The 115,343-nt window shown below is 65.6% G+C and carries 97 protein-coding genes and 1 pseudogene; 43 read left to right on the top strand and 55 right to left on the bottom strand.

Going from position 1 to position 115,343, the window contains the following annotated elements:
* The first annotated feature begins 639 nt into the window (after positions 1–639).
* A complete protein-coding gene (locus tag U5A52_RS00005) occupies positions 640–1,854 on the top strand; it encodes a mechanosensitive ion channel family protein (RefSeq protein WP_321916453.1) in 1,215 nt (404 codons plus the stop codon).
* Between the two features lie 105 nt (positions 1,855–1,959).
* Here U5A52_RS00005 and U5A52_RS00010 read toward each other — a convergent pair whose 3' ends face one another.
* On the bottom strand, positions 1,960–2,811 hold the full coding sequence (locus U5A52_RS00010; RefSeq protein WP_321916451.1) for a 3-hydroxybutyryl-CoA dehydrogenase: 852 nt from the start codon (positions 2,809–2,811) through the stop codon (positions 1,960–1,962).
* Between the two features lie 37 nt (positions 2,812–2,848).
* A complete protein-coding gene (gene bktB, locus U5A52_RS00015) occupies positions 2,849–4,036 on the bottom strand; it encodes a beta-ketothiolase BktB (RefSeq protein WP_321933248.1) in 1,188 nt (395 codons plus the stop codon).
* Positions 4,037–4,406: 370 nt separating this feature from the next.
* Between bktB and U5A52_RS00020 the strand changes: the two genes are divergently transcribed.
* On the top strand, positions 4,407–5,009 hold the full coding sequence (locus U5A52_RS00020) for a phosphatase PAP2 family protein (RefSeq protein ID WP_321916448.1): 603 nt from the start codon (positions 4,407–4,409) through the stop codon (positions 5,007–5,009).
* Between the two features lie 49 nt (positions 5,010–5,058).
* Here U5A52_RS00020 and U5A52_RS00025 read toward each other — a convergent pair whose 3' ends face one another.
* Positions 5,059–5,805 (bottom strand): carbonic anhydrase family protein, encoded by a 747-nt coding sequence (locus U5A52_RS00025; RefSeq protein WP_321916446.1) that lies wholly within the window; start codon positions 5,803–5,805, stop codon positions 5,059–5,061.
* Between the two features lie 331 nt (positions 5,806–6,136).
* On the opposite strand from U5A52_RS00025, the gene U5A52_RS00030 reads away from it, so the two are divergent.
* The gene (locus U5A52_RS00030) at positions 6,137–7,843 is read left to right on the top strand and encodes a site-specific integrase (RefSeq protein ID WP_321933250.1); all 1,707 of its coding nucleotides are present in this window, start codon (positions 6,137–6,139) and stop codon (positions 7,841–7,843) included.
* 24 nt (positions 7,844–7,867) lie between these two features.
* On the opposite strand, the gene bfr is transcribed toward U5A52_RS00030, so the two are convergent.
* On the bottom strand, positions 7,868–8,344 hold the full coding sequence (bfr, locus tag U5A52_RS00035) for a bacterioferritin (protein WP_254336224.1): 477 nt from the start codon (positions 8,342–8,344) through the stop codon (positions 7,868–7,870).
* Positions 8,345–8,626: 282 nt separating this feature from the next.
* On the opposite strand from bfr, the gene chrA reads away from it, so the two are divergent.
* Entirely contained in the window at positions 8,627–9,862 is a 1,236-nt protein-coding gene (gene chrA, locus U5A52_RS00040; protein ID WP_321933251.1) for a chromate efflux transporter, read from the top strand.
* Between the two features lie 10 nt (positions 9,863–9,872).
* Here chrA and U5A52_RS00045 read toward each other — a convergent pair whose 3' ends face one another.
* The 10 genes from U5A52_RS00045 to U5A52_RS00090 all read right to left on the bottom strand — a co-directional run bounded on the left by U5A52_RS00045 (position 9,873) and on the right by U5A52_RS00090 (position 20,124).
* Entirely contained in the window at positions 9,873–10,496 is a 624-nt protein-coding gene (locus U5A52_RS00045) for a DAK2 domain-containing protein (RefSeq protein ID WP_321933252.1), read from the bottom strand.
* Positions 10,493–11,521: a dihydroxyacetone kinase subunit DhaK gene (locus tag U5A52_RS00050; protein ID WP_321916436.1), complete on the bottom strand. Its 1,029-nt coding sequence runs from the start codon at positions 11,519–11,521 to the stop codon at positions 10,493–10,495. Before U5A52_RS00050 ends, U5A52_RS00045 begins: the two co-directional genes overlap by 4 nt.
* A 57-nt stretch (positions 11,522–11,578) precedes the next feature.
* The gene (locus U5A52_RS00055) at positions 11,579–12,583 is read right to left on the bottom strand and encodes an ABC transporter permease (RefSeq protein ID WP_233271699.1); all 1,005 of its coding nucleotides are present in this window, start codon (positions 12,581–12,583) and stop codon (positions 11,579–11,581) included.
* Positions 12,580–14,118 (bottom strand): sugar ABC transporter ATP-binding protein, encoded by a 1,539-nt coding sequence (locus U5A52_RS00060; RefSeq protein ID WP_321934139.1) that lies wholly within the window; start codon positions 14,116–14,118, stop codon positions 12,580–12,582. Before U5A52_RS00060 ends, U5A52_RS00055 begins: the two co-directional genes overlap by 4 nt.
* Positions 14,119–14,209: 91 nt before the next feature.
* Positions 14,210–15,319: a sugar ABC transporter substrate-binding protein gene (locus U5A52_RS00065; protein WP_321933253.1), complete on the bottom strand. Its 1,110-nt coding sequence runs from the start codon at positions 15,317–15,319 to the stop codon at positions 14,210–14,212.
* Positions 15,320–15,454: 135 nt separating this feature from the next.
* Positions 15,455–16,090 carry a class II aldolase/adducin family protein gene (locus U5A52_RS00070; RefSeq protein WP_321934140.1) on the bottom strand — a complete coding sequence of 212 codons (636 nt, stop codon included), beginning with the start codon at positions 16,088–16,090 and terminating at the stop codon, positions 15,455–15,457.
* 71 nt (positions 16,091–16,161) lie between these two features.
* Entirely contained in the window at positions 16,162–17,238 is a 1,077-nt protein-coding gene (gene mtnA, locus U5A52_RS00075; RefSeq protein ID WP_321933255.1) for an S-methyl-5-thioribose-1-phosphate isomerase, read from the bottom strand.
* Between the two features lie 70 nt (positions 17,239–17,308).
* On the bottom strand, positions 17,309–18,568 hold the full coding sequence (gene mtnK, locus U5A52_RS00080) for an S-methyl-5-thioribose kinase (protein WP_321933257.1): 1,260 nt from the start codon (positions 18,566–18,568) through the stop codon (positions 17,309–17,311).
* Between the two features lie 35 nt (positions 18,569–18,603).
* Positions 18,604–19,317 carry a GntR family transcriptional regulator gene (locus U5A52_RS00085; protein ID WP_321916428.1) on the bottom strand — a complete coding sequence of 238 codons (714 nt, stop codon included), beginning with the start codon at positions 19,315–19,317 and terminating at the stop codon, positions 18,604–18,606.
* 126 nt (positions 19,318–19,443) lie between these two features.
* A complete protein-coding gene (locus U5A52_RS00090) occupies positions 19,444–20,124 on the bottom strand; it encodes a MarC family protein (RefSeq protein ID WP_321916427.1) in 681 nt (226 codons plus the stop codon).
* A 372-nt stretch (positions 20,125–20,496) separates the two neighbouring features.
* On the opposite strand from U5A52_RS00090, the gene U5A52_RS00095 reads away from it, so the two are divergent.
* Positions 20,497–21,411: a serine hydrolase gene (locus U5A52_RS00095; RefSeq protein WP_321933259.1), complete on the top strand. Its 915-nt coding sequence runs from the start codon at positions 20,497–20,499 to the stop codon at positions 21,409–21,411.
* A 20-nt stretch (positions 21,412–21,431) separates the two neighbouring features.
* Here U5A52_RS00095 and U5A52_RS00100 read toward each other — a convergent pair whose 3' ends face one another.
* The 6 genes from U5A52_RS00100 to cyoA all read right to left on the bottom strand — a co-directional run bounded on the left by U5A52_RS00100 (position 21,432) and on the right by cyoA (position 26,511).
* The gene (locus U5A52_RS00100) at positions 21,432–22,049 is read right to left on the bottom strand and encodes a histidine phosphatase family protein (protein ID WP_321916425.1); all 618 of its coding nucleotides are present in this window, start codon (positions 22,047–22,049) and stop codon (positions 21,432–21,434) included.
* Positions 22,050–22,304: 255 nt separating this feature from the next.
* Positions 22,305–22,502, bottom strand: coding sequence for a CsbD family protein (locus tag U5A52_RS00105; protein WP_321916424.1), 198 nt, complete (start codon positions 22,500–22,502; stop codon positions 22,305–22,307).
* A 136-nt stretch (positions 22,503–22,638) separates the two neighbouring features.
* Positions 22,639–23,013 carry a cytochrome o ubiquinol oxidase subunit IV gene (cyoD, locus tag U5A52_RS00110; RefSeq protein WP_321916422.1) on the bottom strand — a complete coding sequence of 125 codons (375 nt, stop codon included), beginning with the start codon at positions 23,011–23,013 and terminating at the stop codon, positions 22,639–22,641.
* Positions 23,010–23,609 (bottom strand): cytochrome o ubiquinol oxidase subunit III, encoded by a 600-nt coding sequence (cyoC, locus tag U5A52_RS00115; protein WP_321916420.1) that lies wholly within the window; start codon positions 23,607–23,609, stop codon positions 23,010–23,012. Before cyoC ends, cyoD begins: the two co-directional genes overlap by 4 nt.
* A 3-nt stretch (positions 23,610–23,612) precedes the next feature.
* Positions 23,613–25,622 carry a cytochrome o ubiquinol oxidase subunit I gene (cyoB, locus tag U5A52_RS00120; RefSeq protein WP_321916419.1) on the bottom strand — a complete coding sequence of 670 codons (2,010 nt, stop codon included), beginning with the start codon at positions 25,620–25,622 and terminating at the stop codon, positions 23,613–23,615.
* Positions 25,623–25,629: 7 nt separating this feature from the next.
* The gene (gene cyoA / locus U5A52_RS00125; protein ID WP_415773514.1) at positions 25,630–26,511 is read right to left on the bottom strand and encodes a ubiquinol oxidase subunit II; all 882 of its coding nucleotides are present in this window, start codon (positions 26,509–26,511) and stop codon (positions 25,630–25,632) included.
* A 316-nt stretch (positions 26,512–26,827) separates the two neighbouring features.
* Between cyoA and U5A52_RS00130 the strand changes: the two genes are divergently transcribed.
* The 4 genes from U5A52_RS00130 (at position 26,828) to U5A52_RS00145 (ending at position 31,512) form a co-directional block, all read left to right on the top strand.
* Entirely contained in the window at positions 26,828–28,222 is a 1,395-nt protein-coding gene (locus U5A52_RS00130) for a PLP-dependent aminotransferase family protein (protein WP_321933263.1), read from the top strand.
* A 133-nt stretch (positions 28,223–28,355) separates the two neighbouring features.
* On the top strand, positions 28,356–29,474 hold the full coding sequence (locus U5A52_RS00135) for a porin (RefSeq protein ID WP_321933265.1): 1,119 nt from the start codon (positions 28,356–28,358) through the stop codon (positions 29,472–29,474).
* Positions 29,475–29,760: 286 nt separating this feature from the next.
* Positions 29,761–30,657: a fructose bisphosphate aldolase gene (locus tag U5A52_RS00140; protein ID WP_321933267.1), complete on the top strand. Its 897-nt coding sequence runs from the start codon at positions 29,761–29,763 to the stop codon at positions 30,655–30,657.
* A gap of 150 nt (positions 30,658–30,807) precedes the next feature.
* Complete coding sequence (locus U5A52_RS00145; protein WP_321933268.1) at positions 30,808–31,512, top strand: transglycosylase SLT domain-containing protein; 705 nt, start codon at positions 30,808–30,810, stop codon at positions 31,510–31,512.
* Between the two features lie 23 nt (positions 31,513–31,535).
* Here the strand turns inward: U5A52_RS00145 and U5A52_RS00150 are convergent, their stop codons facing one another.
* From U5A52_RS00150 to U5A52_RS00175, 6 genes are all read right to left on the bottom strand, one after another.
* Entirely contained in the window at positions 31,536–32,897 is a 1,362-nt protein-coding gene (locus tag U5A52_RS00150; protein ID WP_321933270.1) for a DUF1254 domain-containing protein, read from the bottom strand.
* 56 nt (positions 32,898–32,953) lie between these two features.
* Positions 32,954–34,273, bottom strand: a complete 1,320-nt coding sequence (locus U5A52_RS00155) for a DUF1254 domain-containing protein (protein WP_321933271.1) — start codon at positions 34,271–34,273, stop codon at positions 32,954–32,956.
* Positions 34,274–34,324: 51 nt separating this feature from the next.
* Positions 34,325–36,439, bottom strand: coding sequence for an acetate--CoA ligase family protein (locus U5A52_RS00160; protein WP_321933273.1), 2,115 nt, complete (start codon positions 36,437–36,439; stop codon positions 34,325–34,327).
* Between the two features lie 32 nt (positions 36,440–36,471).
* On the bottom strand, positions 36,472–37,812 hold the full coding sequence (locus U5A52_RS00165) for an MFS transporter (RefSeq protein WP_321933274.1): 1,341 nt from the start codon (positions 37,810–37,812) through the stop codon (positions 36,472–36,474).
* Between the two features lie 136 nt (positions 37,813–37,948).
* Positions 37,949–38,866, bottom strand: a complete 918-nt coding sequence (locus U5A52_RS00170; RefSeq protein ID WP_321933275.1) for a LysR family transcriptional regulator — start codon at positions 38,864–38,866, stop codon at positions 37,949–37,951.
* Between the two features lie 232 nt (positions 38,867–39,098).
* Entirely contained in the window at positions 39,099–40,046 is a 948-nt protein-coding gene (locus U5A52_RS00175; RefSeq protein ID WP_321933276.1) for a ProQ/FINO family protein, read from the bottom strand.
* A 211-nt stretch (positions 40,047–40,257) separates the two neighbouring features.
* On the opposite strand from U5A52_RS00175, the gene U5A52_RS00180 reads away from it, so the two are divergent.
* Complete coding sequence (locus tag U5A52_RS00180) at positions 40,258–41,034, top strand: SDR family oxidoreductase (protein WP_321916401.1); 777 nt, start codon at positions 40,258–40,260, stop codon at positions 41,032–41,034.
* Positions 41,035–41,104: 70 nt separating this feature from the next.
* On the opposite strand, the gene U5A52_RS00185 is transcribed toward U5A52_RS00180, so the two are convergent.
* On the bottom strand, positions 41,105–42,193 hold the full coding sequence (locus U5A52_RS00185) for an OpgC domain-containing protein (protein ID WP_321916400.1): 1,089 nt from the start codon (positions 42,191–42,193) through the stop codon (positions 41,105–41,107).
* 539 nt (positions 42,194–42,732) lie between these two features.
* Here U5A52_RS00185 and U5A52_RS00190 point away from each other — a divergent pair.
* The 9 genes from U5A52_RS00190 (at position 42,733) to U5A52_RS00230 (ending at position 52,382) form a co-directional block, all read left to right on the top strand.
* Positions 42,733–45,093, top strand: coding sequence for a bifunctional salicylyl-CoA 5-hydroxylase/oxidoreductase (locus tag U5A52_RS00190; RefSeq protein ID WP_321933278.1), 2,361 nt, complete (start codon positions 42,733–42,735; stop codon positions 45,091–45,093).
* Positions 45,094–45,095: 2 nt separating this feature from the next.
* On the top strand, positions 45,096–45,875 hold the full coding sequence (locus U5A52_RS00195) for an SDR family NAD(P)-dependent oxidoreductase (protein ID WP_321933280.1): 780 nt from the start codon (positions 45,096–45,098) through the stop codon (positions 45,873–45,875).
* Entirely contained in the window at positions 45,872–46,435 is a 564-nt protein-coding gene (locus U5A52_RS00200; protein ID WP_321916394.1) for a MarR family transcriptional regulator, read from the top strand. The genes U5A52_RS00195 and U5A52_RS00200 overlap by 4 nt, the downstream gene beginning before the upstream one ends.
* A gap of 35 nt (positions 46,436–46,470) precedes the next feature.
* Entirely contained in the window at positions 46,471–47,325 is an 855-nt protein-coding gene (locus U5A52_RS00205) for an enoyl-CoA hydratase family protein (RefSeq protein WP_321916392.1), read from the top strand.
* Between the two features lies 1 nt (position 47,326).
* Positions 47,327–48,514, top strand: coding sequence for an acyl-CoA dehydrogenase family protein (locus tag U5A52_RS00210; protein ID WP_321933282.1), 1,188 nt, complete (start codon positions 47,327–47,329; stop codon positions 48,512–48,514).
* 40 nt (positions 48,515–48,554) lie between these two features.
* On the top strand, positions 48,555–48,971 hold the full coding sequence (locus U5A52_RS00215) for a RidA family protein (protein ID WP_321933284.1): 417 nt from the start codon (positions 48,555–48,557) through the stop codon (positions 48,969–48,971).
* A 49-nt stretch (positions 48,972–49,020) separates the two neighbouring features.
* Positions 49,021–50,658, top strand: coding sequence for an AMP-binding protein (locus U5A52_RS00220; RefSeq protein ID WP_321933286.1), 1,638 nt, complete (start codon positions 49,021–49,023; stop codon positions 50,656–50,658).
* 204 nt (positions 50,659–50,862) lie between these two features.
* Positions 50,863–51,150 (top strand): helix-turn-helix domain-containing protein, encoded by a 288-nt coding sequence (locus U5A52_RS00225; RefSeq protein ID WP_321933287.1) that lies wholly within the window; start codon positions 50,863–50,865, stop codon positions 51,148–51,150.
* Positions 51,147–52,382: a type II toxin-antitoxin system HipA family toxin gene (locus U5A52_RS00230; RefSeq protein WP_321933289.1), complete on the top strand. Its 1,236-nt coding sequence runs from the start codon at positions 51,147–51,149 to the stop codon at positions 52,380–52,382. Before U5A52_RS00225 ends, U5A52_RS00230 begins: the two co-directional genes overlap by 4 nt.
* 38 nt (positions 52,383–52,420) lie before the next feature.
* On the opposite strand, the gene U5A52_RS00235 is transcribed toward U5A52_RS00230, so the two are convergent.
* The gene (locus U5A52_RS00235) at positions 52,421–55,111 is read right to left on the bottom strand and encodes an ATP-dependent Clp protease ATP-binding subunit (RefSeq protein WP_321916383.1); all 2,691 of its coding nucleotides are present in this window, start codon (positions 55,109–55,111) and stop codon (positions 52,421–52,423) included.
* A 198-nt stretch (positions 55,112–55,309) separates the two neighbouring features.
* Positions 55,310–56,392, bottom strand: coding sequence for an AI-2E family transporter YdiK (ydiK, locus tag U5A52_RS00240; RefSeq protein WP_321916458.1), 1,083 nt, complete (start codon positions 56,390–56,392; stop codon positions 55,310–55,312).
* Positions 56,393–56,566: 174 nt separating this feature from the next.
* Between ydiK and surE the strand changes: the two genes are divergently transcribed.
* Positions 56,567–57,355: a 5'/3'-nucleotidase SurE gene (gene surE, locus U5A52_RS00245; protein WP_321916381.1), complete on the top strand. Its 789-nt coding sequence runs from the start codon at positions 56,567–56,569 to the stop codon at positions 57,353–57,355.
* Positions 57,356–57,378: 23 nt separating this feature from the next.
* Here the strand turns inward: surE and U5A52_RS00250 are convergent, their stop codons facing one another.
* Together U5A52_RS00250 and U5A52_RS00255 are read right to left on the bottom strand one after the other, a co-directional pair.
* Entirely contained in the window at positions 57,379–57,816 is a 438-nt protein-coding gene (locus U5A52_RS00250) for a thioesterase family protein (protein ID WP_321916379.1), read from the bottom strand.
* A gap of 35 nt (positions 57,817–57,851) precedes the next feature.
* Positions 57,852–58,442 carry a YSC84-related protein gene (locus tag U5A52_RS00255; RefSeq protein WP_321916377.1) on the bottom strand — a complete coding sequence of 197 codons (591 nt, stop codon included), beginning with the start codon at positions 58,440–58,442 and terminating at the stop codon, positions 57,852–57,854.
* Positions 58,443–58,887: 445 nt separating this feature from the next.
* On the opposite strand from U5A52_RS00255, the gene U5A52_RS00260 reads away from it, so the two are divergent.
* From U5A52_RS00260 to U5A52_RS00270, 3 genes are all read left to right on the top strand, one after another.
* Positions 58,888–59,286, top strand: coding sequence for a hypothetical protein (locus tag U5A52_RS00260; RefSeq protein ID WP_321933290.1), 399 nt, complete (start codon positions 58,888–58,890; stop codon positions 59,284–59,286).
* A 171-nt stretch (positions 59,287–59,457) separates the two neighbouring features.
* Positions 59,458–60,120, top strand: coding sequence for a response regulator transcription factor (locus U5A52_RS00265; RefSeq protein WP_321916374.1), 663 nt, complete (start codon positions 59,458–59,460; stop codon positions 60,118–60,120).
* Positions 60,120–63,461, top strand: a complete 3,342-nt coding sequence (locus tag U5A52_RS00270; protein ID WP_321933291.1) for a hybrid sensor histidine kinase/response regulator — start codon at positions 60,120–60,122, stop codon at positions 63,459–63,461. The genes U5A52_RS00265 and U5A52_RS00270 overlap by 1 nt, the downstream gene beginning before the upstream one ends.
* Before the next feature lie 23 nt (positions 63,462–63,484).
* On the opposite strand, the gene U5A52_RS00275 is transcribed toward U5A52_RS00270, so the two are convergent.
* Complete coding sequence (locus U5A52_RS00275; RefSeq protein ID WP_321933292.1) at positions 63,485–63,808, bottom strand: hypothetical protein; 324 nt, start codon at positions 63,806–63,808, stop codon at positions 63,485–63,487.
* A 210-nt stretch (positions 63,809–64,018) separates the two neighbouring features.
* On the opposite strand from U5A52_RS00275, the gene U5A52_RS00280 reads away from it, so the two are divergent.
* From U5A52_RS00280 to U5A52_RS00295, 4 genes are all read left to right on the top strand, one after another.
* Entirely contained in the window at positions 64,019–64,390 is a 372-nt protein-coding gene (locus tag U5A52_RS00280; protein ID WP_321916370.1) for a DUF2946 domain-containing protein, read from the top strand.
* A gap of 194 nt (positions 64,391–64,584) precedes the next feature.
* Complete coding sequence (locus U5A52_RS00285) at positions 64,585–66,885, top strand: TonB-dependent receptor (RefSeq protein ID WP_321934141.1); 2,301 nt, start codon at positions 64,585–64,587, stop codon at positions 66,883–66,885.
* Between the two features lie 67 nt (positions 66,886–66,952).
* Positions 66,953–68,476 carry a PepSY domain-containing protein gene (locus U5A52_RS00290; RefSeq protein WP_321933294.1) on the top strand — a complete coding sequence of 508 codons (1,524 nt, stop codon included), beginning with the start codon at positions 66,953–66,955 and terminating at the stop codon, positions 68,474–68,476.
* 102 nt (positions 68,477–68,578) lie between these two features.
* Positions 68,579–68,926 (top strand): hypothetical protein, encoded by a 348-nt coding sequence (locus U5A52_RS00295; protein WP_321916367.1) that lies wholly within the window; start codon positions 68,579–68,581, stop codon positions 68,924–68,926.
* A 61-nt stretch (positions 68,927–68,987) separates the two neighbouring features.
* On the opposite strand, the gene U5A52_RS00300 is transcribed toward U5A52_RS00295, so the two are convergent.
* Positions 68,988–69,698 (bottom strand): SDR family NAD(P)-dependent oxidoreductase, encoded by a 711-nt coding sequence (locus tag U5A52_RS00300; protein ID WP_321933295.1) that lies wholly within the window; start codon positions 69,696–69,698, stop codon positions 68,988–68,990.
* 116 nt (positions 69,699–69,814) lie between these two features.
* Positions 69,815–70,741, bottom strand: coding sequence for a sterol desaturase family protein (locus U5A52_RS00305; protein WP_321933297.1), 927 nt, complete (start codon positions 70,739–70,741; stop codon positions 69,815–69,817).
* A 334-nt stretch (positions 70,742–71,075) separates the two neighbouring features.
* On the opposite strand from U5A52_RS00305, the gene U5A52_RS00310 reads away from it, so the two are divergent.
* The 5 genes from U5A52_RS00310 (at position 71,076) to U5A52_RS00330 (ending at position 75,601) form a co-directional block, all read left to right on the top strand.
* Entirely contained in the window at positions 71,076–72,080 is a 1,005-nt protein-coding gene (locus U5A52_RS00310) for a hypothetical protein (protein WP_321933299.1), read from the top strand.
* Positions 72,081–72,194: 114 nt separating this feature from the next.
* A complete protein-coding gene (locus U5A52_RS00315; RefSeq protein WP_321916360.1) occupies positions 72,195–72,518 on the top strand; it encodes an EF-hand domain-containing protein in 324 nt (107 codons plus the stop codon).
* 16 nt (positions 72,519–72,534) lie between these two features.
* The gene (locus U5A52_RS00320) at positions 72,535–73,248 is read left to right on the top strand and encodes a response regulator (protein ID WP_321933300.1); all 714 of its coding nucleotides are present in this window, start codon (positions 72,535–72,537) and stop codon (positions 73,246–73,248) included.
* On the top strand, positions 73,248–74,645 hold the full coding sequence (locus U5A52_RS00325; RefSeq protein ID WP_321933302.1) for an ATP-binding protein: 1,398 nt from the start codon (positions 73,248–73,250) through the stop codon (positions 74,643–74,645). Before U5A52_RS00320 ends, U5A52_RS00325 begins: the two co-directional genes overlap by 1 nt.
* Before the next feature lie 188 nt (positions 74,646–74,833).
* Entirely contained in the window at positions 74,834–75,601 is a 768-nt protein-coding gene (locus tag U5A52_RS00330) for a DUF4410 domain-containing protein (protein ID WP_321933304.1), read from the top strand.
* Between the two features lie 82 nt (positions 75,602–75,683).
* On the opposite strand, the gene dld is transcribed toward U5A52_RS00330, so the two are convergent.
* From dld to U5A52_RS00355, 5 genes are all read right to left on the bottom strand, one after another.
* Positions 75,684–77,426, bottom strand: a complete 1,743-nt coding sequence (dld, locus tag U5A52_RS00335; protein ID WP_321933306.1) for a D-lactate dehydrogenase — start codon at positions 77,424–77,426, stop codon at positions 75,684–75,686.
* Positions 77,427–77,551: 125 nt separating this feature from the next.
* Complete coding sequence (locus tag U5A52_RS00340; protein WP_321933307.1) at positions 77,552–78,451, bottom strand: LysR family transcriptional regulator; 900 nt, start codon at positions 78,449–78,451, stop codon at positions 77,552–77,554.
* Positions 78,452–78,529: 78 nt separating this feature from the next.
* Positions 78,530–80,074: a hopanoid C-3 methylase HpnR gene (gene hpnR / locus U5A52_RS00345; RefSeq protein ID WP_321916350.1), complete on the bottom strand. Its 1,545-nt coding sequence runs from the start codon at positions 80,072–80,074 to the stop codon at positions 78,530–78,532.
* Between the two features lie 91 nt (positions 80,075–80,165).
* The gene (locus tag U5A52_RS00350) at positions 80,166–81,656 is read right to left on the bottom strand and encodes a GntP family permease (protein ID WP_321916349.1); all 1,491 of its coding nucleotides are present in this window, start codon (positions 81,654–81,656) and stop codon (positions 80,166–80,168) included.
* On the bottom strand, positions 81,653–82,711 hold the full coding sequence (locus U5A52_RS00355; RefSeq protein WP_321916347.1) for a patatin-like phospholipase family protein: 1,059 nt from the start codon (positions 82,709–82,711) through the stop codon (positions 81,653–81,655). The genes U5A52_RS00350 and U5A52_RS00355 overlap by 4 nt, the downstream gene beginning before the upstream one ends.
* 249 nt (positions 82,712–82,960) lie before the next feature.
* Here U5A52_RS00355 and U5A52_RS00360 point away from each other — a divergent pair.
* Positions 82,961–83,542 (top strand): annotated as a pseudogene (locus U5A52_RS00360) (uracil-DNA glycosylase family protein); the annotation flags it as partial.
* A 42-nt stretch (positions 83,543–83,584) separates the two neighbouring features.
* Positions 83,585–83,950, top strand: coding sequence for a DUF488 domain-containing protein (locus tag U5A52_RS00365; RefSeq protein ID WP_321916455.1), 366 nt, complete (start codon positions 83,585–83,587; stop codon positions 83,948–83,950).
* 33 nt (positions 83,951–83,983) lie between these two features.
* Here U5A52_RS00365 and U5A52_RS00370 read toward each other — a convergent pair whose 3' ends face one another.
* On the bottom strand, positions 83,984–85,306 hold the full coding sequence (locus U5A52_RS00370; protein ID WP_321933308.1) for a TIGR00366 family protein: 1,323 nt from the start codon (positions 85,304–85,306) through the stop codon (positions 83,984–83,986).
* A gap of 271 nt (positions 85,307–85,577) precedes the next feature.
* Here U5A52_RS00370 and U5A52_RS00375 point away from each other — a divergent pair, with 271 nt between their 5' ends.
* On the top strand, positions 85,578–86,354 hold the full coding sequence (locus U5A52_RS00375; protein WP_321933310.1) for an SH3 domain-containing protein: 777 nt from the start codon (positions 85,578–85,580) through the stop codon (positions 86,352–86,354).
* 70 nt (positions 86,355–86,424) lie between these two features.
* Here U5A52_RS00375 and U5A52_RS00380 read toward each other — a convergent pair whose 3' ends face one another.
* The 8 genes from U5A52_RS00380 to U5A52_RS00415 form a co-directional block, all read right to left on the bottom strand.
* Complete coding sequence (locus U5A52_RS00380; protein WP_321933311.1) at positions 86,425–87,414, bottom strand: hypothetical protein; 990 nt, start codon at positions 87,412–87,414, stop codon at positions 86,425–86,427.
* Between the two features lie 244 nt (positions 87,415–87,658).
* The gene (locus U5A52_RS00385) at positions 87,659–87,820 is read right to left on the bottom strand and encodes a hypothetical protein (RefSeq protein WP_321917868.1); all 162 of its coding nucleotides are present in this window, start codon (positions 87,818–87,820) and stop codon (positions 87,659–87,661) included.
* A 159-nt stretch (positions 87,821–87,979) separates the two neighbouring features.
* Positions 87,980–88,192 carry a hypothetical protein gene (locus U5A52_RS00390; protein WP_321917866.1) on the bottom strand — a complete coding sequence of 71 codons (213 nt, stop codon included), beginning with the start codon at positions 88,190–88,192 and terminating at the stop codon, positions 87,980–87,982.
* Positions 88,193–88,440: 248 nt separating this feature from the next.
* Positions 88,441–88,872 (bottom strand): Hsp20/alpha crystallin family protein, encoded by a 432-nt coding sequence (locus tag U5A52_RS00395; protein WP_321917864.1) that lies wholly within the window; start codon positions 88,870–88,872, stop codon positions 88,441–88,443.
* A 251-nt stretch (positions 88,873–89,123) separates the two neighbouring features.
* The gene (phbB, locus tag U5A52_RS00400; protein ID WP_321917863.1) at positions 89,124–89,870 is read right to left on the bottom strand and encodes an acetoacetyl-CoA reductase; all 747 of its coding nucleotides are present in this window, start codon (positions 89,868–89,870) and stop codon (positions 89,124–89,126) included.
* The gene (locus U5A52_RS00405; protein WP_321917861.1) at positions 89,860–90,408 is read right to left on the bottom strand and encodes a hypothetical protein; all 549 of its coding nucleotides are present in this window, start codon (positions 90,406–90,408) and stop codon (positions 89,860–89,862) included. Before U5A52_RS00405 ends, phbB begins: the two co-directional genes overlap by 11 nt.
* Positions 90,409–90,828: 420 nt before the next feature.
* Positions 90,829–91,290 (bottom strand): universal stress protein, encoded by a 462-nt coding sequence (locus tag U5A52_RS00410; RefSeq protein ID WP_321933313.1) that lies wholly within the window; start codon positions 91,288–91,290, stop codon positions 90,829–90,831.
* A 158-nt stretch (positions 91,291–91,448) separates the two neighbouring features.
* Entirely contained in the window at positions 91,449–92,435 is a 987-nt protein-coding gene (locus U5A52_RS00415; RefSeq protein ID WP_321933315.1) for a zinc-dependent alcohol dehydrogenase family protein, read from the bottom strand.
* A 343-nt stretch (positions 92,436–92,778) separates the two neighbouring features.
* Here U5A52_RS00415 and U5A52_RS00420 point away from each other — a divergent pair, with 343 nt between their 5' ends.
* The gene (locus U5A52_RS00420) at positions 92,779–95,214 is read left to right on the top strand and encodes a phosphoketolase family protein (RefSeq protein ID WP_321933317.1); all 2,436 of its coding nucleotides are present in this window, start codon (positions 92,779–92,781) and stop codon (positions 95,212–95,214) included.
* Between the two features lie 27 nt (positions 95,215–95,241).
* Here U5A52_RS00420 and U5A52_RS00425 read toward each other — a convergent pair whose 3' ends face one another.
* Positions 95,242–96,219, bottom strand: a complete 978-nt coding sequence (locus U5A52_RS00425; RefSeq protein WP_321917856.1) for an acetyltransferase — start codon at positions 96,217–96,219, stop codon at positions 95,242–95,244.
* Between the two features lie 206 nt (positions 96,220–96,425).
* Here U5A52_RS00425 and U5A52_RS00430 point away from each other — a divergent pair, with 206 nt between their 5' ends.
* The gene (locus U5A52_RS00430) at positions 96,426–98,093 is read left to right on the top strand and encodes an AAA family ATPase (RefSeq protein WP_321933319.1); all 1,668 of its coding nucleotides are present in this window, start codon (positions 96,426–96,428) and stop codon (positions 98,091–98,093) included.
* Between the two features lie 49 nt (positions 98,094–98,142).
* Here U5A52_RS00430 and U5A52_RS00435 read toward each other — a convergent pair whose 3' ends face one another.
* A complete protein-coding gene (locus tag U5A52_RS00435; protein WP_321917852.1) occupies positions 98,143–98,547 on the bottom strand; it encodes a transposase in 405 nt (134 codons plus the stop codon).
* Between the two features lie 185 nt (positions 98,548–98,732).
* Here U5A52_RS00435 and U5A52_RS00440 point away from each other — a divergent pair, with 185 nt between their 5' ends.
* Positions 98,733–99,560 carry a DUF72 domain-containing protein gene (locus U5A52_RS00440; RefSeq protein WP_321934142.1) on the top strand — a complete coding sequence of 276 codons (828 nt, stop codon included), beginning with the start codon at positions 98,733–98,735 and terminating at the stop codon, positions 99,558–99,560.
* A gap of 262 nt (positions 99,561–99,822) precedes the next feature.
* Positions 99,823–101,124 (top strand): cation:proton antiporter, encoded by a 1,302-nt coding sequence (locus U5A52_RS00445; RefSeq protein ID WP_321933321.1) that lies wholly within the window; start codon positions 99,823–99,825, stop codon positions 101,122–101,124.
* Between the two features lie 31 nt (positions 101,125–101,155).
* Here U5A52_RS00445 and U5A52_RS00450 read toward each other — a convergent pair whose 3' ends face one another.
* Positions 101,156–101,791 carry a TetR/AcrR family transcriptional regulator gene (locus tag U5A52_RS00450; RefSeq protein WP_321933322.1) on the bottom strand — a complete coding sequence of 212 codons (636 nt, stop codon included), beginning with the start codon at positions 101,789–101,791 and terminating at the stop codon, positions 101,156–101,158.
* Between the two features lie 184 nt (positions 101,792–101,975).
* Entirely contained in the window at positions 101,976–103,520 is a 1,545-nt protein-coding gene (locus U5A52_RS00455) for an RNA polymerase factor sigma-54 (protein WP_321933324.1), read from the bottom strand.
* A gap of 338 nt (positions 103,521–103,858) precedes the next feature.
* On the opposite strand from U5A52_RS00455, the gene U5A52_RS00460 reads away from it, so the two are divergent.
* A complete protein-coding gene (locus tag U5A52_RS00460; RefSeq protein WP_321917870.1) occupies positions 103,859–104,206 on the top strand; it encodes a BON domain-containing protein in 348 nt (115 codons plus the stop codon).
* A gap of 94 nt (positions 104,207–104,300) precedes the next feature.
* On the opposite strand, the gene U5A52_RS00465 is transcribed toward U5A52_RS00460, so the two are convergent.
* Positions 104,301–105,350 (bottom strand): aldo/keto reductase, encoded by a 1,050-nt coding sequence (locus tag U5A52_RS00465; RefSeq protein ID WP_321933326.1) that lies wholly within the window; start codon positions 105,348–105,350, stop codon positions 104,301–104,303.
* A 206-nt stretch (positions 105,351–105,556) separates the two neighbouring features.
* On the opposite strand from U5A52_RS00465, the gene U5A52_RS00470 reads away from it, so the two are divergent.
* Positions 105,557–110,230: a DEAD/DEAH box helicase gene (locus tag U5A52_RS00470; protein ID WP_321933328.1), complete on the top strand. Its 4,674-nt coding sequence runs from the start codon at positions 105,557–105,559 to the stop codon at positions 110,228–110,230.
* A 33-nt stretch (positions 110,231–110,263) separates the two neighbouring features.
* Here the strand turns inward: U5A52_RS00470 and U5A52_RS00475 are convergent, their stop codons facing one another.
* Complete coding sequence (locus U5A52_RS00475) at positions 110,264–112,792, bottom strand: heavy metal translocating P-type ATPase (RefSeq protein ID WP_321933330.1); 2,529 nt, start codon at positions 112,790–112,792, stop codon at positions 110,264–110,266.
* Between the two features lie 82 nt (positions 112,793–112,874).
* Here U5A52_RS00475 and U5A52_RS00480 point away from each other — a divergent pair, with 82 nt between their 5' ends.
* Complete coding sequence (locus U5A52_RS00480; RefSeq protein ID WP_321933331.1) at positions 112,875–113,360, top strand: Cd(II)/Pb(II)-responsive transcriptional regulator; 486 nt, start codon at positions 112,875–112,877, stop codon at positions 113,358–113,360.
* 4 nt (positions 113,361–113,364) lie between these two features.
* Here U5A52_RS00480 and U5A52_RS00485 read toward each other — a convergent pair whose 3' ends face one another.
* A complete protein-coding gene (locus U5A52_RS00485) occupies positions 113,365–114,825 on the bottom strand; it encodes a M20 family metallopeptidase (RefSeq protein WP_321933333.1) in 1,461 nt (486 codons plus the stop codon).
* Between the two features lie 171 nt (positions 114,826–114,996).
* On the opposite strand from U5A52_RS00485, the gene U5A52_RS00490 reads away from it, so the two are divergent.
* The gene (locus U5A52_RS00490) at positions 114,997–115,317 is read left to right on the top strand and encodes a superinfection immunity protein (protein ID WP_321914620.1); all 321 of its coding nucleotides are present in this window, start codon (positions 114,997–114,999) and stop codon (positions 115,315–115,317) included.
* Positions 115,318–115,343 lie beyond the last annotated feature (26 nt).

A 115,343-nucleotide genomic window follows, 5' to 3' on the forward strand; every position in this document is an offset into this window, starting at 1 on the left:
TCGCCACCGCATCAAGCGCCCACACTTATCGGCTGTAAATTTTTAAAGAGCAATTCGTCTTAATCGCTTCGTTTTCGTTCGCAGCGATCAGCGAAGGAGGCGAATTATGCAGGCCCAAGAACCACTCGTCAAGAGAATCTGGAATATTTATTTCTGGGGCCGCTACACTGATTATTCGACGCGAAGTCAGCGAGTGGTTTCCCTCTACAGAAATAGCGTTGTCGATCTCGTCCCGGTGCAGCCCGCCTGCGCTGATTTTGCAACGCAAGCGCTGCTCGCCAGCTTCCTGCAGCAATCACGAAAAACCCGCGAGCGGAACCGCGAGATGCCGGCATCCGGACGTCGGGATACGAAAGCGCCCTTGTCGGCCGACGCTGCCACAGGTGATGGCGACGGCCTGCCAAGGGGATCCGGGCCATGCCGGTGGATCGTACAAACCATGAAATGTATGATGCCGCTTAGCACGACAAGGCGACGTCACTACATTGACGCTCGGACAACGCGCTAGCCGAGCCAGACCGCGTACGCACTGGACCCTCCCCTCCGGCAGGCTTCGCGCCGCAGCCGCTGTGTCGTCCTGTATTACCGGTTTGAACGGGGCTTGTCCGCAGAAACGGCTTACCGGCACTGGAGGGATCCATGTTCGACAAGGCGCTACGTATCGAGGGCGGTCCGGACTGGCATCACTTCCACATTTACACCGACAGCACGCTTGTGGCGGTGCTGCTAATCGCAGCCTTGCTGCTCGCGATCCTGCTGGCGAGCGCGATCTGCTACTACGTCACGCGCTCGATCATGCTGATGATCGTTGGCCGCCTTGCGCGCGAGCCGCAGCGCAAGTGGCTGCGTGCCGCCGAGTCCCACAAGGTATTCCATCGGCTCGCGCCGCTAGTGCCCGCCTTGATCCTCTATGTTTCCGCCCCGCTGATCTCGGGGCTCACGTTCCCGCTGGTTGCGGCGCTCGGCCATCCGCTGGCCGTGCTCGCGGCGTGCTTCATGGTGTATACGCTCCTGCGCGCCGCGCTCGCGTTCCTCGAAAGCGTGGGTGAGCGCTACAGTCACTTCCCATCCGCAAGCGAGCGCCCGATCAAAAGCTTTTTGCAGACCGCAACCATCGCGCTCTACGTGATCGCGTTGATCGCGGGGATTTCGGTTTTGCTGGAACGCTCACCGGCCTACTTCCTCACCGGCCTCAGCGCAATGACGGCGCTTCTGATCATCATTTTCCGCGACTCGCTGCTCGGCTTCGTGGCCAGCATCCAGCTCACCGTCTACGACATGGTGCGGGTGGGAGACTGGATTGAAGTGCCCGGCTTCGTCGCCGATGGCACCGTGATCGACATTGCACTGAACACGATCAAAGTCCAGAACTTCGACAATTCGATCGTCATGCTGCCAAGCTACGTCCTTCTCACGAACAGCGTGAAGAACTGGCGTGGGATGACCGAGTCCGGCGCTCGGCGCGTCAGGCATGCGATACATTTCGATGCCGACACCGTCTGCTTTCCAGGCGAGGCACTGCTCGCCCGGCTAGGCAACGCCCCCGAAGGGCCACTTGTGCGAGTGGCGCCCGGCCACACCCAGCGCCGCACGAACCTCGGCCTGTACCGCCTCTATCTGGACGCGTATTTTCGCGATCATCCGTCGGTCCACAAGGACATGCCGATCGTTATCCGGCAGGTGCAGTCGAGCCAGCCCGTCATCGCACTTGAAATATTTCTCTATGTCGACGAAACGCGCTGGGAACCGTACGAAAACCTGCAGTCGGACATGCTCGATCATGCCTACGGGGTCGTGTCGCAGTTCGGCTTGCGCTGCTGGCAGGAGCAGCGCGCGTCGCCGCGGCAGCTGTAATCTGCCCGACGCGACCTGCCGCCCCTGACCGTGCATTGGAATCCGGCGACACCGGTCATCGGCTGTCTTGATGCCGACCGCGACGCCGATTCCTTCAATGCCCTCCTAGTCGTAACTGTAAACGCCGCGCCCAGTCTTGCGGCCCAGACGTCCGGCGGACACCAGTTCGCGAAGCAGCGGGCACGCGCGGTATTTCGAATCGCCGAAGTCCTTGTAAAACACGTCCAAGACCGAAAGGACCACGTCGAGCCCGACGAGGTCGGCCAGCGCCAGCGGGCCAATTGGCTGATTCGCGCCAAGACGCATGCCGGTGTCGATATCCTCGGCTGGCGCGACACCTTCGGCCAACAGGAAGAAAGCCTCGTTGATCATCGGCACGAGAATGCGATTGACCACGAAACCCGGCGAATTGCGCACACTGATTGGCGACTTGCCGAGCCGCAATGTCAGTTCGCGAACCGCCTCCGCGGCGGCGCTGCCGGTTTCGAGGCCCTCGATGATTTCAACAAGCGGCATCAGCGGTACTGGATTGAAGAAGTGCATGCCGACGAGGCGCGACGGGTCGGCGAGCGCCGCGCCAAGCGTGGTGATCGAGATTGACGACGTATTGGAAGCGAGAAAGGCGCCGGGGCGCGCAACCGCTTCGATCTGCTTCAAGATGCGCAACTTCAGATCGAGGCTTTCGGTGGCCGCTTCGATAATGAGCCCGGCAGCACCGAGCCGCTGATAGTCCGTAGACGTCTCGATGCGCGCAAGCGCGGCGTTGCCCGCCGCTGCGTCCAGCTTGTCTTTCGCTACGAGCCGATCGAGGCTTCCCCTCACCGCGGTGAGGCCTCTGTCGAGCGCCGCGTCGCTAACGTCGACCACGATCACGCGCAGGCCAGCGAGTGCGGCGACCTGCGCGATGCCGGAGCCCATCGTCCCGGCGCCGACGATTCCCAATGTTTCGATTTGCATTGCGTTTTTTTCGCGCGACCGAAGTCGCTTTCAACGATTACTGCAAGTTTTCGAAAATGGCGGCGATACCCTGCCCGCCTCCAATACACATCGTGACGAGCGCATAGCGGCCGCCAATGCGCTTGAGTTCGTGCAGCGCCTTCACGGCAATCAGTGCGCCCGTCGCGCCAATGGGATGGCCGAGTGAAATACCCGAACCATTCGGGTTGACCTTTTCAGGATCGAGGCCCAGTTCCTGCGTGACCGCGCACGCCTGAGCGGCGAAGGCCTCGTTCGACTCGATCACGTCGAGGTCCGCGACGGTCAATCCCGCGCGCTGCAACGCAAGACGCGTAGCCGGCACCGGGCCAATGCCCATGTAGAGCGGATCGACGCCTGCGTGCGCGTACGCGACGAGTTTCGCCATCGGCGCGAGGCCGCGCGCCTCGGCCGCTGCGCGCGACATCAGCAGGACGGCTGCGGCCGCGTCATTGATGCCCGAAGCGTTGCCCGCCGTGACCGTACCGTTCTCTTTCGCAAATACGGGCTTGAGTTTCGCGAAGTCGTCGATCGTTGCATCGTGGCGCAAGTGTTCGTCGGTGTCGAAAACGCTCTCGCGCCCCTTCACCGTGCGCTTGACCGGCACGATCTGGCTGGCGAACCGGCCTTCGGCGATAGCGCGCGCAGCACGGCGATGCGACTCGAGCGCGAGGTTGTCCTGGTGTTCACGCGTAATGCCATAACGGCCCGCGACATTTTCGGCGGTGACACCCATCGGCACCGTGTGGAACGGGTCGTTGAGCGCACCCAGCATCATGTCGATGAGGCGTGCATCGCCCATCCGTGCGCCGAAGCGCGCCTCGGTCGTGATGTAGGGCGCGCGGCTCATGTTCTCGGCGCCGGCGCCGATCGCTACCTCAGCGTCGCCTAGCAAAATGGTTTGCGCCGCGGAAACGATCGCCTGCAAACCCGACCCGCACAGCCGGTTGACGTTGAACGCAGGCGTCGATTCAGGAATGCCGGCGTTGATCGCGGCGACGCGAGACAGGTAGAAGTCCCGCGGCTCTGTGGCGATCACATTGCCGAACACCACGTGCCCCACGTCCTTTGCTTCGACGTGGCTGCGCGCGAGCAGTTCACGCACGACGATTGCACCGAGTTCGGTTGGCGGCACATCTTTCAGGCTGCCGCCGAATTTTCCGATCGCGGTCCGCACACCGCCCACCACCACGACTTCCCTGCTCATATGGATTCCTTAGTGATCTGTTAGCTGCCCGTGAAGCGGCGGCGCAGCGCGTTGCTACGCCTCGCCCCGACCTGTTTTGCAGGTATTCAAGGCACGGCACGCGAATCGTAGCGCCAACAGAAGCTGGACAGACTGATGAAACCGGCCGACATACTGACAAAACTGGCCATGTCATACCGTCAACGGCAGCCACGCGATGGACCTCGGGCGCGCCTGTCTGTTAGAGCACTCGTGGAGCGCGTGATTTCGTCAAGGCCGATCCGGCACCGGTTAAGGTTTCGTTAAGCGGCCCGTGCGTAGAATCGATTTCGCCAACCGGAACCGCTCTCCAGCGGTGAGACAAGAACGCACGTGTAAGCAAAGGGCTCTTATGGATGCAGTCGAAACATTGAACCGAACCCTCTTTCTCATACTCAATGCCACACCCGCAACGCCGCACTGGCTTGTCGTTTCGGGCATCCTGATTGCCGACTATGCGATCCTGCTTGTCCCCGCCATGCTCGTGGCACTATGGCTGACAGGCGCAGACGAGCGTCGCGCGTTGGCCGTGCGCGCTTGCCTAGCAGGCTTGCTTGCCCTCGGCGTCAACCAGTTGATCGGTCTGACGTGGTACCATCCGCGCCCTTTCGCAAGCGCAACGGGTCATACGTTCCTAGCCCATGCGCCAGATTCTTCGTTTCCTAGCGATCATGTGACGTTGCTGTCCGCCGTTGCGTTCACGTTCCTGTATGGCCGAAAGCGAGGAATCGGCTTGCTTGCCGTGTTCGTCGATATCGCCGTTGCCTGGGCTCGCATATTCGTCGGGGTGCACTGGCCGCTCGACATGATCGGTGCGGCGATCGTTGCGTGGTCGACCTACGTGGTTAGCAGCCCCCTCTGGCGACTCGGGGGCATGGCACTGACCCGCGCGCTGATCGCGCTCTACAGGAAGGTTCTCGCCGTGCCGATTGAGCTGCGGTGGTTACGGCCGTAGCGAGACGCACTGGCCGCGAGCGCGGCCATCGACGTGCCCGTTCGAATTCTCACAGGAAGGTTAGCTTGCCGTTCTTGATGTCATACATCGAGCCCGCCATCTTTACGCTCCCTTTGTTTTCCAGATCAGACAGAATCTGGCTTCCGCTGCGGATTGCGGCTATCGCACCCTGAACATTCGATCGCGCTACGGCGTCGACAAACGCCTCGTTTTTACTGGTTCGTTCTCCAGAATATTGTGTTGCCGTGATCGCCGGCTGAATCTTCTGGAGCAAACCCGTCAAATTTCCTAGCTGAACGTTATCGATTGCCCCCTTTATCGCTCCGCATGCGGTGTGCCCCATCACCAGAATCACCTTTGCGCCAGCGACGGCACAAGCGAACTCCATACTCCCGAGTATGTCCTGGTTTGCGATGTTTCCCGCGATCCTGGCATTGAAGGTGTCGCCGATTCCCATATCCAGAATGATCTCGGCTGGCGCGCGCGAGTCGATGCAACTGAGGACGATCGCAGCAGGATACTGCCCGGCCGCGCTCGCTCGTTTCTGCGCGAGAAAATCCTGTTTTTTCATCTTGCCGGTGCGAAACCGCTCGTTGCCGGCCTTCATCATTTCGATGATTTGATCTGGAGTCAGCGCGTTGCGCTGCGATTCGGACAGCGCCGCCGCCTGCACATCGCCCGCGGCGAACTGGGCACCTGCAACGAGCGTAGCCACACTGATGCCGGCCTTGATCCACTTGCGCCTGCCGCCATCTTCCGGGTCGTCCGGGACATCAATCGCCGTGTTTGCAGACATTGGAAATCTCCTTCATTTGCGGGGCTCGAGCCGTGGCTCGGGGAGAAGTCTGGGCCGATGTTCGCTAACAGCCTGAAATCAGCACGTAGGCAATGTGAAGACGGCTGGTCAGCAGTATAGGCGGCACGTGAAATCGTGATAGTTGGCTGCGCCTGCGCCGGGAGGATTGAGCTTCCTTCCAGCGCCCGATTTCAGCGGCCGCGAAACGCCCCCCCTAATCGACGTCGGCCCGGAACACCCCCCGTTTTCCGTGAAAAATTGCCGTGGTTTGCAGCTATAAAGATAATCCTTCTTATCATAAGGTGCTAATTTTTACGCTAAACTACGAGACATGAAAACGCGCCACACGCCCTTGCCAAACCCCGCACCCAGCGCACCGCCCGGGTTCCCCGACGCCGACGAACTCGCCATGCTGCGCGCGTGGTACGCGGGCCTCGCCGTACGCCCGGCCGTAGAGCGCTATTTGCCCTCGGCACTCGGCGACGGAAAATCGGCACGTGGCGTGCTCGGGCGCATCCGGCGCAGGCTGGTCGCCATCGCGCGCGCAGCGCATCGCGACGATCTGGTGGCGCTGTTCGAGCATCCGGTTGAAGAGCGCGAGCGCCACGCCAAGGCTGTCGCGCAGGCAATCGACAGCCTGCGCACCGCCCGCCCCCCCGAACCCCAGATCGCCGACGACATCGCACAGTGGTTCGCCCCGCGCGCCGTGCGGGTGCTGTACGCGCACGGCATTACCACGCTCGCCGACCTTACCGTGCGCATTCCGCGCCGCCGCCAGTGGTGGAAGGCCGTGGCAGGACTCGGCATGGCGAGCGCCCGCGCAATCGAAGCGTTCTTTGCGGCGTGGCCCTCACTCACGGAAAAGGCGCGCGCGCTCATCGTGGCGAGCCAGCGCGGCGACATCGCGCCATGGGAAACCCTGAAGCTGCCGCACGAAGTCGATGGCTCCGAAGGCGCGTTCCGTGCGCCGCGCGCGACCTGCACGCTGGACGCCTCGAACGACTATGAAGCCGTGCAGACCTGGCTTGCGTTGCATGAATCGCCCGCCACGCAGCGCACCTACAAGAAGGAAGCCGAACGCCTGATCCTCTGGGCGATCGTCGAGCGCGGCCGCGCGCTCTCTTCGCTCACGACCGAAGACGCCATCGCCTACCGCGCGTTCCTGCGTCATCCCTCGCCGCGCGGCCGCTGGGTCGGCCCCGTGCGTGCGCGCACCTCGCCAGACTGGCGGCCGTTCAACGGCAGCCTCTCGGCGCGCTCGGTCGCGCATGCGCTGTCGATCCTTGGCGCGCTGTTTCGCTGGCTCATCGAGCAGCGCTACGTGCTCGCCAATCCGTTTTCCGGCGTGAAAGTGCGCGGCGCGAGCGGCGCGCAGGTTCTCGACACCTCACACGCATTCAGCGAAGGGGAATGGGCGCTCACGCGCACGCTCGCGGACGGCCTGGAGTGGTCATACGGCTGGTCGGCGCCGGCGGCGCAGCGGCTGCGCTTCCTGCTGGATTTCGGTTATGCGACCGGCCTGCGCGCGAGCGAGCTGGTTGGGGCCACGCTCGGGCACGTCGAGACGGATGCGCGCGGCGATCACTGGCTGCGCGTCACGGGCAAGGGGAAAAAGCTCGCACGCGTCGCCTTGCCGCCGCTCGCCTGGGATGCGCTCGCGCGCTATCTGGCCGAACGTGACCTGCCGGTCGTGCCCCAGCGCTGGAATCCGGCCACGCCGGTCATCGGCAGTCTGGAGGCCGACAGCGACGCCACGATCAGTAGCGCGCGCTTGTGGGGCGTGCTTCGGCGTTTCTTCGTGCTGGCCGCAAAAGCCATCGAGGCCGATCACGCGCCGCTCGCGGACAAACTGCGCCGCGCGAGTCCGCACTGGATGCGCCACACGCATGCGACGCACGCGCTCGGGCGCGGCGCGGAACTCACCACGGTGCGCGACAACCTGCGGCACGCTTCTGTCTCGACCACCTCGATCTATCTGCACAGCGACGAGGTCAAGCGTGCACGGCAAATCGCAGACGCATTCGCCAAGCCAAAATGAGCACGATCCACGCGAGCTTGCGTTTCAGCTGACCGACCCCATTGCCGACTGTTGATAGTTTTCAAGGCCGATCTTGTCGATCAACCCAAGCTGGATTTCGAGCCAGTCGATGTGGTCCTCCGTGTCGTCCAGGATCTCGACGAAAATCTCTCTCGACACGAAATCCCGCACAGATTCGCAGTACGCAACGGCTTCCTTGCACTGTGCCTGCGCGGTGCGTTCGAGCTTGAGGTCGCACTCGAGCACCTCGCGTACGTCCTCGCCAATCAAAAGTTTGCTAAGGTCCTGCAGATTAGGCAGGCCGTCGAGCATGAGAATGCGCTCGATCAGTTTGTCGGCATGCTTCATTTCCTCGATCGACTCGTCGTATTCGTGTTTGCCGAGTCCTGCGAGGCCCCAGTGGCCGTACAGCCGCGCGTGCAGAAAATACTGATTAATCGCCGTCAGCTCGTTCTTGAGTTCCGCATTGAGATATTCGATAACTTTTGGATCTGCTTGCATGACTCCCTCCTGGGTGCTGCGCCGTTCCCGCGTCGAGACAATTAGAACGAGCATAGACATTCGGCGCGCGCGACGCATGAACGAGAGTGTCAATGAGAAGGATTCCGCGTTTTATCGGCCCGATTTAAGCAGAGGAATGACGTTTTGAACCGCTTCCTCAATCGGAGATCATGTTTGCGAACAACGGGATCAGCGCGGGACTTTCTCGACGCAGCCTGGTCGCTGTCGGCACGATCGGCGGCGGCATCGAATACTATTCGTATTCCTTATAAATAAATTACCATGGAAACAAGGATGTCGACGTCACAGCCGGCCCGTGCGGGAACCGCGTTTGAAGTCCTGCGAGTCTTTCTGATACTCGGCCTGACGTCCTTTGGCGGCCCCATCGCCCATATCGGCTATTTTCGTCGTGAGTTCGTCGAGCGGCGGTGTTGGCTCGACGACGAAACCTTCACGGATCTGGTCGGCCTCTGCCAATTTCTCCCGGGTCCGGCCAGCAGCCAGACCGGATTCTCAATCGGTCTGCTGCGCGCCGGCTGGCTCGGCGGCCTCGCAGCCTGGTGCGGATTCACGTTGCCATCCGCCGCGCTGCTGATCGCCTTTGCCGTCGTGGCGCCCGAACTCGGTGGCCCTGCGGGAAGCGGGCTCATTCATGGCCTGAAACTCGTTGCCGTTGCCGTCGTCGCGCAAGCCGTCTGGGACATGGCGCGGCGCTTATGCCCCGACTACCGCCGCGCCGGCATTGCACTCGTTGCGCTCGTGCTTCTGGCTGTGATGACGACGGCCTATGCGCAGTTGATCGTTATCGTGCTTGGCGCGGTGCTCGGTATCGTGCTGTGCCGGTCCACGCCCTCGGGAACCATCGTCGGCACGCGTGGGCATACGCAGGAATTTCATGTTTCGCGTACCACAGGTCTGTTCGCGCTTGCCCTCTTTTGCGCGCTGCTTTTCGGGCTTCCGGCGCTTGCCGCATTCGACACGGCTCACACCATCCGCGTGTTCGACGCCTTCTACCGCTCGGGCGCTCTCGTCTTCGGCGGCGGTCACGTCGTACTGCCGCTGCTGCAGCGTGAGACCGTAGCGACCGGTTGGGTATCGCCTACCGATTTTCTTGCTGGCTACGGCGCTGCCCAGGCTGTGCCTGGTCCGCTTTTCACGTTTGCCGCTTTCCTTGGATGGATCATGAGCGGCCCATCCACTCACGCGCTGGGTGCGGCGGTGGCCCTGGCAGGCATCTTTCTGCCAGGCCTGCTTCTCGTGCTCGCCGCGCTGCCATACTGGCTAGCGCTGCGCGCCCACCCGTCGATGGCGGCCATGCTTGCGGGCGTCAACGCAGCCGTGGTCGGCCTGCTTGCCATGGCGCTCTACTCGCCCGTCTGGACGAGCGCCGTCCAGACGCGAATCGACTTTGCGATCGCGGCCATCGGCTTCTTGTTGCTCACACGCTGGAAAGTGCCGCCACTCGCTGTCGTGGTGCTTTCAGCAGTGGCTGGCGTCGCTGAAATGCTGTTGCGGTAAGCGGCAAACCTCAACCTCGCCAGGCTTGAAGAAACCTGAGCCACGCGGTCGCGCCAGGATCGGCGTGACCGATACTGCGTTCCTGCACCCACGCCGCGCGCCCCTTCTTCGACTGCAACGCGGCAGTCGCACGAACCTGTCGATCAGCCGTGTCGATCATCGCGTCGAGGAGCGCGCGCTCGTCAACACTGCCTGATTCAAACGCTTCAAGCGTATCGAGGCTCGGGACGAGTGCATCGAGCAGCGTCTTGTCACCGAGCTGCGACTTGCCCCGCTCGGCAATGCGCGCGGCCACCGCGCGCCCCATGGCGAGCGCTTCGGCCCTGCCCGCCTCCTGCCGGCCCGCCACGGTCTTCGCAGCCGCGAGCAGCCCGCCGCCCACGAGCGCGCCGAACGTCGACGGGTTCGCCGTAGAGAACGCCTTGCCCACGGCGATCAGCACGTCGCCCAGCGCGGCGTCGGGGGGCAGCTTCGCGATGGCATCGGCCGCCGCGAGCGAGCCCGCCTTCACGGTCACGCCCAGGTCGCCGTCACCGAGTGCGGCGTCGAGTTCGCGCAATTCGTCCGCGCTCGCAGGCATGGCGTTCAATGCGCCAATGAGCCGCGCCTTGATTTCGCTTACCGAAAGAGTCATCGCTGACCTCCCTCGTCAACGCGCCATCCTTCGCGCCAGAACGGCGAACACACCGGTGCGTCGAGCAGCGTGTCGAGTTCTTCGTCGAGTTGCATCACGGAGATCGAGGCGCCCGCCATTTCGAGGCTCGTTACGTACTCGCCCACGTAAGCGCGCGCCACGCGCAGCCCTGCTGCGGCAACGGCCTGTTCGGCGCGCCGATACAGCAGATACAGTTCTTCGAGCGGTGTCGCACCGAGTCCGTTGACGAGCAGCGCCACGCTCGCGCCCGCCTCGGCCCGCAGGTCGCCCAGGATCGCCCCCGCGAGCCGCTCGGCTATGGCATTTGCGCTCTCGAGCTTGCCGCGATGCGTACCCGGCTCACCATGAATGCCAATGCCGATCTCCATCTCGCCATCGGGCAGCGTGAAGGTGGGCTTGCCTGCCGCCGGCAGGATCGTTGGCGAGAGGCCCACGCCCATGGTGCGCGTCGCGCCGTTCGCCTTCGCGGCAATGCGCGCGACTTCGTCGAGCGTGTCGCCGCGTTCGGCCGCCGCGCCCGCGCATTTGAAACCGAACACCATACCCGCCACGCCGCGGCGGTCCGAAGCCCGCTCGGGCGGCGCGGAAGCCACGTCGTCGGCTACGAGCACGGTGCGGGTCTCGATGCCGTCTGCGTCTGCAAGATCCGCGGCGAGATCGAAGTTGAAGACGTCGCCACCGTAGTTGCCGTACAGATAGAGCACGCCCGCGCCGCCGTGAACGGCCTTGGTGGCTTCGTAGATCTGCTCCGACGATGGCGAGGAAAACACGTTGCCCACGGCCACGCCGCTTGCGAGCCCCTTGCCTACGTAGCCCAGAAAGGCCGGCAGGTGCCCGGACCCGCCGCCCGTCACAATCCCGACCTTGCCGGCGTTCGGCGCATCGGCGCGCACGAGCGCGCGTCGGTCTGCGGTGACCGGCTTGAGCCAGCCCGGATGGGCGAGCAGCAAGGCGTCGATCATCTCGTCGACAAAATGATCAGGATGATTAATGATTTTTTTCACGTGTCGCGTCTCCTGTATGGATGGCCTTCGCACCACCGCTAACGTTGACTTCTGCGTTCAAAGCTTGCGCCGTTGGCTCAGCGCGTCGAGCAAAACGGCTGCGAGAATCACGCCGCCCTGGATGAACTGCGTCCAGAACGGATTGACGCCAAGCAGCGAGAGCCCGACATTGATCACGCCGATCAGCACGACGCCGATGAAGGTGCCGACGATCGAGCCGCGGCCGCCCGCGAGCGAGGTGCCGCCAATCACCACGCCTGCGATCACCTGCAGCTCCAGCCCGTTGGCCGCCGACGGCAGCGCCGAATTGAGGCGCCCCGCAAGCACGATGCCCGCAATCGCGGCGGTCACGCCCGCGAACATGTAGGTCAGAAAGATCACGCGGCTGACCGGAATACCCGCGAGCCGCGCCGCTTCCTTGTTGCCGCCCACAGCGAACACCTGGTGACCAAATTCGGTTTTTCGCAGCAATACGTGCCCAATGACGAATACGGCCAGCATCACGAGCATCGGCGCGGGCAAGCCTGCAAACGTCTTGGCGCCGAACGCGGTAAACACATTGGGGAAGTCGAATTTCGTGCGGCCGTCCGAAATGGCAAGCGTGAGGCCCCGCCCCATCGCCATCATCGCGAGCGTGACGATGAACGGCACGAGCCGTAGCCACGCAATACCGAAGCCGTTGAGTGCGCCCACGGCCGCACCGGTTACGAGCGCGATGACGAGGCCCGCTACGCCAAGGCCAACGGCGTCGGGGCTCGCCCCGGCCATCACCGTCGCCGCCACCATGCCGCTCAGCGCGACGAGCGAGCCCACGGAAAGATCGATGCCCGACGTGATGATCACGAACGTGCCGCCCACCGCCGCGATGCCGACCACGGACACCTGCACCATGATGTTGGTGAGCGTGCTCGTGGTGAGAAACTCCGGCGAGGCCAGCGAGAGCGCAACGCAGATCAGTACGAGCGCCGCAATGAGCGGTCCGAGGCCGCTGCGCATCTGGCGCAGCACGCGCTGTTGCAGGGTGGGTGTTTCTTCACGCGGTCGAACCGTGGTGGACGTCATGCTGCAACTCCGGTGGTAGCCCATTGAATGATCGTCTCCGAGCTGGCGTGCTCGCGCGCGACCTCGCCGACGATGCTGCCGCGATACATCACGAGCACGCGGTCCGACATGCCGAGCAGTTCGGGCAGTTCGGAGCTGACGAGCACGACGGCTGCGCCCGCGCGCGCCATCGCGACGATATGCGCATAGATCTCGGTCTTCGCGCCGACGTCGATGCCGCGGGTGGGCTCGTCGAGCAGGATGACTGTCGGCGACGTGGCGCTCGCGCGCCCGAGAATCACTTTCTGCTGATTGCCGCCCGAAAGATTGCCCGTGAGCGACGTGACCGACGGCGCGCGCACCGCGAAGCGCTCGACCGCCTCGCGCGCGAGCCGGCGTTTTTTCGCGGCGCTAACAAAGCCGCCGCGCACCAGCGCGCGCAAGCTCGAAAGCGCGACGTTTTCCTCGATGCTCGCTTCGAGCACGAGTCCTTCGAGCTTGCGGTCCTCGGCGGTGTAGACAATGCCTGCGCGCATGCCTTGCGCGGGCGAGCGCAGCGCGATCCTGCGCCCGCGCAGCCGCAGTTCGCCACCGGTGAGCGGCAGCGCGCCGCATAACGTTTTCAGAAGCTCGGTGCGTCCCGCGCCCGCAATGCCGCCTATGCCCACGATCTCGCCCGCGCGAATGCTGAAACTCGCGTCGCGAAGAACAGGCGCGCTCGCCAAGTTGTGCGCTTCCAGGACCACGTCCCCATAGGGACGTGCCTCCCATGGATAGAACGAGTCGAGATTGCGCGCGACCATGGCCTGCACGAGCGCCGGTTCGTTCCAGTCGGACATCGGCCGTGCGCCGACCGTTGCGCCGTCACGCATCACCACGGCCGAATCGGCGAGTTCGAACACCTCTTCGAGATGGTGCGAAATGAAGATGATGCCCATGCCCGACGCGCGCAGGCGCCGCACCACGGCGTAGAGATGTTCGATATCGTGATGCTGGAGCGCGGCCGTGGGCTCGTCCATCACGAGAATGCGCGCCTCGCGCGCGAGCGCCTTCGCCACCTCCACGAGCTGACGCTTGTTGAGCGGCAGATCGCCCAGGCGCATCGCCGGCGGCACGCCGTCCAGCCCCACCTGGGCGAGCGCCTCGCGCGCCATGGCGTTCGCGCGGCGATGATCGACGAGGCCATGGCGCCGCGGCATGCGGCCAAGAAAGAGGTTTTCGGCCACCGTCATGTCGTTGACGAGCGAAAGCTCCTGATAGATCACGGCCACGCCAGCGTCGATCGCGGCCTGTGTGCCGCGCGCGAGACGCACGCCGTCGATCTCGATCGTGCCTTCGTCCGGCTCGTAAGCGCCGGAAAGCGTCTTGATGAGCGATGACTTGCCCGCGCCGTTCTCGCCGACGATCGCCATCACGTGCCCCGCATGCAGTTCGAGGCTCACGCCTCGCAGCGCCTTCACGCCGGGAAAACTCTTGACGATGCCGCTCATGCGCAAAAGCGGCGGCGCGCCTGTCCTGCCGTCCGCGCGAGTGTTCTCTTGCTGCGATACGTGCATTGCGTGCATTGCCGAACCTGATTCGCGTTTCATCCGTTCATCCCGGGCGCCGGCGCACGCAACGCATGCGGCCGGCGCTTAAGACCGCCCGTTACTGCTTGACTTCGAGCGCCCACAAGCCGTATTGCTTCACGCCATCCGAATCGATATTCGACTTGTCGATCAGATAGGTCGGCCACGCGTAGTTCGCGGGCACGTCCTTCTTCGTCTCATAGTCGGTGATGAACGTCATTGCCTTGGCGGACATGCCGATCGGGTTCTGCGAAATCGTTGCGTCCTGCTTGCCCGCACGGATCGCCGAAAGCGCCTGCGCCGTGCCGTCCGCACCGATCACCATGATGTGGCCCGGGTCGCCGAGCGGCTTGTAGCGGCCCGCATTGTCGATGGCTTTTTCCGCGCCCACCGTGTTGTCGTCGTTCGCGCCGAATACCGCATCGATCTGCGGATATTTCTGCAGGATGCTCGTCATCGCGTTGAGCGACTTCTCCTGGTCAAAGCCGCCTTCCTGGCGCGCGACGACCTTGATGTCGGGATACTTCGCGATCTCTTCCGAGAAGCCCTTTTCGCGGTCCGTCGCCGCCGTGGTGCCGATGAGGCCGATCAGGTCCACCACGTTGCCCTTGGGCGAGCCATAACGCTTGCTCAACTGGTCGGCGATCCACTTCGCGCCGGTGGCGCCAAGCGCTACGTTATCCGAAGCGACGAACGAGGTCACCTTGCCGCCGTCAGAGCCACGGTCGAGCATGAAGACCGGCACGTTCATCGAATTGGCCTTTTCGACGGCCGGGATAATCGCCTTCGAATCGATCGGATTGAGCACGATCGCCTGCACGCCCTGGCTCAGCAGGTTGAGCGTGTCGTTGACCTGCTGCTGGGCGTCGCCGTTTGCGTTGGTCTGCACGAGATCGAAGCCCTGCTTTTCCGCGCCACGCTCCACGCCATTCTTCAGGCCTACGAAGAATGCGTTATTGAGCGTGGCGATCGAGAAGCCCACCTTGATCTTCGTGACCGGCGCCGCCGCGGCTTGCGCCGGTGCGCTCGCGGCAGCGGCGTCGCTTGCCGCCGCCGTGGTCGAAGGCGACTCGCTCTTCGAGCAGCCTGCCAGCATTGCGGCGGCGGCGAACATTGTCACGCCGGCCGTTGCGCCCATGCGCGCGCTGCGCGCCACCCATCTGTCGAACCCTGCTGAACTCCACGCCATCACCGTCTCCTGTTTTTGATCTGCTGGTTTTTGACTGACCTGCGAACCGCCAACCGACTGCGTAATCGTTTTTACCGCGTGTGTATCGCGTGTGTTGCATCGCCGCGACTGCACGGGCGCGCGAGCGCCCGCGCATTACTTGCGCGGGCCGTAGCCCTTGAACTTCTCGATGACTTCCTCCATTTGCGCATCCGAAAGCAGCGGCGGCTCGCCCAGTTGGCACGCCAGCAAATACTGCTTCGCGAGCACTTCCACTTCGTGGGCGAGCCACAGCGCCCGCTCGAGATCGCGCCCAAGTGCAATGACGCCGTGATGCGCGAGCAGGCATGCGAGCCGCTCGTGCAGCGCTTCGAGCGCGTGGTCGGAGAGCGCCTGACTGCCGAAGGTCGCATACGGTGCGCAGCGAATCGAATTGCCGCCCGCCGCGGCCACCATGTAGTGATGCGCGGGAATGCCCCGGCTGTGAATTGCAAGCGCCGTGGCGGCTTGCGAATGCGTATGGACCACGGCGTGCACGTCGGCGCGCGCGCGCAGAATGTCGCGATGAAAACGCCACTCCGAAGAAGGGCGTTGTGCTTCGAACAGCGGATCGTCGTCACGCACATCGAGCGGCATCCACACGATGCGCTCGCGCGTAAGCGCGGCGCTCGGCACGCCACTCGGGGTAATCAGGAGGCCGTCATGCCAGCGCGCGCTCACGTTGCCCGACGTGCCCTGATTGATGCCGAGGCGCTCCATCTCGCGCGAGGTGTCGACGATCTGCTGGCGCATTTCGGTCTCCGCCCGCACATCGCGCGCGCGTTCCGCCTTCTCTCCCGCACGGCGGCTCTCGCTCGCGCCGCTCACGCTGCCGCTCCCGCAGCGAAAAGCGCCGCGAGATTCGCCTCGAATGGTGCGCGTACGATACCGCGCTCCGTCACGATGCCGGTCACGAGCGCATGCGGCGTCACGTCGAACGCCGGGTTGCGTACCTGGATGCCCTCGGGCGCGGTGCGTTGCCCCGCGAGATGCGTCACCTCCGCGGCGCCGCGCTCCTCGATCACGATGTCCGCGCCGCTCGCAGTACGCAGATCGAGCGTGGACGAAGGGCATGCCACGTAGAAGGGAATACCGAAATGCTTCGCCGCGATCGCCACGCCGAGCGTGCCGATCTTGTTCGCGACGTCGCCATTCGCGGCCACGCGGTCGGTGCCGACGATCACGAGGTCGATGAGCCCCTGGGCCATCAATGTGGGCGCCATGCTATCGGTGATCAACGTCACGTCGAGCCCCGCCTGCTGCAACTCGTAGGCGGTGAGCCGCGCGCCTTGCAGGAGCGGTCGCGTTTCGTCCGCATAGACACGAAACGCCACGCCGTCCCGATGCGCGCAGTAGAGCGGCGCGGTCGCCGTGCCGATGCCGGCCGTGGCCAGCGCACCGGCGTTGCAGTGCGTGAGCACGCCGCTGCCGGGTGTAATCAGCGCGCGCCCCGCTTCGCCGATCTGCGCGCACAGCTCGATATCCTCTTGATGAATGCGCTTGGCCTCGGCAACGAGCGCTTCGTACTGCGCTGTTCCCGTCGCGCCCGGCGTGGCGCGTGCGCGCGAAAGCATCCGCTCTAGCGCCCAGCGCAGATTCACCGCTGTGGGCCGCGCGCTGTCCAGATACGCGGCGTGCGCTTCGAGCCGCGCGAGAAAAGTATCGCGTGAATCGGCCGGCTCGCGCCGCATCGCCACGCACAGCCCGTAGGCGGCGGCGACACCGATCGCGGGTGCGCCGCGAACGCGCAGTTCGTGTATCGCGCGCCAGACCGCCTCGACCGTGTCCACGGTTTCGACCACGCACTCGCGTGGCAAACGTGTCTGGTCGAGCAGATAAAGGGTGCCGTCGCGCCACTCGATGGTGGGGGGAAGACTCGATTGTTGCGCCTGCAACGTCATACTTTCTCCGTCGATGCGGGTTGTCCGGACTGTTCGGGCTGCGCCGCTCATTGTGGCAGCCGGTTTGCGCTTACGCCGATTCCGCGAGTACCTGAGCGGCCAGCGCGGTGACCGCCTCGATCGAAGCCAGCTCGCGACGCCGCACCAGCAGCGCTTCGGCAAGTTTCAGGCAACGCACTTCGATCTGCGCCCGCACCATTTCGTCCTTGATACTCGTAATTTCCGCCACCTTCGCCATACCCACGATGCGGCGGATCATCTTGCAGCCCGCAAAGCCGAGCGTATCGGCGAAGAGCCGCCTGATAAAAACGTCGCGGAAGGCCTCCGCCGCAGGCGTGCCTGCCGGACCGCCAATGTACGCCTGGCCCGTCTCGCGCTCGTGCGTGCGCCAGATCTGCCCGAACTTCTGCGCGAAAGCGTTCCATACGGCCTCGACTTGTTCGAGCAGCCAGCCCTGGTATACGGCGGGCTCACGCCCTGCCTCGCGGTCGTGCCAGTCGCGCGCGTAATACGCGAGCAGCAGGTTCGCAATGAACGCGCCGGTATCGAAGCCCATCGGCCCATAAAAAGCGAACTCGGGGTCGATCACATAGGTCTCGTGTTCGTTCGCCATGATCGAGCCCGTATGCAGATCGCCGTGCACGAGCGTTTCCGCATGGTTCATGAAGGCCCACTTCATTTCGGCCGCCGCAATGCGCAACGGCTCGTGCGTGCGCAACCGTTCGATCGCCGCCGCGGGCAGCGCGGGGCTGTAGACGTTCGAAGGATGATCTTCGAACGGGAACGTGAAGACGAGTTCCTCAGTGATCTTGCACAATTCCGTATTGATGTCGCCGCCCACCGCCGCTTTCTTTGCATCCGGCGCAAGATAGAGGTCGGAGCCATGGAACAGCGTGCGCGCGAGATACGTGGAAATGTGCTCGGCGAGCCGCGGATACACGACGCCGTCGATCAGCCCTCCACGCAGCACGCGATGCGAATCGAGCCGCTGCATGACCATGAGGAACTTCTCGTTATCCGCATGAAAAACGCGTGGCACGTGCTCCGGGCACAGTGCGCCGAAGCGCCGCAACGCCGCCACTTCGCGCTCCATGCGCTCGCGCGGCAAGGGCCACGCTTCGCCAACCAGCCGCAGGTACGGCGGCGCCTGCTTCACAACGACGCTCAGGCGCGGGTCGCGCGCGCTGCTCACGAAGTAGACGTAGTTGAGGTTGCCATCGCCCACTTCGACGACCTGCAATTCGCTGTCGTCGCCAAGCCTTGCACAAACGGCCGGAATACCCTGCAGGTATTCGGTCAGTTCGGAAGAGCTGAAAGCTTCGAAGTGCATACGTTTCCTGTCGGGAAAATGGGCCGCTGGCCCGCCTAACGTCGCTTGCGCACGAGATCGAACTTGAAAATGCTGGCGTTGTAATAGTCGTTGCTGTAGCAGACCGCGCGACCGGTCTCATCGAAATCCACTTCGTCGATCAGCAGAAACATGCCGATGTTCTCCTGCAATTCCGGCAAATCGCGCGGGGTGAGAATGGTCGGCTGGATCGAACTATGGGTGTGGGAAAGCCGCACGCCCGCGCGCTCCAGCGTGCCGAACAGCGACTCGCCCAGTTCATGCCCTTCCAGCAACGCCTTCGGCACGATATCGATGCAGTACGCGGCAATCGCGTCGTCGGCGCGACGCACGCGCTCGAACCGCACGCAGGGATCGCCTTCGGCGAGGCCGAGTTTTAGCGCGAGACTGCCGGAAGCCGCGATCGTCCTCACCTGCAAGCGGCTCGTGGAAGGCACCGCCCCGACACTGCGTATCATGTCCGTCACAGACATCAGATCATCCAGACCGCCTTGCAGCTTGAGCGTAATTTGTCTGACGAAGGTCCCCTTGCCGTGCACACGCGTGAGAAGACCGTGGGAAATCATCTGCGCGACCGCCTCCCGCAGGCTGGAGCGGCCCACGCCCAACAGCTCGCAAAGTTCGGGCTCCGGCGGGATTTGATCGCCCGGCTTGAGCGAGCGCTCGCGGATCATTTCCAGCAGCGAATCCTGGATTCGCTCGCACATCGACTGATCGACGCTCAGGCGCATGTTTGCCGCATCGTTGCGTGGGTTGGGTACATAGGGCTCCAATCTACATCAGACGTCTGATGTCTTGGCTCGTGGTTTTCCCTCTCATGCGGCGCAACATGACGATGGCCGCGGCGGCGCGCGGCGTTATTTGATACTCACCGAAAGCGCCGCGGACTCGAGCAGTTCTTCGAGCCCGAGCCACAAAATCTGCAGGCCGATGCACAGCAGCACGAATGCGAGCAGCCGCATCAGCACTTCGGTGCCAACCGGCCCGAGCCGCTTGCCCACGTGCCCCGCGAAACGCACGCACAGATAAATGCAGCCGCAAAGCACGATCAGCGCGAGCAACACGCCCACGACATTGACGAGTTGCACGTGACCGCGCGGCCGGCCGGTGCCCAGCGCAATCGCGACCGCAATCGACCCCGGCCCAACGGTGACCGGCAGCGTGAGCGGATAAAACGCCGTGGCGCGCAGCGTCGCTCTGCGCACCGGGTCCGGCGGCGCCTGCGAGGCCGAGCTATCCCCGCCGTCGGACGACTTGTGAAGCAGATTCCAGCCCGCGAACGCAATGACCAACCCGCCCGCGACCCGCAAAACCGGTATCGATATGCCGAAAAACGAGAGCACATAGGCCCCCATGATCAGCGAGCCGAGCAGGATGAACAGGCTGTTGATGGCGATGATGCGCGCGAGAAATGCGCGGTCGCTGGCGCTCGCATGCGGCAGCATGCTCAGCACGATGAACCCCGCCGCCGGCGGATTGAGCACAGGAAAGAGCCCGGCGAAGACGAGGAGGAACGTGTCGGAGAGTTGATTGAGCATCTCTGCGCTCCCTTGGCTTCGCGAAGTATATGGGCCCGCTCGAGGCCCGTTCCATACGACGATGGTCCCACTGAACGATCATTATGGAGCCGGAATGGAACTTCATCGTCCAATGTGGCTCGAACAAAGCCGCCAAAATCCCAAAGCACGCTGCGCAAAGCCGGCGTTCAAGCCCATTTGTCGATGCCTCTTGTTTCCCGACTTCGGTTGCTGCCCAGTCTGCTCGTGCTGATTGCCGCAGGCCTCGCGGCTGGCGCGTCTCCCGCTTCGGCTCGCGCTACCGTTCATCACACGGCGGCCGAAGGAACTGCCCACGCACCGTCCAAAAAGAAAAAGAGAGTCGCGCACAAGACGAAACCGGCACATCGCTCGATGCCTGCCGATGCGCCCGCCGCCAGACTCTCGGGACCGAAGCGCCGTACCAAACGTGCGAAACCGAAGCTCAGCTCGCCGCCGGTTCCTCAACACACGGCACACGCGAGCGCCAAGAACGCGCACACCCCTCGCCTGCTCGCGCGCTGCGGCTTCACGCCGGCGTCGCGCAAGCAGCTCTTTTCGCATGCGATCTACGTTGTCGACGAAAACACCCACACGCCGCTCTACGCGCGCAACGCCGACGCAGTCGCGCCGATCGCGTCAGTGTCGAAACTCATGACGGCGATCGTCTGGCTCGACAGCGCGCATGCGCCGCTGCACCAACAACTCTCGATCACGACCGCCGATCTCGACACGCTCAAATTCACGCATTCGCGCCTTGACGTCGGAGCCTCACTCACGCGTGCCAACATGCTGCACGTCGCGCTGATGTCCTCGGAGAACCGTGCGGCTGCGGCGCTCAGCCGCGACTATTCGGGTGGGCGGCCTGCGTTCATCGCGGCGATGAACGCGAAAGCACAGCGTCTGGGCATGACGCATACGCATTTCGTCAACGGGACCGGGCTTTCGCCGCAGAACGTTTCAACCGCGCGCGAGTTGGCGAGCCTCGTGCGGGCGGCCAATGGCTATCCGCTCATTCGCCGCTATTCGATCGACCATGAGGAACGCGTGCCCACGGGCCACGGACAGTTGCAGTACGTGAACAGCAATCGGCTGGTGCGCTACGGTCAGGTGCGCGCGAGCGTGCAGAAAACCGGCTTCATCAACGAGTCCGGCCACAATATGGTGATGCGCGTGATGGTGCACGGGCGGCGGCCCGTGATCGTCACACTCCTCGGGAGCGCCACGCCGGAGGGTTCGCGCCTGGACGGCGTGCGTGTTGCGCATTGGCTGTCGTGTTCCTTGCGCTGAGCAAACGCGCCAGGGCTACTTCACATCAACGCCCTGCGTTCGCCGAGCGCATTCCAGCGGCGTATGGCGCGGCTTTCGTGGTCGAAGCCGAGAATGCTCACCGAAGCCGTATCGAGATACAGATGCTCGCCTAGCGCCGCCGAACCCGAAATCCAGCAGCCCCCCAATGCGCGCAGGAAATGCGCGTGCGAAAACAAGGCCACGCGGCCATGCATGGCCAGCAAGCCGTCGATCACCGCCGCGGCGCGCGCCTGAACGCGCGCGAGATCCTCGCCCTGCGCGATGGGCGAATGCCACACGCTCCAGTCCGGTTCGGTCTTGCGGATGTCGGCGGTCTTGAGGCCTTCGTAGATCCCGTAGTCCCATTCGTGCAGGTCGGCCGAAATTCTCATCTCGCCGCCAAGGCCCGCGAGCTGGCACGTCTCGATGGCCCGTGCCATCGGGCTGCAAAGCACCGCGTCGAAGCGCTGCGTGGCGAGCGACGGCGTCAGCGAGCGCGCCTGCTCGCGTCCGTGCTCGGTGAGCGCAATATCGGTGCGCCCGGTGTGCTGCCCAGATAGGCTCCACTGCGTTTCGCCATGACGGATCAGCCAGACTTCGCGCAGTCCGGAGGACACGCTGGCAGGATTGGCAGACATCGGAAACTCCACGTTCGCGCCCCGCGCGGGACACACGGGATGCCTGCAGCATACCTGTTTCGAGGACATTTCGCCGCGCCGCGGCCACCGTGTTTCACACGGAATAATGAAGGCATATCGAAAGCGGCGAGGCCACCGTGCCGCGCCGTCGCACCATCGATTTGCACTCCGTATCGATTCGCTTTCGCCGCATGCGCACAGCATGACGCCGCCGCCTCTTGCGAGACGGCGGCGCCGTGGGTTAGCCATCGTTCATCAGTGATGGCGCTTGATGTCCTTCGCCATGTCCTTTGCGGCCTCCTTCATGTCACCGACGTTCTTGCGTGCCTGGCCGGCTTCCTGCTGGAGGTCGCCCTTCAATTCACGCGCCGGGTTGTCGGTTGCGCGGCCCACGGCCTCGTTGATCTTGCCCTTCACCTTTTCAGCCGTGCCCTTCACCTGGTCCTTGTTCATGGTCCCACTCCACGTAAAAGCGACGGTGTGTCGCGACGCTTCGTATAGCGCATGCACTGTGCCCGAGGTGCCCGGTGGCCGCGCGCTGTCGTATTCCGCAGCGCGCTGATTCAGGGACGCAACGTCAGGTCGGCCGTCAATCGTGCGCCATGGCCCGGTCGATCGAGATCTGCGTGGGCATCATGTTGACGTTCGCGTTGTGCATGACCCACAGCGAAAGCCCGACGATCACCGCAATCAGAAACGCCGTGCAGATAAAGATCGCCGTATTCGAACGCTGCTCGCGCGACGCGCCGATGTGCAGGAAATACACGAGTTGCACGACAAGCTGCGCAATACAGAGCACGACGATGGCGGCCAGCCCGAAGCCCGGCGAAACGACTCGAAACATCACGACGCCGAACGATGCCAGCGTGAGCACGAGCGAGAGCACGGTGCCGATCATGTAGCCCTTGAGGCTGCCGTGCGACGCGTCATGCACGGCGTGATGAGTGGCATGAGATTGGCTCACAGGAAACCTCGCAGATAAACGAACGTAAACACACAGATCCACACGAGATCGAGAAAGTGCCAAAAGAGGCTCAGGCACGCGAGGCGGCGGCGGACCGTGCCGGTCAGGCCGAACTTGAAGGTCTGGTGCATCATGATCGCGATCCACAGCAGACCCGCGGTGACATGCAGTCCGTGCGTGCCGACCAGCGTGAAATACGCCGAAAGGTACGCGCTCGTGCCGGGCCCCGCGCCATCGGCGATGAGTTTGGCGAACTCGTTCAACTCCATCGCGACAAAGCCCGCACCGAACAGGAACGTCACCGCGAGCCACGCGATCACCTGGCCGCGCCGCTGCGCGTAGAGACCCAGCATGGCCATGCCGAACGTGACGCTGCTCGCCAGCAGCAGCAGTGTTTCGCCCAATACGTACGGCAGTTCGAACAGATCCTTCGCACCCGGACCGCCTGCCGTCGCATTCGCGAGCACGCCGAAGGTGGCGAAGAGCGTCGCGAAGATGAGGCAGTCGCTCATCAGGTAGATCCAGAAGCCTAGTGTGGTCTTGGCGCTGTCGTCGTGACCATGACCATGGGCGTGAGTAATAGCAGCGTGAGCCATGGTTTAAGCCATCTCCTCGAGTTGCTCGGATTGATCGAAACGCCGGATGCCGAGTTGCCTGAAGCGCGCATTCTCGATGCGCTCGACCTCGGCGGCCGGGACCCAGTAGTCCACATCCTGGTTGTAGGTGCGCGCGATGAACGTGGCGATCATGCCGACGAGCCCCACCGCCGCGAACAGCCACATGTGCCACACGATCGCGAAGCCGAACAGCAGGCTGAATGCGGCGATGATGAAGCCCGCGCCCGTGTTGCGCGGCATGTGGATGTCTTCGTACTTGCGCGGCTGCACGTAGGCGCGGCCGGCTTCCTTGTTGTCCCAGTGCTGCTCCATCGAGGTGATCTCCGGCAGCACGGCGAAGTTGTAGAACGGCGCAGGCGAAGCGGTCGACCATTCGAGGCTGCGGCCGTCCCACGGGTCGCCGGTCACATCGCGGTTCGCTTCGCGATCGCGCAGGCTCACCACGATCTGCACGATGAACGCAAGAATGCCGAGGCCCACGAACACTGCGCCCACGAGCGCCACCACGAGCCACGGATGCCACTCGGCCACTTCATAGTGGTTCATGCGGCGCGTCATGCCCTCGAAGCCGAGGATGTAGAGCGGCGTGAACGCGAGCCAGTAGCCGATCAGCCAGCACCAGAACGACACCTTGCCCCAGAACTCATTGAGCGTGAAACCGAACACCTTGGGGAACCAGAAGCTCACGCCTGCGAGGCAGCCGAACACCACGCCGCCGATGATCACGTTGTGAAAGTGCGCAACGAGAAAGAGCGAGTTGTGCAGCACGAAGTCCGCGCCCGGCACGGCCAGCAGCACGCCGGTCATCCCGCCCACCGCGAACGTCACCATGAAGCCGATGGTCCACAGCGTGGCGCTGTGATAGCGAATGCGGCCGCGATACATCGTGAAGAGCCAGTTGAAGAGCTTCACGCCGGTCGGGATCGAAATGACCGTGGTCATGATGCCGAAGAACGCATTGACGTTCGCGCCCGAGCCCATCGTGAAGAAGTGGTGCAGCCAGACGAAGAACGAGAGAATGCCGATCGACGACGTGGCATAGACCATCGACTTGTAGCCGAATAGCGGCTTGCCCGAAAACGTCGCGATGATTTCCGAGTACGCACCGAACGCAGGCAGGATCAGGATGTACACCTCCGGGTGACCCCAGACCCAGATCAGGTTGATGTACATCATCGCGTTGCCGCCCAGCTCGTTCGTGAAGAAATGCATGTCGAAGTAGCGGTCCATCGTGAGCAGCGCGAGCGTGCCGGTGAGCACCGGGAACACGGCGACGATCAGGATGTTGGTGATGAACGCCGTCCACACGAACACCGGCATCTTCATCATGTCCATGCCCGGCGCGCGCATGCGCAGGATCGTGACGATGAAGTTGATGCCCGAGAGCGTGGTGCCGAGACCCGATAGCTGCAGCGACCATATGTAGTAATCCATACCAACGGTCGGACTATAACCAAGCTCCGATAGCGGTGGATACGCCACCCACCCCGTGGCCGCGAAATCGCCCACGAACATCGAGACCATCACGAGCACCGCGCCCACCACGGAGAGCCAGAAGCTCAGCGAGTTGACGAACGGATAGGCCACGTCGCGCGCACCGATCTGCAGCGGCACGACCACGTTCATCAAGCCGAGAATGAGCGGCGTGGCCACGAAGAAGATCATGATGACGCCATGCGCCGTGAAGATCTGGTCGTAGTGATGCGGCGGCAGATAGCCCGCCGAGTCGCCGTAGGCAATAGCTTGTTGCGCGCGCATCATGATCGCGTCGGCGAAACCGCGCAGCAGCATGACGACCGCAAGAATGATGTACATGACGCCAATGCGCTTGTGATCGACCGAGGTGATCCACTCGCGCCACAAATAGCCCCACTTGCCAGCGATCGTGATCGCGGCGAGCAAGGCGAGGCCGCCGAGCGCGACGACAGCGCCCGTGCCCATGATGATCGGCTCGTGCCAGGGAACGGCGTCGAGCGTGAGTTTTCCGAACATGGTGTGATTACTCCGCTGCCAGGATGGCGCTACGGTTGAGCTTGAGCGCCGAGGCGCTCGCGCCAGGGGGCGCGCTGTGAGCCGCGCTGGGGACCGTGCCGCAAATCGGGTTGCCGTGCACGTCGCGCATGTATTTGCCGACCACGCCGTCGAACAGGCCCGGCGCGACATTCGAATAGAGCGTCACGGGCGTCTTTTCGCCAGGTTGCGCGAGCTGTTCGTAGGCTGCGCGGCTCAGCATCGTGGGCGACGCCTTGGCTTGCGCGATCCACGCGTCGAAATCGGCGCGGCTCTTGGCTAGCGTGTCGAAATGCATGTCGGAGAAGCCCGGGCCGCTGAAGGCCGCCGAGCGGCCCGCATACACACCGGGCTCGTTCGCGATGAGGTGCAGCTTCGTCTGCATGGCCGGCATCGCATACACCTGGCTGCCCAGTTGCGGAATGAAGAACGAATTCATCAGCGACTCGGCGGTGAGGTTGAACTCAACGGGCGTGTCCACGGGAATCGCGAGCTGGTTCACGGAAGCCACACCGTAATCCGGGTAGATGAAGAGCCACTTCCAGTTGAGCGCGACCACGTCCACGCGCACCGGCTTCGTTTGCGATTCGATCGGGCGATACGGGTCGAGCGAGTGCGTGGTGCGCCAGATGAGCACGGCGAGCGTGAGCACGATCACGCAGGGAATCGTCCACACCACCACTTCAATGGCCGTGGAATGCGACCAGAGCGGCGCGTAGGTCGCACTCGTATTGGAAGCCCGGTAGCGCCACGCGAACCACAGCGTGAGCGCGATCACGGGAATCACGACGAGCAGCATCAGCCCGAGCGCGATCAGAATCAGATTCTTTTCCTGCACGCCGATATCGCCCTTCGGGGCGAGCAGCGCCATGTTGCAGCCACTGAGCAGCACGAGCGGCGCGGCCACCGCGACTAGAGCGGCGCGGCGCAGGAAGCGGGCAATCAAGGGGGGACGTGATGAAGAAGGCGGGCCGGCCGTAGCGGCCCGCCCTGAGCGAGGGTCTGGATTGCGCATGTCTGGTTCCAAGGTTGACGTTCGCGCAAACCCATCCATACGTGCTCACTCTGCTGCCGCACGAGCGGCCCCGCAGGGCCGTCACAGAAGCCATACATAGCCTATATGTATGGATTTACGCGCTTCATGCACGCATGCTAGAGTAAGACATGACGCATACATCCGCGACACAATGACACACAACCACCCCGCCGAAAGCGGCGGCGAGATCAACGTATGGGCCACGGCAATGCAGTCCGGCAACGGCCCGCGCTATCTGCGGCTCGCCGAATTCATCGAAGGCGCGGTGGCGCAAGGCACGCTGCGCCCCGGCGAACGCGTGCCCGCGCAACGCAGCCTCGCCACTCTGCTTTCAGTCGATCTGACCACCGTCACGCGCGGCTTCAACGAAGCGCGGCGACGCGGGCTGATCGAGGCGCGCGGGCCACTTGGTACGTTCATCGCCGCGCCACGCGCCGAGTTGCTGCAGCGCGTGGACCTCAGCATGAACATTCCGCCCGCACCCGCTGGCCTCGACATGAACGCGCTGCTGCGCGAAGGCATGGCGCGCGTGCTGGTACGCAGCGACGCCGATCTGCTGATGACCTACCACATGGGCGGCGGCGGCCGCGCCGACTGGCAAGCGGGCGCGAAGTGGCTGCAGCCCATGCTCGGCCCCGTTGCGCCGGAGCGCGTGGTGGTCTGCCCAGGCGCACAAGCGGCGCTCGCCGCGCTCATCCTCGCCTTCACGCAGCCCGGCGACGTCATCCTCGCCGAGCCGTTGCTCTACCCGGGCCTGCCGCACGCGGCGGCGCAACTGGGCCGCCGTATCGAGCCCATTGCCGTCGATGCCCACGGCATGCGGCCCGACGCGCTGGAAGCAGCTTGCCGCGAGCACGCGGCGCGGCTCATCTACCTGAATCCCACGCTGCAGAACCCGACCACGGCGACCATGCCAGAGGCGCGCCGCCTCGAGATCGTGCGGGTCGCGCAGCGCTGCGGCGCGCGCATCGTCGAAGACGATCCTTATTGGCGCTTCGCGCCCGATGCGCCCGCGCCGCTCGCGCGCATCGCGCCCGCTCAGGTCTGCTATCTCGCAACGCTGTCCAAAACGCTCTCGCCTGGTTTGCGCACGGCCTATCTCGCGCTGCCCGATGAAGAGGCACATACGCGCCTCGTGAGCGCGCTGCGCACGTTCTCGCTCATGGCCGCACCGCTTACCAACTCGCTCGCCACGCACTGGATCGAAGAAGGCATGGCCGAGCAAATCTTTGCCGATGTGAAGACCGAGGCGCGCGAGCGCCAGCGCGTCGCGGCGCACACGTTGGGATCGTCGGCGGGCGCGGGAATTCATCTCTGGTACACGCTGCCGCGCTACTGGCAGGCGCGCGAACTGGCCGTCGCCGCGAGCAGCGAAGGCCTCGCCGTCGCGCCCTCCACGGCCTTCCAGCAAGGCCCGGAAACCGCGAACGCGATCCGCATTTCACTAGGCGCGACGGGCGGCCGCGAACCATTGCAGGCCGCGCTGCGCAAGCTCTCGGCACTGCTCGCGAACGACCGCGGCACGCAGACGCAAGTGATCGTGTGACGGCCATGATTCATGCAAAAACTGCAATTTCGCCATGAAAACAATGCAGTAGACAGCTAGTTTTGGCGCCCCTCTAATTAGCACGGTCATGCTTTTTTGATGACTTTTCACACAATTAGAGGAGGAGACTTTCATGCGGGCACGCGTGCATGGAATGTGTGGCATCGCGCTGGCGCTGGCCGCCGGCGGCGCAGCGGCAGCCGATTCGAGCGTCACGTTGTACGGCGTTGCCGACACGTATCTGCAATACCTTGGCAACGGCGGCAGCCATACGTTCGCCATGAAAAGCGGCGGCTCGACGGGCTCGCTGTTCGGCCTGAAGGGCGTGGAGGATCTGGGCGGCGGCCTCACGGCGCAGTTCACCGTGGAGTCGGGCTTCAATATCAACAACGGCGGCCTGTTCGCCGACACCAGCACGCTCTTTTATCGCCAGTCGTGGGTGGGCCTCAAGGACGAGCGCTACGGCTCGCTCACGTTCGGCCGGCAGTACGACGCGAGCTTTCGCGTGGTGTATCCGACCGATCCGTTCAAGGTCGACGAAACGCTCTCGCCGTTCGCCGCTTTCGTGCTCACGCCCGAGCGCAACACGCTCTCCACGCAGTACGACGGCGGCCGCCTGAGCAACTCCGTTCTGTATCAAACGCCCAAATTCTACGGCGTGCAGGCCTACGCCATGTACGCGTTCCCGGCCACGGTTACGCAGCCCGTGACGGCGACGACGGGCAACGTGCTGAACCTCGGCATCAACTATTCGGGCGCGGGGCTTTATGCCGGGTTCGCCTACCTGTATCAGCATCCCGGCCAGGAGACGATCACGGGGCTGCCGGGGCCGCTCACCCTGCTCGGCACCGAGCATTTCATCGGCGCGCTCGCCTATCGCATCGGCATCGTCAATCTTCAGGCGAACTACTCGTACCAGCGTGCGAACGATCCCGCGCCGCACACGCTCGCCGCAGCGCTCGGCACGGCGCATTCGCTGAGCATCGCCGAGGTCGGCGCGACGATCCAGGCCACGTCCGTTGACGAGATCCAGCTCGCGGCGCTGTATCGCAACGTGCGCGGCGCGCATGACAACACGCCAGGCTTCCAGATCGGCGCCGACCACTGGATTTCGAAGCGCACGAGCTTCTACGTGCGGGCGGGCTACTTCAAGAACAATGGCAGCGCCACCGTGAGTTGGCCCGGCGTGAGCGTGACCCAGGCGGGCACGAAGCAGTACATGGCGGCGCTCGGCATGACGCATCGGTTCTGAGCGGTCGCGGCGGCGCGAGCCACGTCGCGCACCGGCAGCAAGCGCCGGCAGGAATCGACACGCGCAAGCGCGGCTTTCTCGGCCCGCGCTTGCGCTTTTTTGTGGCTTGCCCTGGCATCGCAATTGCTACGGTCTACCGTTTCGCTTCTTCGGTGCGACTGCGCGGCCGCACCCACATAATGGCAAAGACGCAGCTTTACGGCGCAAGTACACTCGGCGGAGGAGCCGACGGCCGGATTCGAGTAACCGCGCCCGCAAGGGCGCTCCAATTGCGGGAGAGACGAGAATGGCAAACGAGCAAATGCTTGCGCAGATGCGCGACAAACCGGGCTTCATCGCGGCGCTGGACCAGAGCGGCGGCTCGACGCCTGGCGCGCTGCTCCAGTACGGGATCCCCGAAAGCGCGTATAGCGGCGACGCCGAAATGTTCCGCCTGATGCATGAGATGCGCGTGCGCATCATCAGCGCCCCCGCCTTCACGGGCGAGAAGGTGATTGGCGCGATCCTCTTCGAAGCGACCATGGACGGCCAGGCGCAAGGCAAGCCCGTGCCCGCCTTTCTCTGGAACGAGCGCAGCGTCGTGCCCTTCCTCAAAGTCGACAAGGGTCTGGAGGCCGAAGCCGACGGCGTGCGCCTCATGAAGCCGATTCCGGGCCTCGACGCCTTGCTCGAGCGCGCGGTGAAGGCAGGGATTTTCGGCACCAAGATGCGCTCCGTGATCGAGCATGCCTCGCCTTCGGGCATTGCTTCGATTGCCGCGCAGCAGTTCGCCTTCGGTGCGCAGATATCCGCTCACGGGCTCGTGCCGATTCTCGAGCCCGAAGTCTCGATCAAGGCCCCCGACAAGGCCAAGGCCGAGAAGCTCCTGCGCGACGAACTGCTCAAGGGTCTCGACGCACTGCCCGCCTCGCAGAACGTGATGATCAAGCTCACGATTCCCGATACGCCCGACTTCTATCTGCCGCTCATCGAACATCCTCGCGTGGTGCGCGTCGTGGCGCTGTCCGGCGGCTATTCGCGCACCGACGCGTGTGCGCGCCTCGCGAAGAACCATCGAATGATTGCAAGCTTTTCGCGCGCGCTCATCAACGACCTCACGAAATCGATGAGCGACGCCGAGTTCGACGCCACGCTCGCCGCGAGCATCGACGAAATCTGGAAGGCATCCGTGCAGAAGGGCTGAACCCGGCCTGAACGCGGCCCGAAGCCACGCCGGGCGCGACGCCCGGCCCTGACGCCGATCGGGTACGTAAAAACGCGATGACACACAGCCGGCCTCATTAATCGGGGCCGGTTATACTTGCGCCTTCGTTTTTCTTCTTATGCACCGGCCATGAGGCAGTTACTCTGCCTGCTCGCCCTGTTGCCGGCCCTCGTGCAAACCGCGGCCGCGCAGGCGCAGCAGCAGGCGCCCGCTAGCGACACCGTCAGCGCATCGGCGGCGAGCGCGGTTGATCCCGCAAGCTCGCCCGCCGCTTCCAGCGCCGTTTCGAAATACCTCACGCAAAAGTTCGGTCTCGCGAAAGAAAAGGCCGCGCAGATTTCGCTCGCCGTGACCGGCGCCGCCGAGAAGTATTCGCTGCCGCCTGCGGTATTGCTCGCCATCATCTCGATCGAGTCGCGCTTTCGCGAAAAGGCGCATGGGGCGAACGGCGCAACCGGACTCATGCAGGTCGTGCCGTCAGCGCATCGCAATATCCTGCATAACAAGGACCTCACCGACCCCGAGGTCAACATCGACGTCGGCTCGTCGATCCTCTATGGCTACGAGCGGGCCGCGGGCGGCGACCTCAACGCCGCGATGAAGAACTACGGCGGCTCGAAAGCCTATGCGGAAAAGATCCGCACGCGCGCCATCGAGTTCAGCCGGGTACTCGACACGGCGAGCGCCCCTGCCGCAAGCGATGCACCCGTAAGCGCCGGGCTCGCGGCTTCGGCGGCCGGGGCCGCCTCCGCGCCTGTGGCGGCGCCCGCGCCGGTGTCGGCGGCATCGGCTCAGGCTGCCGTGCCCGGCACCGCTTCCGGCAGCGCGCGCTAACACCGCCGCGCGCGCCGCCTGGATCACACGCCCTCGGCCGCACGCTGGATCGCCGGATAGACGAAGGTGCGCGCGAGATGCGTTTCGCGCGGCACATACAAGCGCAGTGCGAGATAGAAGCGCTCCGCCGGCGCAGGCAGCCAGTTGCGGCGCAAGGTCGGCTCGTCCGGCACGCGCGCCGAGATGGCAATGCGCAGGCCGCCGTCGGCGTCGTATTCCAGGCCGCTCGTGCGGTCGCCGATCGAGTAACGCCCAATCGCATTTTCGGCCAGCATGTACGTCGCCTTTTCGTAGGCGGTCAGCGACCAGAAAGCGTCGACTGCTGGCAGGTTGCCCGGTGCGAAGTGCAGTACATACGATGCGTTGCCGTCGAGCACGGCGCCCTGTGCGTCGGTATCGGCGGTGATGTACATCGCCTCCTGAGCCCCTAGCACGCCGATATAGCAAAGCGCCGCCTGGGCGCGCGTGCGGTAGTCCTCGCCAAACGTTGCGCGCACATCCACCGGCAACGCCCACCCTCCGCCCAAGGCGAGTGGTGGCTCGCCGGCAAGCTCGTGCGTGACGTGCGCAAGCGCCCTTTCGAGTAACGCGCGCTGTTCTTCATCGAGCGTCTTGTCAACGCGGGCAGCGCCGATTCCGCATGCCTCGAAGCGCGCGACATACGCGCGCGCCTCACGTGGCGGCGGCTCAACAGCAAGCAGGCGATTCACGACCTGCGCAAAACGGTTCACATCTCCGAGCTTTTCGCCTGGCTGCATAGCGGCGTCGATCAGCTTGGGCACCTGCGCCGCGCTGCCGGGCGCCGGTTCGACCGTGAGCTGGTCCTGCAAGTGGTTGGCTGCCTCGAGATCCGCTTCACCGTCCACCAGAATGCGGCCGATCAGCCACACCGTGCTGGTGGGACACGCTATCGCTTGCATGCCCTCGGGCACGTCTGCGCTCCAGTCCGGTCCATGCAGAAAGAATGCACCCGCGTCGCTGCCGGTGGTGCGCGTGCCGATATAGCCAAACGGATTGGTATAGAGGTCGAGCAGGCCCAGCACGTAGTAGCGCGCTTGCATGGCGGGCACGCGGATGACGATTGGCCCGTCGCTCAGATCGAACCACGCACAGGAATAGAGCGTGTCGTTATTGGGCGTCACCACGCGGCGGTTCTGAGGGCCCTGCAGCACACGCGTATGAAACCATTCGTTAGCCCAGCGGTTGGGCGATTCCGGCGACTCGCCCGCGGGGCGCCCCGTGCGATCCACGCGCGGGCCGGTGGCAGAACGCATGCGCGCCATTTCATAAAGCGGAAGCGCGAACTGGACCGCCTCGACGGCCAGATCGAAGCGGGACTGATCGGATGAAAGCGCGGTAATTTCGGGGGATTCGAGTGAAGACATGATATTTCGCATGGCGAATTAATGTGAATCGATGGAAGTGAGCTTTCGGGCGCGAGTCAGGCCGCGACGGCGCGCACCGGCGCAATGGCATAGCGTCCTTCGAGAAACGATGCCTGCGGATGGTAGAAGCGCAGGATCAGATAAAAGCCCCCTGCCGGCGCGGGAAGCCAGTTCGACTGCGAGCTCGGCGCTTCATGCTGGATCTGGATGCGCAGGCCTCCGTCCGCGTCGTATTGCAGGCCGGGCGTGCGATCGCCTATTGCGTAGCGGCGTATCGCGTTGTCGGCAAAGTAGCGGTCCGCGCCATAAAGCGAGAGCGACCAGAGCGCGTCGACGGGCGGCAATTCGCCAGGCGGAAAATAGAGTTCATAGCGGCGGCGGCCGGTTAGCCGCTCGCCGGCTTCGTCGAAATCGGCGGTTGCATAGACTGCCTCGTCGGCCGCAAGCGCACCCAGCCCCTTCATGGCGATGCAGGCGCGCAGCACGTGGGCGTGGCCGTAGCGGCCAAGTCCGAGGCTGTATGTCCAGCTGCGCCGCGCGCGGCTTTCCGTGAAGGCGAGAATCAACCGCTGGGCGTCGGCGTAGGCAAGCCGCAGGCCTTGCTGCACGGTCTCGGGCAACGCCGCCGCGCCGCGCCCGTTCAATGCACGCACGCCCGCGCGTTCGAGTGCACTGAGCATCGCGGCTTCGTCGTCTTGTGGTGGAAAATCCGCGAACGACTCAAGAACGTTGTCGAAGAAGTCGAGCGCGGCGTCACCGCTTTCGTGCCATTGCCGCACGCAGGCCGGGCCCGCGCCCTGCGCGCCAGCGAGCCGGAAAGCGGCAGCCACGTGCTGCGCTCGCGCGAGATCGTCGTCGCCTTGCACGAGTACGCGGCCCAGCATCCACACGAGTTTCGAGGGGCACACGAGCGCCACTCCGTCGCCAGTCGGGCACTGTTCCGGCGTGTGCAGAACGAAGCGGCTCCCTCGCGTGCCGGCATTGCGCGGGCTGAGGTTCGTGAAGTTGTTCGTGAAGGCGTCGAGCAGTTCGACCACGTAATAGCGGTCGTCCTCTACGGCTGGAATGTCGAGCACCACCGGCCCGTCGGAAAGATCGATCCACGCATTCAGATAGAGAAAATCGTTGGCGGGCGTCACGATGTCACGGTCTTCATGCGTCCAGCGCTGCATGCTCGCGTGAATCACGTTGAAGGGCCGGCGCAGCGGGCTGGTGGACTGCGCCAGCGTATGCAGCGCACAGGTGCGCATGACCTCGACGACAGGATAACGTGCGATGGCGAGCGGCCCCGCGTACATACGCACCAGCGCGGCGACAGGGTCTTCATGCAGTTTTTCTGGGTTCGCTTCTACAACACTCATTGTTTGGTTGTACATATCAAGATGCCTTGCAAGGATGCTCGCGGAATAAAAATGGCTGCGATTTGTCTACACTGCGCGCGCTAATGTGATGACAGCATCGGCCGCAACGAGGCCCTGCGGCGTCACGATGAGCGGATTGATTTCGAGCGTTTCGAGCGCATCGCCAATTGCCGCGGCGAGGCGTGTGAGCGCGACCAGCGTGGCCGCGGCTGCGTCGAGCGGCAGAACAGGGTTGCCGCGATGGCCGCGAAAGAGCGCGGCCACGCCGCTCGTTTCAAGCATCGCCAGTGCGCGCTCGCATGTGAGCGGCGCAAGCCCGAAGGCCACCTTGCGGCACAATTCGACGCCGGTGCCGCCCAACCCCGCCATGGCAACGAGACCGAACACGGGGTCTCGCTTCACGCCGACGATGATCTCGCCCCATCCCTTCACCATGCGCGCAACCACCACGCCTTCGAAGCCGCCCGGCACATCCGCTTGCACAGCGGCATGCGCAATGGCTTCGTAGGCATGACGCACGGCCGCCGCGTCGCGCAGATCGAGCCGCACCCCGCCGATATCGCTCTTGTGCAGCACATGGCGCGAGCGCAGCTTGAGCGCGACGGGAAAGCCCAAAGCCTGCGCCGCTTCGACGGCTGCGCTCGCCGTGCGTGCCACGCGATGCGGTGCGACCGCCACGCCGGCTTCACCGAGCAGCGCCATGGCTTCGGCCTCGTCCAGTGAGACGGCGTTCGGCGGCACGCTCGCTGGGAGCGCGACATGCGCCGGCTCGGTCTCGACATGGGTGGATTTTCGTGCGGCGTCATTCTGTTGAGCACGCAACAATGTAGCGATGGCCTCCATGGCATGCGCAGGCTCGCGATAGACGAGCACGCCGCGCGCTTCGAGCCACTGCCGTTTGGCGTCGTCGACAAGGCCCGCGAGCACGAGCGGCGCGCTCGCGCTGCCTTCGGCTGCGCGCTCGACCGCCCGCTCGATCGCCGCCCATGTCGCGGGCACGTTGCCAGCACCGGCGATGAACGCGGCCACGCTGCCGAATGCGCCGCAGGTGGCGGTATCGACGAGCGTGTCGGCGAGCACCTCGGGCTGGGCGACGATCTGGCCGGTCACGTCGATGGGATTAATCGTGGAAGCGAACGCAATGCGCTCGCGCAGCCGCGCGCCGCTCGCTTCGGGCAGCGGCGGCAGTTCGAGGCCGAGCGCTTCGGCGCGGTCGGCCATCATGATGCCAACGCCGCCCGAGACGGTGACAATGGCGCTGGCGGCCGACTGCGGCCGGCGCCCTTTCGAGAGCGCGTAGCCGAGCCGGAAGAAGGCCTCGAGCGTATCGGCACGGAACACGCCGTATTCGTCGAACACGGCTTGATAAACGGCGTCCTCGCCCGCGAGACTCGCGGTGTGCGACTGCGCGGCGCGCGCGCCCGTCGCCGTGGTGCCGACCTTGGCAACGACCACGGGCTTGCCCGCCGCGCGCGCGGCGGCGAAGGCCCGGCGCAGCTTCGCGCCGTCCGTGCAGCCTTCGAGGTAAGCGAGAATGACCTTCGTATCCGGATCGGCGGCGAGCCACGCAATGGCGTCCGCCACCTGCACACCGGCCTCGTTGCCCGTCGTGATCCAGTGGCTCAGGCCGAGCCCCGCCTCGCGGGCAAGCGCAAACGCGTAGGCGCCGAACGCCCCGCTCTGGCTCACGAGCGCGACGTCGCCTCTGGGCGGCGCGCCTGCGAGCGCCACGGGCGAAAACGTTGCGTAGACCCGCTCGCGCAGATTCATCAGACCGAGACAATTGGGGCCGAGCAGCGTCACGCCGCCTTGGGCCGCCGTGTGGGCGAGGTCGCGCTGCGCCGCGCGTCCTGCCTCGCCCGTTTCGGCAAAGCCCGCCGTGAACAGGACGGCCGAGCGCGCTCGCCGCCGCACGAGCTGCGCCATCACTTCCGGTACCGCGTGCGCGGGCACTGCGACGATCGCGAGATCGACAGGCTCCGGCACACTGTCGAGCGTGGCGTGGGCGGGTACGCCCTGCACGTGCGCCGCCTTCGCGTTGATCGCGTAGATGCGGCCTGCATAGCCGTGCTCGCGCAGCAGCCGCAAAGGCATGCCGCCAACCTTGGCGGCATCGGCCGAGGCGCCGACGATGGCAATCGATGCGGGACGCATGAGTGGCGTGAAATCGGCGTTTTTCATGGACGTTAGCATTCCTTTCTATTTCAGCAGGTTCATTGCTCGCCCGAAGCCAGCGACCGGGCAACGCAAGCATCCTCGGTGACATCTGCGAGCGCCGCAAAGCGACGGCGATCGGAAGCGGGATCGATCAGGCAGGCCGCGATCACACCCGCCACGACCGAGAACACGCCGGCCAGCATCATGCCCGTGCGATAGCCGTCGACCTGTGCCGCCGCATGGTCGATCACCTGCCCCATTACCGCCGGCGTCACGAGCCCGGCCAACGTAGTGATGCAGATGTTGATGCCGAGCACGCCGCCGCGCTGGGCGGGCGGCACGATCTCGCCGGCCAGCGTCACGCCGCTCACGAACGTGAACGAGGCGAGCGAGAATGCGATCGTCACCGCAACGATGAGGAGCGGCCCCGCCGGCAGCAGCGGCATGACCGCGAGCGCCGCGCCCGATGCCACGACCGACGCCGCCCCCAGCGTGCCGCGCGCATGTCGGCTCGACACGCCGCGCGCCATCAGCCGCTGCGACCACCAGCTGAAAAGCGGCGAAACCACCATCTGCCCAAATGCGGGCAGCACGACAATCCAGCCGACTTCCGTGAGCGAATAGCCCGCCACGCGCACGAGATAGCTCGGCAGCCAGATCGTCGACATCGTGAGGATCACGTAGGCCGCGAAGCCGCTGAGATCGCTCCCGACGCAGGTGCGCGAGAGCAGCAGTGCGCCGAGGGGAATCTTGTGCGGCAACGCGAGCGCAGATGGGTGAGCGCGCAACGAACCCGTATCGCCCACGGTGTGCGTACCAAGCGGCCCCTCCTTGCCGATTAGCAGCCAGATCACGCTCCAGATCATGCCGACCACGGCCAGCATGACGAACGCCGCATGCCAGCCGAAATGCACAATCACGCCGGTAATGACCGGCGCGATCAGGCCGGCGCCGAACGATGCCCCAATAGTGAGCACGGCGGAAGGCACCGCGCGCTCGTGGTCGGGGAACCACTTGTAAAGCGCATGCACGGCCACGGGATACGCGGGCCCTTCGCTCGCACCGAGCAGCACGCGCGAGACGATCAGCGTAAGCGGCGTTGCAAATACGAGCAGCGGCACCTGCGAAACCGACCACGTGATCGCCATCGCCAGCAGCAGCCAGCGCGCCTTCACGCGGTTGGCGAGCAGGCCAACAAGCAGCGCGGAAATGGAAAAAAACGTGAAGAAGCTGGCCGCGATGCGCCCGAACTGGGTGTGCGTGAGCCCAAGCTCGCGCATGATCGGCTCGGCGGCGAGTCCGATGAGCGCCTTATCGGCGAAATTGATCGCGAGAAAGAAAAACAGGCCGACGACGATTACCCATCGCTGGCGCTTGCTGCGTGTCTCTGGTGTCATTGTGTCTCCGTGCGCGGCTATACGTTGGGCGCCGCTACGTGCGGGGCGCCGAAAGCTGCCGCGTTCGGGACATTGAACGACGCGGAAATCAATAAGACAACTGCATAATTTGCATCGAATCGATGCAATCAGCACATCAATCGATTTGCGGCTGAATGGCTTCGGCCGCGTCTTGCACGGCGCGAATGGCTTGTTCCGCCGCCGGCGACAGCGTGCGGCCCGCGAGATGGACGATGCAGAACTGCAGCCAGAGCGGTGAGTGCGCGGGTAGCGAAAGCGGCACGAGACCGGCCATGCGTGCCGGATTCCAGAACGCGTGGCTCGTGAGCAGCAACAGCGCGTCGGTCTTGCGCGCGTACTCCTGCAGCACGTTCACGTCGTTGCAGACGAGATGAAACTCGAGTTCGTGGCCGGGCGCGTAGCGCAGCCATTTGCGCAGCGCGTTGCGCATGGTGTCGGGCAACGGCACGGCGATGATCGGAAACGCCTGCAACTGGCGCGCCTCCAGCGTTTCGAACTGCGCGAGCGGATGGCCTTCGCGCACATACCAGGCCACGCGATGCCTGGGCAGCGGGATCACGCTGATTTCACTCACGGGCGGCGCGCCGCGAATGTCGACGATCAAAAAATCGAGCGTCTCGCTGGACAGCGCGTCGAGCAAATTTTTCCAGTTGTCGATTCGGGCATCGATGCGCAACTGAGGATGGCGCTGCGCGAGCATATCGAGCACGGCCGGCAAGAGCATGGCCGCGGGATACGGCCCCGCCCCGAAACTCACCGAGCCGATGCAGTGATTGCGCAACAGGTCCACGTCGCGCACGAGGCAGCGGGCCTCGAACAACACCTTCTTCGCCCGGCGCACGACGGTCTCTCCCGCTGGCGTGATCTGCACTTCGCGGGTCGTACGGTCGAAGAGCACCATGTCGAGCTTTTCCTCGATGGCCTGGATGCTTCGGCTCAGGGCAGGCTGGCTCAGGTGCACGCGCTGGGCCGCGCGGGCGAAACTGCCCTCTTCCGCGAGGGCGACCACGTGTTCGAGTTGGCGTAGGTTCATGGCGGGCGCGCCTGGCGCGACAGGCGCAAAGTGTGCAGATTGCCTGGGGTTCGGCGCAGGAAGACGCTGCGCGGCAACACAGCATAGCCTGGCCCGGCAGGCCGGCAGCGCGCGCAGTCATCGCCCGGCCCTCACCAGGCGGACGCCCTACGCACGCCAGACGTGCAACAACCCTCGCGCGGCGGCACCGCGAGAGGGTTGTTTCTGGCCGGATCGCTCCGGCGCGCGGGCTTCAGGCGCCGGCTGCGGGCGTCTCGCCGCTTTCCGGTTGCTGTACCGCTGCTTCCGGCACGTTGGACGAGGCCTGCGTTTCTGCGCTCTGGGCTTCGGGTTGGGGCGCGGTTTCGGTCTTCGCCTCAGCCTTCACTTCGGGCTTGGCCTCCGGCTGCGCCTTGCCCTCTTCACGCGCCTTGGCTTGCGCTTCGGCCTTGGCCTTTTGACGCGCAAGCGCCGCATTGGCGCGGCCGACGTGCGACGGATCGATGCCCGGGCCTTCCGAGGCCGTGCCGTCGAGTTCGTAGCGCGAGCCGCCCGCTGCCACACGCTCGTGATAGCGCGGATGATTCACGTGGCGCTTGAGCACGGCGACGATCATCGTGCGTTCGTACTCGGGGTGACGCGCAACGAGATCCTCGGCCACGCCGATCTTGAGCGGCAAACGGTCGCGGAAAGCCGGATAGTGCTTCGCGAACACATTCCACACCGTGTTGAGCTGGCGGTTGCGCTCGATGCGCGCCTTTTCGGCCTCGCTCAGATTCGCTGCCGGCGGCTGCTGGGGACGCGCCGGACGGCGCCGCTGCTGCCCCGAACGCTCGCCTGCCTCCGGACCGCGAGCCGGCTTCGGCTGTTGCGGCCGGCGCGGCTGCTGGGCGCGCTGCCCCGGCTCCCCCGGGTTCTGCTCCTGCGCTCTCGCGCCCTGAGGGCGGCCGTGGCGCGAGCGCGAGCGCTCGTCCTTGCCGCCGGCCACGCCCGCAGCCGCCGAACCGTCTTTCGGAGCACGCGGGCCCTTCGGGGCATGCGAGCCACCATGGCCCTTCGCGCCCTTGTGAGCGGGCTTGCCTTGCGATTTTTGCGCCTGTTCTTCGGCGGGCTGGCCTGCGCCGCCCCCCATGGACTTCTTGATCTCAAGAAGTCCTTCCTTGAAGCTCAGGGTACGGCGTTGTTGCGATGCGGCTTTCACGTCCAGATCTCTTCCATATGGAACCGGACGCTATGATACCGAAAACGCGGCCGACCCAACCGGGCAATCAATTGCCGCGGCCGGTTTTGAGTCCAATTTCACACGCCGCGCCGCGCTGCAAATCCATGCGGCGTGCGGCAAAATCCCTCGAATTGCACGTATCAACCCCTTGCGTGCGCAAGGATCGCATCCTTTTTTTCATCACGACACCATGACGATTTCGACATCCGCCCCCCGTTCTGCCATTCGCGCCATCGTCACCGGCCATACGCGCGGATTGGGTGCGGCGCTCGCGCAATCGCTGCTGCAACGGAACATCGAGGTACTCGGCCTTGGCCGCGGCGCGCACGAGGAACTGGCCGGCCTCCATCCTGAGCGGTTCTCGCAAGCTGTCGTGGATCTCGCCGATCCCGCCGCGCTCGAGCGCTGGCTGGCCGGCGACACGCTGAATGCGTTTGCGCGCGGCGCGCAATGCGTGCTGCTCTTCAACAACGCGGGCACCGTAGAGCCCATCGCGCCGCTCGGCGAACAGGACGCGCTCGCCATTGCCCGAGCCGTCACGCTCAATGTCGCCGCACCGTTGATGCTTGCAAACGCGCTCGCCGCCACGCAAGCCCTGAGCGCGAATGCGTCGCGCCGCATCGTGCACGTTTCGAGTGGCGCTGCGCGCAACGCGTATCCGGGCTGGAGCGTGTACTGCGCGACCAAGGCCGCGCTCGACCACCACGCGCGCGCCGTCGCACTCGATGCGCCAGCCGGCCTACGCATTTGCAGCGTCGCGCCGGGCGTGATCGACACCGGCATGCAGGAAACGATCCGCGCGACGAGCCTCGACCAGTTCCCGATGCGCGAGCGCTTCGAACAACTCAAGCAGAACGGTCTGCTGTCCACGCCCGAAGCAGCGGCACAGCAATTGGTCGACTATGCGTTGAGCGATGCATTCGGATCGGTGCCTGCGACCGACGTGCGCGAACTCGTCAAGGCATGAGCGCATCGCGCAACGCATGCGTTCATAGGCCTCCCGCAAACCCTCACCTTTGAATGTACGCCGTCGCGCTTCACGTGAGCGCGACGCGCGGCCGTACCGCTTTCAGGCGCCGCACGCTACCCGCGAGCATGAGCAACGCACCGACCGCAAGCACGTCGCCTGCAAGCCGTGCCGGCAGTGAATCCGTCACATGCGTGGCACGCAGCAGCGTGTCGATGACATTCGAAGCCACCGCGCCACCCACGAAACAAACGAGGCCCTGCTGCCCCACGGTGACGACGGCGGGCAGCCGCTGCGCGAGCCACGCTATCCAGCCTTTGCGCACCGCCTGCGCGGCGAGCCAGGCCACAGCAGCGAAATTCACGATGCGCACGCTCGCGAGGTTCTGCTTCATGTAGCCCGGCTGAGGGTCCAGATCGGCGAACAACTGGATGAACGCGAACGTGGCAACGAGCACCAGCGCGAACGCTGTCACGGTGCGGCCGGCAAACGAAACCTGAAACGCGCGCGACACAGGATAGAGGCGACACAGCAGGCCCAGCATGAACATGGCCTGCCAGGCAAACGGGTTGAAGGGCCATATGGCGCCGGGTGCGGCAGGCAGATACCCCACGAGCCAGCACCCGCCGAACCACAGCACGAAGCTGCCCACGAGCACGAGATCGGGCGAGCGGCGCGCAAACGGCATCACGAACGGCAAGGCCATCACGAGCACGATGTACATGGGCAGCACGCCGGCCAGATAGGGCTGATCGCGAAACACGGCGATATTCGCAAGCATCGTGAACGGATGTGCGGCAAAGCGCAGATAGCCCGACTCGGCAACCAGTGGCGAATCCACACGCAGCATGACCGCTGCGGCGCCCGAAAGCAGCATGAGCGCTGCCGTGCATAGATAGGCCGCGTAGATCTCGCGCCCGCGACGCCAGAAACGGTGGTTGGCCGCGCCCGCTCCGTTGCGCCCGGCGATGGCAAGCCAGCTCGCCGCGCACACATAGCCGCTCACGAACACGAACACCTCCGCTGAGTCACAGAACGCGAAGTTGTGCAGCATCGCATGCGAGAGCACGCTGGACGGAATGTGATCGAGCGCGATGGAAATCAATGCGAAACCCCGGAAAAAGTCGATTTCGATCGATCGCTTCGCTGTTTGATTCATTGGTGACGACTCCCGTTCGTGTCGAAGATTACGATTGAAGGGATACGCGACCTCGACTCGATGAAGCTGTCAGCTTTATCGACCTTTTTGTAAGGATAACTGATCGATTCGTGGCCACACGCGCTACGCATGAAAGGGTTCCGTAAAAGGCTGCGCCCGAGCGCCGCCTCCATAAGCGACTTTAATGCCAGTTCAATACGAAATGGGCCTGCGTAACCCATGGTAAGCAATTCGCGCGCTTGACGCGTTCACGCAGTCGCACGCGCACGCCCGGACGGTGCGCGCCATGCACATCTAGCCAGCGCCCGCCCTTTTCTGGTGCCACATCGCGGAAAGCCGCGCGAAAGCCTGCGCGGTCACTTTTCTTGCGTCATGGCCAGTTGACGCGTGGGGGCGCCAAGGGTTCCGGAAAAATTCAGATGTTTCGCGCTCGCGCGCTGGATGATCCCGGCTTCATCGGCAAAACGCAGCGGCAAATTACTTGACACCTAAAGTAATTAGACCTACATTGCCCTTGCAGACCGAACGAAGGAGCGAGCATGCGCATTGTTTGCATTGGCGGCGGGCCGGCAGGCCTCTATTTCGCCCTCTTGATGAAGCGCCGTCACCCTGACTACGAAATCACCGTGATCGAACGAAACCGGCCGTACGACACGTTCGGCTGGGGCGTGGTGTTCTCGGACCAGACGCTCGGCAACCTGCGCGCGGCCGACCCCGAAAGCGCAGACGAAATTCTCGACGCCTTCAATCATTGGGACGACATCGAGATTCACTTCCGCGGCAGTGCGATCCGCTCGTCTGGCCATGGCTTCTGCGGCATTGGCCGCAAGCGTCTGCTCAACATCCTGCAGGCGCGCTGCGAAGCGCTCGGCGTAAAGCTCGTGTTCGAATCGCAGATCACCGACGACGACGTGACCCACGCCGACCTCATCATTGCGAGCGACGGCCTGAACAGCGCCACGCGCCAGAAGTACGCCGCTACCTATCAACCCGATATCGACTTGCGCAATTGCCGCTTCGTGTGGCTCGGCACGTCGAAACTCTTCGATGCCTTCACGTTCGCGTTCGAAGAAACCGAATGGGGCTGGTTCCAGGCGCACGCCTACCGCTTCGACGACAACACGTCGACGTTCATCATCGAAACGCCTGATCACGTGTGGCGCGCGGCTGGCCTCGACACCATGAGCAAGGAAGACAGCATCGCGTTCTGCGAGAAGCTGTTTGCGCGCTATCTCGACGGCCACGCGCTGCGCTCGAATGCGTCGCATCTGCGCGGCTCGTCGCAATGGATCCGCTTTCCGCGCGTGGTCAATCGCGAATGGGTGCACTGGAAAACCGCGGCCGACGGCAAGGAAATTCCCGTCGTGCTGATGGGCGACGCGGCGCACACCGCGCACTTCTCGATCGGCTCGGGCACGAAGCTCGCACTCGAAGACGCGATCGAACTCGCCAACAGCATGGAAGAACACCCCGCCGATCTGCGCGCGGCGCTCACGCACTACACGAACGTGCGCAGCGTGGATGTCCTGCGTATTCAAAACGCCGCGCGCAATTCCACCGAGTGGTTCGAGCACGTGGACCGTTACGCAAAGTTCGATCCAGAGCAGTTTGCTTATTCCCTGCTCACGCGCTCGCAGCGCATTTCGCATGAAAATCTGCGCGAGCGCGACGCGGGCTATCTGTCCGGTTTCGAAGCATGGCTCGCGCAGCGCGCGGGTGGCGAGGCACGTGCAGTGCCGCCCATGTTCACGCCTTATACAGTGCGTGGCGTGACGTTGAAAAATCGCGTGGTCGTCTCGCCGATGGCCCAGTACTCCGCGCATGACGGCGTAGCCGGAGACTATCACCTCATGCATCTCGGCGCGCGAGCAATGGGTGGCGCCGCGCTCGTCATGACCGAGATGACCTGCGTCTCGCCCGAGGCGCGCATTACGCCCGCCTGCCCCGGCATGTATGCGCCCGAGCATGTGCAGGCGTGGAAGCGTATCGTCGATTTCGTGCATACGAACTCGGACGCGAAAATCGGCATGCAGCTCGGCCATTCCGGCGCCAAGGGCTCGACGCGCGTGGCATGGGAAGGCATCGACCAGCCGCTCGACGATGGCAACTGGCCGCTCGTCTCCGCTTCGCCACAGCAATATCTGCGCGGCGTGAGCCAGTGGTCGCACGAAGCGAGCGCGGAGGAACTGCGCGAGATCCAGGCGCAATTCGTGCACGCCACGCAAATGGCGAACGATGCGGGCTTCGACTGGCTCGAATTGCACTGCGCACACGGCTATCTGCTTTCGAGCTTCCTCTCGCCGCTCACGAACCAGCGTACTGACGAATACGGCGGCTCGCTTGAAAAGCGCCTGCGTTATCCGCTCGAGGTTTTCAAGGCGATTCGCGAGGTGTGGCCCGAGGACAAACCGATTTCGGTGCGCGTCTCGGCACACGACTGGGTGGAAGGCGGCAACACGCCCGACGACGCCATCGAGATCGCGCGCGCCTTCAAGGCGGCCGGCGCGGACATGATCGACGTCTCGTCGGGTCAGGTCAGCAAGGAGGAAAGGCCCGTTTTCGGCCGCATGTTCCAGACACCGTTCGCCGACCGAATCCGCAATGAAGCAGGCATCGCGACGATCGCCGTGGGCGCGATTTCCGAAGCGGATCACGTGAACGGCATCATCGCGGCCGGGCGTGCCGACCTGTGCGCCGTTGCGCGGCCGCATCTGGCCAATCCGTCGTGGACGCTCACCGAAGCCGCACGCATCGGCTACCTCGACATCAAGTGGCCGAATCAGTACACAGCCGCCAAAACGCAACTCGAACGCAATATCGAGCGTGAGCGCGCGGCCGCAGCAGCGGCGGCAGGTCTCTCGCCGCTGGAACGCGCGCAACGCGCCGAAGGAACCGTGTAAGCATGAACCAGGCAATCCTCAACGATCGTCACGCCGTCGTGACCGGCGGCGGCAGCGGCATTGGCGCGGCGACCGCCGCTGCGCTCCTGCAGGCCGGCGCACGCGTCACGCTGATGGGCCGCGACGCCGCGCGGCTCGAGGCGCAGCGCACCGCGCTCGGCGGCGGCGAAAACGTGGCCTGCGTGAGCGTGGACATCACCGACGAAGACGCCGTGAATGCCGCGTTCGCACGCGCAGCCGAAACGCTCGGCGCCATCGATATCCTCGTGAACAATGCAGGCCAGGCCCAGGCCGCACCATTCGCGCAAACCGACCTCGCGCTCTGGAAACGCATGCTCGACGTGAATCTCACGGGCGCCTTCCTCTGCACGCGCGCAGTACTGGCCGCCATGATCGCACGCAAGAGCGGGCGTATCGTCAACGTCGCGAGTACGGCAGGCCAGGTGGGCTACCCGTACGTCGCCGCCTATTGCGCCTCGAAGCACGGCGTGATCGGCATGACGCGCGCGCTCGCGCTCGAAGTCGCCACGCAAGGCGTGACCGTGAACGCCGTGTGCCCCGGCTACACGGAAACGGAGCTGCTGCAGGCGTCGCTCGAGCAGATTACGCGCAAGACCTCGCGCAGCGAAGCCGAGGCACGCAGCATTCTCGTGCGCCACAACCCGCAGCAGCGCTTCGTCACGCCGGATGAAGTCGCGAACGCGGTGCTGTGGCTTTGCGCGCCTGGATCGTCTGCGATCACGGGCCAGTCCATCTCCGTTTCCGGTGGAGAAATCACATGACATCGCCAGCATCCACGCGCAAGAGCGCCACCACGAAAGCCGCAACGAAAGCGCCGCGCAAAGGCGTTGAAAAGCCAGCCGAGAACGTCGTCGACATGGAAATGAGCACGGGCGCCGACAGCCACATGGGCCTGCGCCTGTGGCTGCGCCTGCTCACCACGACGAACCTCGTGCAAGCCGAGCTGCGCCGCCGCCTGCGTGTGGAGTTCGATACGACGCTGCCGCGCTTCGACCTGATGGCGCAGCTCGAGCGCCACCCTGAAGGCCTGCGCATGACGGAGCTCTCGCGCCGCCTCATGGTGACGGGCGGCAACGTCACGGGCATTACCGATCAGCTCGAAAAGGAAGGCCTCGTCGTGCGCGACGTCGCCCCCGACGACCGCCGCGCCTTTGTGGTGCGCCTCACGGCCGAGGGCCGCGCCCTCTTCGACCGCATGGCGGCCGCCCACGAGCAATGGGTCGTGGAATTGTTTGGCGGCCTCTCGCTCGACGAGAAGTCGAAGATGCACGAGCGGCTCGGCAAGCTCAAACAACATCTGCGCAACGGCCTGGAAGGCTGATACCACTGAAATTGCAGAGATCCGGGAGACATATCTTGACGACACGTTCCAGCGCCGAAGCGCTCTTCGCGGGCAACCGCGTGACGCTTGCCGGTTATGAGGCACAACACTTCGGCTGGTCGGTACAAGGCCGCGTGGCGACCATCACGCTCAACCGCCCCGAGCGCAAGAATCCGCTCACGTTCGAATCGTATGCAGAACTACGCGATCTGTTTCGCCAGCTTGCCTACGCGACCGATGTGAAGGCCATCGTGCTGCATGGCGCGGGCGAGAACTTCTGCTCGGGCGGAGACGTGCACGACATCATCGCGCCGCTCATCGATCTGCCGATGCCCGAACTGCTGATGTTCACGCGCATGACCGGCGACCTCGTGAAAGCCATGCGGCACTGCCCGCAGCCGATCATCGCCGCCGTGGATGGGGTTTGCGCCGGCGCGGGCGCCATTCTCGCCATGGCCTCCGACATGCGTTACGCCACGGCGCGCAGCAAGCTCGCCTTTCTCTTCACGCGTGTGGGACTCGCGGGCTGCGACATGGGCGCGTGCGCGATCCTGCCGCGCATCATCGGTCAGGGCCGCGCGGCCGAACTGCTCTATACGGGGCGCTCCGCAAGCGGCGAAGAAGGCCACGCGTGGGGCTTCTACAACCGCATTTGCGAGCCCGAAGCGCTGCTCGCCGATGCGCAGAAGCTCGCCGCCGATCTCGCTTCCGGCCCGACCTTTGCGCACGGCATAACCAAGACGATGCTGCATCAGGAATGGACCATGAGCATCGACGAGGCCATCGAGTCTGAAGCGCAGGCACAGGCGATCTGCATGGCCACGCGCGACTTCGGCCGTGCCTATGAAGCGTTCGCAGGCAAGACGCGTCCGGTTTTCGAAGGGGACTGAATTGAACGCTGCCGTTGAAACCCATCTCCACGACGCGCTTGCGTGGCCGTTCTTCGAAGATCGCCATCGTGCGCTTGCCGCGGGAATCGAAGCGTGGTCGCGCGAGCATCTCGCGCACGTGCCGCACGATGATGTCGATGCAACCTGCCGCGCGCTCGTGCGCCAACTGGGCGAAGCCGGCTGGCTGCGCTACGGCGTGGGCGGCACCGCTTACGGCGGTCACGGCGACACTATCGATACGCGCGCCGTCTGCCTGCTGCGAGAAACGCTCGCCAAGCACTCCGGCCTCGCCGATTTCGCGCTCGCCATGCAGGGCCTGGGCTCCGGAGCCATCTCGCTGGCTGGCAACGACGCGCAAAAGTCGCGCTATCTGCCAGGCGTGGCGCGCGGCGAAGCAATCGCCGCGTTCGCGCTCTCCGAACCGGAAGCGGGCTCCGACGTCGCCGCGATGGCGCTCGCCGCTCGCGCCGAGGGCGACGATTACGTGCTCGACGGCGAAAAAACCTGGATCTCGAACGGCGGCATCGCCGACTTCTACGTGGTGTTCGCCCGCACCGGCGAAGCGCCGGGCGCACGCGGCATCAGCGCGTTCGTGGTCGATGCCGGCACGCCCGGGCTCGAAATCGCCGAACGCATCGACGTGATTGCGCCGCACCCGCTCGCGCGCCTGCGCTTCACCGGCGCGCGCGTGAAGCGCAGCCAGATGCTTGGCGCCCCCGGCGAGGGCTTCAAGATCGCCATGCGCACGCTCGATATTTTCCGCACGTCGGTCGCGGCGGCTTCGCTGGGCTTCGCGCGCCGCGCGATGGCCGAAGGGCTCGCACGCGCCGCTTCGCGCAAGATGTTCGGCCAGACGCTAGGCGATTTTCAGTTGACCCAGGCAAAGCTCGCGCAAATGGCGCTCACCATCGACAGCAGCGCCCTGCTCGTCTATCGCGCCGCGTGGCTGCGCGACCAGGGCGAAAGCGTGACGCGCGAAGCCGCCATGGCGAAGTGGCACGCAAGCGAAGGCGCGCAACAGGTGATCGACGCGGCCGTGCAGCTGTGGGGCGGCATGGGCGTGCAAAGCGGCAATATCGTCGAATCGCTCTACCGGGAGATTCGCTCGCTGCGCATTTACGAAGGCGCGACGGAAGTGCAACAGCTGATCGTCGGGCGCGACTTGCTCAAGGCATACCACGCCGCGTAAGCGACTGCTGCGCGACGCTCTCTACGGAACCGGACGAAACATGAAACAAGCCCTTCTTCCCGCAGGCTGGGTCAAGCCGCGCGGTTATGCCAACGGCGTCGCCGCTTCCGGCACGCAGGTCTATATCGCCGGGCAGATCGGCTGGGACGAGAACGCGCGTTTCACGAGCCGCGAATTCGGCGCGCAGGCCGTGCAGGCGCTGCGCAATATCGTCGCCGTGCTCGAAACGGCGGGCGGCAAGCCCGAGCACCTCATGCGCATGACCTGGTACGTGACCGACAAAAAGGAGTACCTGGCATCGCTGAAGGAAATCGGCGCGGCGTTTCGCGAGCTGATCGGCGACTACGACATCGCGATGAGCGCGGTTCAGGTGGTGGCGCTCATGGAAGACGACGCAAAAGTGGAAATCGAAGCGACGGCCGTGATTCCCGACGGCGCACGCCTCACGCGCCAATAAACCGCCCACGCAACGGAACGATCAGCTCATCTAGCCAGCCGGAGACGCCATGCAACCCACCGCCCATGTCGATACGTTCGCACGCGATCATCTGCCGCCCGAGTCGCAGTGGCCCGACATGCTGCTCGACAATCCCGACGTCGCCTACCCCGCACGCATGAATTGCGCCGTCGAGTTGCTCGACCGTGCGATCGAGGCCGGTCACGGCGAGCGCCCGGCCATCTGGTCGGATGTCGACGGCAAGCCGCAAGCGACCACCTATGCCGAGTTGCTCGCGCTCGTCAATCGCAGCGCGCGCGTGCTGGTGGAAGACATGGGGCTGCAGCCGGGAAATCGTGTGCTGTTGCGCGGACCGAACACGCTGCAGATGGCGGTGGCGTTTCTCGCGTCGCTCAAGGCAGGCCTCGTGGTGATTCCCACCATGCCGCTGCTGCGCGCGAAGGAGCTCAAGCAGATTGCAGCCAAGGCGCAGGTTTGCGCGGCTTTGTGCGACGTGCGGCTCACCGAAGAACTCGCGCGCTGCATGGACCCCGCCGACGAATTCTTTTACGAAGGCATCAAACAGGTCTGCTATTTCCACGACGACTCGCCTGGCACCCTGGAGGCGCTTGCTGCAGGCAAGCCGGCGGACTTCACGGCCTGCGACACGGCCAGCGACGACGTCTGCCTGATCGCCTTCACGAGCGGCACAACGGGCATGCCCAAGGGCTGCATGCACTTTCACCGCGACGTGATCGCAATGTGCGACCTGTTCCCGCGTTATGTGCTGAAGCCCACGGCCGAGGACGTGTTCTGTGGCACGCCGCCGCTCGCGTTCACGTTCGGGCTGGGCGGCCTGCTGTGTTTTCCGCTGCGCGCCGGCGCGTCGACCGTGCTGATCGAAAAGCTCACGCCGGCGCTGCTGCTCGACACGATCCAGCGCTTTCACGCGACGATCGCCTTCACCGCGCCCACGTTCTACCGGCAGATGGCGCCGCTCGTCACGCAGTATGACCTTGCCAGCCTGCGCAAGACGGTATCCGCCGGCGAGGCGCTGCCGCAGGCCACGCGCAACCTGTGGCGCGACGCGACGGGTATCGAGATGATCGACGGCATTGGCGGCACCGAACTGATCCATATCTTCGTCTCGTCCGCGGGGGCCGATGTGCGTCCCGGCTCGATCGGCCGCGCGGTGCCCGGCTACGTCGTGCAGGCGCTGGACAACGACCTGCAGCCGGTGCCGCCCGGCGTGACGGGCAATCTCGCCGTGCGTGGCCCGACCGGCTGCCGCTACCTCGCCGACGAACGCCAGACGGTGTTCGTGCGCGGCGGCTGGAACCTGCCCGGCGACGCGGTTTCTATCGACGCCGACGGCTATGTGTTCTATCAGGCCCGCTCCGACGACATGATCGTTTCGTCGGGCTACAACATCGCGGGGCCCGAAATCGAGACGGTACTCATGCAGCACCCTGCCGTGGCCGAGTGCGGCGTAACGGGCGTGCCCGACGAAGTGCGTGGGCAGGTGGTAAAGGCGTTCGTCGTCTTGCGCCCCGGCTTCAGCGCTGGCGACGCGCTGGTTGCCGAATTGCAGGAGTTCGTGAAGAACGCCGTGGCGGCGTACAAGTACCCGCGCCTGATCGCGTTTATCGACGCGCTGCCGCGCACCGAGACCGGCAAGCTCAAGCGCTCGGCGTTGCGGTCGATGTGAGGCGGCATTGGACCAAAGAAATACTACGTAAACCGTCAATTTCTTAACATCTTTGATCTGTCGCTCGCTCGCAATATGTGCATTATTTTGCTCATATTGAGAGACGATTGCAGTTTTGCGCAAAATTGCGCGCATTCTTCGCTGGTGGACGGCTGCCGTCTCGATGCGCAAAATTATGCGCAAAGAGTCCAGTCCCAACCTATAATGCGCACCATGATGCGCAAAAAAACCGCAAATCTCTCGATTTCCAACGTCGAGCGCTTGTCAGAAGGCCTGCGCGCGACGCGCCGCGAGCGCAAGCTGACCCAGCAGGCCCTGGCGGAGCAGGCGGGCGTTGCCCGCCGTACCGTCACGAACGCTGAGCACGCAGGCAACGTCGGCATACGTGAACTCTGCCGTCTCGTCAACGCGCTCGGCTATGAAGTCGTGCTCCGCCCCATGGACACCGTGATCCTCGAGGACCTGAACGACATCTTCAAGGACGACGAATGACCGCCGACGCATCATTCGACCTCGAGCGGCTCCTGCGCGAAATCCGCAGTCTGGAAGTCCATACGCCGCAGGGCCCGAGCGGTCTGCTCGCGCGCGAAAGCCGCTTCGTCTTCAATTACGGCGACGTCGCGGACGTGGCCGCGGTGTCGCTCACCATGCCGGTGCGGCGCCAGAGCTATGCGAGCGGCGACCTGATGGGCGTCTTCGCGATGAACCGGCCAGAGGGCTACCTGCGCTTCGTCATCGAGGAGCGGCTCGCGCGTTACGGCGCGCCAGGCGACATGTTTCTGCTCTTTCTCGCTGGCACCAACCAGATCGGCCGGCTCACCTATTCCGTGCCGGGCGAGCGTGTGCCGCACAGCGACGGCGAGCGTCTGGACGAATTGCTGTCGTCGCCCTCGGGCCGGCTGTTCGAGCGCCTGATCGACCGCTATGCGCTCGGCTCGGGCATCTCCGGCGTGCAGCCAAAGGCCGTTGTGCCGCTCGCCGCCGAGGCCGCCTCGCGCCCCGCGGAACACACGGCACTGCCCCTGCGCACAGTGATCGTGAAGGCCGAAGGCGATGACTTTCCCGGGCTCGCGCGCAACGAATACTTCTGCATGTCGGTGGCGAAGGAGGCGGCGCTGGAAGTCCCCGACTTCTGGCTTTCCGACGACGGCAAGCTCTTCGTGATGTCGCGCTTCGACCGCACGGCGAACGGTACGCCCCTCGGATTCGAAGACATGAGCGTGCTCACCGGCAAGGCGAAGTACGAGGGCAGCTACGAGATGATCGCGAAGGCCGTGGACATCTATACGCGTTCGGACCCGGCGCAAAAGCGGCGCCTGTTCGAGCGCATCGCTCTCTCGTGCCTGTTACGCGACGGCGATGCTCATATGAAGAACCTGGGAATCCTCTATATCGATCCGACCGGGCCGCGCCGTCTTGCTCCGGTGTTCGACGTGGTCTGCACGGACATCTATCCGGATCTCGACGGGCGCATGGCGCTGAGCCTGAACCGCAGCAAGACTTTTCCGCTGCCGGCGGAACTCCATGCCTTCGCCCGGCGCCTCGATCTGCGGCAGACCGAAAGCGAGGAGATCATGAAGCGCCTGCACGACGCCTATCGCACAGTCGCCGAGCGCCTCTCAGACGACCCGCGATTCCACGAGGGCGATCTGCTCGCCAGGATCCGGCGAGCCGTCGAGCGGCCGGGCGTGAAACCCATCTCACGCCCGAAGCTCGTGCGTTAGGCGCGCGAACACGGACATCGACGCGCCGGGCGCCCGCATCAGCTCTTGCCCGCCTCCTGCACCGCGAACGCCATGCGTTTGTCCACGGCGTCGTAGCGGCACACGACTTTGGCGCCCTCCTTCACGCCGCCCTTGAGCATTTCCTTCGCCAGCTCGTTCTCCACCGCCTGCTGCATCTTGCGCTTCAACTCGCGTGCACCGAATTCCGGCCGATATCCCTCCGATGCAAGGTGATCGATCACGCTGTCGTCGAACGTCAGGTCGATATCCTGGCTACGCGCCATGCGCCGGACCTGCTCGAGCTGCAGCCGCACGATCGAGCGCAGCTCGTCGCTGTTGAGCGGCTGGAACACGATGATTTCGTCGATGCGATTCAGGAACTCGGGCCGGAAGTGCTGGCGCAGCTCGCCCATCACGGCACTCTGCATCGACCCTTCGGCGCTGGAGAGGAAACCGGGCCCCGAGCGCTTTTGCCCCGAGACCACGTCGGAGCCAAGATTGCTCGTCGCGATCACGACCGTATTGCTGAAGTCGACCACGCGTCCCTTGCCGTCGGTGAGACGCCCGTCGTCGAACACCTGCAGCAGCACGTTGTAGACGTCGGAGTGGGCCTTTTCGATCTCGTCGAGCAGGATCACGCAATAGGGGCGGCGGCGCACCTTCTCGGTCAACTGGCCGCCTTCGTCATAGCCGACATAACCCGGCGGCGAGCCGATCAGCCGCGACACCGCATGGCGCTCCATGTACTCGCTCATGTCAATGCGCACGATGGCGTCCTCGTCGCCGAACACCACTTCGGCCAGCGCCTTCGCAAGCTCGGTCTTGCCGACGCCCGTCGGCCCGAGGAACAGGAACACCGCCGTGGGCCGCCGCCCGCGCCGCAGCCCGGCGCGCGAGCGGCGCACCGCGTCGCTTACCGCGACAATGGCCTGCTCCTGGCCGATCACGCGCTCATGCAGCCGCTGTTCCATTTCGAGCAGTCGCGTGCGCTCCTCGGCGGTCAGCTGCGTGACCGGCACGCCCGTGAGCTTCGAGACGATCTCCGCGACATCTTCGCTCGTCACGTCGGAAGTCACGGTGCCGAGCTGACCTTTCCAGTCATTGGTGGCCTGCGCGAGCGCCTTTTCCTTGTCGGCGATCGGCTCGTCGAGCGTATGCGCCCGCTCGAAATTCTTGCGCGTCGCCGCGTAGTCCTGCTCGCGCCGCAACTGCGCCAGTTCGGCTTCGAGCTCGAGAATCGCCGCGGGCCGCGAGGTGGCCGAAAGATGCACGCGCGCCGCCGCCTGGTCGACCAGATCGATCGCCTTGTCGGGCAGGAAGCGCCCCATCACGTAGCGGTCGGATAACTCGGCCGCCGACACGAGCGCGTCGTCGCGAATGGTGACGTGGTGATGCACCTCGAGCTTGTCGCGCAAACCTCGCAGGATGTTGATCGTCTGATCGACGCTCGGCTCGGAGACGAACACCGGCTGAAAACGCCGCTCGAGCGCCGCGTCCTTCTCGATGTACTTCTGGTACTCCGAGAGCGTCGTCGCGCCGATCAGGTTCAGTTCGCCGCGCGCCATGGCCGGCTTGAAGACGTTGGCGATGTCGAGGCCGCCTTCGCCGCCGCCCTGGCCCGCGCCGACGATCATGTGCACTTCGTCGATGAAGAGCACGAGGCTCTCGCGCTGCGCCGCGATTTCCTCCATCACGCCTTTCACGCGCTCTTCGAATTCGCCGCGGTATTTCGCGCCCGCGATCAGACCGTTGACGTTCAGCTCGACGAGCCGCCGCCCGCGCAGCGATTCGGGCACGTCGCCGTTGAGCATGCGTTGAGCGAGGCCTTCGGCGATCGCCGTCTTGCCCACGCCCGGCTCGCCGATCAGCACCGGGTTGTTCTTGCGCCGGCGCGCGAGCACTTCCACCACGGTCTCGATCTCGCTCGAACGGCCGATCACCGGGTCGAGCTTGCCCTCGCTCGCGAGCGCCGTGAGGTCGCGGCTGTATTGATCGAGCTGCGGCGTCGCGCTCGGGCCTTTCGCGGCGGGCCGCTCGCGCTTGTCGCCCTGGGCCTCCACGAGCCGCTGCAGCACCTTTTGCGGCGTGACGCCATAGCGGCCCAGCAGATGGCCCGCAAAACTCTCCGGCACCTGCGTGAGGCCGAAGAGCAAATGCTCGGGCGCGACGTAGCTGTGACCCAGTTCGCGCGAAACAAGAAATGCGCGGTCGAGCGCGCCCTTCAGGCGTGGCGAGACGCCAATGCGGCCGTCCTCGGGAACACCCGCGCCTTCGCGCTTTTGCGCATTGGCGTCGATGAACGCGCGCACGTCGTCGGGCTGAATGCCCAGACGCTTGAGGATCGCCGCGCCGGCGTCGTTGCCCGCGAGTTCGTAAAGCAGATGCTCCGTGTCGACCTCGCGCCGCCCGAACTGCACCGCCCGCTCCGCCGCGCGCTGCAGCAATTCGCGCGCCACGTCACTGAAATAGCGCTCGACGATGGCGCCGTCGCCGGCTTCCATCGCCTGCGGCGCGGGTTCGCCCGCCGCCTCGCCGGCGTCGCCTGTGCCGTCGGCCTGCTGCGAGGCGCGAAACAACGCCTCCAGCGGGCTCAAGGTGCGTTGATGCCGTGTCAGTTGCGCGTAGTGATAGTCGCAGACATCGAGAAAACGCCGCCTGCCGTCCTGCAATACGGCGACCCGCACCGTCGCGGGGCGCACGCCGCAGATATCGCAGTTGAACTGAGCCATTTCGTCTCCTTGGAAGCCGTGCGCAGCGCGCGCGGATGCGCCGCCCGCGACCAGAAATGGCACGAGGCATGCCCACGCGAGCGCTGCATAAATGCTCTAACGAATGCCGAAGCGAAGTTCAGACGTCATCGTAACGTCGAATCGAACTGCGCGTCGTCAAGGAGACGTTTGCGAATCGATGAAAGGACTTGCGCCGCCTCAACCGTCCTGGCGGGCTGAGGAGTTGGCCGCATCGCGGGCTTGCGCCGCCGGGTCGCGTATCCATGCGCTCAGCAGGGTGGACGAAACGGCGAGGATCACCGGCCCGATGAAGAGCCCGACGATCCCGAAGGCGAACAAGCCGCCGAGCACGCCGGAGAGAATCAGCAGCATCGACAGATTGACGCCGCGCCGGATCAGCACCGGACGCACGAGGTTGTCGAGCATGGCGACCATCACGGACCACACCGCGAGCAGGATGGCCGCAACATGCGCGTCATGCACGAACAGCCAGATCACGCCGCCGAGCAGCGGCAGCGTCGGGCCGATCTGCGCGAGGCAAAACATGAGCATCACGGCGGTGAGCACGCCCGCTCCCGGCACCCCGGCCACCCACAGGCCAATGCCGCCGAGCGCCGACTGCAGGATCGCCGTCACGACGATGCCCAGCGCCACCGCGCGAACCGAAGCGCCCGCGAGCTTGACGGCCTGCTCGCCATAAGCGGGCGCCACGCGAATGGCGAAGCGCGTGACATAGTCGGCGGCCTGCTCGCCGCTGCTGTACAGAATGCCCGTGATGATGATCGTGATGAACATGTGCATGACGAACACGCCCACCGATGCGGCATGCCCGATCAACCAGTGCGCTGCGATCGAAACGTACGGTTCGAGCTGCGCGAGCAGGCCGCCAGGACCGGCGTCCGAAAACTCCTGCCACTTGCTGGCAATGCGGCCGCCCACCACGGGAATGTCACTAACCCACTGCGGCGGCGCCGTCAACGCGTAGTCGGGCAGCTTGCGGATCAGCTCCATGATCTCGCCGCCGTGCAACGCGAGCGTCGAGATGGCTTCATAGAGCGGCAGCACGATCACGACCAGCAGAATGAGCAGCATCACGAGGGTGGCGAGCCAGCGGCGGTTGCCGCAGCGCCGCTCGATCGCTCTCATGGCGGGCCAGGTCGCGACGACGATCGTCGTCGCCCAGATCAGGCCCGGAAGGAACGGGCGCATGACGTAGAGGCTGCCGGTCGTCAGCGCGCAGAGTATGGCAACAACGAACAGGATGCGTGCCAGGTCAGGCATGGCTTGCGGCTTCACGTACTTCTCCTCACAGCAGGGCGCGCCTCATGGCGCCGACGCGCTAGTCTATATCGGATACGCTACGAATCCCTTTTAAAAGTGCCGCAGCGCTGCCGCCCGGAATGCACTCTGGAATAATGGCCCTTTCCCCGACCTTGCAACGAAGAAGAGCCAGCCATGACCGCAACCGATAGCAAACTGCCCTGCGTGCTCCTGACCAACGACGACGGCATCGACGCGCCCGGCCTCGCCGTGCTCGAAGCCGTGGCCGCCGAACTCGCGCACGAGGTCTGGGTCGTCGCGCCCGAACACGACCAGAGCGGCACCTCGCACTCGATCAGCCTGCATACGCCGCTGCGCGTCTCCCGGCACGGCGAACGGCGCTTCGGCGTGCTCGGCACGCCCGGCGACTGCGTGGTGATGGCCGTGCGCCAGCTCATGGGCGACGTGCGCCCTTCGCTCGTACTCTCGGGCATCAACCGCGGCGGCAACCTCGGCGTGGAGACGATGTTCTCCGGCACGGTAGGCGCAGCCATGACGGGCCTGCTGCTCGGCCTGCCGTCCATCGCGTTGAGCCAGACCTTCCGCGACCGCGAGCGGGTGCGCTGGGACACCGCCCGCGCGCTCGCACCGGACGTGATTCGCCGCCTCGCCGCCGTGGCGCACGATGCGCCGGTCTGCCTGAACGTGAATTTCCCCGATATCGACGCGAGTGCGGCGGGACCGCTCACGGTCACGCGCCAGGGCGTGGGGCTCGTGCAAGGCATCGACGTCGTGCCGCAGATCGACCCGCGCGGGATGGACTACCATTGGCTGCGCTTCAATCGCGGCCCGCGCGAAAACGGGCCCGACAGCGAAACGGCCGTGGTGAACTCAGGCCGCGTTTCGGTCACGCCGCTGCATTTCGAGCGCACCGACGAAAAAACCTTTGTCACGTTGCAGGCGGCGCTCGGCGCTGCCGCCTGAACATGGCTCGATCATCGTGACGATCATGCGCGCGCGGCGGACTCCATCGCCCGCGCGATGGCGTCGCGCATGTCCTCAGGAATGCCAATCGACTTGTGGGTGTCGAGCGAGGTCGTCACGATGGTCTGGCGCGCCGCCATGCGCAGCACGCCGTCCACGCCCGTGCACGCCCACGCGAGCGTGAGCGACGCCCCGCCGAGACGCTCGACGTCGAGCGAAAGCCAGACCTCGTCGCCCATCTTGCTCACCGCCTTGAAATCCACTTCGAGCCGCACGGTCGGCATGCCCACGCGGCGAGCGCCGATCACACCGTGATAACCCTCTTGCGGCAGCAACTCGTCGATCCACGACTCGACGAGATCGTTGAAGAGGACGAAATACTGCGGATAGAACACGATACCGGCGGGATCGCACTCCGAGAAGTGAATCTTGTGTTTGCGGCGGTACGTGGGCGTCGCCATGCGTGGGTCTCCTGTCATGCCTGCTCGCCGCAGCGTCAAATCACGAGCCGCGACACTTTCACGCCTTCCAGCGACACCCCGGCCATGAGGCCTGCATTGGTCAGCACGAACGCTTCCACGGGGCTCGTGGCGGTCGAGGTATCGACGTTGCCGTTCGCGCCTACCGTGACGAGCGCAACCGTGGCGTCCGCGCCGGCCGACCAGCCCTGGCTGCTCGTGAAATCGTTGAGCGCGACCGGGTTCATGAACGCGAAGATGATGGCCTTGGACTGCGCGCCGATCTGCAGACCGAACGAACCCGCAATCGTGCTGTAGTAGCCCGTCGTGCGGCCATCCACGCGCAGCGCGCCGGTGCCGTATTGCCCGCCGATCCAGAAGCCTGCCGACAGCACCTGCGGAAAGACGAGCACGCCGCTCGACTTCGAAATCAGTTCCTGCGACCCGCTCACCGTGTTGTAGAGGCGCGTGAGCGTGGCGTCGACGCCCGCGTCGATCGAATTGCGCTTCGCGGTGTTCTGCGCTGCGCTGCTCTGCGAGCCCGGCGGCGTTGTCGTGCAACCGGCAAGCGCAAGGCCGCTGGCGGCGAGAGCGGCACTGGAGCTGAGAAGAAATTGACGTCGGCGCATGAGAGGGTTCCTGTGCAAATGGGACTTCGAATGTCCGCGCCGGCCCGATCGTGGATATACGTGCCGCGCGCAAAGCGCTACAGGATAGCGCGCATGGCCGTCGCCGGGGCAAACCCGCAATCCGGTGCGTGGACACCCGATCTCCCGGGCGCCCGGCCGGCTGCGGCGGCCATGACCGCTCATCCTTGGGGGTATAGGACCATGCAGCGGGCATCGAGTTCGCACAGAGATGTAAGGAAATGCTCAGCCGCAGGCGTTTCGGTGCAACGCAACATCGTCGGGCTTTTCGAATCCGTTCGATATCGGCAGGGCGGCCGCGTCGCTAAATTGTGGACATACCAGGGCGCAAGTTGCGATTCCCCACGCAGCGGCGCCCCGCCTGATCAGAAAGAGTTTCGCCATGCTCCCCACCACGCCAGATCGATCGCCACAACCGCGCACCCCAATGCTCACGCGTGCCTGCGACCGCCTGAGCGGCGCCGGCGTCTATCTGCTGCCGCCACTCTATGTGGGCTTCGTCGCCATGCTGTTCCTGCTCTGCCGGGCGCCGGTCGGCGCCTTCTGGCTGCTGGCCGCGGCCGGCGCGCTCGCGGGGGCCATGGGCATCTGCGCGCTGGTCTTCTATGCGGCCAGCGCCCTGCACGTCGCCCCGCCCCAACCGGCGACCACACGCGCCGCCGTTTCCCGCGGCACGGCCCGCCCGATGCCGCAGCGTTTCGCGCAGATGACCACGCGCACGTGCAGCCAGCACTGCGCCGGGACCGATGGCGCTCGCACGCGGTTCACGGTGTCGTGCTTTCACGCACATTGCCACTCAGGCAGCGCAAGCAAAGAGACCCACTGAGCGGTGTATTGAGCGGCCACGCCCGGCTTAACGGTCAGGCAAACTCCGACAACCATAAGTAATCCCTGACTTATAATGGCCAAAACCATGACAGAGCAACGCGCGCGCTAAATCCGGCTCTGCATGTCTCGCCCTCCGGCTCATCCGATTTCAGGCGACACGCTCACGACCATGACGAAAGCAACGCAAGATGTGCGGATCGTGGTGGCCGACGACCATCCCGTCGTGCTGACGGCGATCAGCGATTATCTCAACACCACGCCGGGCTTCAGGGTAGTCGCGAAAGCCGCCACCGGCGCGGGACTCATCGACGCTTTGCGCGACACCGAGTGCGAGCTGATCATCACCGACTTCTCGATGCAGGGCGACGTCGAAGACGAAGACGGCCTGCGGCTCGTCAGCCGCTTGCGGCGGCTCTATCCCGATACGCCCGTAATCGTGTTCACGATGGTCACCAACGGCGGCATCCTGCACCAGCTTGCGCAGCTCGGCGTGGCGGGACTCATCGGCAAGGATGAGCCGATTCCCGCGCTCGGCGAAGTCTGCCGGCGCGCGCTCGCGGAACCGGGCACGGCGCTTTCCGCGCGGATTGCCGAACGCCTTGCGAAAGAAGGCTCGACCGTCGGCGAATTTCAGCGCAACCAGCCGCTGTCGCCGCGCGAACTCGAAGTGGTGAGGCTCTTCGCACTCGGCCTGAGCGTCACCGAAATCTCGAAGCGCTTGAACCGCTCGGTCACCACCGTCGCCACCCAAAAACGCGCGGCCATGCGCAAGCTCCACCTCGAATCGAATGCCGATCTGATTCGTTACGCCGGCGAACACGGATTCGCGTAATGCCACGCGCCTCCCGCAGGGACGCTTTCACGCAGGCCTCGCCTTATGAAGCGCTCAGGGCGCTCGAGCGCAACCTGAAGCGGGAAAGACGCGTCTTCGCGATGCTCACAGGCCTGCTGATCTTCGCGGCGCTGTGCATGGCGGCCGTCGCGATCGGCAGCCTGGGGTTCGCCGCGCTGCGCGTGCAGGCGCTAGAGGCGATCGCCTTGAGTGCGAACGCCAACGCGCGGCTCGAACGGCAGGTCACGATACTCGGAAGCGCGGCGGTTCTCCTTGTGAGCGCAGACTCGTCCGCACTCGCCCCACCCACGAACGCCACATCGTTGCAGCACTGCTCCCCGGTGTTCAGCAACGGCATGGATGACGCATCGGATCTGAGTGCGGCCTGCGATCGCTTCGTGGCAGCCGCCACGACCGTTGCGCCAGTCGTCCCCGTCATATTGTTGAAGGTCGACGGCAGTGCCGCGTACGGGCACGACATCGCGCCGAAGGGTTTCCAGTTGCCTTCGGGCGACGCCACGCGCCTGCTGGCCGACACGGTGCTCCTGCGCATCGCGGCGCGCGGGCAGGATGTCACCGCCCTGGCCCGCGCGGTAAAAGTCGTCTGGTTCCGGCCGCCGACGACACTCGGTTTTGCTCCCAATCTCGCACTCGGTGCGCTGCCGGTGCTAAGGGACGGCAAGCCCTACGCGTTCGTCATCACGAGCGTGGATGTCGATACGCTCAACCGCACGCCCGCAGGCGCTCCCCCCTTGATTGCCGCCACGCTGTTCAACGTGGACGGCGACGTACTCACCGGCCCGCTGACACCCGCTGCGGCACAGTATTTCGACCGGATCGTCGCGCCACTGCCGCGCAGCACCTTCCACGTCCTGCCGCGCTTCGGCTACGTATGGCGCGAGCCGCCGCTCGCGCATGCCTTCGGGCACTACACCGTGGCCCTCTCGTGGCGCGACTTCTTCACGCTGATCCACACGCCCGCCCTGATTGTTCTCGCGCTCACGGCGGCACTCATCGCCATGCTCTTCGCGCTCTCGCGCTACTGGAATCGCCGCGTGCTCACGCGCAACTACGACGAAGCCACCCGCGCGCTAGAAGGCGAGCTGCTCAACCATTTGCTCGTTCACGCCACGCCGGTTGGCCTGTGCATCGTCAGGCGCAGCAACTTCGAGATCGTCGTGGCGAATCAGATCGTGCGCAACGTGCTCGGACTCGACGAGCATGCCACGCGTCTGCCGAGCGCCCTGTGCGCGGAATTCGAGAAGCACTCGCCGTGGCCAGAAGCCGCGAGTCACATTGAAAAGACGCCGATGTACGAGTTGCCTTACTCGCTCGAGCGCCCCGATGGAGAGGGCCTGCATCTCGCCATCACCTACGCGCCCGCCACCATGAACCGCGAAGACGTGATGTTCTGCGCAGTCGCCGACATGTCCAAGCACTATGAAGTCGAGCGGCTGCTGCGCGAAGCGAAGCGCCTGAGCGACGAAGCCGCGCGCGCGAAAGTCAGCTTCTTTGCGGCGATGAGCCACGAGATCCGCACGCCGCTCGGCTCGCTCGTCGGCAATATCGAGTTGATGGCGCGCGGTCCGCTCACGCCGGAACAAGGCGCGCGCGTGCAGGCCATGCAGATTTCCGCGGCCGAACTGCTGCAGATCGTGAGCGACGTGCTCGACTTTTCGAAGATCGATGTCGGCCAGATGAAGCTGGTCGAAGAAGCCGGGTCGATTGCAGGACTGCTCGTGCGTATCGCGCTCGCCCACGCCCCGCTCGCCGTGCGTCAGCGTTTGCCGTTCTATCTCGTGATGGACCGCACCATTCCGGCTCAGCTTCACTTCGACGCCATGCGGCTCGCGCAGATCGTCAACAACCTGCTCAGCAACGCGTTCAAGTTCACGCGCTCCGGCAAGATCGTGCTGCGGGCGCACTGGCGCGAAAGCGCCCTGGAGATCAGCGTGAGCGACTCCGGCGGCGGCATTGCCGAAGACCTCAAACCGCTCCTGTTCCAGCCCTTCACGCAGGGCGACGCCCACAAGCTCACGCAGGCGCGTGGCACCGGGCTCGGGCTTTCCATCTGCGCGCGCCTGACCGAGTTGATGCACGGACGCATCGCGCTCGACAGCGCGCTCGGCGTGGGCACGCGCGTCACGGTCACGCTGCCGTTGCACCCCGAGGGCGAGGCCACGGCAGGCGAAGCATGGACGCTGCCCGAAGCGCATCCCGCCATCTTGTGCCGTGCGCCCGAAAACCACGAATGGCTCGCCAATTTGTTCGATGCGCGTGTGAGCACGCCAACCTTCCTGAGCCTCGACGAACCGCAGCGCGAGGGCACGTTCGACTATGTGCTCGTGACCGACGAGTTCTCGCGTGACGATGTTGCGCGGCTCCGGCCCGCCGGCATGAAAATCGTGTGGCTGCGCCAGGACGGCCCACTCGTGCCTCTCGAACTCGCCGACGGCGCCGTCGAAGTGAGCCTGTACAGTTTGAGCGGCATCCGCGCGGCGACACAGTTGCTGGGGCGCGGCGCGGCGGCGGCTGAGGCGGCAGCCGTTGAGACGCCGCGCCCCAGCCCCGCCAACAGTGAACGCTTCGCAACCCTGAATGTTCTGATCGCCGAAGACAACCTGCTCAATCGCGGCCTGCTGCGCGACCAGCTGCGCACGCTCGGCGCAAGCGTGGTTGAAGCGAAAGATGGCGAGGAAGCTCTCGTGCGGCTGGGCGAGCATCAAGTGGATCTCGTGCTGACCGACCTGAACATGCCGGGCATGAACGGCAGCGCGCTGCTCAAGGCGACGCGCGCGAAGTTCCCTTCGCTGCCGGTCTACGCGCTGAGCGCCGACGCGCTGCCCGAGCAGATTACCCAAGGGCGCGCGCTGGGCTTCACCGATTACCTCACCAAGCCGCTCGCGCTCGCGGAACTCGCGCGCGTGCTGGCCACCGTGTCAGAGCAAAGCCGCGCCAACGAGGCCGCAGCAAGAACTGGACGACCCAGCCATGCAGCTGAAGAGGATACCGAAGTACCTGAAGACGAAGAGCCGCCTCGCTTCCCGACACTCGCTCCGGCGTTCGCCGACCTCTTCATCGAGCAGGCCGACCGCGACATCGCCGAGTACGCCCACATCGCGCAGCAGCGCGATTTCAATCGCCTGCGCGAGTGGGCGCACCGCGTGTCGGGCGGCCTTGCGGTGCTGGGCCCCTCGATGCTCAACGAAGCCTGCCTTGAATTGCGCGCAACGCTGCGCGATGCAGGCGAATGGACCGGCGACGTGAGCGAGCTGTCGGCGGCCGTCGTGGAGGAACTCGAAGCCATGCGCGCGCTCGCGGCGCACCGCGACGCCGTGTGACCGCCAAAGGATTCGCGTCGCGCTCAGCGCGTGCGTTGCAGGAATACGGGGGCTTCAGCGGGCGCATCCATCGGGCAAGCTTCGTTCTGCAGACGTACGCACCACTGACGCAACGCGGTGTCCTCGAGCGGGCAGCACACCGGGTTGCGCGGCGTGACGTGCCGCTGCGCACCAAGACGCAGCGCGAAGCTCTCCGGAAGCACAAGGCCGCAAGACGTTTCGCTCGTGCCACGCGCAAGCGGCGCGAACCCGGAAGCCGCATGCGGTTCATCCTCCATGGATTGATGCTGGGGCAGGCGCGGTGCCCAGCGCATGCCGGGCGCACGTCGGAAAGAAAATGCAGACATGGACGTTTCCGCCCTTCGCGGGCGGCTCCTGGGTCATATCGGACAGCTTCGATATTCGTCCGAGTCTTGCGCCCGATCCATAGAATCCCTTCTAAATGCGCCCAAGACCGCGACATCGCGCCGCGCTTATGACCGCCCTCAGATCTGCGGGCTCCCTGCGCAAACGTGAAATGCCGTGTTAGACTCCGCCGCGCAATCATTCTCATTCTCATGAATTCACGCAAGCATTCACTGCTGACCGCATGGCTTGGCCTCGTCGCCATGTGGCTCATCGTGCTTGCACCGCTCGTGAGCCAGCTCGTCGCCGCGCAGCACGCGCACGAGCCGGACGCCACGCTCTGCTCGGCCATGCAACCGGCCGGGGCCGGGAGCACGCCGCATCTTTCGCACGACGATGCATTCGGCGCATGCGGCTACTGCCACCTGCTCGAGCATCATGTGGCGATGCCTTCGGTTGCCGCGCCCGGGCCGCTGGGCGCACTCGCTCTCGCGCGCGACACGATCGCGCCGCCCGTCACGCACGACCTACCCTTAGGCGCCTTCCCGTCGGGCAGGCCGCGCGCTCCCCCCGTCCTCTCCTGAATTACGCCGTCATCGTCCCGCCGATCGTGATCTGATTGCGTGCGCAACGAGCACGCATGACGCGCGCGGCGGCTCGTTTCCCGTTTTCAGGAAAGCATCTCATGTCCACGCTCGCCACGCGTGGCGCTGGCGTTCGCTTGCGCGAACGCGCAACGCCGCGCGCGCTTCGGCACGCCGGGCGCCTCGCGCTCGCCATGCTGCCGCGCGTCTTGCCGCTGCCTCTCATTGCGCCCATCGCCGTTCAGGCAGCCCATGCCGCCGAGGCGCAAACCGACGCCGCCTCGGCCGCCACGCTGCCCGCGGTCACAGTCAGCGCCACCGCTAGTACCGCGGCAGCGCCCGCCGTCGACCCGAACCTGCCCGCGACGGTGGAAACCGTCACGCCCGCGCAATTCGGCAACTGGAACGTCGTCAACACCGAGGACGTGCTCAAGTACCTGCCCAATCTCGCCGTGCGCAAGCGCTACGTGGGGGACTTGAATTCGATCATCGCCGTGCGCGGCACGAGCAATGCACAGAGCGCGCGCGGCCTCGTCTATGCCGACGGTCTGCTGCTCTCCAATCTGCTCGGCAACAGTTACAGTTTTCCGCCACGCTGGTCGATGGTGTTCCCCGACCAGATCCAGCAAGTGGATGTGATCTACGGACCATATTCCGCGCTCTATCCGGGCAACTCGCTCGGCGCCACCGTGCTCATCACTACCCGCATGCCGAAAACGTTCGAAGCGAACGCGGACGTGAAGGCGTTCACCCAGCATTTCAGCCTTTACGGCGTGAACCAGAACTTCAACGGCAGCGAGACAAGCGCCTCGATCGGCGACCGTATCGGCAAGTTCTCGTATTTGCTTGGCGTGAACCATCTGGAGAACACGAGCCAGCCGCTGCAATTCGCCACGCTCGCGCAGTCGATGAAACCCGCTCAGCCGGGCGACGTGCCCGTGCATGGCGCGTACTTCTACAACAACCAGACGAACACGCCCACGGTCGTGCTCGGCGTGAACGGCGAAGGCATGCAGCATACGGTGCAGGACCAGTTCAAGCTGCGCATGCAGTACGATTTCACGCCCACCGTGCAAGGCGGCGTGACGCTCGGCTACTGGCACCAGACCTACAACAACGCCACTTCGACCTTCCTTTACGACGCGAACGGCAACCCCGTGTATAGCGGCAAGGTGTCGATCAACGGCTACGAATACACGATACCCGCCGCCGCGTTCGCACCGAGCCGCGGCTGGAGCGAAAACTGGCTGTATGGCGCGACGCTGCGCACCCACCAGGCCACCGGCTGGAACGCGCAAGCCATTGCTTCGTACTACGACGTGAGCAACAGCGTGGCGCGCACGGCAAACGCGGGGGGGCCAGGCAACGGCCCCGGTGTCATGACGCTCGGCGACGGCACCGGCTGGAAGACGCTCGACCTCAAGACGACGTGGACGCCCGCCACGCCCGATGCCGGCCTCGCCGCGCACTGGCTCACGTTCGGCTATCACTACGACGACTACGCGCTCGACAACCGCACATACAACACGCTCGCTTGGCGCGACGGCGGCGCGAACAGCTTTGCCAATGCCTTCGCGGGCAAGACCGAAACCCAGGCGGTCTACGCACAGGACGCCTGGCGGTTTCTCCCGCGCTGGAAGTTCGTGTACGGCGTGCGCTACGAGAACTGGCGCGCGTACGACGGCTATCAGGCGCTCGGCAGCGTGAATGTGCCTTACGCGAACGTGGGCGACCATCACTTCTCGCCGAAAGCTTCGCTCTCGTTCGACGTGACCGACGACCTCACGCTGCGTGCATCGATTGCGCGCGCCTACCGCTTCCCGAGCGTGAGCGAGTTGTTCCAGGGGCAGGTAAATGGCTCCTCCATCGTCAACAACAACCCGAACCTGCGCCCCGAGGACGATCTCTCGAAGGAACTGAGCGCCGAATGGGCGCACTGGAACGGCCTCTTTCGCTTGACACTCTTTCAGGACGACGTAAAAAACACGATCTTCAGCCAGACCGATACGACGGTCATTCCGAACGTCACGAACTTCCAGAACATCGGCAAGGTGCGCTCGCGCGGCGTGGAAACGAGCTACCAGGGTGAAGACGTCATGCTGCACGGGCTCGATCTTGCGGCGAGCGTGGCGTACACGCAGTCGAAGATTCTGGAGAACGCGCAGAACCCGGCGAGCGTGGGCAAGTACTTCTATCGCATTCCGCTGTGGCGCGCGAATCTCGTCGCGACGTACCGCTTCGACGCGCGCTCGGCGCTCACGCTCGCCGCGCGCTACTCGGGGCGCCAGTACAACACGCTCACCAACACGGACACGAACCCGAACGTGTTCGGCGGCACGAGCACGTACACGGTCGCCGACGTGAAGTACACCTTCCGGCCGACGAAAAAGAGCGAGATCGGCGTGGGCGTCGACAACCTGTTCGACGCGCGCTACTTCGTCTATCACCCGTATCCCGGCCGCACGTACTACCTCGAAGCGAAGCTCGGCATTTGATCGCGTCCGCGTTTTGGTTTGAATCATCCATGCGTTCGAGCCGCGCTGGCTCGACAAGGAGTCCCCGATGTCCACGATATCCGACCCGGTGAGCGCGCCGCCTGTACGCGCAGCCCAGCCCGGCTACCGCACGCTGTGGCGCTGGCATTTTTACGCAGGCCTCTTCGTCGTGCCCCTGCTGCTCGTGCTCGCCATCACGGGCACGATCTACTGCTTCCAGCCGCAGATCGAACCGCTGCTCTACCCGCAACGGCTGGTGGTCGCACCGGCGGCAACACCGCGCCTGCCCGTGGATGCGCTGCTGGCCCGCGCGCGCGCCGCGATGCCAGCGGATGCGCGTGCGTTGCGCGCGCACGTCGAATCGAAACCCGCGCGCAGCGCCGAGTTCGTTTTCGCGCTGCCTGGCGGGACCAAAGAGAGCGTGTACGTGAATCCGTACGATGGCGCGGTGCTCGGTACGCTCGACGTCGATCGCCGCTTCATGCAGGTCGTCCGCATGCTGCATCGCAAGCTCCTGCTCGGCAAGCCCGGCGAATTGCTCATGGAACTGGCCGCCTGCTGGACGCTCGTGATGATCGCCACTGGCATTGCGCTCTGGTGGCCGCGCGCGGGCGCTTCGTGGCGCACTGCGCTGCTGCCTCGCTTTCGCGCGAGCGGAAGGCCATTCTGGAAGAGCGTGCACGCGAGCGTCGGCATCTGGCTCGCCGTGGGCGCGCTCGCGTTCGTGTTGAGCGGCTTGCCGTGGACGGGCTCGTGGGGCAAGCAGTTCAAGGCGCTCGCCACGCGCGCGAGTCTCGGCGCGCCGCGCGGCGCGTGGGGCGGCGGCCTCGCGCTGAAGTCTGCGCTGCCCGGTGTGCCGGCCGCCGTCGCGTCCGCCGCTAGCGCAGCCGCGGCGCAGCCTCGCGCAAGCCGCGCCGATCGTCAGGAACAGGGAGAGCACGCGGGCCACGACATGGCGTCGATGCCTGGCATGGTGATGGACGACATGCCGCTGCCGCTCGTGCCCTGGGCGGTCGGCGCGGTTCCCGTGCCGCACTCGCCAGAAGCGCCCGGCGCGCCCGGCGCACCGCAGCACTGGACGCTCGCTCAGGTGGTCGCCCAGATGCGCGATCTCGGCGTGCGCGACGGCTACGACATCGTGCTGCCCGCCGCGCCCGATGGCGTCTACACGGTCTCGTACTTCCCTGCCGATCCGAAAGCGGAGCGCACTGTGTATATCGACCAGTACAGCGGCGCCGTGCTGAAGGACATCCGCTATGAGGATTACGGCGCAGTCTCGCAAGCCATTTCGTACGGGACGTCGCTGCACATGGGCCGCTACTTTGGCCTCGCTAACCAGCTGATCTGCGCGGCGATCTCACTGGGCCTCGGCGCGCTTGCGGCAACCGGCTTCGCGATGTGGTGGATGCGCCGTCCCGCGCGCAAGATGGGGGTATCTGGCACGCTGGCTGCGCCACCGCGCGAGCACGCCGCGCCGCCGTTGCGTGCCTGGAAAACCGCTCTCGTGCTGCTCGGCATCGTGTTTCCGCTGATGGGCGCGACGCTCGTGGCGGTCTGGCTGTTCGACCGCGCCGCCTTCCGGCGTCCGTAGAGGCAACGGCACCGTGAACGGCCCCGCGGTAATCTGCGGACACAATTGCGTCTGAACCTGGCTGCCCCAAACGGTTTCAAACGTATATATGCGGAGATCATTGTGTTGCGCCTAATTTCGGCTCTTGGCGCGGCCGCGGTGCTTGCGGGCTGCGCGGTCGCGCCTTATCCGGCTTACCCCGGCTACTACGGCTATGGCTACCCCTACTATTCAGGCTATCCGTACGCCTACGGTTACGACTACTACCCCGGTTATTTCGGCGGCGGCTATGGCGGCATCACCATCTGGGGCGGTGGCGGCGGATGCTGCTATCACCACGGCTGGCACGGCGGCCATGGTGGGGGCTGGCACGGCGGCGGTGGACACGGCGGCGGGTGGCATGGAGGCGGTGGCGGCACGTGGCAAGGCGGCGGCGGTGGCATGGGGGCGGGCGGCGGCCACGGCCACTAACCGCTCACACCGGAACCGGCCTCTTCAACCGGCCCCTGCGCCCCACGCGCGGCCGTAGCGCCTACACGCGCCCGTTCACGGGAATCAGCGCGCCCGTCACTGCCTGTGCGTCGGCGCTCAGCAAAAACGCAATCACCGTCGCGATCTCGCGCGGCTGCACCCAGCGCGTGAAATCGGCGTCCGGCATGTCGGCGCGATTTTGCGGCGTGTCGATGATGCTCGGCAAAATCGCATTCACCGTCACGCCCTTGTCCTTCAGTTCTTCCGCGAGCGCTTCCGTCAGGCGCGCCACACCCGCCTTCGACGCCGAATACGCGCCCATTCCGAGCCCTGCCTTGAGCCCCGCGCCCGCGCCGATGTTGACCACCCGCCCCGCGCCGCTCTTCACGAGATCAGGCAGCGCGGCCTTCGAGGCATTGAGCGCCGTCTTCACGTTCAGATCGAACATCAGATCCCACGTGCGCGGGTCGCCGTCGCCGATGGTTTCCCACCGGAACGCGCCCGCCACATTGACGAGTGCGTCGAGGCCGCCGAGCTTCTCATGCAGCGTGCCGAACGCCGCCTGTGCCGCCTGCGCGTCGACGAGATCGACGCCGCCCATGCACAGCGCGCCCGCGAGCGCGGCGGGCAGCGCTGCCGCGTCGGGCGCTGCGCCGCGGCCGATCAGCGCCACGCGCGCGCCGCGTTCGGCCAGCAATTGCGCCGTCGCCAGACCCAGGCTGCCAAAGCCGCCCGTTACCGCGACCACCTTGCCGTTCAAACCGTTTTCCATGTGCTTGTTCCTTTCGTTGCTTCACTAACCTGAATTCGATGCCGTCCGCGCGATCCGTGCGGGCGCCGCTCGCGCCACGTTACGCGAGGCGCGGCCTTCCATCAACCCGCGCGCATTCATCCGTGGCGCGCATTCGTGCGCACCGTGGCGAGCGCGCGCTGCTTGCGCAGGTTCTCCGTGGTGTCGCCGCCGCCGTCCGCGCGCCAGCCCGGCGGCAGGAACACGTAGCGCACGGCGGTCCAGAGGGTCTTCGCCGTCACGACATCGCGTGCGAGCGTCGCCCAGTGTTCGAGTTCGACGACGAACGGATTGCGCGAGCGCACGGGCGTCACGAGGCCGTAGCGGCACGGCTCTTCGGCGCGCTCTTGCACATATGTGCCGAACAGCCGGTCGAAAACGATCAGGACTCCGCCATAGTTCGCATCGAGGTAGTCGACGTTCGAAGCATGATGCACGCGATGGTTCGACGGCGTGTTGAACACGTACTCGAGCCAGCCGAGCTTCGGAATCCACGTGTTGTGCAGCCAGAACTGATAGAGCAGGTTCAACGAGAGGATGGCGAGCACGACTTCGGGCCGCACGCCGAGCCATACGAGCGGCGTGAAGAACATGGCCGGCCCGGTGAGCTTGCCGGTCCACCCGAGCCGGTACGCCGAAGAAAGCGTCAGCTGGTTCGGCGAATGGTGCACGGCGTGCGTCGCCCAGAAGAAGCGGATGCGGTGCGACGCGCGGTGATACCAGTAATAGCAGAACTCCTGACCGATGAAGACCAGCAGCGCAAGCGCAACGGTGTCGATATTCAGCGTGAAGAGGCGGTGCTCCCAGGCGAAGCCGAAGATGGGCGTGGCGAGCGAGAGCGGCAAGAGCGCGAAGAGCTTACGGCCCGCTAGATCGGCGAGCGAGAGCCAAACTTCAGACCAATCGAAGGGAGCCTCTCCTTTCGTTTCGCGGCGCTTCCTGAAGGTGAGCACGCATGCCTCGATCAGCGAGACAGCGACGACGAACAGCGTGACATAGAACGCGAGTTTTCCTGTGGTGAGCATGATGGATCGTGTGCGATAGGCGCGTCTTGCGCGGTGAAGAAAGACGCGTTTTGCACGGGAAACAGCACCTGCAGCGCGTCGGATGAAGGGCACTGTAGTGGCGCTCGCGGGGAAAGACCACGCGCAAAGTATGTCGGGATATGTCACGCGCGCGGCGCGCGAAACCCGCCGGCACGCCCGCCGCCCCGCGTGCGCGGGATGACGCCGGCGAGAGCCTCGCGACGTGTAACACCGCGACATGGTTTATGACGCGACTTCAAAAGAGCGCAGCCCTATAGTTCGTTCCGCTGACACGCCACAGCGTGCCCTACGAAACGAACCGCAAGGACCTCTGATGAAAACGCTCCCTCTCGTCGTCGCCGCAATCATCGGCTTCGCCAGCGCCCCCGCTTTCGCCGGCTGGTCCGGCCACGGCACGGCGTACACGCCCCACGGCACGTACAACGGCGCGCACTACGGGTCCTGCGGCGGCGGCACCTGCTCGCATGCGGGCGGCGTGGCCGGTCCCTGGGGCGGCGTCGCCACCAACAGCGGCTCCGTGACCCGCACCGCGCCCGGCCAGTTCAGCAACAGCGGCACGGCCTACGGTCCGAACGGCCGCTCGGTTCAGCATTCGGGCGATACGAGCTGCGCGAGCGGCACCTGCTCGCACACCGGCTCGCTCGACGGCTCGGACGGCCGCAGCGCGAGCACCTCGGGCAGCGTGACGCGCACGGCGCCGGGCCAGTACTCGTCGACGGGCACGGTGACGACCGGCAACGGCAACACCTACGGGCACACGGCGTCCACCTCCTGCGCGGGCAGCACGTGCAATCGCTCGGGCACTGTAACGGGCACACAGGGCGGCAGCGTCTATCACTCGGGCAGCGCCACGGGCGTCGGCACCGGCGTCGTCACGACGGGCGGCGGCACGACCGTCGTTCACGGCGGCACGGTGACCACGAGCGGCACGACGGTGGTGCATGGCACGGTCGCGACAACCGGCACGACGGTCGCCGTCGTGGGCGCCCCGGCTCCCGCCCCCGTGCCGGTGGTCGTGACGCCGCCGCCGCCCAGCACCACGGTGTACGTCGCTCCGCCGCCGCCCGCGCCCAAGACGGTGGTTGTCGCACCCGCGCCGGCACCTGCGCCGCAGACGGTTTATGTCGCGCCGCCCGCACCGAAAACCGTCTATGTCGCGCCGCCCGCTCCGAAGGTCGTCTATGTGGCCCCGCCGGCACCGAAGGTCGTCTACGTGGGCCAGCCGCTGCCGCGCGCCGTGTACATCGCGCCGCGCCCCGCCGTGTGGATTCCTGGCCACTGGGTCGGCCGCGTGTGGATTCCCGGCCACTGGGCCTGAATCGCCACGGGCGGCTGCGCGCTCGCTTGACCGGCAGCCGCTGCTCGTTTCACCGGTTTCATTCGCTTTATCAACCGGCCGGCAAGCTACGTCGGCCACCTCACGGAGAACACCATGAAGAAGATGATCGCTGCCCTCGTTTTGTGTATCGTTTCAGCAGCGGTTTGCGTGCCGGCATCGGCTCAGGCCTTGCCAGGCGGTACAGGCGCGCCGACCAGTGCGGCAAACAGCGCGCGAGTCGAACGCATGATGGCGCAGTTGCAAGGGCGCTTTGCCGCCGCGAACACGACGCACGACGGCAAGCTCACGCGCGAACAAGCGCAGGCGGGCATGCCGATGGTCGCGCAGCACTTCGACGAAATCGACGCGCAAAAGGCCGGCTTCGTCACCCTCGCGCAGATCGAGGACTTCATGCGAGCGCGCGCAGCAGCCCGATGAACGCCGGAGGCGTCAGATGGAGCAGGCAAACAGGATCATCGTGCTCGACGACGAAGCCGAACTGCGCAACATGCTGCAGCGCTTTCTCACGAGCCAGGGTTTCGAGGTGCGCGCCGTTGCCGACGGCAAGCGCCTCGACCGCCTGCTCCAGCGCGAGCCCTATGACCTGCTCGTGCTCGATCTCATGATGGAGCCAGAAGACGGCCTCACGGTCTGCCGCCGCCTGCGCGCCGAAGGTCAGACGTTACCGATCCTCATGCTCACGGCAAAGGGCGACGCCGCCGACAAGGTAATCGGCCTGGAAACGGGCGCCGATGACTACCTCGCGAAGCCCTTCCTTCCCGACGAACTGGTCGCGCGCATTCGCGCCCTGCTGCGCCGCCAGAAGATGGCCGCAGGCGAGCCCACGGTCACCTCGCAGAAGCTGCGCTTCGGCGACTTTCAGTTCGACGTTGGCAAACAAACGCTCTACCGCGGCGGCGCGCCAGTCGAAGTCCACTCCGCGCAAATGTTGCTGCTTCACGCGCTCGGCTCGTCGCCGAACCGCGCCGTGAGCCGCGAGATTCTGCTCGCGCGCGCACGCGGGCGCGACCACAACGCGCTCGACCGCAGCGTGGACGTGCAGATCCTGCGCCTGCGCCAGATCGTCGAGGACGATCCCGCCAAGCCGCGCTTCATCAAGACCGTCTGGGGCATCGGCTACATGCTGGTGGCCGGCGTCGAATCGTAATGCGCTTGCGGCTGCCGCGCTCCCTCCTCTCGCGCAACATCGCGCTGCTGGTGGCGCTCGTCGCGCTGTCGCAAGTCTGCTCGCTCGCCGTGCTTCTGCACTTCGTGCAGCGCCCGCGCATTGAGCGCGCGTCGATCATCTTCGCTGATTACGTGAAGCTGCTCGATACCACGCTCGCCGCCATGCCGCCCGCTGAGGGGCGCGCGGCGGCCGCTCGGCTCGAGACACGCAATACGGCGCCGCCGCAGGCGCCCGCAGAAACGCACCCGAGTCTCGTCGACTTTTTCCGCACCTGGCAGCGCGATGTGTTCGTCGAAGCGCTGCAACGGCATCTGCCGCCCGACCTGCTGGTGCGCTGGGAGGCGAGCGACGACGACGCCGAACCTGCGGCGGATGGCAAAGGCGCGCAGGAACGGCTGTGGATCCGCCTTCACGCGGCGGGCGAGCCGGTATGGGTCGCGCTTCCCATGACGGCAGACGCGCGCGCGAGCGGCATTACCACGGCGCTGGTCCTCTCCGCCGCGCTCGCGCTGCTCGCGGTGCTCACGGGCTATCTGTTGCAGCGCCACATCAACCAGCCGCTGCGCAAGCTCGCGCGCGCGGCGCGGCGCGTGAGCGCCGGCGAAACGCCTCCGCCGCTGCCGACCAACGGCCCCACCGAAATCGCCCAAGTCAGCCGCGCCTTCAATCAGATGACCGAAGCGCTGAAGCAGGCCGAGGCCACGCGCGCGCTGATGCTGGCCGGCGTGTCGCACGACATCCGCACGCCGCTCACGAAACTGCGCCTCGCGATTGCGATGGCACTGCCGCGTGGCAGCAACGACGCGCTCGTGGCCTCGTCCGAGAGCTATCTGGACCAGATAGACACGATCCTCCAGCAGTTCATGGACTACGCGGGCAGCGGCGAACGGGAAACGCCGCAGCCGGGCGACCTCAATGCGCTCGCCGGGCAGCTCGTTGCCGACTTCGCCGGGCTCGGCCATGAGTTCGATTTCGACGAAGGCGAACTGCCGGTGTTCGCGTTTCGGCCCATCGCCGTTATGCGTCTGCTGATGAATCTCATGCAAAACGCCGTGAACTATGGGCGCACAGGTCTGACGATTCGCACCTGGCGCGACGGCGACGCCGCCTGCGTGATCGTTGCCGATCGCGGCAACGGCATCCGCGCCGAAGAGCTGGAGCGCCTCAAATCCCCCTTCAGCCGCGGCGCGAACGCCCGCACGCACTCGGGCGGCTCGGGTCTCGGCCTTGCCATCGTCGAGCGGATCGCACGGCTGCACGGCGGTTCGCTCACCTTCCGCGACCGCGAAGGCGGCGGCCTCGAAGCCGTCGTGCGCCTGCCGCTGAACCGTCCCTCAGCGGGTCAGAACGGCGCGCCGCACGCCACGCGCGCATGACATGACTCGACATAATTTGCGCGTGGATTTCGCGCGCCCTTCCCCCCATACTTGCGCCTGAGCCTGAGCAACGGAACGAAGCAAACCGGAGCCCAGACGCCGAAGCACCAAGATCGATAGTTCGCCATCCTGAATGATTTGCGAGTATCGGCAGACACGAGACACGCTTTCACGCAAAGGACATCGACATGCAATCGCTCATCAACTTTCTCGTCAACAAGGCCAAGCGCATCGTGGGCGCAACGTTTCTCGCCGGTTCGCTGTTCGCTAGCGGCTGCGCATCGGCGGCGCCTGTCGTGCAAACGAACGGGCCGCTCCCGCAACTGCACGCCGACGTCGTCTACGTCTACACGTTCGACGCCGCCGCCGACCAGGTGCAACTGGACAACACCGGCATGCTGCACAAGCTCAAGACGATGGCGAGCGGCGAGTCGTCGGCGCAACAGCAACAGCAGGCCGCGCTGCAAACGCGCGAGCATCTCGCCGATCAACTCGTGAGCGAACTCCAGAAAATGGGCCTGCCCGCCGTGCGCATGGACGGCCCCGCGCCCGCCGGCCGCAACGCGCTGATCGTGCAAGGCCGCATCGACACGATGGACGCGGGCAGCAGCCGCCGCCGCATGCTGATCGGTCTCGGCGCGGGCAAGAGCGAAGTCGGCGCGACGATTGCGGTACTGTTCCAGCCGGCCAACGGCGGCGAGCCGCAGCCGCTCCTGAGCTTCCAGACGACGGCGAATAGCGGTTATATGCCCGGCATGGCCGAAACGGCGGGCGTGGGCGCGGCGGCGGGCCACGTCGCGACGGCGGCGGTGGTGGGCGGCGGCCTGCACGGCGCATCGGAGGCGAAGCGCGACACGCTCTCGTCGGATGCCGGCAAGCTGGCCTGCTCGATCGCGAAGGCAGTCACACAGATCAGCACGCAGAACGGCTGGATGGCAACGACGACGAAGAGCTGATACGGGGGAAGCGCGCAGAGCAACGTAGCGCGAGGGCTCACGCCCTTTAAGGCGGCGGTTCGATACCGCCGCCGTTTTTTGCTTACTGCGCGAGCGGCTCGCCCTGTGCCTGCGGCTCTCGATAATGCGCGAACTTCGACGTGTGTCCGATACCCGGATTGAAGCAGTTGCACGGATCGAGCGTTTCGTAGAACGACTTCAGCGCAGGCTTCGCATCGTAGAGATGGCCCACATTGTGTTCGGCGGGATATTCGGCGCCACGCGCGTCGAGCAGCTTCCACATCTCGTGTTCGAGCGCGAGGCAATCATTGCCCTTGCGAACGATGTAGTCCTGATGAAACACATGGCAAAAGAAATGCCCGTAATACAGTTTGATCGCGATGGGCTTTTCCACCGCCTCGGGCAAATGCTCGAACCAGTCGCGATCGTTGCGCCGAAGCGCGATATCGAGCGCGACGATGTCCTCCACTTCGTCGGCATGCACCGCGCGATAGCGCACCGCCGCGCCCGCCGCCGCGAAGCGATGGAGAAACGCCTTGCTGCCCTCTTCATCGGTACACTCGAAATAATCGCCGCTCGCCGTGCCGAAAAACGTGCTCAGGTAAGCACGCGTTTCGTCCACCATATCGGCCGATACCTTGAGCATCAAATGATGCTCGTAGCGCTGCCGGTAGTCCTTGAGCCGTGCGGGCAGATGGGCTGGAAAGCACTGGCTCACCGCCTGCGCCACGCGGTCGGTGAAATGCGCAGGCAAGAACGGCAGCCGTTCGAAAAACGCGTCGCAGCGGCTCTTGAACGCAAACAGCGCGGGCAGGCGCCGCGTGCCGAGATGCTGGATCAGGAGAAACATGTCCTTGCCGTAGCGTTCGGCAATATCGAAAGCGTCTCGATGCAGGTATTCGCCCGCGACAGGCAGCTTCGAGAACTTGCCGAGTATGTCGCGGCGCAGGTCGGTCAGTTCGGCCGTTTCATTCGTGCCGATGTAGAACACTTTCGCGCCCCGCTCCATGGGAAACGTGTCGAGCCGCACCGCGAACACCATCACCTTGCCAGCCGACCCCGCCGCTTCGTGCAGTCGCAGCGGGTCGGCGTTATAACGCGCGGGCGTGTGAGCGTCGATGTCGCGCACGTGATCCGCGTAATCGTGGTCGGAAGCCGCGCCCGCGTCGTGCAGGATATCGGCTTCGGGCAGCTCGCCGCGATCGAGGCGGCCGAGCACGTCTTCCGGTGTTTCGCCAAGCCGGATGCCGAGATGATTCACGAGCGCGAGACGCCCTGCCGCATCCACTCGCGCGAACACGGTCATTTCCGTATAGGCCGGGCCGCGCCGCACGAGCGAGCCACCCGAGTTGTTGCACACACCGCCGACGACCGAAGCGCCCAGGCATGAGGAGCCAATGACCGAATGCGGCTCGCGCCCGAGCGGCTTGAGCGTCTGCTCCAGCTGATCGAGCGTCGAGCCCGGCAGACAGACCACCTGCTTGCCGCCGTCGATCACATAGACCTTGCGCATGCGCGTCATGCTCACGATCACGACCTCGCGGTCGTAGTCGTCGCCGTCGGGCGTGGAGCCGCCCGTGAGGCCCGTATTCGAAGCCTGCGAGATGACGATTGCATTCGCGGCCACGCAAGCCTGTAGCACCCGCCACTGTTCGACGAGCGTGCCGGGCCGCACGACCGCCGCCACGCTCCCCTCGCCGAAGCGAAAGCCCTTGCGGTAACGCCGCGTGGCTTCGTCGCCGGTCAGTACGTACTGGCGGCCGACGACGGCGCGCAACGACGCGACAAGCGGCTCGCGCCCCGCGCTCCGGTTCGTGGTGGACATGCGAACGGCTCCTGCAGAGAACGATGATCGCGCAAGGATAAAACCCGCGACCCACGGCGTCCAATATCGCAACCACGCTCGATCAAGACGAAAAAGATATCGATCGTCTTCGGTGCCAGGCAGGATCAGCCCTGCGGCACATGCCGCGACGCATCGCGCACGATGCGCACGAAGTTCTGCACTGTGGGCGCCTTTTCGCGCGGACGGTGCACGAGTGCGATGGTCGTGTGCAGCGTGCCGCCCTTGAGATCGTGATACGTCACGCCTTTGGCCTGGATCTGGCGCATCGAAGCAGGAATGAGCGTGACGCCGAAGCCCGCGGCCGCCATGTTGACCGTCGAGGAAATCTGCGGCGACTCCATGCTGATCACCGGATTGAAGCCCGCTGCGTGGCACGCGCTGATGATCGAGTCGTAGAGATCGGGGCCGATCGGGCGTGGAAACAGAATGAGCGGGTCGCCCGCCAGGTCGCCGAGATCGAGGCTGCGGCGGCGCGCGAGACGATGGCGCGGCGGCAGCACGGCGAGCACGTCCTCTTCCACGAGCGCCTGGGTGGCGAGGCCGCGGCAATCGAGCGGCAGGCGCACGAACGCGGCATCGACCTTCGCTTCGCTCACGCGCTCCAGCAGCACCGAACTGTTGCTCTCCTCGCACCCGATCGCGACACCCGGATACGCGCTGCGAAAGCGTTGCAGCACGGTCGCGACGAGCGGATGAAACACCGTGGAACCGGCGAAGCCGAGCACGAGCCTCCCAGACTCGCCACGCCCCGCGTTTTGCGCCTCCGCGAGCGCCAGTTCCGCGTCGTCGACAATGCGTTGCGCGCGCTCGCGAAAGAGCCGCCCGGCCTCGGTCAACTCCACGCGCCGGGAATGGCGGATAAAGAGCCGCGTGCCGATTTCCTTTTCGAGCTTGAGGATCTGCTGGCTGAGCGGCGGCTGCGCAATGCCGAGAGAGGCGGCAGCCTCACTGAAATGCAGATGCTCCGCGACGGCGAGAAAGTAGCGTAGTTGCCGGAATTCCATATCTTTTTCGTCTTGATGCAACCGGTGGATTGTGAACCGGCTACCGGTATGCATCAAGACGGCGCGCACACCCAGATCTCACCCAAGCCCCATGCGCGTCTCGTCGACAAACTTCTCCGTGGCATCGTCGATCTTGCGGCCCTTGCGGCCGGCGGGCCCATGAATGTAGACGGTCTTCATGTCGGCCTGCGGCGCGCCAGTCATGCCAGGCGGCGGCGTCATCTCGTAGCGGACCTCCCGCGCATGATCGGCCATTTGCAGGCGCGGATCGAACACCGAGTTGAAGCGCCACAGCATGCGCACGAAATTGGTCTGGCCGCGCAACAGCAGGTGCGTGGCCTGCCCGGCCGCGCCGCGCAGCGCGGTCCAGCCCATGTGCTTGCGATTGAGCACCTGCTGCGTTTTCACGAGTTCCGCGTAGAACTCGGGCAGCGGCAGCTTCGTCGGCACCACGGCGTGCTGGATGTCGTAGAGCCGGTAATCGAGGCTCGTGAGGCGCCGTGCTTCGCGTTGCCAGTTCTCCGTGCCCGGATACGGCGTATTCACGCTGATATTGACGATCTCGGGAATGTCCAGGCACCACTGACGGATCGTCTCGAAGCGTTCTCGGTCCCAGTCCGGATCGGCAATCAGGTTGATCGCGACGGTAATCCCGAGCGAACGCGCGAACTCGAGCGCCTCGAAGTTCCGGTCGAGGCTGATCCGCTTGCGAAACGCCTTGAGCCCCTCCTCGTCGATCGCCTCCAGACCGAGGAACATGTACTTCAGCCCAATGGACTCCCACAGGCGGAACACGTCCTTGTTGCGTAGAAGCACGTCGCCGCGCGTTTCCAGGTAGTAGCGCTTCTTGATGCCGCGCCGCTTGATCGCCTCGCCGATCGCCATGCCGTGTTCGGCATGCACGAACGCCACGTCGTCGACGATGAACACGCCCGGTTCGCGCAGCGCGGCCAGTTCGTCCACGACGACTTCGGGGCTGCGCGTGCGATAGCTGCGTCCATAGAACGTCCACGCGCTGCAGAACGTGCAGTCCCATGGGCAGCCACGTGCGAATTCAATGGAGGCACAAGGATCGAGCGTGCCGATGAAGTACTTGCGGCGATGGCGCAGCAGGTCGCGCGCGGGCCGCACAGGATCGAGATTCTCGACGAAACGTGGCGGCGGTCCCGACCCGTGGCTCGTCAAGACACCGGGCACGGCGAGCAGATCGGTGCCGTGCGTCACCGCTTCGAGCAGTTCGTTGACCGAAGCTTCGCCCTCGCCGCGCAGCACGCAGTCGATCGCGCCTTCGGCATGGCGCAGCAGATCGGGCGCAGTGAACGACACACTGTGCCCGCCCACGAACACGAAACACGAGGGCAGCGCGGCTTTCACGGCCTTCGACAGGTCGATGATCTCGGGAATGTTGGCGAGATAGTTGCCCGAGAAGCACAGCGCCTCGGGCCGCCAGTCGCGCACCATGCGCATGAGGTCGCGGTGCGTCTGAACCTGCAGATCGAGAAGCCGCACATCGTGGCCCGCGTCGCGCGCCGTGCCGGCCACGGATTCGAGGCCCAGCGGCTCGAGCCGCAGGAACACGCGCGTGTACATCAGTCCGCTCGGGTGGACCGCAAGCAATTTCATGAAGCCTCCTTGCGAAGGACCGCTGCTTCGCGAGAGTCTACGCGCGTTGGCGGATCGCTGCCGCGCGGCGTGTCGCCCGCAGGAACAACGCTCAGAAACTGCCGAACAGCGAGCCGAGCACGATCACCACAGCGAGCGCAATGATCGCGCCGACGATGCTCACCACCACGAGGTCGCGGTAGCTTTCGCGATGCGTCGAACCGCACACGGCCAGCAGTGTGACCACGGCGCCGTTGTGCGGCAGGCTGTCGAGCGTGCCCGACGACATCACGGCAACGCGATGCAGCAAAGCGGGATCGATACCGTGCTGCGCGGCGAGTTGCATGTAGGTGCCGCCGAGCGCGTCGAGCGCGATGGTCAAGCCGCCCGAAGCCGAGCCCGTGAGCCCGGCGAGCAGGTTCGTGGCTACGGCGAGCGAAACGAGCGGGCCGCCGCCGATGCCGAGCACCCAGTCGCGCACGGCCTCGAACGCCGGCAAGGCGGCAATCACGGCGCCGTAGCCCACGAGACTGCCCACGCTCAGCACCGGCAGCACCGAGGCGTTGGCGCCCGCGTCGACGCTTTCGCGCAGCGCGGCGAGCCGCCCGCGATTCAACGCCACCAGCACGATAATGCCGAGCGTGAGCGCAACGCACACGCCCCATACCCCCGCCACCGCCGAAAGCGTGGTCGAGCCCCAGCGCGGTTCGGCGAGATAAGACGCGTCGATGCGCGGGAACACCACGACGTTCATCACGAAGTTCATCGCCACGACGACCACGAGCGGCGCGAGCGCGGCGAACGGCGACGGCGGCCCGGCATGGCCCGGTGCCGCTGCGCCATTGCCGATCTCGGCGGGGTCGAAGGCTTGCGCGAGGCTCGCGCGCTCACGCACGAGCGAGGACTTGCCGCGTTCTTCGTCATCGGCGCCGCCGTTGTCGGGCTCGACGAAACCTTCGCCGTTGCGCCGCGCCGCCGCCGCCGCGCGCCCGAGCCACCAGAGGCCGAAGGCCGCCATCACGACACTCGCGATCACGCCAAGCCCCGGCGCGGCAAACGGCGTCGTGCCGAAAAACGGCATGGGAATGGCGTTTTGCAGCGCGGGCGTGCCGGGCAGCGCCGACATCGTGAAGGTCGCCGTGCCGAGCATGATCGCGGCGGGCATCAGGCGGCGCGGGATATCGGCGGAGCGAAAGAGCGCCTGCGCCATTGGCGCGAGCACGAAGAACGCAACGAAGAGGCTCACGCCGCCATAGGTGACGAGCGCGCCGCCCAGCACCACGGCCACGAGCGCGTGACGCGTGCCGAGTTTGTCGATCATGAGGCGCGCCACGGCGTCCACCGAGCCGCTGTCCTCCATCAGCTTGCCGAACAGCGAGCCGAGCAGGAAAAGCGGAAAGAACTGGGCGAGAAAGCGGCCCGTGCTCGCCATGAATGTTTGCGTCCAATGCGCGAGCACCGGCTCGCCCGAAATGAGCGCGGCCAGCATGGCGCACAGCGGCGCGAGCAGCAGCACGCTCCAGCCTCGATATGCGAGCCAGATCAGCAGCGAGAGGCTCGCGAGCATGCCCGCGAGGCCGATAACCAGCGTGCCCGCGCTCATTGCAGCACCCCTTCGAGCAGCGCCTCGAAATCGAACGTCGACGCCTCGCCGAGCTGCGCGCCGTGCTGCGCGAGGAATTCGTCGGCGGTGCGGCGGCCTTCGTCGCGCAGCATCGTGATGAACGACCACTCGGCGTTCAGTTTCGACGACGAGCCCAGCGTGACGAGCTTCGCGCTATGCACGCGATGCAGGCGCATATGCGCCCAACGGCGGCCCTCCTCGCTGCCCGCATCGGCAACCTTGTGCAGCAGCGCCATCATGCGCAGCTCCTTGATTAGCGGCGAATTGAACGCGATCTCGTTCACGCGGTTGATGATGTCGCGCGCCGAGCGCGGCGTGCCCGCGCGCTCCACGGGGTTCACCTGCACGAGGATCGTGTCGATCGAATCGGTTTCGCGGATCAGCGGCGTCATGGTGGGATTGCCCGCGTAACCGCCGTCCCAGTAAGCTTCGCCGTCGATCTCGACGGCCTGGAAGAGCGTAGGCAGGCAAGCCGAGGCGAGCAGCGCGTCGGGCGTGACGTCGGCATTGCGGAACACGCGCGCCTGACCGTTGGACACGCGCGTGGCCGTGACGAAGAGCTTGATGCGCGACTGGCGCAATGCCTCGAAGTCGATGGTGTCGGCAAGGATCGTGCGCAAAGGGTTCACGCTCCCCGGATTCAGATCGTACGGGGAGACGACGCGCGCCATCATGTCGAGCGCGACGAACATGGGCGAATGATCGAGCGTCCAGCGGCCGAGCAGGATGTCGACGGGGCCGCGCCGGAACGGGCTGAAGCGCGCGGCGTCGGACACGCGGCGCCAGAAGCGCTCGAGCGCCTCGCGCGCGCCGGCCGCGCCCCCGCGCGCATGGCCGCTCGCGAGCACGGCGGCGTTCATCGCGCCCGCCGAGGTGCCCGAAATCCCTTCGATCTGCAACCACGGCTCCTCGAGCAGGCGGTCGAGCACGCCCCATGTGTAAGCGCCATGGGAGCCGCCGCCTTGCAGTGCGAGATCGACGAGCAAGGGCTCGGCGCGGGTCGTGCGGGTTGACGTCTCGGCTTCGGCGGGCATTGCGGCTCCGTTCCAGATCGACCACGGGCGAGATTACAGGAAAAGTTCAAATGGCCGCGCGAGAATGACGCAGCGCGCAATGAGGTTTCAGAAGCGGGTTTCAGGCACGCGTTTCAGGCGCGCTTTGCGCGGGCTCGAATCGTGCAGGGCGCGCCGGCGCGTCGCGGGGGCGTTTGGTAGACTGGATCTTCTGTCACGCTTTCCAGCCTTGCCGTGCCGAATGCCCATCCGCTTCATGGGCCGCTTTCGCTGTCGGGTCCGCTTCCCGCCCTGCTCGCCGAAATCCGCGCCTGCCATGCCTGCGCCGACGCGCTGCCGCTCGGCCCGCGCCCCGTGCTGCAGGCGAGCGAAACGGCAAGCCTGCTGATCGTTGGCCAGGCGCCCGGCGCGAAGGTCCATGCCTCGGGCGTGCCGTGGGACGACGCGAGCGGCAAACGCCTGCGCGCGTGGCTCGGCATCGACAGCGAAACGTTCTACGACGCCGCCCAGGTCGCGCTCGTGCCGATGGGCTTTTGCTACCCCGGCCGCGGCAGCGGCGGGGACAACCCGCCGCGCCCGGAATGCGCCCCGCTATGGCACGCGCGCCTCGTCAAACAGCTGCGCGGCGTGCGGCTCACGCTGCTTGTCGGCCAGTATGCCCAGCGCTATTTTCTGGGCAGCGAGCGTCGCAGCTCGCTCACTGAAACCGTGGCGGCCTGGCGCGACTACGCACCCAATTTCGTGCCGCTCCCGCACCCGTCGCCACGCAATCAGGCTTGGTTCAAGCGCCACCCGTGGTTCGAACACGATGTCCTGCCGGCGCTGCAAGCACGCGTGCAGGCGTTGCTGGCGCCTGGGCGCAGCCGCCCTCCATCCGCAACCGGAGAACCGACAATGACGAAACCGGCAATCGATATCCAGCGCGTCTACGAGCCGCTGCCCGAGGGCGGGCACCACTGCTTTCTGGTGGACCGGCTGTGGCCGCGCGGCATGAGCAAGGAAAAACTCGCGAATGTGGAATGGGCGAAGGAGGCGGCGCCGAGCACCGAACTGCGCCAATGGTTCCACAAGGACCCGGACCAGTGGGACGAATTCAAGAAGCGCTATCTGGCCGAACTGAACGCCAATCCTGAAGCCTGGCATCCGCTCGCCGAAGCGGCCGGGAAGGGGCACATCACCCTGCTCTACGGCTCTCACGACACGCAGCGCAATCATGCAATCGTGCTGCGCGACTATCTGGCGAAGCACGCGATCAAATAAGCGGGCGGCACCCAGGCGCCGCCCTTGTCACGCTCAAAAGAGATACATCCCCGCGACGAACACCACACCCGAGAACAGCAGCGTGGTCACGCAGAAACCCATGATGTCGCGCACGCCAAGGCCTGCGATCGCGAGCGCGGGCAGCGCCCAGAACGGCTGCGCCATGTTGGTCCACGCCTCGCCATAGGCAATTGCCATCGCGGACTTGCCGAGGTCCGCGCCGAGCGCCTGCGCCGCCGGCATCACGAACGGCCCCTGCACGACCCAGTGGCCGCCGCCCGAAGGCACCGCGAAGTTGATCACCGCCGAGCTGAGAAACACGAGCAGCGGGAACGTATGCACGTTCGCGATATCGACGAACCACTTCGTGATGACGCCCGCGAGACCCGAGTGGTCCATCAGCGCCTGAATGCCCGCGTAGAACGGAAACTGGATCATGATGCCCGAGGCGCCCCTCGCCGCGCCGGCCACGGCACGCGCGTAGGCCATCGGCGTTTTATGCAGCACGAGACCCGCCGCGAGGAACACGAGATTGACCGTGTCGATGTCGAGCGCGAAGCCTTTCGTGTGAAAGCGGATACCGAGGAACACGAAACACAGTGCCGCCACCAGCAGCGAGAGCGCGCGGCTTTCCTCGATGCGCTCGGCGAAGGTCGCGTCCGGGCCGAGCTTGCGCTCGACGCTCGGCGGATCTTCGAGCAGCGCGGGGTCGACCGAGACGACGTCTTCGGGCTTCGGCATCATGAGGCGCACGAGAATCGGCAGCAGCACGATCAGTCCGAGCGTGATGAACGCGTTATAGCCGGTGAAGATGGTTTGCGAGACCGGGATCAGGCCCACAGCCTTTTCCATCGGGTTGCCCTTTGTGGCCGCCACGAGCGGCACCGAGCCGGAAAGGCCGCCGTGCCACGTGAGAAAGCCCATGTACGCGGCGGCAACGAGCAGCCGGTAGTCCGCGCCGCGCACCCGCCGCGCCACTTCGCGCGAGAACATCGCGCCGAGCACGAGGCCGAAGCCCCAGTTGATCGCGCAGGCAATCGCGCCCACGAACGCAACCAGCATCACGCCCTGGCCAGGCGTGCGCGCGCAACTTGCCAGCGCAACCAGCATGCGCTTGACCGGGCCGGAGCTGGCGAGCGCGTGGCCGGTCACGAGAATCAGGACCATCTGCATCGCGAACGCGAGCAGGTTCCAGAAGCCCGAACCCCACATCATGACGAGCGCTTCGGGCGGCTGCGGCGTGAGCGCGAACGCCAGCACGAAGGTCACGACGGTGAGGAGAATGGCGAAGATGAGCGGGTCCGGCAAGATCCGATGCACCACGCCGGTAAAGAAATGGGAAATACGCTGAATCACGTTGGTCTGCTCCTCGTCTGCTGATACGGAATCGGCCGCCTGTTTTCTTGGATGCGAACCGAGGCCGCGATTTTTGCACAGCGCGGCACAATGCGTGCGCCTCGCCGGCAAATCGCTCTACGCGCGCCCGACGTCCTGCCTGGCCCGTGATTGTGCGTCCGCACGAAATAAGCCGTTACATGCTCAAAGGCGCCCTAAAAGTCTTATCTGCTACCGTTAACGTCGCTATCTCAATAAACGTCCGGGTGGCTCCACCCAGCGGGAGGCAGGAATGCGCAAGCAGTTTCTTGGTGTCGTGCTCGCCGCGCTAGCCGGCATATTCGTGGCTTCACCGCCCGCGCACGCCCAGTCGCAGGCGTTCACGAATCAGACCGTCAATATCTACGCAGGACCCGCAGCAGACTTTCCTATCGTCGCCCAGATTCCGGGTGGCGTGGCCGTGACGGTGTGGGGCTGCGTCGCCGGCTTCAGTTGGTGCGATATTGGCTTTCCGGGCCTGCGCGGCTGGGTCTACGGCACCTTCATCAGCTATCCATGGCAAGGGCAGCGCGTGCCGGTGATGAGCTATGGCCCGCGAATCGGTCTTCCCATCGTGACGTTCTCGCTCGGCGCGTACTGGGGCTCCCATTACCGCGACCGTCCGTGGTACTCGAATCAATCGCGCTGGGCGCGCCATCCGGGCCCGCGGCCCGTAGCGCCGCCGCCCGTGCGCCCGCGTCCGCCGAGTAGCCGTCCGCCTGGCGGCGCCCGGCCGCCCAACCAGGGCGGCGGGAATCGTCCGCCCCACAACAACGCAGGACCGGGAAACCGGCCACCCGGCGCGGGCTCCGGCAATAACAACGCGCGGCCACCGGGGCAAGGCAATGCCCGGCCACCCGGCCAGGGCGGCGGACGGCCGCCGGGACAAGGCGGCGGGCGACCACCCGGTGGTGGAAATAATCGACCGCCGGGTGGTGGCGCAAGCGGAGGCGGTGGTGGACCGGGCGGCGGCGGCGGCGGTGGCGGTGGCGGTGGCGGTGGTGGCGGTCGTCCCCCTCCGGGCGGTTGACCCCGAGACGAGCGCGCGGGCAAGTCCGTGCCGAAGCACGGCATGCTCGCGCTGGCTACTTCACCACCGTTTAGAACCGATAGCCAATACCACCGAGGATCACGTCCGTATCGCGGCTATAGCGCGTGACCACGCGATTCCACGTAACGCGTGCGGCCCAATGCTGCGTCAAGCGGTATGAAGCCGAGACGGAAACGAGCCCCGACAGAATGCCGTCGCCGGTATCGCGTTCGTCGGGGTGCTCGCCGTGATGAATCGCAGCATAGAGGCCCGCGCCGAACCCCAGCGTGAGACGCTCGTCGAAGAACGCGCGTGTGAGCCAGAGCTGCGCCGTCGCGCCATCTCGCCGCGCCGAAATGCCGTTGCCCTCGTGCAGATAGCCCACGGTAGCGTCGAGAAAGGAGTTGATGCCGCGCCGGTACTCGATCGCCTCCGCCGCCGATGTCTGCGATTCGAGGCTGTTGAGGATCGTCTCGCCCGCCATCAGCGTGATCTCGTTGTTCGTCACTTTCTGCGTGCGCGGCAATGCGAAATCGCGCGGGCCTGGCGTGTCGGGCGCGTCGAGCTGATAACCGATGCCCAGCATGAGCGAGGTGGTCGATGGACCGCGCGACACCTGGATGCGATTGAGCTGCAGGTTCGCCGTCCAGCGATTCGCGGCGTACCACGTGGCGCGCGCGCTATAGAGCACGCCCCAACCGTGCGTGTCGGACCAGCCTTGCCCCTGGGACGCGGCTTCGGTGTCGAAATAGCGATACGGTCCGACGCCTACCGCGAACACAAAGCGGCGCTGCGCAAGCGGCAGGCGCGCCCACGCCTGGATGGTCTGGCCGTCGCGGTGATGATTCGGAATATGGCCTTCGTTCAACCACGCAATGCTGCCGGCAAAATACTGGCCAAAACCTTCCGTGTAATCCATCTGCCACGAATAGGTATGATCGTCGCCGCTTTTGAGCGGCCCTGCATAGAGCGTGAATTCCTGCGCGCAAACCGACCCGGAAGCAATAGCGAGCGCGCTGGCGGCAACACCGGATGCGGCTAGCGACGTGATGTTTTTCATTGCGTGCGTTGTTGCCTTGCGCTTTGGGTGTGAGACTCGCCGCAAGCAGAATGTATGCAACGAAACGCGGAGCATACCCCGGCGTAATATTTCTTGTGTGACCCTGGTCTTTCAATTCATTACGAAATGCCGCAGTACAAATTTCCGGCTTTTATTTCGTAATCCTCATTACATGATAAAAAAAGAAACGCCGCACGAAAGTGCGGCGTTCTGCCCTGCAGTCAGTTTCGCAGTAGGCCCACTATTAGCGCACGTGATGGCAGACGCGCTCAGCGTGATGGTGAACGTGTTCGACGTGGCACACCTCGTGGTGATACGGTGCGGCGACAGCCGCGAGCGGCGCGAACAGCGCGGCGCAGGAAATCAGGGCGAACAGGCGGACAGCAGGCTTGAAAACGGCGTTCATGACTCGGCTCTTGCGTGTGAAAACAGCGTGGGTTGGAACCAAAAGCCAGCACTGTATCGCAGAGTGGTCAGTGGCGTATTACATGAATGTAACGGGCGTAGCGCTCGATGAAACGCTCTTGACACGTCTTGCTGCACAACACCAGGTCGCGGAGGCCGCTCAAATACTGCGCTCGTCGCCCTCTTCATGCGTGAGACGCCGCAACAGTTCACGACCGCGGGTCGTGAGGCGCAGCGTGGGGTCGCCGCCCGCTTCGTCCATCTCGACGAGACGGTAGCGCTGCAGCGCGAGGAAATCGGAATCGAGCGTCTGAATCGGCGCGTCCGCATCACGGATCAGCAGCAAGGTCGCTAGTTCGTGGTGACTGAGCATCGGGTCTCTCCAGTGGTTGGCCGGAGTCGGCGTTTGCGCGCCAGTTCCCGCCACAAGCCCGAAAAGCATCCGACCGAAGGGCCGTGGGCTTAAGTCTCCCCAGCATAGCGAGTCAATCGTACAGTTTCGCTACAGTCGTGTTTCGCTGTGTTACGTGTCGATGAATCGGCAACGTCCTGCCCCATAAAAACGGCGCGCAGCTGCACGATATGCAGTCTGCGCGCCGCCCGCTCAAAGCGTCCTCAACCTTAGTTGATTTCCAGGCGCTTGCTCGCGGCCGCGGCCCTCTTCGGCAGCGCCAACGTCAGCACGCCATCTTTGTATTGCGCGCTCGCCTTTTCGTCGTCGATTTCCGCTGCGAGCGTAAATGCGCGGCTCACGCTGCCCGAATACCGCTCGCGACGCACAACGCGCTCGCCTTCCTTCAGCTCGCTGCCCCGCTCGACCTTTGCTGCAATCGACACGAGATTGCCATCGATCTTCACGTCGATGTCCTTGCGCTCGACGCCCGGCATTTCGGCCTTTACCGTGAAGCCAGCTTCGTCTTCCGTCACGTCGATCCGGATGCTGGCCGCCTGCCCTTCCACGCCACTCGTGGCACGCAACGGCCGGAACAGCCCGTGAAACAGATCGGGCACACTTTCCATCGAAAACGGATCGTAACGCGAGATATTGCTCATTGATGCCTCCATGGGATGAACGTTTTCCTTGTCGATGCAATGACCCACATTTCATCGGACTCCTGAATTCCCTGTCAGTTACCGCAGGCGCATGATGCCTCTGCGGTCGACCACGGGGAACCGCCGCAACGCATCGCACCGCCTGCGCGGCGCGGTCGCTGCCGCTTACCGTTCCAACATGAAGGCGCCTCGCGCGTTTGCAAGACCCTTTTTTCGCCGGGCGAGAAAATTTTGCATCGCCGCGCGGCGCGTCATTGCATGTGCATGCCGCCGTTGATCGCAATATCGGCGCCGGTGATGAACGCCGCGTCGTCCGAGCAGAGGAACGCCACCAGTGCGGCGACCTCATTCGGCTGGCCGAGGCGGCCTACCGGAATTTGCGGCAGGATGCGCGCGTCCAGCACGTCCTTCGGCACGGCTTCCACCATTTGCGTGGCGAGGTAGCCCGGCGACACGGTGTTCACCGTCACGCCTCTCTTCGCCACTTCGAGTGCGAGCGCCTTCGTGAAACCATGCATGCCCGCTTTCGCCGCCGAATAGTTGGTCTGCCCGAAAGCGCCGCGCGAGCCGTTGACCGAGCCGATATTGATGATGCGCCCGAAGCCGCGCTCGATCATGCCGGGCAAGAACGGCTTCGTCACATTGAAGAGCGCGTCGAGATCGGTGCGCAGCACCGAATCCCAGTCGGCTTTCGACATCTTGACGAAGCTGCGGTCGCACGTGATGCCCGCATTGTTGATGAGCACGTCCACCTGGCCGAGATCGTCGAGCGCTTGCTGCGCCGCGCGCTCGCAGGCATCGCAATCGGCAACGTTCATTTCATGGCAGCCGAAATCGCGGCCCGCCGCGCGTTCAGCGGCAAGCCACGCATCGGCTCGCGTGCTCGCCGCCGAGCATGAGACCGCGACGGTCATGCCCGCGTCGTGCAAGCGCCGGCTGATCGCTTCGCCGAGTCCGCCCATGCCACCGGTGACGAAGGCAACGCGCTTAGTGGCCATGCTGGCCTCCGCCCGCGCTCGCGCGCTGTGCGTGGCCAGCACCCGCGGCCTTGCCCGGATGCGCGGCGCCATTGGCAGCGCTGCTCATCGCACGCTCGAAAGCATTCATCCACTCGCGCATCGGCAACGCGCCGGGCACCTTGGACGCGCCCGCTTGCGCACCCGCGCAAGCCTCCTGCCACTGCTGCGTGAATTCGCGCGCGCTTTCGGACCATGTGCTCGTGCTCTGCATCGCCGCCGCCATGCCCTCTTGCCAGAGCGTGGTGCTCGCGCCGAGATAGTCGCGCCAGACCGATTGCGTGGCGACCGCAAAATCGGTCCAGTCGCGCGCGGTGCGCAGCGATTCGAGCAAGCCTTCGACCGCCTCGCGGTCGCGCGCGATGCGGCGCTGCTCCAGCTTCACCAGCTGCTCGCGCCATTGCTGCTGCCCGAGGAGCAGGCGCAACGCGGCCGATGTATTGGTGCGATACGTTTCGAATGAGGCGCCCAGGGCGTTGCCGAGCGAGGCGTCGAATGGGGGATGAGAAGCGGTAGCCATGATCAATCTCCTCCGTATGTAGCTTTCGCCCGGCGCGTGCCGGTGCGGCTGGGGCGTTTGCTGCCAGGGTGACAGCGTCGAGCGCGATTGAACGTGCTCTGCGGCGAGCGAAATGTAAGCGCTTCACGCGCGACGATGAGCGTCGAGATGCTTCGGAGTGCCGTGCTTTCGCAATACAGTTGGCTCAAGCCAACATCATAGGCAGGAACGCGGGCTCCCGCGTAACGAATGGGCGTTTTGCCGCTTGATAAATGTCACAAATCGAGACATCTGATGCGCGGTGATTCAAAACCGGGTTTGTTGTTGCGGATATTTCGAGACGGATCAGCGAATCGTTGGGGTGACCGAACAACCCGCGCAAAGGCTGCCCGGCCGATCTCGCCTTCGCGGCGCACCGGCCGGCGGAACCGGGTGCCCCGCTCAGGCCACCGGCGCCTCTTCGTCGCGTACCAGCATGACCGGCCGGTCTGCCATACGCAGGAACGATTCGGCCACGCTGCCAAGCAACAAGCGCTTCATGCCCGACAAGCCACGTGTGCCCATCACCACGAGGTCCGCGTCTTCCTCGGCGGCAATGCGCGAGATAACGGCGGCAATCTCCTCGCCACTCGCGTCCGCTGCGCGCGTGCTGCCCGGCACCTGGGCCTGCGCGAACACCCGTTTCGCTTCTTCGAGCGCCGCCGTTGCGGCGTCGTTCTCCGCCGAGTGGCGCGCCTGCTCCTCGGCGAAGCCCGAACTCACGTCCACGAGCCGCGCAGGATGCCGCACGACACACAGCGCCTGAACGGCGCCGCCGGTCGCCTTTGCAATCTTCACGGCCTCGTCGAGCGCGCGCCGGCCGCTGCGGCTGCCATCGACCGCTACCAGAATCTGCTTGTACATCGTTGACCTCCCGGGTCTTGCCCAAATTGCGCGCCGGGTTCCCGGCACGCGCTATCTAAATATGTTGTAGCGCATTTGGGTACGGATGCGCGCCGCAGGCGGTGCGACCCGTTGTCTCCATTCCGTCAGAATCTCCGTCCTCCTGAGCGCAGGCACACTCACCGCATCGTCAACACGGCCGCGCCCGTGAGCCGCCCCTCGCGCAAGTCGGCCAGCGCCTCGTTCGCACGCGCGAGCGGGTACGGCGTGGTCTCGATTTCGAGTTTGTGACGCGCGGCGATGGCCATGAAGGTCGTCCCGTCCTCGCGCGTGAGATTGGCCACCGAAACAATGCGCCGCTCCTCCCACAGCCATGCGTAAGGAAACGAGGGAATGTCGCTCATGTGGATGCCGCCGCACACGACGGTGCCGCCCTTCGTCAGCGCTCGCAGCGCGGCGGGCACGAGCGCGCCGACCGGTGCGAACAGCAGCGCCGCGTCGAGTTCCTCGGGCGCGCGCTCGTCGCTGCCGCCGGCCCACGCTGCGCCCAGGCGGCGCGCGAACAGCTGCGCCGCAGTATCGCCGGGACGCGTGAACGCATAGACCGTGCGCCCCTGGTGACGCGCAACCTGCGCGACGATATGCGCCGCCGCGCCGAAGCCGTAAATGCCGATGCGCCGCGCCTCGCCCGCCATCGCGAGCGAGCGATAGCCGATGAGTCCCGCGCAGAGCAGCGGCGCGGCTTCGACGTCGCTGTACTGGCGCGGCAGATGGAAGCAGTAGCGAGCGTCGGCGACGGTGCGCGTGGCGTAGCCGCCGTCGATCGTGTAGCCCGTGAAGCCGGGTGCGTCGCAAAGATTCTCGCGCCCGTCGGCGCAGAAGCGGCAGTGGCCGCAGGTGTGGCCGAGCCACGGCACGCCCACGCGGTCGCCCAGCGCGAAACCCGTCACGCCGGCGCCGAGCGCCGCGACCGTGCCGACGATTTCATGACCGGGAATGACGGGCTTTTTCGGGTGCTCGAGATCGCCGTCGACGACATGCAGATCGGTGCGGCACACGCCGCACGCGCGCACGTCGATCAGCAGTTCGCCGGCGCGCGGCGCCGGGTCGGGTAAATCGGCTTCACGCAGCCACGGATTCTCGCCGTCGAACACCATCGCCCGCATCGCCATCCTCCTCGCCGGAACGCGGCTGACGCGCCGCATCGATCACCATAAAACCATGTTATGCAATCGGGCCGCGGGCTGTCGTGCATCGCGCGCTGCATCGCAACTTCACGACGCGATGCGACGCACAGCCGCGGGACATTCAGGCGTGGCGCAGCGCGCGATCGTGGCAACATAAGACGAATCCCGCAGGACCACGAGGCACCGCCGCCCGGCCATGCGCCCGGCATACGCCACCGCGCACCTTCGGCCAGCGTCAGCCGCCAATCGCCACGCGCGCCGTCGCGCCGCGCACGCAGTCCGCCTCGGTCCGTCTTCCGCCGCCGCGCAACCGGAGCCCCGCATGAACGCTACCGACACCCCTGCCCACCCGCCGCTTTCCGACGACCTGCTGCGCCGCATGGACGCCTGGTGGCGCGCCGCCAACTATCTTTCGGTCGGCCAGATCTATCTGCTCGCCAATCCGCTCCTGCGCGAGCCGCTGCAGCTCGCGCACGTGAAGCCGCGCCTGCTCGGCCACTGGGGCACGACGCCGGGCCTGAATTTCCTCTACACGCATCTGAACCGCATCATCAGCGCGCGCGATCTCGACGTGCTGTTTCTCGCGGGGCCTGGTCATGGCGGCCCGGCCGTCGTCGCGAACACCTGGCTGGAAGGCACCTACAGCGAGACCTGGCCGAACGTGCCGCACGACGAAGAAGGCATGGCGGCGCTCTTCAAGCAGTTCAGTTTTCCGGGCGGCATTCCGAGCCACGTCGCGCCGCAAACGCCGGGCTCGATCCACGAAGGCGGCGAACTGGGCTACGCGCTCTCGCACGCCTACGGCGCGGTGTTCGACAACCCGGATCTGATCGTCGCCTGCGTGGTGGGCGACGGCGAAGCCGAAACGGGCCCGCTCGCCACGTCCTGGCACTCGAACAAGTTCGTCAATCCGGCCACCGACGGCGCCGTGCTGCCCATTCTCCATTTGAACGGCTTCAAGATCGCGGGGCCGACGGTGCTCGCGCGCATCGGCGACGACGAACTCGCCTCGCTCATGAAGGGCTACGGCCACGCGCCGATCTTCGTGGAGGCCGAGGAGCCCGCCGTTGCGCATCGTCTGATGGCCACCGCGTTCGATACGGCGTTCGACGAGATCGCACGCATTCAGAAGGCCGCGCGCGAACTCGCCGACGAACACGGCAACCTGCCGCCCGGCTACGAACGTCCGCGCTGGCCGATGATCGTCATGCGCACGCCCAAGGGCTGGACCGGTCCCAAGACAGTGGATGGCCAGAAGACCGAAGGCTCGTGGCGCTCGCATCAGGTGCCGCTTGCAAACATCTCGAAGCCGGGACATCTCGCGCTACTCGAAAGCTGGATGCGCAGCTACAAGCCCGAAGAACTGTTCGACGCGCAAGGCCGCCTCGTGCCCGAAATCGCCGCGCTCGCGCCGCAAGGCGAAAAACGCATGAGCGCGAACCCGCGTTCGAACGGCGGCGGCCGTGTGCGCGAACTGCGCGTGCCGCCATTCGAGCACCACGCCGTGGACGTGCCCGCACCCGGCCAGGTGGATGCCGAAGCCACGCGCGTCATGGGCGCGTTCCTGCGCGAAGTCATGCGCGTGAACGACCCCACGCGCAACTTCCGCATCTTCGGGCCCGACGAAACCGCGTCGAATCGCTGGGGCGACGTATTCGACGTGACGTCGCGCACCTGGCTGGCCGAGTTCACGCCCGACGACATCCAGCTGGCCACCAACGGCCGCGTGATGGAAATGCTCTCCGAGCATACCTGCCAGGGCTGGCTGGAAGGCTATCTGCTCACCGGGCGACACGGCTTCATGTCGTGTTACGAGGCATTCATCCACATCATCGATTCGATGTTCAACCAGCACGCGAAGTGGCTGAAGGTGATCCGCGAAATTCCGTGGCGGCGGCCGCTGCCCTCGCTCAACTATCTGCTCACCTCGCACGTGTGGCGCCAGGACCATAACGGCTTCAGCCATCAGGACCCGGGCTTCATCGACTACGCGGTGAACAAGAAGTCGGACACGGTGCGCGTGTATCTGCCGCCGGACGCCAACACGCTGCTTGCCGTGACCGACCACGTGCTGCGCACCTGGAACCGCATCAACATCATCGTGGCGGGCAAGCAGCCGCAGGCGCAATGGCTCGACATGGACGCCGCCATACGCCACTGCGCAGACGGCATCGGCATCTGGCAATGGGCGAGCAACGACGACGGCGGCGAGCCCGACGTGGTCATGGCCTGCGCCGGCGACGTGCCCACCATGGAAACGCTGGCCGCCGTGGACCTGCTGCGCACCTGCCTTCCCGACCTGAAGGTCCGCGTGGTGAACGTGGTGGACCTGATGACGCTCGAACCCGCCGACCGCCATCCGCATGGCCTGCCCGACGCCGATTTCAACGCGCTCTTCACCACCGACAAGCCGGTAATCTTCGCGCACCATAGTTACCCGACGCTGATCCACAAGCTCACGTACCGGCGCGCCAATCACGCGAACATTCACGTGCACGGCTTTATCGAGGAAGGCACGACGACCACGCCGTTCGACATGACCGTGCTCAACCGGCTTGACCGCTACCACCTGTGCGAAGCCGTGATCGACCATGTGGACGGGCTCGCGCAGCGCGCGGCGCACCTGCGCCAGACGCTGCACGACAAGCTGGCCGCACACCGCCGCTACGTGGACGAGTACGGCGACGACATGCCTGAAATTCGCGACTGGCGTTGGCCCGCCGCGCGCAACACACAGGGTGGCGGTGAAAAAGCTTAGTGGCAGTGCATTGACGCGTTGGGTTGCTCAGACTGAAGCCGGCTTCGTGCGTCCGAACACGCGCGCGAACGCGGTAACGAACGCGTCGAGCCGGTTCGATTCGAGGCAGTCGATGCCTGCCGCGCCCACCCGGCCGTTTCCGCCGGGGAACGCGCGGCAGAGTTCGTCCGCGCCGCGCGGTTCGGTGAGCGGCGCGCGCACGCTCACCGCATAGTTGCCGTCGGCGTTCACGCTCAGCACCGCGTGCGCACGCGAGGGTTCTTCGTTCGCAAGCACGTTGGCGAACACGCCGCGCACCCGGCGCGCCCACGGCTCGTCGGGCAGCACGCAAACGCTGCCGTACTGCAACGCGATGAGCGGCGCGATGGCCTGGGCCAATTCGAGATCGTCCTGGCGGCAACGGGCGAGTTGACCGACGATCGGCTCCGAGGCGATGAAATCGAACGGGTTGTCATAAGGTTTCATCGCCGCATACAGATCGAGCGGCGCGATCACGAGATCATCGACGCAGTCGCCATAAGCGTTGTAGTTGATCGACTCGCCAAGCTCGCGCAGCTGTTCGGTCTGCGCGGCGTCCAGCCCGGCCTGTTGCGCAAGCGCTTGCGCCGTGCCGGGCAGGTTGTCGCCCCAGGCCGCCGCGATTGCCCAGAGACGGTAGCGGCCGGCGAGGTGCCGGTCGACGAGCACGCTCGTGCAGACCTGCGCCGTGGTGTCAATATGCGCGACCAGATTCCTGGACATAGGCAGGTCGCCTGCGTGGTGATGGTCGAAATATTCGACCGCGACGTCCTTCGCGAGCAGCGCGGTGAGCGCCTTGCGGTTCACGTCGAACGAAATGTCGAGCACGGTGAGCGAGTCGCCGGGCTGCGCGGGCACGCGCTCGACCAGTGCGATGTCTCGCTTCGCGCCGGTGATGAGCGTCGCTTCGCGCGGCCTTGCGAGCCGAAGTTGATGCAGCGCGCAGATACCGTCTGCGTCGCCGTTGAATACGTCGAAATGCGCCATGTCTCCGAAATCCCGTTAGGTTGAACTCGACAGTATCGCGCAGCCTCGCCGGATTGCACAAAAGGTGCAATATGCCGATGCCCATGCAGGCCGTTTCGATCAAGGCAGTAAGATGCCGTGCAGCGGGCGTCCCGCGTTTGCTCGCGTGTATGCTGGTTGCGACGATTTGCGCCCCGTAGACCTTCATTCCCACAATCGCCACGCCGATGTCCGACACGCCGATCTCACGCCACGCCGCCAACCGTCTGCGCGCGGCACGGCGCCACAGCCGCCTCGTGAACGCCGCGCTCTCGCGCGCCTCGACCTACGCGCACCCGGCCGGGCGGATCGTACGCATCGAAACGCATATTTCCGTGGTGTATCTCGCTGGGCGGTACGCGTACAAGATCGTGAAGCCCGTCGATTTCGGGTTCGTCAATTTTGTGCGGCTCGATGCCCGATTCCGCTGCTGCGAAGCTGAGATTCGTCTGAATGCGCCGTTCGCGGGACCGATTTATCGCGAAACCGTTGCGCTATTTTTTGACGGTCGGCGTTGCAAGCTCAAGCGCGGCATGCGCGGCAACGTAAAAGTGGTCGAGTACGCGGTTCGTATGCGCCGCTTCGACCAGCGCCTGCTGTTTTCGAACCTGCTCTCGAACGGCGACCTGAGCACCACCGATATCGATGCAGCCGCAACCAGGCTCGCCACGGTCCATCGCCATGCACGCCGGGCCGGCCACGGGCCGCTGGCGAGCGCGGCGCGCTTCGGCTCGGCGGCGCTGCTGCGCGAACAGGTGCTCGCGGCGCTCGCGCCCCTCGAAGCGGATCCGCGCACGGCGCACGCTGTAGAGCACGCTGGCTTGCGCGCGATCTGCGAAAGCGAAATCACGCGTCTGGCGCGGCACGTCGATGCACGGCGCGCGAACGGATTCGTGCGCGCCTGCCACGGCGATCTGCATCTCGACAATATCGTGCGGCACGGGCGGCACGCGTTGATGTTCGATTGCATCGAATTCAGCGACGCGCTGCGCTGGATCGACGTGACCTGCGACCTCGCGTTCATGCTGATGGATCTGCGCGCGCACGGCCAGGCGGTGTACGCGCACCGCCTGCTCAATCGCTACCTGGAAGCCACGGGCGATTTCGCGGGGCTCGCTGCGCTGCGGCTTTATGTCGTCTATCGCGCGCTGGTGCGCGCACTCGTGGCGAAGCTCAAGGCAGGATCGCCTGCGCCACACCATGCGCCAGCGCTCGGCGGCGACGTCGCGCGCTACCTCACGTTCGCGGCAAGCGAAGCGCGCATCATGCACGAAGCCGCGCCCTGGCTGATGCTGTGCCACGGCTTTTCGGGGTCGGGTAAGTCAGTGGCGAGCCGTGCGCTCGCCGAACTGAGCGGGGCGATCCGTGTGTCGAGCGATCTCGAACGCAAGCGCCTCGAACCCTTCGCGCCGCCCTCGCTCGGCGCGCTGCCGGCAAGCGCGTACACACAAGCTGCACTCGACGCGCACTACGAACGCCTGGTCGCTCATGTGCGCGACGTGCTGAACGCGGGCTATACCGCGATCGTCGATGCGACGTTTCTCAAGGCTGCACATCGCGCGCGCTTCGTGGCGCTCGCGCGTGAGTTGAACCGGCCAATGCTGATCCTGAACTTTCACGCGCCGCAAGTGCGGCTCGCCGAGCGCGTCAACGCCCGCGCGCGCGGGCCGCGCGACGCGTCCGACGCGGGCGCCGAAGTGCTTGCCAAACAGTTCGCGCAAGCGGACCCACTCGATGCGCGCGAGCGGCAGCGCACCGTTGATCTCAACACCGACGTGGAAATCGAGGCCTTCTCGCATGAGCCGTGGTGGGCACCGCTGTTCGCGCGTTTGCATGCGGAGGATGGGGAGATTTGATGCTGCGGCGGACTCATTATCCGCCGCCACAGCCCTGCGCCCTGCTCGCTTATCGCTCGACGAAAGGCCGCACGAGCGGCCAGCGCAGCGTGGACGCCACCGGATAGCGCGGCTTGCGGCCAACCGGTGCGCGCCACGGCTGCATGCGCGCGGCCATTGCCGTGCACAGGGCAAGGCCTTCCTGGCCGTGCAGGCGCTCCATGGCGTGATGCACGAGTCCGGCGTCGAACCACAGCTTGAAGCGGCGATGGCAGGTGCGGAAATCGGGATACTGCTCGGGCAACTTCGACCAGACCGAGCCGGTGGCCAGAACCCAGAGGATGCCCGCAAAAACGAGACGAGGATTATGTGCTGGGCGCCCGCGGCGACGACCGTCAACGCGGATTTCGTGAAACATAGGCTCGATGCTGCGCCATTGCGCATCGGTGAGTTCCGGAGATATGCGGGAAGACATCTGATGGTCCCTGTGAGGTTATCTGACACAACACGACTAAAGTAGCCTCACAGCCCACAAGAAAATATCGGACTATGCTTAAAAATCGAGATGAATTCGCAAGTCGCGATCCGGCACGCTAACCGGCGGCCGTGGCCAGTGCCGCGCTACACTGCTCGTTTCGAGGCTTCGACGGCGGATTTCCGATGGCGCCCTCATCCAGTTCAAAAGCCCGGCACGGCCGGATACGCGTTGGTGTGGGCGGCTGGATCTATGCGCCCTGGCGGGGCGCGTTCTACCCCAGCGGCCTGGCGCAACGCCGCGAGCTGGAATATGCGAGCCGCCATCTCTCTACGCTGGAAATCAACAGTACCTACTACGGCGCGCAGCGCCCGGAAAGCTTCACGCGCTGGCACGACGAAACGCCCGAAGACTTCGTGTTCTCGCTGAAGGGCCCGCGCTTTGCGATGAATCGCCGTGTGCTGGCCGAGGCCGGGGCCACGATCGAGCGCTTCCTGAGCGGCGGCGTATTGAACCTGCGCGACAAGCTCGGACCGATCAACTGGCAACTCACGCCAGGCAAACGCTTCGATCCAGAGGACTACGCACGATTCCTGGAACTGCTGCCAGGCGAGGCCGAGGGCCGTCCTCTGCGCCATGCGCTCGAAGTGCGCGACGAGAGCTTTTGCACGCCGGAATTCGTCGCGCTCGCGCGCAAGCACAAGGCGGCGATCGTCGTCTCCGGTGACTCCAGTTACCCGCTGATCGGCGACACCAGTGCGCCGTTCGTCTATGCCCGCATCATGGGGACCGCACAGGATCACCCGCAGGGCTACGCCCCGGCTGACCTCGACCTGTGGGCCAGCCGCGCGCTCGCCTGGTCGCGCGGCGAATCCCCGGGCGATCTTGCCACCTACGCACAGCCGCTCGCCGCGAAGGCCGGCCGGGACGTCTATCTCTACGTCATCAGCGGCTTCAAGGAACGCAACCCGGCGGCGGCCATGGGGCTGATCGAGCGCCTCGCCGCGAACTAGCTGCGCACGGCGCATCGAGCCACGCCTCGACGACGATCGCGCCCCCAAAAATCACCGTCACCGTTTGCGAGCGCCTTTTGGGGGCCGGCGGGGTCCGGCATTGCCTCTGATCCGGCTAGTAAAAACCCGTAATGGTGTCGTAATGACTCTGTCAGCGACAAATTGATATACGTCAACCTGCAATGCTGCATCGCAGCGAGATACTGCATCGATGCGGTGCGGGCCCTCCCGCCGCCCCGCCGCACCTCGGAGTTTCCCGCCTTTGCAAACCGCAATCGAATTCACCATCCGCACCGGCGTCCTGCTGCTCATCATCGCGCTCTGCCATGCCGCCGCACAGCGCTTTCGCCTCTCCGATTCGTTCGGCCTGACCAGCGCCGGCGTGCTGCTCGGCACCGGATACCTCGCCCTGCTTCACTTCGCCCCTGGCTTCACGGCTTCGAGCGTCATCCCTTTCCTCACGCCGTCGCTTCCTCCCGAGGCCTATCTCTGGATATTCCTGCCGCCCATCCTCTTCGAAGCGGCGTTGCAGGTCGATACGCGCGGTCTTCTCGCCGATCTCGCGCCTATCCTCTTGCTCGCGATTGGCGCAGTGGCGGCCGCCGCGGCAGGCGTTGGTGTCGCCACGTGGATCAGCAGCGGCGAGAGCCTGATCGTGTGCCTGCTGCTCGGCGCAATCGTCAGCACGACGGATCCTTCCACCGTCATCGGGCTCTTTCGCAACAGCGGCGCGCCCGAACGCCTGATCCGGCTGATCGAGGGCGAAAGCCTGCTCAACGACGCCGCCGCCATCGCCATCTCCACACTCCTCACCAGCGCGCTGGCGCTCGCGCCGTCCGCCGCGCACACGCACGGCCATCCGCTCGCATCCTTCGTCGTTTCCCTCGTCGGCGGCTGCGCGTTCGGCGCGCTTGCGGGCGCGCTTTTCGTCACCGTCTCGAGCGCGTTGCGCAGTCTGCCCTTTTCAGAGTACGCGCTCTCGCTCGCGCTGCCCACGCTGCTCTATCCCGCCGCGGAACGCTGGCTTCACGTTTCCGGCGTGGCCGCTGTCGTGTGCGCGGGTCTCGCGGCCAACCGGCTCATGCAAACACGCCGCCCCGCCGCGAGCCAAACCCTGTTTCGCCAGCTATGGGCGTACCAGGCTGGCATCGCCTCTGCCGCTGTTTTTCTGCTCGCGTCGGCGCGCGTGCCCGGTTTGCTGGACAAGCTGAATATGCGCGACACCCTTCCGCTCGCGCTCGCGCTGGTGGCCGCCATTCTGAGCCGATTCGGCATCCTTACGATCTTCGTACCGCTGCTGAGCCGCCTTGGCATCTGTGAGCCGCTGCCGCGCGCGCACCAATGGCTGATCGCATGGGGCGGCGTGCGCGGCCCCGTCACGCTCACGCTCGCTGTTTGCGTCGCGCGCAACGATGCGCTTTCGCCCGGTACCCGCGCATTCGCTGCCGCCATGGCAGCGGCCTTCGTGCTGCTGAATCTGCTGTGCAACGGCCTCACGTTAGGGCGTGTCGCGCGATGGCTCGGCATCGCACCACGCACTTCGAGCGAACGCGCCGCACCCTGAGCGCCAACGCAGGCAAACGGGGCCGCTTACGCTACTCGCCGCGCTCGGTGCGCCACAAATAACCGATCGCTGCACGCGTGACGCGCGCCTCCAGCGCGTGAGCGTTGGTTTCGCCGCGCTCGCCCGCTGCGTCGACCATGCCGCGCACGATGGCGATCACGTCGTGCGCGGTGGTCTGCCGGTCGTCGATGCGTGGCGCATCGGCGAGTTCGAACGCGCCGACGAGCACCGCGTGAATGCGCTCGCTCACGCGTGCGTCGCGCTCGCCAAGCGGCAGTCGCCGCTCCTCGAAATCGAGCAGACGCGCCAGTTCCGGGCGTCGCATCTGATGCGCGACCGCCGCACGAATCAGCCTGAGCATTGCCGCCTCGCAGCTCGACGCCGCAGCGGCGGCCTCGACCTCGGCAAGGAGCGGCGCGCTCTCACGGTCGATCAAGGCGGCGGTCAGCGCGTCGCGGTTCGGAAAATATTGATAGAGCGAGCCGACACTCACACCCGCGCGCGCCGCGATGGCGTTCGTGGTGTAGCCGGCCAGGCCGGCGCTTTCGAGAATGCGCGCGGCGGCTTCGAGTATCGCGTCGACAGTGGCGGCGGAACGGCGCTGCACGGGCCGCTTGCGCGCCTCTAGTGCCGCGGCGCGGCTTTTGCCGCGTGGCGTTTGAGTCATGGCGGGGAAGGGAAAGGCCGTCGAATATGAGCAATGGCTCGTATTCTACCGATGACCGGGCATGCCCGCCCGAGATGCGTTGAAGCGGCGCGCGTGACGATACGCGTCGTCATGCATATCGTCACGCCGGTCACGCGCCGCTGACCTCCCCCCGTCTTTTCGCACGCAGATGAAACCGCGCGCCTCAAATCTGCCGGCGCATTTCCGCCGCCGGCAGCTTCATCATCTGCCGATACTTCGTGACCGTGCGGCGCGCCACCTGCACACCCTGCTTTTCGAGTTCCTGCGTGAGGATTACGTCGGAAAGCGGGTCGCGCGGATCTTCGGCGTCGATCATTTCCTTGATGAGCGCGCGCACCGCGGCCGCCGAGCAGGTGCCGCCCGTGCGTGTTTCGAGTTCTCGCGGGAAAAAGCGCTTGAACTCGAAGATGCCGCGCGGCGTGGCCATGTACTTGTTGCCCGTGGCGCGTGAGACGGTCGATTCGTGCAGGCCCAGTTCGTCGGCGACGTCGCGCAGCAGCATGGGCCGCAGCGCAATCTCGCCATACTGGAAAAACGCCTTTTGGCGCGCGACGATGCACTCGCCCACACGCAGGATCGTCTCGCAGCGCTTATGCGCGTTGCGGATCAGCCAGCGCGCTTCCTGCAGCTGTTGCGCGAGTGGCGAGCGGCTCGTCTGGTCCGAGCGCGCGAACATCTCCGCATAGAGCTTGTGGATGCGCGCGCGCGGCTCGATGGCCGGGTTCACGCTCACCACCCACTTGCCACGCACCTGGCGCACGATCACGTCGGGAACGACATAGCCGCCGTCTGCGCGACCATAGTGGTTGCCCGGCTTCGGATCGAGGCGGCGCACGAGTGCGCTCGCGGCCTGCAGCGAAGCGGCGTCGCAGCCGAGCTGGCGCTGCAGCTCGCCGTGTTCGCGGCGCGCGAGGCGCTCGAGATGCTGCGTGACGATCTGCAGCGCCAGTTCGCGATGCGGCGTGTCGGAAGGCATCGCATCGAGCTGCAACGCAAGGCATTCGGAGAGCGAACGCGCGCCGATGCCGGGGCGATCGAGCGTCTGCACCACGCGCAGCGCCACCCGCAAGCGGTCTTCGTCGAGCGTGTCAACGCCGCCCTCTTCATCGGCAAGATCGGCGAGATCCTGGCGTAGATAGCCGTCGTCGTCGAGCGCCTCGATCACGACCTGCACCGCGATACGGTCGAGGTCCTCGAGCGGCGCGAGGCGCAAGGCCTCATGCAGCTGCTCGCGCAGCGTAACCGGCACACGCACCCAGTCGGAGGCTTCGGAATCGCTGTCCTCGCCGCCGCGATAGCTCGACGTGCGCAAGGCGCCCGGTGTCGGCATCTCGGCGGTGTAGCCCGAGCCTTCGTCGCTGTAGCTGCTCTCGGCGTATGACGTCTCGCCGTATGGGGAAGCGTCCTGACCCATGCCGGCGTCGAGGCCGCCTTCGAAGCTCGATTCACCCGCGCCTTCTGTCGCCATGGCGGGGGCTTCGGCCGCGGGCGCCGCCGCGGAGCCAATGCCCGCTGCGCCATTGGCCGCTTCGGCGGCCTCGCCGGTGTCCGAGGCGGGCGGAACGTATTCGAGGAACGGATTGGTGTCGAGCGCTTCGCGCAGCTCCTGCTGGAACTCAAGCGACGACAGTTGCAGCAGCCTCACCGCCTGCTGAAGACGCGGCGTGAGCGCCAGATGCTGGCGCGCGTGTAACGCGATGGAAGGCATGGCAATCCCGTTTTGTTGAATTGAGTGACAGCCCTCTCATGCAACAGCCATGCCAGTTTTTACAACACCCTGTTTTGAAACGGGATCGACGCTTGCAACAGCGGCTAAGCGAGCCTCTTTTCCGACCCCACAGTGGAGATTTTTACAAAGGTGCGGAAAAATTGCGGCGCATGCCGGTTGGGAAAATCGTGGCCGCATGGACGAACCGTCTATCCCGCATCGAAGCCGGCTCCGGTCGCTTCCGGGGGCTTTCCAATAACAAGCAGCGCGAGCACGAACGCGGCGAGGCACGCACCTTGCGGAGGCAGGCCATGACCACAACCAGAAAGGGAGTAGCCATGAAGCGCATCCTGATCCTCAAGACCGCGGCTGGCGCCGCCTGCATGACGTTCGCACTGCTGGCCGGTGCGCAGACCACGACGAACAGCGCCGCGCCTTCGGGCAGTTCGGAATCCGTGGGCCAGCACGTTGACGACGCAACCATCACGACCAAGGTCAAGGCCGAACTGCTCGGCGCGAAGAACGTGAAGTCCGAGCACATCCACGTGAAGACGCGTAAAGGCGTGGTCTCGCTCACCGGCACGGTGCCGAGCGCCGAAGACCGCGACAACGCCAAACAGGTCGTGGAAGGCGTCTCGGGTGTGACCTCAGTGAAGAACCATCTGAAGGTCTCGGTGGCGAGCTAAGAGGTCTAACACACCCCGCCAGACCGCAACAACGAGCCAATTCCAGACCGGATCGCGCCGGCGGCCGCCACCGCCGGCGCTCCTCATGCCTGCCTCACTCCTGCTCGCGCGATTGGCTGAGCTGCGCGCGCCGTTGCTCGCCCTGGCGCGCGAGCATCCAGCCCGGATACTCGGCGGGCAATCCGCTCGCCTCACCCAGCACACCTAGCTCTTCGACACTGAGCTTCACTTTCGTCGCGGCAATGTTGTCGTCGAGTTGATCGACACGTTTCGCGCCGATGATCACCGATGTCACCACCTTCTGATGCAGCAGCCACGCGAGCGCGATTTGCGCGACCGACACGCCTTTGGCTTGCGCGATCGGCCGCATCGCGTCCACGCAGTCCCATGCGCGCTCGCGGTTCACGGGCGGAAAATCGAAGGTCGTGCGCCGGCTGCCCGCCTCGCCTTGCTGGTCGCGACCGTACTTGCCGCTCAAGAGTCCGCCCGCGAGCGGACTCCAGACCATCAGCCCGAGGCCCTCGCTTTCCAGCATCGGCACGAGTTCGCGCTCGAGATCCCGTCCCGCGATCGTGTAGTAGGCCTGCAGCGACTCGAAGCGCGCGAGCCCTTCGCGCTGCGCAATGCCGAGCGCCTTCACGATCTGCCAGGCCGCCCAGTTCGACACGCCGGCGTAGCGCACGTACCCCTGCTGCACGAGCGTATCGAGCGCGCGCACCGTCTCCTCGATGGGCGTCACGGGATCGAACGCGTGAATCTGGTAGAGGTCGATGTGATCGAGCTGCAGGCGCTTCAGGCTCGCCTTCACGCCATCCATGATGTGATAGCGCGTGGCGCCGCGCTCGTTCGGCGACGAGCCCATTTCGCCGAATACTTTCGTCGCGATCACGACCTGCTCGCGCGGGACCTTGAGGTTCTTGAGCGCCTGACCGGTGATCTGCTCGGACACGCCCTGCGAGTAGACGTCGGCGGTATCGATGAAATTGATGCCCGCATCCAGCGCGCGGCCAACGAGACGTTCGGCGTCGGATTGCTGGAGATCGCCGATCTGGTTCCAGATGCCGGCGCCGCCGCCGAAGGTCATCGTGCCGAGGCAGAGTTCCGAAACGAACAGGCCCGTGCGGCCCAGGGGGTTGTAACGCATGGTGTGACTCCGTCGTGGTTCGAGGGAAAAGCCAACGCGGCGAGGATACTGCGTTCGCGTGACGCTTGCCGAACGCCGGCCCGGACCCGACCACCTCTCTCCCGCCTCTCCCGCCTCTCCCGCTTCTCTCCCGCCAGGCAGGCGCGCACGAAAGCTGCGAGACTGACGGACGTGCAATGCTGACTTCTCCGCCGCCTGACATCCGCATGACAACGTCTTCGCCCGTATCCGATTCGCACGCGCCTGGAGCCGCCGCCAGTCACGACGGCGCAGAAAGCGACGTGCTCGCGCGCTTTCATCCGGCCGTGGCCGACTGGTTCCGGCGCAGCTTCGACGCGCCCACCGCCGCGCAACGCGCCGCCTGGCCGCTCATCGCGAGACGGCGCGCGACGCTGGTGGCCGCCCCAACGGGCTCGGGCAAGACGCTCACCGCCTTTCTCGCCGCGCTCGACGAGCTCGTGCGCGAAGGTCTCGCGAACGGCGGCGCGTTGCCCGACGCGACGCTCGTCGTCTACGTTTCGCCGCTCAAGGCGCTTTCCAACGACATCCGGCTCAATCTCGAGAGGCCGCTCGAAGGTATCGCTACGGAACTCGCGCGCCTCGGCTTGCCGCCGGTCGAAATCCGCACCGCCGTGCGCACCGGCGACACGCCGCAGCCCGAGCGCGCGGCGCTCAGAAAGCGCGCGCCGCATATTCTCGTGACGACGCCTGAGTCGCTTTACGTGCTGCTCGGCTCCGAGTCAGGCCGCCGCATGCTGGCGAGCGCGCGCAGCGTGATCGTCGACGAAATTCACGCGCTCGCGGGCAACAAGCGCGGCTGCCATCTCGCGCTGAGTCTCGAACGGCTCGACGCGTTGTGCGGCACGCGCCTGCTGCGCATCGGCCTTTCCGCCACGCAAAAGCCGATCGAAACCGTTGCGCGCTTTCTGGTGGGCATGGGCGAGGCGGCGCAAGACGCGGACGCAAGCCCGCCCGCCTGCGATATCGTTGACGTGGGCCATACGCGCAAGCGCGACCTCGCGATCGAAGTGCCGCCCGTGCCGCTCGAAGCCGTGATGGCGAACGACGTGTGGGAGCGCGTGTACGACCGCATGGCCGAACTCGTCGCCTTGCACCGCACCACGCTCGTGTTCGTCAACACGCGCCGCATGGCCGAGCGCGTAGCGCGCCATCTCACCGATCGTCTGGGTGCCGAAGCTGTGGCCGCGCACCACGGCAGCCTCGCGCGCGAGCATCGTTTTCTCGCCGAGCAGCGGTTAAAGAGCGGCGACTTGCGCGTGCTCGTGGCGACGGCGTCGCTGGAACTGGGCATCGATATCGGCGACGTCGATCTCGTGTGCCAGATCGGCTCGCCGCGCTCGATCGCGGCCTTCCTGCAGCGCGTGGGGCGCTCAGGACACCAGGTCGGCGGCGTGCCCAAGGGGCGGCTCTTCCCCACTTCGCGCGACGACCTGATCGAATGCGCGGCGCTGCTCGACAGCGTGCGGCGCGGCGAACTCGATCGCCTTGTGCCGCCGCACGCGCCGCTCGACGTGCTCGCGCAGCAAATCGTCGCGGAAGTGGCCGGCGAATCCTGGGAAGAAGACGCGCTCTATGCGCTCGTGCGCCGCGCCGCGCCGTGGGCCGCGCTCGAGCGCGCACAGTTCGACGCCGTGCTGCGCATGCTCGCCGAGGGCTACACGAGCCGTCACGGGCCGCGCGCCGCTTATCTGCATCGCGACGTGGTCAGCCACACGCTGCGCGCACGGCGCGGCGCTCGGCTCGTCGCGCTCACGTCGGGCGGCACGATCCCCGACAACGCCGACTACTCGGTGCTGCTGGAACCGCAGGGCGTGCAGATCGGCACCGTCAACGAGGACTTCGCCGTCGAAAGCCTTGCGGGCGACGTGTTCCAGCTCGGCAACGCGTCGTACCGCATTCTGCGCATCGAAGCGGGCCGCGTACGCGTGGAAGATGCCCAAGGGCAGCCGCCCAACATCCCGTTCTGGCTGGGCGAGGCGCCGGGCCGCAGCGACGAGCTTTCGTTCGCGATTTCGCGGCTGCGCAAGCAGGTGGAAGCGGCGCTGATCGATGCGGGTGCGGGTGCGGGTGCGGGTGCGGGTGCGGGTGCGGGTGCGGGTGCGGGTGCGGGTGCGGGTGTGAATGGGACTGCAATCGCCAGCGAGCATGCGGCAGGCGATGCCGCGTCGTCCGCCATAGTCGATCGCGCCACGGCTGCGCTCGCCGCATCGCTCGAGATCGACGACGCAGCGGCGCGCCAGATCGTCGAATATCTCGCGCGCGCCCGGGCGGCGCTCACGGTACTTCCCACGCAGGACACACTCGTCATGGAGCGCTTCTTCGACGAGGCGGGCGGCACCCAGCTCGTGATCCACACGCCGTTCGGCAGCCGCCTCAATCGCGCGTGGGGCCTCGCACTGCGCAAGCGTTTTTGCCGCCAGTTCAACTTCGAACTGCAGGCCGCCGCGACCGAAGACGCCATCATCCTTTCGCTCACCGGCGCGCACAGCTTCGCGCTGGACGAGGTGTGGCGCTACCTCCATTCGAATTCCGCGGAGCATCTGCTCGTGCAGGCGCTGCTCGACGCGCCGCTCTTCGGCGTGCGCTGGCGCTGGAATGCGACCACCTCGCTCGCGCTGCCGCGCCAGACCAGCGGCCGCAAGACGCCGCCGCAGATCCAGCGCATGCGCAGCGAAGACCTGCTCGCCGCCGTCTTCCCCGACCAGGTGGCGTGCGTCGAGAACATCGCGGGCGAGCGCGAAGTGCCGCGTCATCCGCTCGTGGACCAGACGCTCGACGACTGCCTGCACGATGCTATGGATACCGAAGCATGGCTCGCCCTCCTGCGCCGCATCGAGGCGAGCGAGGTGAAGCTCGTGGTGCGCGAGTTGCCCGCGCCCTCGCCGCTCGCGGCCGAGATCCTCACTGCGCGCCCGTATGCATTCCTCGACGACGCCCCGATCGAGGAGCGCCGCACGCAGGCGGTGCTCTCGCGCCGCTGGAGCGACCCCGAATCCACCGACGATCTTGGCGCGCTGGACCCCGAAGCCATTGCGAGCGTGCGCGAAGAAGCCTGGCCGCAAGTGCGCGACGCCGACGAAATGCACGACGCCCTCACGAGCCTCGGCACGCTAACTGAGAGCGAAGCGCAGCAGGCACCGCAGTGGCTCGCATGGCTCGCCGACCTGGCGGCGGCGGGCCGCGCCACGCGGCTGCCGGTCGCGGAACACGACGCGTTGTGGGTGGGCATCGAGCGGCTCGCGTGCGTGCAAGCCATTTATCCCCAGGCGCATTGCGAGCCGCCGCTCACGCCGCCGCCTGAATACGCGGATACGTGGACCGAAGACGCTGCGCTCGTCGAGATCGTGCGCGCGCGCCTGTCGGGCTTCGGGCCGCTTACGGTCGCGCAGGTCGCGCGGCCGCTCGCGCTGGAGGCGAGCGTGGCGGCGCTCGCGCTCACGCGCCTCGAAGCCGAAGGCACCGTCATGCGCGGACGCTTCACGCAGCAAGCCATGAGCGGCGGTCACGAGGAATGGTGCGAGCGCCATCTGCTTGCGCGCATCCATCGCTACACGGTGCGCAAGCTCCGGCGCGAAATCGAGCCGGTCGAGCGGCACGATTTCATGCGCTTCCTGTTCGAATGGCAACGCGTGGCGCCCGGTACGCGCGGCTCGGGCCGCGACGCGCTGGCCGCCGTGCTCGATCAGCTCGAAGGCTGGGAAGCCTCGGCGCTCGCGTGGGAAGACGAAATCCTGCCGGCGCGCATCGACGATTACACGCCCATGCTGCTCGACGAGCTATGCCGCTCGGGGCGTCTCGCCTGGGCCAGGCTGCCCGCGCGCGCGGCGTCCGCATCGACCGTGCGCAGCACGCCGGTCGTGCTGCTCGCACGTCGCGAACTCACGCGCTGGATGGCGCTCGTCGAAGCGCCCGACACTGCGGGACTGTCGGCGCGCGCGCAGCGTGTGTACGAGGCGCTGCTGCGCCACGGCGCGATGTTCTTCGACGAACTCGCCGCCGACGCGCATCTGCTCGGCGTCGAACTGGAAAACGCGCTTGGCGAACTGGTGGCGGCTGGTCTTGTGAATGCGGACAGCTTTGCGGGACTGCGCGCGCTCGTGAAACCAGCGGCGCAGCGCAGCGCGCATCACGGCAGACGTCGGCCGCGCGGCTTCGGGCCGCTCGCGGGCGGCATGGCCGACGCGGGGCGCTGGGCGACGTTGCGGCGCGTTCAGTTGGGCAGTGCGACCGATGCATCGACTGAGCCCCTGGTGGAGACGGACGATACGCAGGCGCTCGCCATGGCAGAACCGACTGCGTTGGATGCGCGCGTCGTAGCCGGTTCGCGATCGCAGGCGCTTGCGCGCGCAAGGCAAACGGGCACCAGCCCGTCACGCCGCTCACCCGCCGCACCGGAACTACTGGAGCACGTCGCCAATGTGCTGCTGCGCCGCTATGGCGTGGTCAGCTGGCATCTGCTCGGACGCGAGGCAGCGTGGCTGCCGCCCTGGCGCGACCTGCTGCGCGTGTTGCATCGCATGGAGGCGCGCGGCGAGGTGCGTGGCGGCCGCTTCGTCACCGGGATTTCGGGCGAACAGTTCGCGCTGCCTGAAGCCGTGGCGCTGCTGCGCGACGTGCGGCGGCGCGGACCGACGCAAAAAGAAGGCGACGCGCTCGTCTGCGTGAGCGCCGCCGATCCGCTCAATCTCCTCGGCACGGTGCTGCCCGGCGAGAAGGTGCCGGCGCTCGCCGGCAACCGCATCGTGTTCCGCGACGGCGTGCCGGCCGCGACCCTGATTGCTGGCCGCTTTGGCTTTCTCGGCGAGTTCGACGAGAGCACGCGCACCGAACTTCGCGCGCGCCTCGCCAGGCCTTGGTGAGGCGCGCCGGGCAGGCGCGGGCGGGATCGGCAGTTAGTTGCGTTGCACCGTCGATGCGGCAGGCTTCGCCACGTTGCGCGTGGCGTCGAAATGCCGGCGCACGCGCAGTCCGTTCGCAACGACGAGGAGACTCGCGCCCACGTCGGCGAACACGGCCATCCAGAGCGTGGCTTCGCCTGCCATCGCGAGCACGAGAAACACCGCCTTGATGCCGAGCGCGAGCGTGATGTTCTGCGTGAGCACGGCCGCGGTCTTGCGCGAAAGGCCGATGAACGCCGCGATCTTGCGCGGATCGTCGTCCATGATCGCGACGTCGGCGGTTTCGAGCGCAGTCGCGGTGCCAGCCGCGCCCATCGCAAAGCCGATGTCGGCGCGCGCGAGCGCGGGCGCATCGTTCACGCCGTCGCCGACCATCGCCGCCATGCCGTACTGTTGCGAGAGCGCGGCGATCGCGTCCTGCTTGTCCTGCGGCAGCAGATTGCCGCGCGCGTCGTCAATGCCGAGCTGATCGGCAATCGCACGCGCGGTCGACGCGTTGTCGCCGGTCAGCATGACGGGCGTCACGCCAAGCTGGCGCAAGGCCTGCACGGCCGGGGCGCTTTCTGTACGCAGTGCGTCGGCCACGGCGAACACGGCAACCGCCTCCTGCGGCGCGCACAGCACGATCGCCGTCTTGCCGGCCTGCTCGAGCGTTGCCAGTTGGACTTCAAGTTCGGGCGAGCACAAACCAAGCTCTTCCACCAGACGGTGATTGCCGAGGCTCCAGAGCGTGCCGTCGATGCGGCCCTGCACGCCGCGACCGTTTAGCACCGCGAACTGATCGACCGTGAGCAGGCGCGCATCCGGCTGACGTGCCCGCCAGCCTTCGACCACCGCACGCGCGACCGGGTGCGTGCTCGCATCGTCCAGGCTCGCAGCGATGTGCAGCGCTTCTTCGGTAGAAAGCTGAGCTTCGCCGGACGCCTCTGCGGTGACCGGCGCCCGGACCGGCGCCGCCAGCGCATCGGTCAGGACAGGCTCGCCGCGCGTGAGGGTGCCGGTCTTGTCGAGCGCGACGGCTTTGAGCAGCCGGCCGCGTTCGAGCCACACGCCGCCCTTCACGAGCATGCCGTGGCGCGCGGCGGCGGCGAGGCCGCTCACGACCGTCACCGGCGTCGAGACGACGAGCGCGCACGGGCAGGCAATCACGAGCAGCACGAGCGCCTTGTAGAGCCACGCGCTCCAGGCGCCGCCGAACACGAGCGGCCCGGCAAGTGCGATAACCACGGCGAGCACGACCACGGCCGGCGTGTAATAGCGCGCGAACTGGTCGACGAAACGCTGCGTGGGCGCGCGTTGCGCCTGCGCCTCCTGCACTGCCGCGGCGATGCGCGCGAGCGTGCTGTCCTGCGCAGCCGCGGTGACGACCGCCTCGACCACGCCATCGACGACGATACTGCCCGCGTAGAGCGCCGCGCCGGTTTCCTTGTCGACCGGCAGGCTCTCGCCCGTGATCGGCGCCTGATCGAGCGCGGCGCGGCCGACGGCCACGCGCGCGTCGAGCGGCACGCGCTGGCCGGTACGCACGCGAATGCGGCTGCCGACAGCCACGTCACCCACCGCGTACTCGCGCCATTCGCCTTGCCCGGATGCGCCGTCGCCGGCTTGCCAGACCTCGGCGGTTTCGGGCGCAAGCGCGGTGAGCGCGCGGATGGCCTGACGGGCGCGTTCGAGCGAAAGCGCCTCGATTTCCTCCGCGAGGGCGAACAGGAAAACGACCATCGCCGCTTCGGGCCATTTGCCGATCGCAACGGCGCCGATCAAGGCAAGCGACATCAGGAAGTAGATGTTGATCGTGAAATTGCGCAGCGCGATCCAGCCCTTGCGCAGCGTGGGCAAACCCGCGCAGAGGATGGAGATGACCGCGCAGGCGAGTACGAGCAGGCTGTTCTCCTTGCCGGTGCTCCAGGCGAGCACCTCAGCGCCTGCGGCTGCCACGCCGCTCACCGCCAGCAACAACTTCTGACGCAGCGCAAGGCCAAGCGACGCAGGCGGGGCAGCTTGCGCGGAAGCGGTCTCGCCGAGTTCGCGCGGCGCCATGTCGAGGGCGCGCAGCGCGGCGACGACAGGCTGCGTATCGTCGAGTTGGTGATGCACGGTCAGTTCGCGCGCGAGCAGGTCGAAGTCGAGGCGCACGACACCCGGCATCGGCTCGAGCCGGTTGCGGATCAGGCGCTCCTCGGTCGGGCAATCCATGTTTTCGATACGCCAGCGCGCGCGGCGCGTGCCTTCGGGCGCCGGGGCTGTACGGCGGGGGCTTTGTCGCGGCGCGCTGTCATGGCAGCATGCCTGGCCGTGCTGATGCGCCTCGCCGTGGTCGTGCTTGTGCTTGTGCTCTTCGCCATGGTCATGGCCGTGATCATGGTCGAGCCCTTGATCCAGGCCGTGGTCGTGCTTGTGCTCGTGGCCGCCGCACACGGCCGCCACGCCGCCATTCCCGTGAGCGCCGCCCGCAGCCCGTTCCTCATCACGCGCGCGCAGGCGCTGCGCAATGCCGGGCTGCGACAAGTAGCTCTGGTTCATAGCCGGTTTCTCCCAAAAGTGACACAATCATTGAACAGCCTGTAGCCGCTACAGGGTCAAGTCATTTGGGAGAGCCGCGACCATGCGAATTGGTGAACTGGCGCGCTGTGCGCACTGCGACGTCGAAACAGTGCGCTTTTACGAGCGCGAAGGCCTGCTGGACGAGCCCGCGCGTGAAACCAACGGATACCGCAGCTACACGGCCGTGCACGCCGCGCAACTCAACTTCATCCGCCATTGCCGGTCACTGGGCATCGGGCTCTCGGACATCCGCATGTTGCGTCGCTTTCAGGCCGACCCGAGCCAGCCGTGCGACGAAGTCAACGAGTTGATCGACAGCCAGATCGAGCGCATTCATCAGCAAATCGAATCGATGCGCGTACTCGAGCAGCAATTGCGCACGCTGCGCGAGAGCTGCCATGCTCATCAAAGCAGCAGCGCCGAGTGCGGGATCATGAAGAGTCTCGAGCAGCCCATGGACGACGAGAGCTGCTCATGCCATGGCGACGGGCATGCTACAGAAGGCGCACCGCCTGCCGACGGCGCGCCTTCTCTTCACCGCCATTAAAGACTCAAGGTGCCGCGGCGATCACTTCGGCCACCGTGGCCGTGAGCTTCTTCGCGTAAGGCACATGCAGGAACTCGTTCGGCCCGTGCGCGTTGGACTTCGGACCGAGTACGCCGCACACCATGAACTGCGACTTGGGAAACCCTGCTTGCAGCACGTTCATGAGCGGAATCGTGCCGCCCTGGCCGAGATACGCGCAGTCCGCGCCGAAATGGGTGCGAGAGGCGCCGTTGAGCGCTTCGGTAAGCCACGGGGCGAGTTCCGGCGCGCTCCAGCCGTTGGCCGCGCCCGCGTCGGGCTTGAAGGTGACCTTTGCGTTATACGGCGGATCGAGTTCGAGTAACGCCTTCAGTTCGGCCACAGCCTTGGACGCCTCGATGAGCGGAGGCAAACGCAGCGAGAGCTTGAACGCCGTGCGCGGCCGCAGCACGTTGCCAGCGTCGGCGAGTGCGGGCAGACCTGCCGCGCCCGTGACCGAAAGCGAGGGCCGCCACGTGGAATCGAGCAGCGCCTGCTGCGGGTCCGTGGTGGTAGGCAGCACGCGCCGGCCGTCCTGGCCGCACGCCCAAGGCATGGTCTTCCAGACACTTTCGCCCAGGATCTTCGCCGTAGCCTCGGCTTCGCTCAAGCGCTGCGAAGGGATCGCGCAATGGAAGCCTTTGGGCAGCAACGTGCCGCTCGCGGCATCTTCGAGACGCTCGAAGAGTTGCCGCATCACGCGGAAGCTGGAAGGCGCAATGCCGCCGTAAGAGCCCGAGTGAATGCCCTCCTCGAGCACTTCGACTTCGAGGTCGCCCGACACGAGCCCGCGCAGCGACGTGGTGAGCCATAGCTGATCGTAGTTGCCCGCGCCCGAATCGAGACAAACGACGAGGCCGACATCGCCGAGCCGATCGCGCAGCGCATCGACATAGGGCAACAGGTCGTAGCTGCCCGACTCCTCGCAGGTCTCGATAAGACCCACGCAGCGCGGACGCTCCACGCCTTGCGCGTCGAGCGCGGCGAGCGCCGTGACGCTCGCGTAGATCGCGTAGCCGTCGTCAGCACCGCCGCGGCCATAGAGGCGGCCGTCTTCGAGCTTCGGTGTCCAGGGGCCGAGGTCGTTGCGCCAGCCGGCGAATTCCGGCTGTTTGTCGAGGTGGCCGTAGAGCACGACCGTCTCGCTGCTGCCCGAGCGCGTGGCGGGCGCCTCGAAGAAAATCACCGGCGTGCGACCCGGCAGGCGCACGATCTCCAGCTTCAGGCCACGCACCGGCTGCTGCTCCGCCCACTTCGCCGCCTCCTGCACGACGCGCTCGAGATAGCCGTGCTGCGCCCACTGCGGGTCGAACGCCGGGCTCTTGGCGGGCACCGCGATGTAGTCGGTCAACGCGGGCACGATCTCGTCATGCCATTTACGTTCTACGAAGGCGCGCAATTCGTCGTGGTCGAGTTGGCGGGTTGCCTCGGACGGGTCGGAGATCATGGTGTGGGTTCCCAGCAATGAAAAACCCGATGATAGACCCGAACCCCCGCCCGCCGACACCCCTTGCAACCAGTGTTGGCCATTCGGTCAAGGCATGGCGTGCGCTTAGGTCCAATCCGCGCGACAATGAGCCGTCAGATATATTCCGCCCTTTTTTCTGGAGAATGAAATATGGTGAGCCGTTCCGTCTTCGAGATCGTCGTTCTCGCAGCGGTGGTTGCGCTCTACTTTCTCCCCGCGCTGATCGCTGACAGGCGCCAGCGTCACGACCTGCTGATCCTCGCCGTCTTCAACGCCGTACTCGGCTGGACATTGCTTGGCTGGCTGCTGGCGCTCTTCTGGGCGCTTCAGCCGAATCCGCCGAAGGATCTCGGCGGGCAGACCAAGATCCGCAGCCGCCGGCTGGGTATGCTGCTCTTCTCGCGCCGGCTCGACGATCGAGTCCACGCACGCGAAACGCGCACCGCCGAGCAAAAGCGCTCGCCGCATTGAGGCTTATCCGTCCGGCCAACGTTGCA

Origin of the sequence: Paraburkholderia sp. J8-2, from assembly GCF_905220195.1 — a bacterium.
Classification (GTDB): Bacteria; Pseudomonadota; Gammaproteobacteria; order Burkholderiales; family Burkholderiaceae; genus Paraburkholderia.

Coding starts and splice junctions, on each gene's coding strand:
- U5A52_RS00480 (WP_321933331.1), top strand. CDS start 112,875: ATGCGAATTGGTGAACTGGCGCGCTGTGCGCACTGCGACGTCGAAACA.
- U5A52_RS00095 (WP_321933259.1), top strand. CDS start 20,497: ATGCCTGCCGATGCGCCCGCCGCCAGACTCTCGGGACCGAAGCGCCGT.
- cyoA (WP_415773514.1), bottom strand. CDS start 26,511: ATGGCGCTGCTCGCCCCGAAGGGCGATATCGGCGTGCAGGAAAAGAAT.
- U5A52_RS00130 (WP_321933263.1), top strand. CDS start 26,828: ATGACACACAACCACCCCGCCGAAAGCGGCGGCGAGATCAACGTATGG.
- U5A52_RS00190 (WP_321933278.1), top strand. CDS start 42,733: ATGCGCATTGTTTGCATTGGCGGCGGGCCGGCAGGCCTCTATTTCGCC.
- U5A52_RS00070 (WP_321934140.1), bottom strand. CDS start 16,090: ATGCGCCAGCAGATCGTCGACACCTCGCGCGAGATGGAGCGCCTCGGC.
- U5A52_RS00440 (WP_321934142.1), top strand. CDS start 98,733: ATGGCGCCCTCATCCAGTTCAAAAGCCCGGCACGGCCGGATACGCGTT.
- U5A52_RS00275 (WP_321933292.1), bottom strand. CDS start 63,808: ATGTCTGCATTTTCTTTCCGACGTGCGCCCGGCATGCGCTGGGCACCG.
- U5A52_RS00385 (WP_321917868.1), bottom strand. CDS start 87,820: ATGAACGCCGTTTTCAAGCCTGCTGTCCGCCTGTTCGCCCTGATTTCC.
- U5A52_RS00325 (WP_321933302.1), top strand. CDS start 73,248: ATGCGCTTGCGGCTGCCGCGCTCCCTCCTCTCGCGCAACATCGCGCTG.
- U5A52_RS00025 (WP_321916446.1), bottom strand. CDS start 5,805: ATGTCTGCAAACACGGCGATTGATGTCCCGGACGACCCGGAAGATGGC.
- U5A52_RS00390 (WP_321917866.1), bottom strand. CDS start 88,192: ATGCTCAGTCACCACGAACTAGCGACCTTGCTGCTGATCCGTGATGCG.
- U5A52_RS00420 (WP_321933317.1), top strand. CDS start 92,779: ATGAACGCTACCGACACCCCTGCCCACCCGCCGCTTTCCGACGACCTG.
- cyoB (WP_321916419.1), bottom strand. CDS start 25,622: ATGTTCGGAAAACTCACGCTCGACGCCGTTCCCTGGCACGAGCCGATC.
- cyoC (WP_321916420.1), bottom strand. CDS start 23,609: ATGGCTCACGCTGCTATTACTCACGCCCATGGTCATGGTCACGACGAC.
- U5A52_RS00425 (WP_321917856.1), bottom strand. CDS start 96,219: ATGGCGCATTTCGACGTATTCAACGGCGACGCAGACGGTATCTGCGCG.
- phbB (WP_321917863.1), bottom strand. CDS start 89,870: ATGGCCACTAAGCGCGTTGCCTTCGTCACCGGTGGCATGGGCGGACTC.
- U5A52_RS00220 (WP_321933286.1), top strand. CDS start 49,021: ATGCAACCCACCGCCCATGTCGATACGTTCGCACGCGATCATCTGCCG.
- U5A52_RS00010 (WP_321916451.1), bottom strand. CDS start 2,811: ATGCAAATCGAAACATTGGGAATCGTCGGCGCCGGGACGATGGGCTCC.
- U5A52_RS00305 (WP_321933297.1), bottom strand. CDS start 70,741: ATGCTCACCACAGGAAAACTCGCGTTCTATGTCACGCTGTTCGTCGTC.
- U5A52_RS00165 (WP_321933274.1), bottom strand. CDS start 37,812: ATGACACCAGAGACACGCAGCAAGCGCCAGCGATGGGTAATCGTCGTC.
- U5A52_RS00235 (WP_321916383.1), bottom strand. CDS start 55,111: ATGGCTCAGTTCAACTGCGATATCTGCGGCGTGCGCCCCGCGACGGTG.
- U5A52_RS00060 (WP_321934139.1), bottom strand. CDS start 14,118: ATGCACGTATCGCAGCAAGAGAACACTCGCGCGGACGGCAGGACAGGC.
- U5A52_RS00160 (WP_321933273.1), bottom strand. CDS start 36,439: ATGAAAAACGCCGATTTCACGCCACTCATGCGTCCCGCATCGATTGCC.
- U5A52_RS00395 (WP_321917864.1), bottom strand. CDS start 88,872: ATGAGCAATATCTCGCGTTACGATCCGTTTTCGATGGAAAGTGTGCCC.
- U5A52_RS00455 (WP_321933324.1), bottom strand. CDS start 103,520: ATGCCTTCCATCGCGTTACACGCGCGCCAGCATCTGGCGCTCACGCCG.
- U5A52_RS00415 (WP_321933315.1), bottom strand. CDS start 92,435: ATGCGGGCGATGGTGTTCGACGGCGAGAATCCGTGGCTGCGTGAAGCC.
- U5A52_RS00410 (WP_321933313.1), bottom strand. CDS start 91,290: ATGTACAAGCAGATTCTGGTAGCGGTCGATGGCAGCCGCAGCGGCCGG.
- U5A52_RS00465 (WP_321933326.1), bottom strand. CDS start 105,350: ATGCGTTACAACCCCCTGGGCCGCACGGGCCTGTTCGTTTCGGAACTC.
- surE (WP_321916381.1), top strand. CDS start 56,567: ATGACCGCAACCGATAGCAAACTGCCCTGCGTGCTCCTGACCAACGAC.
- U5A52_RS00250 (WP_321916379.1), bottom strand. CDS start 57,816: ATGGCGACGCCCACGTACCGCCGCAAACACAAGATTCACTTCTCGGAG.
- mtnA (WP_321933255.1), bottom strand. CDS start 17,238: ATGACGTTGCAGGCGCAACAATCGAGTCTTCCCCCCACCATCGAGTGG.
- U5A52_RS00090 (WP_321916427.1), bottom strand. CDS start 20,124: ATGCTCAATCAACTCTCCGACACGTTCCTCCTCGTCTTCGCCGGGCTC.
- U5A52_RS00020 (WP_321916448.1), top strand. CDS start 4,407: ATGGATGCAGTCGAAACATTGAACCGAACCCTCTTTCTCATACTCAAT.
- ydiK (WP_321916458.1), bottom strand. CDS start 56,392: ATGCCTGACCTGGCACGCATCCTGTTCGTTGTTGCCATACTCTGCGCG.
- U5A52_RS00100 (WP_321916425.1), bottom strand. CDS start 22,049: ATGTCTGCCAATCCTGCCAGCGTGTCCTCCGGACTGCGCGAAGTCTGG.
- U5A52_RS00285 (WP_321934141.1), top strand. CDS start 64,585: ATGCTGCCGCGCGTCTTGCCGCTGCCTCTCATTGCGCCCATCGCCGTT.
- U5A52_RS00105 (WP_321916424.1), bottom strand. CDS start 22,502: ATGAACAAGGACCAGGTGAAGGGCACGGCTGAAAAGGTGAAGGGCAAG.
- U5A52_RS00375 (WP_321933310.1), top strand. CDS start 85,578: ATGCGCAAGCAGTTTCTTGGTGTCGTGCTCGCCGCGCTAGCCGGCATA.
- U5A52_RS00215 (WP_321933284.1), top strand. CDS start 48,555: ATGAAACAAGCCCTTCTTCCCGCAGGCTGGGTCAAGCCGCGCGGTTAT.
- mtnK (WP_321933257.1), bottom strand. CDS start 18,568: ATGCACTTCGAAGCTTTCAGCTCTTCCGAACTGACCGAATACCTGCAG.
- U5A52_RS00170 (WP_321933275.1), bottom strand. CDS start 38,866: ATGAACCTACGCCAACTCGAACACGTGGTCGCCCTCGCGGAAGAGGGC.
- U5A52_RS00315 (WP_321916360.1), top strand. CDS start 72,195: ATGAAGAAGATGATCGCTGCCCTCGTTTTGTGTATCGTTTCAGCAGCG.
- U5A52_RS00270 (WP_321933291.1), top strand. CDS start 60,120: ATGCCACGCGCCTCCCGCAGGGACGCTTTCACGCAGGCCTCGCCTTAT.
- U5A52_RS00450 (WP_321933322.1), bottom strand. CDS start 101,791: ATGACTCAAACGCCACGCGGCAAAAGCCGCGCCGCGGCACTAGAGGCG.
- dld (WP_321933306.1), bottom strand. CDS start 77,426: ATGTCCACCACGAACCGGAGCGCGGGGCGCGAGCCGCTTGTCGCGTCG.
- U5A52_RS00355 (WP_321916347.1), bottom strand. CDS start 82,711: ATGCCCGCCGAAGCCGAGACGTCAACCCGCACGACCCGCGCCGAGCCC.
- U5A52_RS00350 (WP_321916349.1), bottom strand. CDS start 81,656: ATGAGCGCGGGCACGCTGGTTATCGGCCTCGCGGGCATGCTCGCGAGC.
- U5A52_RS00380 (WP_321933311.1), bottom strand. CDS start 87,414: ATGAAAAACATCACGTCGCTAGCCGCATCCGGTGTTGCCGCCAGCGCG.
- U5A52_RS00055 (WP_233271699.1), bottom strand. CDS start 12,583: ATGACGTCCACCACGGTTCGACCGCGTGAAGAAACACCCACCCTGCAA.
- U5A52_RS00005 (WP_321916453.1), top strand. CDS start 640: ATGTTCGACAAGGCGCTACGTATCGAGGGCGGTCCGGACTGGCATCAC.
- U5A52_RS00490 (WP_321914620.1), top strand. CDS start 114,997: ATGGTGAGCCGTTCCGTCTTCGAGATCGTCGTTCTCGCAGCGGTGGTT.
- U5A52_RS00300 (WP_321933295.1), bottom strand. CDS start 69,698: ATGGAAAACGGTTTGAACGGCAAGGTGGTCGCGGTAACGGGCGGCTTT.
- U5A52_RS00470 (WP_321933328.1), top strand. CDS start 105,557: ATGACAACGTCTTCGCCCGTATCCGATTCGCACGCGCCTGGAGCCGCC.
- U5A52_RS00405 (WP_321917861.1), bottom strand. CDS start 90,408: ATGGCTACCGCTTCTCATCCCCCATTCGACGCCTCGCTCGGCAACGCC.
- U5A52_RS00155 (WP_321933271.1), bottom strand. CDS start 34,273: ATGTACAACCAAACAATGAGTGTTGTAGAAGCGAACCCAGAAAAACTG.
- U5A52_RS00255 (WP_321916377.1), bottom strand. CDS start 58,442: ATGCGCCGACGTCAATTTCTTCTCAGCTCCAGTGCCGCTCTCGCCGCC.
- U5A52_RS00230 (WP_321933289.1), top strand. CDS start 51,147: ATGACCGCCGACGCATCATTCGACCTCGAGCGGCTCCTGCGCGAAATC.
- U5A52_RS00145 (WP_321933268.1), top strand. CDS start 30,808: ATGAGGCAGTTACTCTGCCTGCTCGCCCTGTTGCCGGCCCTCGTGCAA.
- U5A52_RS00310 (WP_321933299.1), top strand. CDS start 71,076: ATGAAAACGCTCCCTCTCGTCGTCGCCGCAATCATCGGCTTCGCCAGC.
- bktB (WP_321933248.1), bottom strand. CDS start 4,036: ATGAGCAGGGAAGTCGTGGTGGTGGGCGGTGTGCGGACCGCGATCGGA.
- U5A52_RS00260 (WP_321933290.1), top strand. CDS start 58,888: ATGCTCACGCGTGCCTGCGACCGCCTGAGCGGCGCCGGCGTCTATCTG.
- U5A52_RS00200 (WP_321916394.1), top strand. CDS start 45,872: ATGACATCGCCAGCATCCACGCGCAAGAGCGCCACCACGAAAGCCGCA.
- U5A52_RS00365 (WP_321916455.1), top strand. CDS start 83,585: ATGACGAAACCGGCAATCGATATCCAGCGCGTCTACGAGCCGCTGCCC.
- U5A52_RS00290 (WP_321933294.1), top strand. CDS start 66,953: ATGTCCACGATATCCGACCCGGTGAGCGCGCCGCCTGTACGCGCAGCC.
- U5A52_RS00320 (WP_321933300.1), top strand. CDS start 72,535: ATGGAGCAGGCAAACAGGATCATCGTGCTCGACGACGAAGCCGAACTG.
- U5A52_RS00460 (WP_321917870.1), top strand. CDS start 103,859: ATGAAGCGCATCCTGATCCTCAAGACCGCGGCTGGCGCCGCCTGCATG.
- bfr (WP_254336224.1), bottom strand. CDS start 8,344: ATGCAAGCAGATCCAAAAGTTATCGAATATCTCAATGCGGAACTCAAG.
- U5A52_RS00430 (WP_321933319.1), top strand. CDS start 96,426: ATGTCCGACACGCCGATCTCACGCCACGCCGCCAACCGTCTGCGCGCG.
- U5A52_RS00280 (WP_321916370.1), top strand. CDS start 64,019: ATGAATTCACGCAAGCATTCACTGCTGACCGCATGGCTTGGCCTCGTC.
- U5A52_RS00065 (WP_321933253.1), bottom strand. CDS start 15,319: ATGGCGTGGAGTTCAGCAGGGTTCGACAGATGGGTGGCGCGCAGCGCG.
- chrA (WP_321933251.1), top strand. CDS start 8,627: ATGGAAACAAGGATGTCGACGTCACAGCCGGCCCGTGCGGGAACCGCG.
- U5A52_RS00085 (WP_321916428.1), bottom strand. CDS start 19,317: ATGCGCCTGAGCGTCGATCAGTCGATGTGCGAGCGAATCCAGGATTCG.
- U5A52_RS00485 (WP_321933333.1), bottom strand. CDS start 114,825: ATGATCTCCGACCCGTCCGAGGCAACCCGCCAACTCGACCACGACGAA.
- U5A52_RS00435 (WP_321917852.1), bottom strand. CDS start 98,547: ATGTCTTCCCGCATATCTCCGGAACTCACCGATGCGCAATGGCGCAGC.
- U5A52_RS00185 (WP_321916400.1), bottom strand. CDS start 42,193: ATGAATCAAACAGCGAAGCGATCGATCGAAATCGACTTTTTCCGGGGT.
- U5A52_RS00140 (WP_321933267.1), top strand. CDS start 29,761: ATGGCAAACGAGCAAATGCTTGCGCAGATGCGCGACAAACCGGGCTTC.
- U5A52_RS00225 (WP_321933287.1), top strand. CDS start 50,863: ATGCGCACCATGATGCGCAAAAAAACCGCAAATCTCTCGATTTCCAAC.
- U5A52_RS00195 (WP_321933280.1), top strand. CDS start 45,096: ATGAACCAGGCAATCCTCAACGATCGTCACGCCGTCGTGACCGGCGGC.
- U5A52_RS00475 (WP_321933330.1), bottom strand. CDS start 112,792: ATGAACCAGAGCTACTTGTCGCAGCCCGGCATTGCGCAGCGCCTGCGC.
- U5A52_RS00135 (WP_321933265.1), top strand. CDS start 28,356: ATGCGGGCACGCGTGCATGGAATGTGTGGCATCGCGCTGGCGCTGGCC.
- hpnR (WP_321916350.1), bottom strand. CDS start 80,074: ATGAAATTGCTTGCGGTCCACCCGAGCGGACTGATGTACACGCGCGTG.
- U5A52_RS00330 (WP_321933304.1), top strand. CDS start 74,834: ATGCAATCGCTCATCAACTTTCTCGTCAACAAGGCCAAGCGCATCGTG.
- U5A52_RS00045 (WP_321933252.1), bottom strand. CDS start 10,496: ATGACTCTTTCGGTAAGCGAAATCAAGGCGCGGCTCATTGGCGCATTG.
- U5A52_RS00340 (WP_321933307.1), bottom strand. CDS start 78,451: ATGGAATTCCGGCAACTACGCTACTTTCTCGCCGTCGCGGAGCATCTG.
- U5A52_RS00180 (WP_321916401.1), top strand. CDS start 40,258: ATGACGATTTCGACATCCGCCCCCCGTTCTGCCATTCGCGCCATCGTC.
- U5A52_RS00265 (WP_321916374.1), top strand. CDS start 59,458: ATGACGAAAGCAACGCAAGATGTGCGGATCGTGGTGGCCGACGACCAT.
- U5A52_RS00030 (WP_321933250.1), top strand. CDS start 6,137: ATGAAAACGCGCCACACGCCCTTGCCAAACCCCGCACCCAGCGCACCG.
- U5A52_RS00150 (WP_321933270.1), bottom strand. CDS start 32,897: ATGTCTTCACTCGAATCCCCCGAAATTACCGCGCTTTCATCCGATCAG.